This window comes from Nocardia noduli (assembly GCF_019038455.1).
GTDB classification, from domain to species: domain Bacteria; phylum Actinomycetota; class Actinomycetes; order Mycobacteriales; family Mycobacteriaceae; genus Nocardia; species Nocardia noduli.
Genome location: NZ_JAFMPL010000007.1, coordinates 1 through 115,343, shown reverse-complemented (window position 1 = coordinate 115,343; position 115,343 = coordinate 1). Strand labels below are relative to the sequence as shown.

The following is a 115,343-nucleotide window of genomic DNA, read 5'->3' as shown; positions in this document are numbered from 1 at the left end:
CTCCACGTCACGCAGGTCGCGATCGCGGACGAACTGGCCGCCGCCGCCGATCTGGTGAAGGGCAAACTCGGCGGCGTACCCGTCGCCGTGGTGCGCGGATTGCCGGTCACCGACGACGGCTCGGGCGCGGTCGACCTGCTGCGCGGCGGCACCGAGGATCTGTTCTGGCTCGGCACCGCCGAGGCGATCGAACGCGGAAGGAAAGAGGCGCTGTTGCTGCGCCGTTCGGTCCGGCAGTTCGCCGACACCCCGGTCGACCCCGAACGCGTTCGCGGCGCCGTCGCGACAGCGCTGACGGCGCCCGCACCGCACCACACCCGTCCCGTGCGTTTCGTGTGGCTGCGCGAACGCGAGTTACGCGAGGCGTTACTGGAGGCGATGGCCGACAAGTGGCGCACCGACCTCACCGCGGACGGACTCGATCCCGAACGGGTGGAGCGCCGGATCGCCCGCGGGCGCATCCTCTTCGACGCACCCGAGGTGATCATTCCGTTCTGCGTGCCCGACGGCGCGCACGATTACCCCGACGAGCGCAGGCGCGCCGCGGAGCGGACCATGTTCACGGTCGCGGTCGGCGCGGCGGTGCAGGGCCTGCTGGTGGCGCTGGCCACCGACGGGATCGGCAGCTGCTGGATCGGCTCGACGATCTTCGCCCCGGAGGTCACCCGTTCGGTGCTCGGGCTCGCCGAGGACTGGAATCCGCTGGGCGCCATCGCCATCGGTCATCCGCTCGAGGAACCCGCGCCGCGTTCGGTATTCGGTCCGGGCTCGGGTTTGGTGGAACTGTGATCATGGGAACCGTGACTTTCCGAACCGCGATCGCGTCCACCTGTTCCGCCGTCGGCGGATTCGCGCGATGAGCGCCGAATCGCTGCATGCCTCGGCCACGAAACTACTCGAATCCTGGTGCCCGGCAACACGTCCCGATCAGTCACTCCGGGAGGCGATGCTGGCTTTCCTCGGGTCGGCGCCCGGTGGCTGCCTCCGTGGGCACGCGCCGGGGCACATCACCGCGTCGACCATCGTCTTCTCGCACGACCGCAGCGAGGTCCTGCTGACCCTGCATCCCCGGGTCGGGCGTTGGCTCCAACTCGGCGGGCATTGCGAGGAGGGTGACGAGACGGTCGCCGACGCGGCGCTGCGCGAGGCGACCGAGGAATCCGGTATCGAAGGCATCTACCTGGAACCGGAACTGTACGGGGCGCAGGCGCATCCGATCACCTGTTCGCTCGGTGTGCCGACGCGCCACCTCGATCTGCTGTTCCTCGGCGTCGCCCCGGCGGGCGCGGTTCCGGTGCGCAGCGCGGAGTCGACCGACCTGCGGTGGTGGCCGGTCGGCGCCCTGCCCGACAACGCGGATGTTCTGCTGGACCGCTAGTACCGCCGTCGAAGGGCCGCATCCTCCGGGATGCGGCCCTTCTTCTGTTTCCGGGACCGACCCGCATGCCACGGCAACTTTACAAATCAGCGCATTTGTATAGACATCCGACACTGTGATGGCTATTGTAAATCATAGATGTATTGCGCGTCACACTTTCGGCGCGCCGCTGGAAAGAGGAGACAACGATGTCGACGGATATCGACGCGTCCGAGCGCCCGGTGCAGGCGCAGGCGTGGCGCGACCGCAAGCGGTACATGTGGCTGTGGGGGCTTTTCGCGCCGACGGGGCTGTTCACCATCGGCCTGCCACTGATCTGGGCGCTCAACGAGATCGGCTGGCACCGGCTGGCGCAGGTGCCGTTCTGGCTCGGTCCGATCCTGATCTACGTGCTGATCCCGATCGCCGATGTGTTCTTCGGCCCGGACGGTGAGAATCCGCCCGACGAGGTGATGGAGTACCTGGAGAACGACAGGTACTACCGCTATCTGACCTACCTGTACCTGCCGTTCCAGTACGCGGGACTGGTGATGGCCTGCTACCTGATCACCGCGGACGACGTGAGTTGGCTCGGCATCGACGGCGGGCTGCACCTGGTCGACAAGATCGGGCTCGCCATCACCGTCGGCATGATCGGCGGCATCGGCATCAACACCGCGCACGAACTGGGCCACAAGAAGGTGCGCCTGGAGCGCTGGCTGTCGCGGATCGCGCTGGCCCAGCCCTTCTACGGCCATTTCTACATCGAGCACAATCGCGGCCACCACGTGCGGGTGGCGACGCCGGAGGATCCCGCTAGTTCCCGGATCGGCGAGTCCTTCTGGGCCTTCTGGCCGCGCACCGTGTGGGGGAGTCTGAGCTCGGCGTGGCGGCTGGAGTCGACTCGGCTCGAGCGTCTCGGCAAGAAGCCGTTCAGTCTGCACAACGAGGTGCTCAGCGCCTGGCTCATGTCGGTGGTGCTGTACGCCACGCTGATCGCGATCTTCGGTATCGAACTGCTTCCGTACCTGGTGTTGCAGGCGGTGGTCGGATTCAGCCTGCTCGAGGCCGTCAACTACCTCGAGCACTACGGGCTGGTGCGCGAGCGAACCGCCTCGGGGCGCTACGAGCGCCCGGCGCCGGTGCACAGCTGGAACAGTGATCACCTGGTCACCAATATCTTCCTGTACCACCTACAGCGTCACAGTGACCATCACGCCTACCCGACGCGGCGCTATCAGACCCTGCGCAGCTGGGACGGCGCGCCCAATCTGCCCAGTGGCTACGCCAGCATGATCCTGCTCGCCTACTTCCCGCCGCTGTGGCGTCGGGTGATGGACAAGCGGGTGCTGGCCCATTACGACGGCGACATCACCCGGGCCAATATCCAGCCAGGTAAACGGGATCGGGTCCTCGCCCGCTACGGCGCGAGCACGACGGAGGTGTAGTCGTGAGCTCTTTCCGTTGCCCCGTCTGTGATTACGTCTACGACGAGTCGAAAGGTGAACCACACGAAGGATTTCCGGCCGGAACGGCCTGGTCCGAGGTGCCCGACGACTGGTGCTGTCCCGATTGCGGCGTACGCGAGAAAATCGATTTCGAACCGGTAGGAGTGAGCGGATGAGTACAGCGTCACCCAGTGAAGCGACGACCGGCCTGGAGGCGGGCGGGCCGGATTACAAACTGTTCCAATGTGTCCAGTGCGGTTTCGAGTACGACGAGGCGCAGGGCTGGCCCGACGACGGAATCACCCCCGGTACCAGGTGGGACGATATTCCCGATGACTGGACCTGTCCGGACTGTGGCGCGGCCAAAGCCGATTTCTTCATGGTCGAGATCGAACGGTCGTGAGATTTTGACTGCGGCAGATGCCCGTGACAGTGTCGCGGGTATGCCGCGTACCGGACCGAGGGTTCCTTATCAGGAAGCGGCGCGGCTGCTGCTGCGCACATCCGTCCTCGACGGTATGCGCGAACTGCTCGTCGAACGGGACTGGGCCAAGATCACCCTCGGCGATGTCGCGACCAGGGCGGGCGTCAGCAGGCAGACCCTCTACAACGAGTTCGGTTCACGCGCGGGCCTGGCGCAGGCGTACGCGCTGCGACTGGCCGACGATCTCGTCGATCATGTCCACACCGCGATCGACGGCAACGTCGGTGACGCGCGCGCCGCGTTCCGGGAGGGTCTGGCCGGGTTCTTCCTGGACGCGGCCACCGATCCGCTCGTGCAGTCGCTGCTCTCGGGCGAGGCGAAACTGGATCTGCTCCGCCTCATCACCCTCGACGCGGGGCCCTTGCTCGCGCACGCGACCGATCGCCTCGCGGGGGCCTTCGAGAACAGTTGGGTGGACGCCACCCGGGCGGAATCGGAGATCCTCGCGCAGGCGTTGGTGCGGATCGCGCTGAGTTACATCCCGACCCCGCCCGGTCCCGGGCACAATGCCCCCGTCGAGCTGAGCGAGTTGCTGGCTCCTTACGTGGAGGCGATACTGTCCGCGAGGGACCGGCAGTAGCAGCGGTTCGGACCGGAGCTCGGCGTTAGCCGCCGGTGCACAGTGCGTCGAGGCACTTGTGATTTCGACCAAAAACCGACTAGCAGGGTTGTAAGTACCACCACGTTTGATTGCCTAGGCGCTGTGTAACAGTCCGAAACACTGTATGTATTGTCCTGCAACGAAGTGGAAGTACGGAGTAAGCGGGGCAAACGTGCAATCGGTTGGCAAACCGAAGGGGTCGCTCGATCCCAAACGCCATCTCTGGGTGTTCGGTCTGCTCGCGCCCGCCTGTGCGCTGCTCCCTTCGCAACTTGTCCTGCGCACCGGCTACGAGATCTTCTGGTGGATCGGGCCGGTCCTGATCCTGATCGTCATCCCGGTGCTGGACTGGGTCGTCGGCGAGGACGGATCCAATCCGCGCGACGAGGACTACGAGCGCCTGTCCAACGACAGGTTCTACCGGTGGTGCACCTACCTCTTCCTACCGATCCAGCTGATCGGCCTGGTGATCGCCAGCGCGATGTGGGCGGGCGACGACCTGAGCCTGCTGGACAAACTCGGCCTGGCGACCACTCTCGGCTTCGTCAGCGGTATCGGTATCAACGCGGCGCACGAACTGGGTCATCGGGTCGAGGTCCTCGAGCGCTGGCTGGCGAAACTCGCGCTGGCGCAGTCCGGCTACGGCCATTTCTTCGTCGAGCACAACCGTGGTCACCACGTCCGCGTCGCCACTCCCGAGGATCCGGCGAGCGCCCGGCTGGGGGAATCGCTGTGGGAATTCCTGCCGCGCAGCGTCGGCGGCGGATTCCGTTCGGCGATCGGCCTGGAGCGCGAGCGGCTGGCCCGGCGCGATCGCGGCTGGTGGAGCCCGCACAATCACATCCTCCAGGCCTGGGCGATGTCGCTGGTGCTGTTCGGCACGCTGATCGGGATCTTCGGCATCGCGACGGTGCCGTGGCTGTTCCTGCAAGCCGTGATCGGGGCCTCGCTGCTGGAGACGGTGAACTACGTCGAGCACTACGGTCTGCTGCGCGAGCGCAGGCCCAACGGCCTCTACCGCCGTTGTTCGGCCCGCGACAGCTGGAACAGCGATCGCCTGGTCACCAATATCTTCATGTTCCACCTGCAACGGCACAGTGACCATCACGCCAACCCCGGTCGCCGCTACCAGACGTTGCGCACCTCGGCGCTGGCGCCGCGGCTGCCCGCGGGCTACGCCAGCATGATCGTGCTCGCCGCGATCCCGCCGCTCTGGCGAGCGGTGATGGACAAGCGGGTGCTCGCCCACTACGACGGCGACCTCGACAAGGCCAATGTCCTGCCCCGTAAACGGGTCAGACTGGCGGCCTCGCACCGGGCCGCCGCCTGACCCCGACTCACGCGGGACGCGCGGATTAGGTTAGGCTCAGCTAATGTTCGATAGGTTGCTCGTCCTCGCAACCGCCGCCGCGGCTGTCCTCGGTCCGCTCGCGGCGGCCACTCCCGCCGCCGCCACTCCCGCCGCCACGCGCGGTGTCGTCGTCATCGTGCCCGGCCAGTCGTTGGGCCCGCTGCCCTACGAACCGATGGCCGCCGAACTGCGGGCGGACGGATACACCTCCGTCGTCCTCGATCTGCGGGGTTTCGACGTGGCGGCCGACGCCGCGTCGGTCGCCGCCGCCGTGGACGCGGCCCGCGCCGAACATCCCGGCGTTCCCGTCGCCCTGGTCGCGCACAGTATCGGCGCGATGAGCGGCCGCTACTACCTGCGCAATCTGGGTGGTGCGGACCGGATCGCCACCTACGTCGCGATCGGCGCGCCGCAGTACGGATCGTCCGGCGCGTGCGGGCAGCCGGTTGGCGCCGAGATCTGCCCGGACACCCGGTTCATGGCCGAGCTCAACGCCGGCGACGACACCCCGGGACCGACCGCGTACTACTCGATCCGCAGTGAGCGGGAATGGTCCGACGGGCGCCTCGACGGCGGACAGTGCCGGATCACGCCGTTCCCGACCCTCGGTAACGGCGGCGTCGACCACGCGCTCGAACCGCTGCTTCCCGCGGTACTGCCGCTGGTGCGCGGCGCGCTCGCGGGTGTGTGCGATGGTGAATTCGTCGACGAACCGGACGGCGCGATCGACCCGAGGTCGACCATCTTCCCCAACGGCGTCCCCTACAGCTGACACCACCGCGATACGGCAAGACCGTCGCGCTGTGCCACGGCGCGGAGTGACGGACTAGCCTTGCTGATCGAACCGACATTCACCGAGAGGCTGATCCAGGCGCATGACAACCTCAGAACTTCCCGCACGCACGTCCCTGACCGCCGATGTCCGCAACGGCGTCGATTACAAGGTGGCGGACCTCGCGCTGGCCGAATTCGGCCGCAAGGAGATCCGGCTGGCCGAGCACGAGATGCCCGGTCTGATGGCGCTGCGCCGCGAGTACGCGGACGTGCTGCCGTTGCAGGGCGCCCGCATCTCCGGTTCGTTGCACATGACCGTGCAGACCGCGGTGCTGATCGAGACCCTCGTCGCGCTGGGCGCGCAGGTGCGCTGGGCCTCGTGCAACATCTTCTCGACCCAGGACCACGCCGCCGCCGCGGTCGTGGTCGGTCCGCACGGCACCGTCGACGCGCCCGAGGGCACGCCGGTCTTCGCGTGGAAGGGTGAAACCCTCGAGGAGTACTGGTGGGCCGCCGAGCAGATGCTCACCTGGCCGGGCGAACCCACCAACATGATCCTCGACGACGGCGGCGACGCCACCATGCTCGTGCTGCGCGGCGCGCAGTTCGAGAAGGCGGGCGTGATCCCGCCCGAGGACGACGACCACTCCGCCGAGTACAAGGTGTTCCTCAACCTGCTGCGCGAGCGTTTCGAGACCGATCGCGGCAAGTGGGGCGCGATCGCGGAATCGGTCAAGGGCGTCACCGAGGAGACCACGACCGGCGTGCTGCGGCTGTACCAGTTCGCGGCGGCGGGTGAGCTGGTGTTCCCGGCCATCAACGTCAACGACTCGGTCACCAAGTCGAAGTTCGACAACAAGTACGGCACCCGCCACTCGCTGATCGACGGCATCAACCGGGGCACCGATGTGCTCATCGGCGGCAAGAAGATCCTGATCTGCGGTTACGGTGACGTCGGCAAGGGCTGCGCGGAATCGCTTGCGGGACAGGGCGCCCGGGTCCAGGTCACCGAGATCGACCCGATCAACGCGTTGCAGGCGCTGATGGACGGCTACGACGTCGTCACCGTGGAGAAGGCGATCGCGAACGCCGATATCGTCATCACCTCGACCGGCAACAAGGACATCATCACCCTCGATCACATGAAGGCGATGAAGGACAAGGCCATCCTCGGCAATATCGGCCACTTCGACAACGAGATCGATATGGCCGCGCTGGAGCGTTCCGGTGCGCACCGGCTCAATATCAAGCCGCAGGTCGACCAGTGGACCTTCGAGTCGGGCAAATCCATCATCGTGCTGTCGGAGGGGCGTCTGCTCAACCTCGGCAACGCGACCGGACACCCGTCGTTCGTGATGTCGAACAGCTTCTCCAACCAGGTCATCGCGCAGATCGAGCTGTGGACCAAGCCGCAGGAATACGACAACGAGGTCTACCGTCTGCCCAAGGCGCTGGACGAGAAGGTCGCCCGCATCCACGTCGAGGCGCTCGGCGGTGAACTGACCAAACTCACCAAGGATCAGGCCGAGTACATCAACGTCGATGTCGAGGGACCGTACAAGCCGGAGCACTACCGGTACTGACGCCCGCGAGGGATTCCTCCCGAATCACGTGTGCCCCGTCGAGTCCGGCTCGACGGGGCACACGCGTGCGCGGTCACTCGTCCGGCTACAGCCGAAGCCGGTAGCAGTCGCCGTAGAAGTACAGCCGCAGCGCGCAGTTGATCCCGGCCGAACCCGTCATCGACAGCAGTCGGAACACGGTGGCGATATCGGCGGCCGATCCGGAGGCGCTGCCGGTGTCGGCCGCGACGGGATCGGCGGGGGGAAGTGGATCCGCGGCTGCGTTGCCGCAGATGACGGCGCTGGAGATGGCGATCGCCGCGACGATCGCGGGCAGAATGCGTGATTTCGGCATGTGGTTGACCTGCCTGATAGTGGGTGGAGCCGCCGCCAATATACGACAATCTGAAGTGTTGATATTTCATATTTGCCGAGTTGGTCGGGTGGCGTCGGTCCGTCACCCTCGCGCATGTAGCCTGCTCCTCATGGGTGCGCTGGTATCGGTCGAAGGGATCGACGGAGCGGGTAAAAGGACGCTGATCGACGGCGTCGGCGCGGCCCTGCGTGCGCGCGGTCTGCGCGTCGCCACGCTGGCCTTCCCGCGCTACGGCCGTTCGGTGCACGCGGATCTGGCGGCCGAGGCGCTGCGCGGCAAACACGGCGATCTGGCCGACTCGGTGTACGCGATGGCGCTGATGTTCGCGCTCGACCGCGCGGCCGCGCTGCCCGAACTGTCGAAACTGGTGGCCGACAACGATATTGTCGTGCTGGATCGGTACGTCGCCTCCAACGCCGCGTATTCCGCTGCCCGCCAGAAGGAATCGGCGGACGGCGAAACGGTGCGCTGGGTGGGCGATTTGGAATTCGGCAGATTCGCGCTTCCGGTGCCCGCGCTACAGGTGCTGCTCGACGTGCCGACCGAGGTGGCTGCCGAGCGTGCGCACAGGCGTGGCGAACTCGACGAGTCCCGGGCCCTGGACGCCTACGAACGCGACGGCGGTCTGCAACAGCGCACCGACGAGGTATACCGCGAGCTGGCCGAGCTGCCTTGGTTCGGGCCGTGGTGGAAGTTCCGAACCGACGACGACGCCTCGACGTTGATCACCCGATTGGCCGAAATCGTTGCCCGATAAGGTTGGATGTGCGGCGGGATTCGACCAGTGTTGGCGTGGCGGCCCGCTACGAGCGCGAGAGATGACAACATAGTAATTATGAAGCCGAAGATTCTGGTCGTCGACGACGATATGGCGCTCGCGGAGATGCTCACGATCGTCTTGCGCGGGGAAGGGTTCGACCCGCATGTGGTCGGCGACGGCACGCAGGCCCTGGCCGCGGTACGTGAGATCCGCCCCGATCTCGTGTTGCTGGACCTGATGCTGCCCGGTATGAACGGCATCGACGTATGCCGGGTGCTGCGCGCCGATTCTGGGGTGCCGATCGTGATGCTCACGGCCAAGACCGACACGGTCGACGTCGTGCTCGGTCTGGAGTCCGGCGCCGACGATTACATCGTCAAACCGTTCAAACCCAAGGAACTCGTCGCCCGGGTGCGCGCTCGCCTGCGTCGCACCGAGGACGAGCCCGCCGAACTGCTGTCCATCGCGGATATCGTCATCGACGTGCCCGCGCACAAGGTCAGCCGCTCCGGCGTGCAGATCTCGCTGACGCCGCTGGAATTCGATCTGCTGGTGGCGCTGGCGCGCAAACCGCGCCAGGTCTTCACTCGTGAAGTGCTGCTCGAACAGGTATGGGGCTACCGGCACGCGGCTGACACCAGGCTGGTCAACGTGCACGTGCAGCGCCTACGCGCGAAGGTCGAGAAAGACCCGGAGAATCCTGAAATCGTGCTGACCGTCCGCGGGGTCGGGTACAAGGCCGGACCCCCGTGATCGATAGCGAGGAGCGTCCCGCGGGCGCGGTCGGCCACGACGACCCGGCCGGTGCGTCACGCGGGACGGGTCATCGTATTCGAACAGCGCTCACACCGGTGGCGACGTGGTTCAGAGACGTCGGCACCGCGTTGGGTCATGTCTGGCGACGGTCGCTGCAACTGCGCGTCATCGTCTCGACGCTGACCCTGTCGCTGATCGTCATCACCATCCTCGGCGTGGTGCTGACCAGCCAGATCACCGATCGGCTGCTGGACGCCAAGATCAACGCCGCGGTCGAGGAGATGGACCGCGCGCGCAATACGGTGGAGAGCCAGCTCGCGGGTGTGCACGATATCGGCACCCAGCGGCTCGGTGACGCGCGCGACGCGCTGTCCAATCGCGGTGGCACGGGTCAATCCAGCGGTGTGGCAGGCAGTTTCGATTCCGCGCTGAGCATGGTCGGCGGCACGCCGCAGCAGCAGATCTCGGTCGGCCCGATCAGCGAGGTGCCCGAGGAACTGCGCCGGTTCGTGCAGCGCAACCAGGTCAGCTATCAGTTCGCCACGGTGGCGGATCCGGACGGCTATCACGGCCGCGCGCTGGTCATCGGCAGTCCGAGCGCCGAGATCCCGACCCTGGAGATCTACCTGATCTTCCCGCTGGCCAACGAGGAACGCAGCCTGGCGCTCATGCGCGGCACCATGATGATCGGTGGCCTTGTGCTGCTCGTGCTGCTTGCCGCGATCACCGCGCTGGTCACCAGGCAGGTCGTGCTGCCGATCCGGTCCGCCGCGCGGATCGCCAGCCGTTTCGCCGACGGCAGACTCAAGGAACGCATGCTCGTGCGCGGCGAGGACGATATGGCGCGGTTGGCGCAGGCGTTCAACGAGATGGCCGAGAGTCTGTCGAATCAGATCACGCAGCTCGAGGAATTCGGCAATCTACAACGCCGATTCACCTCCGACGTCAGCCACGAGTTGCGCACCCCGCTCACCACCGTCCGCATGGCGGCCGACCTGATCCACAGCAGCAGCGACGATCTGGACCCGGCTCTGGCGCGCAGCGCCGAACTGCTCGTGACCGAACTCGACCGCTTCGAGGGCCTGCTCAACGACCTGCTCGAAATCAGCAGGCACGACGCGGGCGTGGCCGAATTGCAGGTCGAATCGCTCGACGTGCGCATGTGCGCGCGGGCCGCGATCTCCACCGTGCGGCATCTGGCCAAGGACGCGGGCATCGAAGTGGTCATCGACATGCCGGAGGAACCGCTGGTCGCCGACGTCGACCCGCGTCGCGTCGAGCGCGTGCTCCGTAATCTGCTCGCCAACGCCATCGACCACAGCGAGGGCAAACCGGTGCTGATCCGGATGCGCGGCGATGCCGACGCCAACGCGGTCGCGGTGGTGGTACGCGATCAGGGCGTCGGTCTGCGGCCGGGCGAGGAGAAGTTGGTGTTCAACCGCTTCTGGCGTTCGGACCCGTCCAGGATGCGCCGTTCCGGCGGTACCGGACTCGGTCTGTCCATCAGCGTCGAGGACGCGAATCTGCACGAGGGCAGGCTGGAGGCGTGGGGCGAGATCGGCCTCGGCGCGAGTTTCCGGCTGACGTTGCCGCTGGTTCGCGGTAAGAAACTCGGGGTGAGCCCGCTGCCGCTGGAACCGGGCATGCGCAAACCGCCGCGTCCCACCGAATCCGAGACCGTCGAGTTGCCGTCCAGCCCGTTGCCGCAGCCCGAACCGGGCGCCGACCGGGCCCGGGCCACCGAGGCCGACCGCGACGGCGCCGCACCGGAGCCGCCGTCCTCGGACGCCGACAGCGGCGAGGTAGCGCGCGAGTCGGGAGACGTACAGTCATGACCGTGCATTCCAGGTTCCCGCGGCTGCGTTGGGCCGCGCTCGGCGCCCTCGTGCTGGTGACCGCGCTGCTCGGTGGATGCGCGAGTCTGCCGGAGTCCTCCGCGCCGCAGGCCCTCGGCACCATCAACAGGGAGCCGACGTCGGAAGGACCGCTGCCGCCGACGGCCGGGCGCGATCCGGGACTGCTGCTACGCGACTACCTCCAGGCGACGGCGGACCCGGCCAACGGGCACGCGGCGGCGCGGCAGTACATGACCGAGTCGGCCTCGGCCCAGTGGGACGACACCACGAGCACGGTGATCGTCGACCGGCCCGACACCCTGCTCGAATCCCGCGAGGCCGAATCCGCCACCTACCGGATCCGCGCCCAGAAGGTCGCCGAGATCGCGCCCGACGGCGCGTACCGGGCCACCGAGGGACCACCGCTCGAATACAAGATCGAGATGGTCAAGGTCGACGGCGAATGGCGCATCGACGACCTGCCCGACGGCGTCGTGATGGACACCACCGCCTTCGCGAAGTCCTACCGGCGATACGTGCTGTACTTCCCGGAGCCGACGGGTAGTTCGGTCGTCCCCGATCTGCGCTGGATCTCCGCGCCGAAGAACGAACTGACCGAGCGGCTGCTCTCGTTGCTGGCCGACGGCAGCGAGCCCGCGCTCGCCCCGGTGGTGCGCAACCTGATGGCCCCGCCCGTGGCGATACGCGGTCCGATCACCAAGGCCAACGGCGATCCCGACGAGGTCGGCGTGGGCCTTGGCGGCGTGCGCATCGATTTCTCCGGTGTCAACGGGTTCAACCAGCGTGATCGCGAACTGCTCGCGGCGCAGGTGGTGCTCACCCTGGCCAGAGCCGACGTCCTCGGGCCGTACATGCTCCTGGCCGACGGCAAACCCTTGGACGAGCGGTTCGCCGCGAACGGGTGGTCGGTCGCCGATGTCCAGCAGTCCAGTCCCGAGGTCAACGCCCAGAACCGGATCGGGCTGCACGCGTTGCGCGAGGGCTCGCTCGTGCAGGTCGGGGTCGGCGGGATCGACCCGGCCCCCGGCTATTTCGGTGTGGTGAGCAATCTCCAGTCCGCGGCGCTGAGCCCGGACGGTCAGTTCGTCGCCGCCGTCGCCGACGCGGGCAGGCCCGCGCCCGAGCCGCCGCGCACGCTGATGGTCGGTAGTTACGGCGGCACCCAGTTCCCGGTCGCCGAGGGCACAACCATCAGCCGACCGTCCTGGGCCCTCGACGGCAGCGCCGCGTGGGCGGTTATCGACGGTGAGCACGTCATCCGGGTGGTCAACGACCGGGCGACGGGAACCGTGTCGGTCGAGGATGTCGACATCTCCGGCCTGACAACGGGTTCCACCGCACTGCGATTCCCGATCACCGAGATCAGGATCTCGCGCAGCGGTGTCCGCGCGGTGCTGATCGCGGACGGCAAGGTGTACGTGGCGGTCGTGGTCCGTAGGCCCGACGGCAAATACGCGGTGACCTCGCCGATGCCGGTGGCCGTCGACGTGAGCACGCCCGCGGTGTCGGTGAACTGGCTGGGTGGCGACACGATCTTCATCGCGTTCCAGGGCAATGTCGACCCGGTGCGCACCGTCCAGATCGACGGCTCCGGGCTGCTACCGCTGACCGGGCGCAATCTGACCTCGCCGGTGCGGTCGGTCAGCGTCTCGCCCGAACACCAGTACGTCGCCGATTCGCGTGCTGTCCTGGAATTGACCAGTAATCCCGACGGCGGCGAGCCCTATTGGCGCGAGGTGCCGGGGCTGGGCGCGAACGCCGTTCCCGTGCTGCCCGGATAGCCGCGCTCTGTCGGTGGGTGGGTGCACACTCGCCCGATGCGAACGCTGCTCGATCTGATGTTGCCCGCACGGTGCGGCGGGTGCGGGACGGCCGGGACGCCATGGTGCGCCGAGTGCGCCGCGGTGCTGACGAGACCGCCGGTGCGGGTCCGTCCACGGACCGATCCCGGCGTGCCGTGCTGGGCGCTCGGTCCCTATGCCGGTCCGGCCCGTCGGGCGGTACTGGCGATGAAGGAACACGGCAGGCGTGATCTCGCGCGACCACTCGGTGACGCGCTGGCGGCGGGGCTGGCTCGACTGCGGGCTCCGGGGCGGCCACTGATCCTGGTGCCCGCGCCGAGCAGACGGGTCGCGGCGCGGCGTCGGGGTGGCGATCCGGTCCTGCGGACGGCCGCTGCCGCGGCGGGATCGCTGGAAGATTGCCAGGTGGTCCCGGCATTACGTCTGTGGTGGGGAGCGCGTGACTCCGTCGGGCTGACATCGGGCGAGCGCAGGCGCAATCTGGAGGGTCGGATCCACGCTCTACCCATACCCGGTGCGCGGGCATCCTACACCGGATTTGCCGAGGTAGTCGTGGTCGATGATGTGCTGACGACCGGCGCCACCGTCGGTGAATCGGTGCGCGCGCTCGGACGTGTCGGTTATTCGGTACGTGGCGTTCTGGTGACGTGTGCTGCTTGACTCCGGGAAATTTGCGTGAACACTGGCGGACCGCCGCTATGCGTACTACCGTCGCCAACACACACCCGAACCGGGAGTTTGGAGGTGGCGCCTCGGACAACTACGTGCCGTGTTATTCCCCGACGTGAGGTCCGGGCCCCCGGCCCGAGTCCGTGTAACCGCGAAGGGCTCCGCGAAGCGACGGATACCGAATACTGCTCGGCACGGCTCAACCCCGCCGCACGTCATATCGGGCTGTGCGGCCAGATCCGGGAGGTACGCGTGACGACTTCACGACCTTCAGTGAAAGATTCCAATTCCTCGGTACTGGACCCCGGTGCCGCGTATTCGCAAGAGTCCCCCGACGAGGATCGAGCACCGACTCCTCGCGCCGACGTCGTGGTCAAGGGCCGCAACGTCGAGGTGCCCGACCACTACCGAATCTACGTCTCGGAGAAGCTCTCCCGTCTCGAACGCTTCGATCCGTCGATCTTCATCTTCGACGTCGAGCTGTTCCACGAACGCAACCGTCGTCAGCGCAAGAGTTGCCAGCGCGTGGAGATCACCGCGCGGGGTAAAGGTCCGGTCGCCAGGGCCGAAGCGTGCGCGGACAGTTTCTACGCCGCCCTCGAATCCGCGACGGCCAAACTCGAGAGCCGCCTGCGCCGCACCAAGGACCGCAGGCGTGTCCACTACGGTGAGAAAACTCCCGTCTCCGTGGCCGAGGCGACCGCGGAACTCGTCGACGATCAACTGTTCGCCCTCGCCAGCGGTGATCTGGACACCCATGCCCATCCCGGCGAGGATTCCACGGAGTCAACGGATTACGAGGCCGGACCCGGCCATATCGTGCGCACCAAAGCGCACACCGCGACTCCGATGTCGGTCGATGACGCCCTCTATCAGATGGAACTCGTCGGCCACGACTTCTTCCTCTTCCACGACAAGGAGACCGACCGTCCCTCGGTGGTCTACCGTCGTCACGCATTCGACTACGGCCTGATCCGGCTCACCTAGCGCGCGTCGAAATGCCCGGCCGGATCACGACGCCCGGCCGGGCGCAGTGCTGTCCTACCGTCGGCGATCGCGAAAGAACGTGCTGCGCAACAGGGAATCGCGGCGCGGCCGCAGCGCCTGCAACATCACCAGGTCGGCGAAGGTCTCCGCGTCGCGTTCGCGACTGCTGCCGTAATCGGTTCTGCCGAGCACGTGCCGGATGGATTCCGGGCTGATCGACGGCAGCAGTTCGGTGACCGCGGCCAGGGTATGGTCGGCCGTGGCGCCGTCGGCGCGATCGGGTCCGTGCCCGAGCAACATGTGGCCGAGTTCGTGGGCGACGATATGTTCGGCGTGCCATTCGGTGGTGTCGGCGCCGTAGACGATGACATCGGAATCCTGTTTGGCGATCCACAGACCGCTGCCGGTGCCGCACCCGGCTCCCGCGAGGTCGACGGTATCCACCGGATGCAGGGTGATGGGCCGTCCCCGGAACTCGGCGACCGCGTCGATATAGGAGCTCAGCTTCCACGGACGTGGAATCGAGACGTCCCGGGAGAGTTCCCGGAACCGGGTGTCCATACCGGCCATACGATGCGATCTCCTACGACAGTCCACGATCCCGCCCCGTGTGGGTGTCGATGTTACCGAGTGGTGGGTCGGAGTCGGTCGGTGCTCTCGATCAGCCGGGAGAGGCGGTCGAGGTCGACATCCGAACCGCGCAGCGCGATGCTGGCGACATTGGCATCGCGCATGGTCGCGAGCAGTTCGAGTTCGCGATCGATCGACCGCGCGGCGTCGCCGGTGGTGGTGAGGTAATCGGATTCGACGCCGAAGCAGTGCGCGATGGCCGCGAGCACATCGTCGTCGACGGCGCGCTCGTCGAAGACACCGTCGCGCATGCTGTCGATGTGCTGTGCCGAGACGGTGCGGTGCAGGGTGGTGCTCACCTGTTCGGCCACCGAGGACGACGCGCGCTCCGGTGCGGCGCGCGGATGCATCGTCTCGAATAGTCGGTTGATCTTGCGACTGAGCGTCAATCGCTCATGCGCGGAGGTGTTCTCGGACATCTTCACCATTCATTCCTCGCCGTTCCGGAATTCTGCCGCGCCGTTGGCGGCCGACCACCGATCGCGGAACCTGGCCTCGGTACCGGCGTCGATATCGGTGACGCGGTTCGCCAGCCAGCGACGATAGCGGCGCTCGTCGAGTTCGGCCGGATCGCTCACCTCGGCGGGGACCTCGAGCAGATGTTGAAAGGCCATCTCCACCAGCGGGTGCAGCTGCCGTCCCGGACCGCCGTTGCGTTCGAGCATGACGGTGGCGTAGCGCGCGGACAGCCGGGAGACGACGCCGTTGAGATCTCCGACGGCGGCCACCACGTGCGGCTCGACGGTGTGGCCGCGTTCTATCGCGTCGTTGAGGCGGCCCGAGGCGGCGAGCAGGGCCGTCAGATCGCCGAGTTCGAAGCGGATCGAATCCGGTCCGGAGACGATCGATTCGTTGCCCGCCGAATCCGTGTTCCGCGCTTCGGACGGTGTGCCGCCCGCATAGGTGCGGGCGGCGCTGCCGGGCCGCCAGCGGAGCGGTACGTCGAGTTTGTTGAGGGTGTGCGTGCTGATCGAGGAGTCGCCGTCCTCGATCTTCCTGATCGTCGGGGCGGACGGGCCGCCGAGGTCGCCGATCTGGATCTGGGTGAGGCCGAGTTCGTCCCGGCGCTCCCTGATGATCCGGCCGAAGCGCTTCTGTCGCGACAGCTCCGAAGTGCTTTGCATAGTGGGTTTCAGCGTAGGCCGTTTTTGGGTTCGATAGCAAGCTGATAGAAAGTGTTTGAGAAATCTGTCGAAACATTGTTACTGTGTTTTCGCGCCGAGCGTCCCGACGCCGGCCGCACAGGTTCCGGGGACGAGCAGGGGCGTTCACCGGGGCCGACCTCCCGGCCTGCCGCGCAACGGCGCGCGGCAGGCTCAGCGGATTCGGAGGGGATCGCTGAGCCGCGGGCCGGGCCCATGGCGACCCGGCGGCGATCACCACGTGGGGTGCCGCCGGGTCCGTCGTCGACGTCGCGCCGGACGTTCGGCCGGTCACGCCGTAGACCTGAAACTTACTTTGAAGTAAGTTTGGTGCAACAGGTCTGTCGAAAGGAACTCGCATGGCTGCCGAGGGTGCTCGCCGTGCCGTGATCGTCTCGGGTGCGCGCACACCGTTCGTGCGCGCGTTCACCGATTACACGCGGATGGATTCGATCGCGCTGGCCGACGCCGCCGTGCGCGGACTGCTGGAGCGCACCGGGCTTCCCGGTGGACAGGTGCAGGCGATCGTGTGGGGCGGGGTGATCCTGCCCAGCGCCGCGCCGAATATCGCGCGCGAGATCGCACTCGACCTGAGACTCGATCCCGGCTGCGAGGGCTACACGGTCACCAGGGCCTGTGCGTCCGGATTACAGGCGGTGACCGCGGCCGCGGCCGCGATCGAGCGCGGTGAATACGACATCATGATCGCGGGCGGCAGTGATTCCACCAGCAATGCCGAGGTGAAACTGCCCCAGAAACTCGTGCACGCGGGCGCGCCACTGGCACTGGGCAAACCGAAGCCGATGGACTACCTCGCCGCCCTTCGCCAACTGGCCCCGTTCACCGATCTGCTGCCCGCCCGGCCGAGGATCGCCGAACGCACCACCGGCGAGGTGATGGGTGAATCGGCCGAGAAGATGGCGCGAATCCACGGGATCGGACGCGGCGAACAGGACGAATTCGCCGTGCGGTCGCACCGTCGCGCCGCCGCGGCCATCGAGTCCGGGCGTTTCGACGACGAGGTGTTGCGGGTGCGCACACCCGACGGCGCCTATATCGACCGGGACGGTCTCGTCCGTGCCGACACCAGCGTCGAGCGGCTGGCGAAACTCGCCCCGGTTTTCGCGACCGACGGCACCGTCACCGCGGGTAATGCCAGCCCGTTGACCGACGGCGCGTCCGCGGTGCTGTTGATGAGCGAGGACGCGGCCGAGGCCATGGGCTACCGGCCGCTCGCGGCCTTCCGCTCATGGAGTTACGTCAGCGTCGATCCGGCCGATCAGGTGCTGATCGGGCCCGCGATCTCCATGCCGAGAGCGCTCGACAAGGCCGGTATGTCGCTGGCCGATATCGACCTCGTCGATATCCACGAGGCGTTCGCCGCGCAGACGCTGTCGGTGCTGAGCGCCCTCGCCAGCGACGAATGGGCCAAGACGCGCCTCGGCCGTGACACCGCGGTGGGCGAGATCGATATCGAGACGCTCAATGTGCACGGCGGTTCGGTGTCACTCGGCCACCCGTTCGGCGCGACCGGAGCCCGCATGGTCACCACCATGGCGAACGAGTTGGCTCGCACCGGCAAATCCACCGCACTGCTCGGAATCTGCGCGGCGGGCGGTATCGGGGCGTCGGCGGTGCTCGAAAGCGTGTAGCGGCGAGCCGTTCACGAATCCGCGCGGAAGGTCTCCCGATGTATGGCGTCGGCGAGCGGTCTGCCGGATCGCCAGCCGAAACGTTCCAGGTCCGGCACGGTCTGGAATTCGTCGACGGGCCCGACGCAGAGCCAGGCGACGGGTCGGATGTGGTCGGGCAGGTCGATCAGGTCGGACAGGAACGGCTCGTCGTAGAACGAGACCCAGCCGACCCCGACACTTTCGGCGGTGGCCGCCAGCCACAGGTTCTGGATGGCGAGCACGGTGGAGTAGACCCCGGTCTCGGGAACCGTCGCGCGGCCCAGAACCACCGGGCCGCCGCGCGAATCGTCATGGGTGACGACGATGCCCGTGCCGCTCTCGGTGATGCCTTCGATCTTGATCGGATCGAAGGTCTCGGCCCGCTCCGGCGGTAACGCGTCGCGGAATTCGACGCGTTTGTCGGCCACGTGGTCGGCGAATCGCCGCAGCGTCGACCGGTCGCGCACCACCACGAAATCCCACGGCTGCGAGTTGCCGACACTCGGGGCCCGGTGCCCGGCGTCGAGGATTCGCCACAGCGTCTCGTCGTCGACGAGTTCACCGGTGAATTCGGCGCGCACGTCCCGGCGCAGCCGGATGGCCTCGTAGATATTCATATGGTCGGCACACACGGGGCTAGTCAACCAGGCGGGTGTCCCGCGCCGGTGAGCCGACCCGCCGTTGGTCAGCCGATCGGTACGGCGCGGGCGATCCGGCGACGCCCCTCGGCGAGCGCGGTGCGCAGCCCGCGGCGCTTACCGGTGACGGGATCGAATGTCGGGGCGGTCTCGCCGCCGAATTTACGTTCCGATGCCGTCTCGGGAGCGTCGTCCGCGGTGTGGCGCAGATATTTGTTGGGCAGCGCGAGTTTGGCGATTGTGCGCCACGCCTTGAAGTACTGCACCGGCAGCGATCCGGTGGTGTAGGGCAGATCGTATTTCTCGGCGAGCGCCCGAACCCGAACCGCGATATCGGCGTAGCGATTACTCGGCAGGTCGGGGAAGAGATGGTGTTCGATCTGGTGGCTCAGGTTCCCGCTCATGAAATGGATGACCGGGCCGCCGGAGATGTTGGCGCTGCCGAGCATCTGGCGCAGGTACCACTCGCCCTTGGTCTCGCCCTCGATATCGGCCCTGGTGAACTTCTCGGCACCGTCGGGGAAGTGGCCGCAGAAGATCACGGCATTGGTCCAGACGTTGCGCACCATATTGGCGGCGATATTCGCGGTCAGGGTGGTGAAGAACGCGGGACCGGTCAGCAGCGGGAACAGCAGGTAGTCCTTACCCGCCTGTTTGCCGATCTTGGCCAGCACCTCGCCGCGTTTGCGTTCGAATTCGGCGCGCTCGGGGGAGCCCTCGGGGTAGCGGCCCGCGGCGAGTTTGCCCAATTCCAGGTGCTGGATCGCGACGCCGTATTCGAAGAACAGTTGCAGCAGCAGGTTGTAGGCCGGGTTGCCCAGATTGAACGGCTTCCAGCGCTGGTCGCGCGTCACGCGCAGCAGACCGTAGCCGATGTCGTCGTCCATGCCGAGCACGTTGGTGTACTTGTGATGCAGGTAGTTGTGGGTCTGCTTCCAGTGCTTGGACGGCCCGGTGTTGTCCCACTCCCACGAGCTGGAATGGATCTCGGGATCGTTCATCCAGTCCCACTGGCCGTGCATGACGTTATGCCCGATCTCCATGTTCTCGATGATCTTGGCCGTCCCGAGCAATGCCACGCCCGCCAACCACGCGGGCGGCAGGAAACTGGCGAAAAGTACGGTGCGGCCGCTGATCTCGAGCGCGCGCTGAAGCCGGATGACATTGCGGATGTAGCGCGCGTCCTTCACTCCGCGGGAGGATTCGATCTCCCTGCGGATCGCGTCGAACTCCGCGCCGAGTGCCTCCACATCGGCTTCGGTGAGGTGCGCGTACTCCTTGACATCCGAAATCGCCATGCTGGTTACAGTACCGTAAGTTACGTGACCGTAGGTTGCGAGCGAGGATGCGGAATTGTGGTAAATACCGCATTGCGGAGTCGCTGGGGGAATGCTAGACGCCCGCCGCCGATCGGTCCAATCGGAGCGTCAGCGGTTGCGGCGCAGCCGCAGTGACATCCGTTTCCGCACGGCCTTGCGACGCAGCGTCGCCTGCTCGTTGCGGGCCTTCTCCTGCAACGTCACCCGTGCCTCGCGCAGCAGTACCTTCTCCTGCTCCGCCTTCTCCTTCAGCGACCGCTTGGCTTCGCGCAGGACTCCTTTTTCGTATTCGGCCTTCTCGCGCAATACGACCTTCGCCTCGGCCATCGCTGAACGCAGCCCGCGACGTCGCCCGGTCTCCGGGTCGATCATTACCCGATGGTTCTCCGGCCGCCAATGATTCTCGGTCCAGCGTTCGGTGGGCAGCGACGGGAGGGTGATACCCGCGAATTTGCGTTCCGACGAGGTTTCCGGAGCGTCGTCGGCGGTGCGCTTGAGGAAGCGGTCCGGCAGCGCGAGCTTGTGGATGGTCCGGAACGCCAGCAGGTACTGCTTGCCCAGCGACCCGGTGGTGTAGGGCAGGTCGTACTTGTCGCACAACTCCCGCACCCGCACCGCCACTTCGGCGTATCGGTTGCTCGGCAGGTCGGGGAACAGGTGGTGCTCGATCTGGTAGCAGAGGTTGCCGCTCATGAACGCCATCGCGGGCCCGGCCTTGAAATTGGCACTGCCGAGCATCTGGCGCAGGTACCACTCGCCACCGGTCTCACCCTCGAGCTGTTCGACGGTGAATTTCTCGGCGCCGTCGGGGAAGTGGCCGCAGAAGATGACCGCGTAGGCCCACAGGTTCCTCACCAGGTTCGCGGTGGCGTTCGCCTTGAGCGTCGACTTCCACGCCGGACCGGTCAGCAAGGGGTACAGCAGGAAATCCTTGCTGACCTGGCGGGCGATCTTGCGTCCGAACTCGCGATTCGGGGCGGACATGAGCTCGCGAGGCGGCGTGCCCGACAGCTGCTTCTCGATGTCCCAGTCGTGCAGGGCGATACCCCACTCGAATCCGGCGGCGAGCACCAGGTTGGCTACCGGCTGCACCAGGTGGATCGGGCGCCACTGCTCGTCGCGGGTCATCCGCAGGATGCCGAAGCCGAGATCCTCGTCCTTGCCCAGCACATTGGTGTAGGTGTGGTGGGAGTAGTTGTGCGCTCGCCGCCACTGCGAGGACGGGCCGGTCTGATCCCATTCCCAGGTGCCCGAATGGATCTCCGGATCGTTCATCCAGTCCCACTGGCCGTGGCTGATGTTGTGCCCGAGCTCCATGTTCTCGATGATCTTGGCCACCGAGAGCATCGCGGTGCCCGCGAGCCAGGCCCAGCGGTTGCGGCTGCCGAAGAGAACGGCGCGCGCCGCCACTTCCAGCCCGCGCTGGGCTGCGATGGTGCGGCGGATATATCTCGCGTCACGCTCTCCGCGTGACAGCTCGACCGACCGCCGAATGGTATCGAGCTCATCGCCGAGGGTCTCGATGTCGGAGGCCGTGAGGTGGGCGAACGCCTTGATATCGGTGATTGCCACCGGAGTCCCTTCTCTGGCTCGTGTACCCCGAGGGTACCCGCCGTGCCGGGTAGCGTCCGGCTACTCGGCACGCGACCGCGCGCTGCGCGGTCCCGCCGTTGTCAGATGTCGAGTGTGCAGTTTCCCGCCGCGGCGGAGATGCAGGTCTGAACCTTGTCGCCCTCGCGGCGTTCCTCACCGTTGCGCAGATCTCGCGCATGACCGGAACTCAGTGTGACGACACAGGTTTGGCAGATGCCCATACGACAGCCGAACGGCATCTGCACACCGACCGACTCACCCGCCTCGAGCAGGCTGGTCGCGCCGTCGACCTCGACCGAGCGGTCGGTCCTGCCGAAGGTCACCGTGCCGCCCTCGCCCACCGCCGACCGCGCGATCTCGAACCGCTCGACATGCAGCTGATCCGACAGACCCGCTGCGCGCCAATGGGATTCGATCTCGTCGAGCATGCCCGCCGGGCCACAGGCCCAGGTGTCGCGCTCGCGCCAGTCGGGGAAACGCTCGTCCAGATCGGCGAGCGCGAATTTGCCGTTCTCGCCGGTCAGATGCAGGTGTGAGGTGAAACTCGGGTGACGGTCGTGCATGTCGCGCAGTTCCGCGCCGAACATCACATCCTCGGCGGTGCGCGCCGAATGCAGGTGCGCCACATCGGTGACCCGGTCCCTGCGGTCCATGGCCCGCAGCATCGCCATGACGGGAGTGATGCCACTGCCCGCGGTGAGGAACAGCACCTTCTCCGGCGGCGGATCGGGCAGCACGAATCCGCCCTGCGGCGCCTGCAATCGGACGATGGTGCCCTCGGACACACCGCCGACGAGATGGCTGGAGAGAAAACCCTCCGGCATGGCCTTCACGGCGATGGAGATCAGACGTCCACCGCCGCGGCCGGGTTCGGTCCAGTTCGGCGGACAGGTCAGTGAATACGAGCGCCAGTGCCAGCGGCCCTCGACCAGGATGCCGATGCCGACGTATTGACCCGGCTGGTACTTGAAATCGAAACCCCACCCCGGCTTGATGACCAGCGTCGCGGAATCGGCGGTCTCCTTGCGCACCTCCACGATGCGGCCGCGTAATTCCCGGGCCGACCACAGCGGATTGGCCAGGTGCAGGTAGTCGTCGGGCAGCAGCGGTGTGGTGACCCGCGCGACGGCGCCGCGCAGCACATTCAGCCTGCCGCCGCGCTCGGCGACACTCGCGGCCGGAGCCTCCAGCCACTCGCGGACATTCTTGAAGACCATTCGGTGCCGTTCGTCTCTCTTGTCGTGCGGCCACCGTCGGTGCCGTCTGTCCGCAAGGTTACGGCATCGTAGGTTGTGTCGGTCGGGCGACGGCCGATCGGTCCGCGCGGGTCCGTTCCGCCTACAGCAGTTCGAGCAGGAACGGCAGTTCCTGGGCGGCGTACCAGGCCAGCTGATGGTCCTCGGCGTCGCCGAGGACGAATTCGGCGTCGGTATCGCCGAGGTCGGCGGCGTCGACCACGTCGACGGCCTTGGCGACCTGGGGCTCGGCCTCCGCCAGGTCGACGTGCACCGAGGCGATCTGGTTGTAGGTGATCGGCCCCGCGAGTTTGACCACGGCGTCATCGAGGTCCGGCCGCAGTTTCGTGCCCGTCACGTCCGCGGCGACGACCGCGCGCCGGTACACCGGGCTGCTCGCCGACGCGGCGCCCGAGGCGTCATCGATATCGCCGCTCTCGGCATCGCCGGAATCCCCGCCGCCGACGAAATCGTCGCGTTCGGCCGCGAGCAGTCGCAGCGACGCGCGCGCCGCCTCGACCATGGCGACCTCGGCCAGTTCGTCGTCGTCGCCGGAGGCGTACGCCTCGCGGAGCGCGGGGGTGACCGCGAACGCCGTGCCGCCGATCGGGAACATCTCCCGGTCCGCGACCAACCCGCGCAGCATCGGCACCGTCGCCGGGATGTAGACCCGAATCGCGGGGCGATCGGATTTGTCAGACGCAGGCACCGAGCATCTCCTCCATGGACTCGTGCACCGCCGCGGCGAGCACTCCGATATCGGCCATCGCGTCGCGGTCGGCGTTGAGTCCGTAGAAGACGTGCCCGTCGTAGGACGTGATCCCGATACTCGAAGCCTGCCTGCGCAGCAGCGGCGACACCGGATACATCTCCAGCATCCGCGCGCCACCGATATACATCGGCGTCTGCGGACCCGGCGCGTTGGTGATCACCAAGTTGAACGTGTGCTCTGCGAACGTACTCGCCGCCCTGACACTGACCGCGTGCAGGCTCGCCGGAGCGAACCCGGCCAGATGCACCAGGGTGCGGGCGCGCACACCGCGGCGATGCCGGTTGTTGGCGTCGGTCGCGTGCGAGATGTGCGACAGGCGCATCACCGGATTGGGTTCGCCCACCGGAAGATCGATGAGGAACGAGGAGACCTCGCCCGCCGGATTGAGCTGATCGCCGTTCGGATCCTCCAGGTACACCGACATCGGCACCACCGCGCGCAGGGTGGCCTGTTCGGTGAGCGCCTCGTCGCGCGAGAGCAGCCAGTTCCGCAGCGCGCCGGTCACCACGGCGAGGATCACGTCGTTGATCGAGCAGTCGAACCGCTTGCGGATCTTGCGGTAGTCCTCGAGGTCGGTCCGGGCCACATCGAAACGGCGGCTGCGCGAGGTCTTGGCGTTCAGGGGGCTGTCGGGTGCGCCCGCCGTCGCGGCCTTGACCGCGGTGACCACCGAATCCACCGCGCGGCCCGCCGCGGCGACCATGGCGAAGGCGTCCGCGCTCGCCCCCCGGACGACTTCGAGCGCCTCGCGCGGCTGCGCCGCCAGATGGCCGAGCGCGCCGACCAGCAGTTCCACCTCGTTGGGTTCGCGCGGGGCGACCCAGGCGTCGTCGGCGAGACCGCGCGGCGACGGGCTGGTGTCGAGGATCACGTGCCCGATCTCGAGCGCGCTCTCCCCGTCGACCAGCGCCGAATGGGTTTTCGTGAAGATCGCGCTGCGACCGTCGGAAAGTCCTTCGATCAGATTCATCTCCCACAGCGGTCTGCCCTGGTCGAGCGGTCGCGAGGCCAGCCGGGCGACCAGGTCGTGCAACTGGTCGTCGGTGCCGGGACTCGGCAGCGCGGAGCGGCGGACGTGGTAGGTGATGTCGAAGCGGCTGTCCTCCACCCACACCGGCCTGCCGAGGGCCAGCGGGATCTCGCGCACCTTGCGTCGGTAGCGGGGGACCAGCGAGAGCCTGCTCTCGACCAGATCCACCAGGCTGTCGTAGTCCAGCGATGATTCGTCGTCGGTGTTCCGGACGATCGCGAGGGAGCCGATATGGATCGGATTGCTGCTCGACTCGAGCCGATAGAACGACGCGTCCTGCGGCGTCAGTCTCGTGATCACGCTGCCCGGTACTCCCTTCCGCTGCACTGCACCCCGGCCGCCCGCGTTCCGCCTGCTCGCACACCGCGTCTTCGCGATTCCGCCGCGCGGTGTGCCCCGGTACAACGCCTCATTGTGGTGCGCTACAACGAACCGTAGGCGTTCTTGTGGCATATCAAGCGAAATGGACGCATTCCTTTACCCGTGCCCTCGTCGTGGCCGACCGTCTCCGAACGTCTCCGGTCTCCCGATTCGATCACAGGGGGAGGGGGAATGCGCGGCGAGCGGCTGCGGACGTCTTACATCGTACGGCGCACCCGCCGCCGCGCGCACCCGCGACGAGTACGGTGAAGGCGAACGTCCCACGGCCCGGTGACGGAGTCGGGCGAGCAGCCACGACGCAGGTCACCGGCGCCTACCATGGGTGCGGCATTAGCATGGAGCGTGCTGCGGATTCCGTCGTTCCCGGCGGAGTGCGTGCGCACCGGCCGCGCACACCGCCCGACCCGGGTGGGGGCCGTACACATGACACACCGACCAGAGGACTGACGAGACCCGTGCCTGCGCTGACACTGACGAGGTTGCTACGGATTGGTGAGGGCCGCACGGTCAAGCGGCTGGCCCACGTCGCGGACGAGGTCCTCGAACTCGGGTCGGAGATCGAGCTGCTCACCGATGCCGAACTCCAGGCCAAGACCGGCGAGTTGAAGGAGCGCTACGCCGAGGGCGAGACCCTCGACGACCTCCTGCTCGAAGCATTCGCGGTGGCCCGCGAGGCATCGTGGCGCGTACTGAACCAGAAGCACTACAAGGTTCAGCTCATGGGTGGCGCCGCCCTGCATCTCGGCAATATCGCCGAGATGAAGACCGGTGAGGGCAAAACCCTGACCTGTGTGCTCCCGGCCTACCTGAACGCGCTGTCCGGCGAGGGTGTGCACGTCGTCACGGTCAACGACTACCTGGCCAAGCGCGACGCGGAGTGGATGGGCCGCGTGCACCGCTTCCTCGGTCTCGAGGTCGGCGTCATCCTGGGCGGGATGAATCCGGCCCAGCGCCGCCAGGCCTACGCCGCCGACATCACCTACGGCACGAACAACGAGTTCGGCTTCGACTACCTGCGCGACAACATGACCCATTCGCTGGACGATCTGGTGCAGCGCGGGCACAACTTCGCCGTGGTCGACGAGGTCGACTCCATCCTGATCGACGAGGCCCGCACCCCGCTGATCATCTCAGGTCCGGCCGACGCCTCCTCCAAGTGGTACGCCGAATTCGCGCGTATCGCCCCGCTGCTCAAGAAGGACCTGCACTACGAGGTCGACATCAAGAAGCGCACCATCGGCGTGCACGAGGCGGGCGTGGAATTCGTCGAGGATCAGCTCGGCATCGACAATCTCTACGAAGCGGCGAACTCCCCGCTGGTCAGCTACCTGAACAACTCCATCAAGGCCAAGGAGTTGTACAACCGCGACAAGGATTACATCGTCCGCGACGGCGAGGTCATCATCGTCGACGAGTTCACCGGGCGCATCCTGGTCGGACGTCGCTACAACGAGGGTATGCACCAGGCGATCGAGGCCAAGGAAGGCGTCGAGATCCAGCCGGAGAACCAGACCCTGGCCACGATCACGTTGCAGAACTACTTCCGCCTCTACGACAAGCTCTCGGGTATGACCGGTACCGCCGAGACCGAGGCCGCCGAGCTGCACTCGATCTACAACCTCGGCGTCGTCCCGATCCCGACCAACCGGGCGATGGTGCGCGCTGATCAGTCGGACCTGATCTACAAGACCGAAGAGGCCAAATTCGCGGCCGTGGTCGATGACGTCACCGAGCGGCACGAGAAGGGCCAGCCGGTGCTGATCGGTACCACGAGCGTCGAGCGCTCGGAGTACCTGTCCAAGCAGTTCACCAAGCGCGGTATCCCGCACAACGTGCTCAACGCGAAATTCCACGAGAAGGAAGCCGAGATCATCGCCGAGGCCGGTCGGCCCGGCGCGGTGACCGTCGCGACCAATATGGCCGGTCGTGGTACCGATATCGTGCTCGGCGGCAACCCGGACATCATCGCCGACATCCTGCTGCGCAAGCAGGGCCTGGATCCGGTCGAGACCGCCGAACAGTACGAGGCGGCGTGGCATTCGGCCCTGGATCAGGTCAAGGCGCAGACCGAGGAGGACGCCGACGCGGTGCGCGACGCGGGCGGGCTCTATGTGCTCGGCACCGAACGGCACGAGTCGCGGCGTATCGACAACCAGCTGCGCGGTCGCTCCGGCCGTCAGGGCGATCCGGGTGAATCCCGCTTCTACCTGTCGCTGGGCGACGAGTTGATGCGGCGCTTCAACGGCGCGGCCCTCGAGTCGATCATGACCCGCCTGAATCTGCCCGACGACGTGCCGATCGAGGCCAAGATGGTGTCCAAGGCCATCAAGAGCGCGCAGACCCAGGTCGAGCAGCAGAACTTCGAGATCCGCAAGAACGTCCTCAAGTACGACGAGGTCATGAACCAGCAGCGCACCATCATCTACGGCGAGCGCAACCGGATCCTGCGCGGCGAGGATATGGAAGGCCAGGTCCAGGAGATGATCACGGACGTGGTCACCGCCTACGTGGACGGCGCCACCGCCGAGGGTTACGTCGAGGACTGGGATCTGGACAAACTGTGGACCGCGTTGAAGACGCTGTACCCGGTGAGCGTCGACGCCAAGGAGCTGACCGGCGAAACCGAGGTCGGCGAGGCGGGCGACCTGTCCAAGGACGAACTGGCCGAGGCGCTGCTCGACGACGCGCACGACGCGTACGCCAAGCGTGAGCAGGAGATCGACGGTCTCGCGGGCGAGGGTTCCATGCGCAACCTCGAACGTCAGGTGCTGCTGTCGGTACTCGACCGCAAATGGCGCGAACACCTCTACGAGATGGACTACCTCAAGGAGGGCATCGGCCTGCGCGCCATGGCGCAGCGCGATCCGCTCGTCGAGTACCAGCGCGAGGGTTTCGACATGTTCGCCGCGATGTTGGAGGGGCTGAAGGAGGAGTCGGTCGGCTTCCTGTTCAACCTCCAGGTCGAGGTGCAGCAGCCGCAACCCGAAGGTGTCGCCATCGATCCGGGTCTGCGTTCGCCGGTCGGCGCCACCGCACCGCGTCCACCGGTGTCGACCGAGAAGGCTCCGGCCGCCAACGGCGCACCGGCGGCGTTGCGCGCCAAGGGAATCGGCGATCCCAGCCCGCGCGGCTACAGCTACTCCGGCCCGGCGGGCCCGGACGACGGTGGGCACGCCGCGGTCCACGACGACGTCCAGGAGTACGGCGACGACGACGGTGCGGGCACCACCCGCCGTGAGCGTCGCGAGGCCGCTCGGGCGCAGGCCAAGTCGGGCCGCTCGCCCAAATCGCGTCGCAAGCACTGAGTCGGGAATATCGAAAGCGCCCACGGATCTCGATCCGTGGGCGCTTTCCTTTCACCGGGTCAGAGCCGGTTCCACGGACAGACCGCGTCGACGGCGGCTTCCAGGAACAGGTACGGGTATTTCACGGCGGGTCTGGTCTGCTCGGCGAGGCGCATGCGATTGCGCGCCGTGTTGCCGTGGGTGTCGAGGTATTTGCATTCGGCCTGGGCCAGTTCGATCGCGGCGTCCTGCGTCGGATAGTCGGCGTCGTCGTAGTCGGTCCGCCGCAGGAACAACAGGTCGGCGGCATTGCGCGCGGGACCGGGATTGCCCTTGGCCGCCGAATCGGCGTCGCTGCTGGTGGAATCCACGGCGGGCGCCGCGTGGGCGCCGTGCGCGCCGCCCGCGAACAGCGCGGCGCACGCGAGGGTACTGCCCAGAATCGTGCGCACTGTTCTCGATAGGTATCGCGTGTCGAGCGGTGCGGTCATCCTCGTCCTCTCGAATTCTCGTGAGCAGAGCTATCTCCGGCCGACGCGGTCCCGAGCGACGGGCAGACGGTATCGAAAAGAAACCCCCTGTTCGGGGCACAACATATCGGAAAGCTCGAGCGGACTGAGGGTTTCGCGATTCTTCGGCAAACATTGGGGAACCGAGTGGTTTTCGGTCTGTAATCACCGAATTCGAGGGGGAAGCGTTCGCGCTGAGCCCGGAATACCGGGCGGTCCTGTAGCGGTCTTCCGGGGCCGGGACGGTGTGGCGGGCGATGCGCAGGCCCTGGCCGTACCGTCCACGGTATGGGCGACAACGAATCTCCGCGCGACTTTCCCCGATTCACCGAACAGGGGTATTGGCAGTGGCGCGACGAACTGGAGTCCGGACTGTCGGTGGACGCCCCCGAGGCCGCCCGGTCGCTGGTACACGAGGCGAACGGGTGGTACGAGGCCTTCCTGCGGAACCGGCGGCGGCTGCTGATCCGCCGATCCATCCTGCACGGACTCGGGATCACCGTCGTCGCGCTCGGCGTCCTGGCCGCGGCGGTCGTCGCCGGGGTGTACTGGCGCGATCGGGTATGGGCCACGGTGCTGTGCGGGGTGCTCGCGGCGCTGGCGCTCTACCGATACGTCAGCACGCTGGCCGCGACGAGAGCCGCGCACAACCTCGAACACCGGGTGCTGTCACGGCAATTCCCCGCACCCCAGGCGATCTGGGAGGAGACGGTGCGCAAACACACCGGCTGAGCGCCGACCCGGTTACCACGCCTCGTTCGTATTGAGGGCCTCGAGTAGCAGGCGGATCGCGGCGACGCGCCGTTCCTTGCCGGGGAGTTGGTCGAGCGCGCATTCGGGATCGGTCGGCGGGCCCAGATGGGTGCAACCGCGCGGACAGTCCTCGATGGCGGCGGCCAGGTCGTCGAATGCGGCGATCACGTCGTCGGGGGTGATGTGGGCGAGCCCGAACGAGCGGATACCGGGCGTATCGATGACCCAGCCCCCGTTCGGCAGCGGCAGCGCCACCGATTGGGTCGACGTGTGCTTGCCCTTGCCGACACCGGACACCTCGCCGACCGCCCGTTCTGCTTCCGGCACAAGGCGATTCACCAGCGTCGACTTGCCGACGCCGGAATGCCCGATGAAGGCGGTGAGTTTTCCGTCGAGCAACTCGAGAACCGGCTCGATGGGGTCGTCGACGCCGCCGTAGATGATGGTGAAGTCGAGATCGTCGAAGGCGGCGGCGAATTCGGATTCGGCGTCCAGATCGTGTTTGGTCAGGCACAGGATCGGCCGCAGGCCACCGGCGAACGCCGCGACCATGGCGCGTTCGACGAATCCGGTGCGCGGCGGCGGATCGGCCAGGGCCACCACGATGAACAATTGTTCGGCGTTGCCGACGACGACGCGTTCGAAGGGATCGGTGTCGTCGGCGGTGCGGCGCAGCACCGTCGTGCGATCGGAGACCCGGACGATGCGCGCCAGCGTGTCCGTGGCTCCGGACAGATCACCGACCACGTCGACCTGATCGCCGACCACGATCGGGGTCCGCCCCAGTTCACGGGCGCGCATCGCGACGATGCGCCGGTCCGGATCACCGTCGAGAACGCATCCCCACCGGCCGCGATCCACCGCGACGACCATCGCGGCCTCGGCGTCGTTATGCCTGGGCCTGGTCTTGGTCCTCGGCCGTGAACTCTTGCCCGCACGAACCCGCACGTCGGTTTCGTCGTAGCTGGCTACCTTGCGGCTCACGGCCGAGCCCCGCTGACGTTCAGCGCGCCACTCCCGGCCCGGATAACGCGGTGTCGAGCATCCGCTCCCACAGCGAGACGAAATTCGGCAGGGTCTTCGCGGTCGTGCCGATGTCCTCGATCTCGATATCCGGCACCCGGAGCCCGAGAATCGCGCCCGCGGTCGCCATCCGGTGGTCGGCGTAGGAATGCCAACGGCCGCCGTGCAATTCGGCGGGCTCGATCTCGAGTCCGTCCTCGGTTTCGGTCACCTTGCCGCCGAGCCGGTTGATCTCGGTCGACAGCGCCGCGAGCCGGTCGGTCTCGTGGCCGCGCAGATGCGAGATACCGCGCAACCACGACGGCGAATCGGCGAGTGCGGCGAGCGCGGCCACGGTCGGGGTCAGCTCGCCGACGTCGTGCAGGTCGATATCGATGCCCGCGAGGCGGTCCGGTCCGCGCACGGTGAGCACACCGTCGAAGATGCGCGCCTCCGCGCCCATCCGTACCAGGATCTCCCGGATCACGTCACCGGGCTGGGTGGTGAGCCGTGGCCAGTGCGGAATGCTGACCTCGCCGCCGGTGACGGCCGCCGCTGCCAGGAACGGCGTCGCGTTGGACAGATCCGGTTCGATATCCCAGTCCACGGCCCTGATCGGGCCGGGCCGCACCGTCCAGGTCTGCGCGTCGCGGCTGTCGGCGGGGGTCTGCACCTCCACGTCGGCGCGGCGCAGCATCTCCACCGTCATCTCGATATGCGGCATCGACGGCAGTGCCTTGCCGTCGTGATGGACGATCAGTCCCTCGTCGAAGCGGGCGGCCGAGAGCAGCAGACCCGAGATGAACTGCGACGAACCCGAAGCATCGATGGTGACCGAGCCGCCGCGCAACCCGCCCTTGCCGCGGACGACGAAGGGCAGCGTGTCGCCGTCGATATCCGCGCCGAGCCCGCGCAGCGCGTCCAGGATGGTCCGCAGCGGACGCACTCTCGCCTGCGCGTCGCCGTCGAAGGCGACGTCGCCGTTCGCCAACGCCGCGACCGGCGGCAGGAAGCGCATCACCGTGCCCGCGAGACCGCAGTCGACCGAACCCGCGCCCAATGCCGCGGGGACGACGGTGAGCGTCTCGGCCTCGCCGGTGATATCGGCGCCGAGCGCGCGCAGAGCGCCGATCATCAGGTCGGTATCCCTGCTGCGCAGCGCACCGGTGATGGTCGAAGGCCCGTCCGCCAGCGCGGCCAGGATCAGCGCGCGGTTGGTGATGGATTTGGATCCGGGCAGGGTGACGTTCGCGTGGACTGGGACATCGACATGGGGCGCTGGCCAATAGGTCACGTCACCATCTTCGCCCATCCGCCGACCGGACACGCGGGCGGTCGTGAACTGGCCGGTAATTTCGGTCCTCGCGTCGTTCGCGACGACCGTGGGCGCGGTGCGGGCACACGAGCGGGGCGCGGGGATCGAGATCCCGCGCCCCGCTCGGCATTGTCGGCTCCGACGGCCTACTTGTGACGTCCGTGCAGGAACGGCACCACCTTGCGCAGCAGTTTCATGGTGGATTCGGTGCGCGAGTAGCTCAGCAGAGCCATGCCGGGAACCGTGAACCGCTGCACCGCGATCGAATGCGGACGGGAGAATTCGCGCAGGCCCGGCTCACCGTGGATCCGGCCGATACCGGAATCGCCGACACCGCCGAAGGGCAGTCCCGCGATGGCGGCGAAGGCGAGTACCGAGTTCACCGAGGTGGCTCCGACGCGCAGTCGGCGCGCGATCTCCAACCCGTTGTTCTTGGAGTAGACCGCCGAGGACAGGCCGTATTTGGAGTTGTTGGCCAGCCGTACCGCTTCGTCGACCCCGTCGACGGTGCGAATGGTGAGGGTGGGTCCGAACGTCTCCTCGGCCACGGCCTCGGAATCCTCGTCGACGTCGACCAGCACGACGGGTTCGATGAACGGGCCCTTGATCGACTCCGGGCCGCCGAGCACGGCGGTGCCGCCGTTCTTCAGCGCGTCGTCGATGTGGCGACGGACGATATCGATCTGGCTCGGCATGGTCATCGGGCCGTAGGACGCCTTGCTGTCGGAACCCGGCTTGACATCCTGGAGGATCCGCTTGACCTCGGCGACGAATTCGTCGCGCACCGAACGATCCACGTACACCCGCTCGACCCCGGCGCAGGTCTGGCCGCTGTTGGCGGTGGCGCCCCAGGCGACCGCGTCGGCGGCGGCCTTGACGTCGGCGTCGCCGGCGACGATCACCGCGTCCTTGCCGCCGCATTCGAGCAGCACCGGCGTCAGCGTCTGCGCGGCGGCGGCCATGATCCGCTTACCCGTCGCGGTGGAACCGGTGAAGGCGATCTTGTCGACACCGGAGGCGACGAGCGCGGCACCGGTGGCGCCGAGACCGTTGATGGTTTCGAAAATGCCTTCCGGCAGTTCGGGATTGGCCTTCTTGAAGGCCTGCGACAGGAAGTTGCCGATACCGGTCGAGTACTCGCTCGGCTTGAAGACGACGGTGTTGCCGCCCGCGAGCGCGTAGGCGATGGAGCCGTTGGGGGTGTAGACGGGGTAGTTCCACGGCCCGATCACACCGACCACGCCGAGCGGGCGCTGTTCCAAGCGCGCGGAGAAGTTCGACATCAGCGCGCCGGGGGCGATCTTCTTGGGCGCGAGGTATTTCTTGGCGTTCTTGGCGGCCCAGGCGATGTGTTCGAGGGCGAGCATCAACTCGAGGTACGCGTCGTCGAGCGGCTTACCGTTCTCCCGGTGGATGAGCGCGCAGAATTCGTCGGACTCGGCGACGAGACGGCTCGACCAGCGCAGCAGGTGTTTTCTGCGGTCGTCGAAGCTGAGCGAACCCCAGGTGGACGCGGCGGTACGGGCCTTGTCGACGGCCGCGCGCACCGCGTTCTCGTCGGCGATCGTGTAGGTCGCGATGACCTCGCCCGTGGCCGGGTCGACCGACTGGAGCGCCGTATCGGGGGCGGTGGGTGTGGTCTCGGTGGTTGTCACGGTGGGACTCTCCTCTTACCTGGGGGCGGCCGGTCGGTGCGCGTGCCGGAGCGGAGGGTCTGATCCAACCCCTCCGTTGAGAGAATGCTAAGCGAAAACTCTCACCAGGTCACCACAATGCCCCTTTGTCTCCCGTTTCGGCTCCGACCTTTGTCGGGCCGGGATGGCAGGATCGAAATATGTGCGGACGATATGCCACCACCACGGACCCGGGCCGGCTGGCGGTCGAGCTGGACGCCATCGATGAGACCGACGGTGACGGCCGGGCGGGCACCAGCGGATATGCCAACTACAACGTCGCCCCGACCACCCAGGTGCTCACCGTGGTCGAACGCCACGATCGTGCACATCCCGACGACGACCCGGCGCTGCGGATCCGGCGCATGCGCTGGGGCCTGGTCCCGGTCTGGACCAAGGTCGCCGAACCCGGTGTCCCGGTGAAGGGCAAACCGCTGTTCAACGCCCGCGCCGACAAGGCCGCGACCACCGCGTCGTTCCGCGACGCCGTGAAATACCGGCGCTGCCTGGTGCCGATGGACGGCTGGTACGAATGGCTGGTCGAACCCGCCGTCGGTATCGACGATCGCCGCGACGGGGCCAAGGGCAAGGCCGCCAAACAGCCGTATTTCATGGCGAACGCCGACGGCTCTCGCCTCTACATGGCCGGACTGTGGTCGGTCTGGCGTGATCGTTCGCTGCCGGAGAGTTCGCCGCTGCTGTCGTGCACGATCCTCACCACCGACGCGGTGGGCGAGCTGACCACGATCCACGACCGCATGCCGCTGCCGATGCCGCGCGCGCACTGGGACGCCTGGCTCGACCCGGACCATCCCGCACCGGACGAACTGTTGCGGACGCCCGAACCCGAATCCGTGGCGGGCATCGTCGCCAGACCGGTCTCGCCGCTGGTGAACAGCGTGAAGAACAACGGTCCGGAATTACTGGCCGACGTCGACGGCTCGGCGCCGAAGGCCGGGCAGATGCGTCTGCTCTGATCACCCGGCCTTCGACAGCGTGAACAAGCGGTGCGTCAGAGCCCGCAGTCCACGGCGTCCGTCGCGATATTCAGGCCGCATTTCGCGACACCGGAGATCAGGTCGATGATCTCGGAGGCGAGTCCGCCGCCGAATTTCTCGGCCTTCTCCGCCATCGCTTCCTCCTGCGTGCCGGGTTTACCCGGTGCGTCGTCGGCGCCGAGGCCGTCGAACGGGGAATCGCCGTGTGTCGAGGGCGGCGCGGCGGCGGCGATCGGGGTCAGTACCGGCGTGCCGAGGCCGAGTACCGCCGCCCCGAACAGGGTGACGACCACGGTGCGCAGACGTTGGTGTCGAAACATTTCGCATCACATCCTCGGGTCGGACCAATCGGACCTTGCGTAGACGGGTAACGCTTCGAATCGGTAGCACCGCAGATCAGTAACGCACATTCGCGTCCGTGTGGCCCGTGACCGCGCCGGACGAGGGCGGGACCGGTCGGGTCAGGCCGTGATGGACGCGCTCACCGCGCCGCAGACCCGGATCAGGTCCGCCGGTGCCAGTTCGATCTCAAGTCCGCGCTTGCCCGCGCTGCACAGCACGCGATCCCAGGTCAGCGCCGAGGCATCGACCACGGTCGGCAGCGGTTTGCGCTGACCCAGCGGCGAGATGCCGCCCAGCACGTAGCCGGTACTGCGTTCGGCCTTGGTCTTGTCCGCCATGACGGCCTTCGGCGCGCCGAGTGCCGCCGCTGCCGCCTTGAGCGAGAGGGTGTTCGGCACCGGGAGGACGGCCACCGCGAGTGTGCCGGTGGACAGTTCGATCACCAGTGTCTTGAAGATCTGATCCGGCTCGACGCCGAGTTCCGCGCCGAGCGCGTCGACGGCTTCGGTGCCGTAGGAATCGCTGCGTGGATCGTGCCGGTACGCGTGGACCCGGTGCTCGACCCCGGCCGAGGACAGGGTGCGGATCGCGGGGGTCGATGCGCCTGCCATGCGGGTCACCTTAACGGCGACGGCCCCGCGGTGCGCGACGGTTTCTGCCGTGACGGGCGCTCGACCGGGAACACAGCGGGGCCGGTACATGTTGCACAGCCATGTAGAGCGCACCGAATCCGCCACGGCGGGAGGAGCGCCCGGCGAGGCGGCGGGTCGGATGCCCGTGCCCGCCACGGATATCAGGCCGTATCACAGGAAGGGAGATGCCGGTGCCCGTATTGCTCGACGAACGTCCGGTCCGCGCCCAGGCGCCGCCGTCGGACCCGCGATTGTCCTTCGATCCGAACTTGCCGGTAGATTTGGCAGGTACGCCGATCGAAGGGACAGGTGTGACGAGCGACGACGACGGGGTGACCGAGAGCACGGTCGGCGCCGCGCGCGGCGACGATGCGGCTACCACCGCACCGGTCGACGAGGCCGCGCTGGCGCAGCGGTTCGAGCGCGACGCGCTCCCGCTGCTCGACCAGCTCTACGGCGCGGCCCTGCGGATGACGAGGAACCCGGCCGACGCCGAGGACCTGGTGCAGGAGACCTACGTCAAAGCGTTCCAGGGATTCAAATCCTTCAAGGAAGGCACCAATCTGCGTGCCTGGCTCTACCGGATCCTGACCAACACCTACATCAACTCCTATCGCAAGAAGCAGCGTCAGCCCGCGCAGTATCCGACCGACGAGATCACCGACTGGCAGCTCGCCGCGACCGCGGAGCACACCTCGACGGGTCTGCGTTCGGCCGAGGTCGAGGCGCTCGACGCCCTACCCGACGACGCGATCAAGGCGGCGCTACAGGAATTGCCGGAGGAATTCCGGATGGCGGTGTACTACGCCGACGTCGAAGGCTTCCCGTACAAGGAAATCGCCGACATCATGGGCACTCCCATAGGTACGGTGATGTCCCGGCTGCACCGCGGACGCAAGCAGCTGAAGGGTTTGCTCGCCGACGTGGCGCGCGAGCGTGGATTCAATCGGGGCGAGCGCCAGGAGGTCAAGCAGTGAGCGATCAGCGGGACCCCGATATGGAGCTCGACTGCACGGCGGTGATCGCCGATGTCTGGCTGATGCTGGACGGTGAATGCGACGAGTCGACCAGGGCTCGGCTCCAGCACCACATGGACACCTGCTCGCCCTGTATCGAGGCATACGGCATCGAGGAGAAGATCAAGGGTCTGCTCAGCCGTAAATGCGGTGGTGACCGTGCGCCGGATTCGCTGCGGGACCGGTTGACGCTCGAGATTCGCAAATCGGTCACCGTGACGCGGATCGAGACCACCGAGGCCTGAGCCCGGTAAAATATTCGAAAACAATTGAGCGGCCCGCTCTTCCGTGAGGAGGAGCGGGCCGCTCGGTTGCACTCGGCCGCAGCCGCGGCTCAGGCGTTGGGCCGCTTGCCGTGGTTGGCCGCGTTTCCCTTGCGGCTGCGCTTCTTACGTCCGCGCTTACCCATAAGTAGACCTCCTTCTGATTGAAGGCCATTCTTTCACGTGTGGTTGGCTGTAGCTGCAGCGGATACGGACCCGACCGAACGAATGAGGTGTGTCATGGCTGAGGAAGTACGCGCGGAGATGGTGTCGACGGTCCTGACGGTCGAAGTCGCGGTGGGCGAGAAGGTCGCGATCGACCAGACCCTGGTGCTGCTCGAATCGATGAAGATGGAGATCCCGGTGCTCACCGAGACCGAGGGCGAGATCACCTCGATCGCCGTGGAGCCCGGCCAGGTACTCCAGCAGGGCGATCTCATCGCCGTGATCTCCTGAGTGACGCGGTAGACCCGACGTGTCGACCCTGAGTGAACTGCTTGCCGAACATACCGATCTGCCCGGCGTCGCCGTGGATCACCTGCAACGGGTGGTGGGCGACTGGCAGTTGCTCGCCGATCTCTCCTTCGCCGATCTGCTGCTGTGGGTCGGAGCCGGACCCATCACCGACGGCGCCGATATCGTGTGTGTAGCCCAGTGCCGCCCGACGACGGCGGCCACCGTCCATCTCGAGGACATGGTCGGCGGCACCGCGATGAACGGCGACCATTTCCAGGTCTTCGACGCGCTGCGGACCGGCACGGTGGTGCGCTCGGACAGCGATGTGGAGGCCGAGGGCGTCTACCACCCGCATCCGGTGCACGCCGTGCGCGAGGCCATTCCGGTGCGCTGCGGCGACGATGTCATCGCGGTGCTCAGCCGCGATACCGATATGCAGCGGTCCAGGGTGCGCAGCACCCTGGAGATCGCCTACCTCGCCTGCGCCGACGATCTGTGCCAGATGATCGCCGACGGCAGCTTCCCCACCACCGAGGATCGCGCGGCGACCCATTCCAGTCCGCGCGCCGGTGACGGTTTCATCCGGCTCGATACCGACGGCATCGTTGTCTACGCGAGCCCGAACGCGCTGTCGGCCTATCACCGGATGGGTCTTCAGGCCGATCTGGCCGGTCAGGATCTCGCCGTCACCACGCGTTCGCTGATCACCGATCCGTTCGACGCCCAGGAAGTGGTCGGCGATATCCAGGCCGCGCTCGCCGGGCGGACGGGCAGGCGGATGGAGGTCGAGGCGCGCGGCGCGACGGTGCTGTTGCGCACCCTGGTGCTACGCCCGCACGGCGAACTGGCGGGGGCCGCGGTGCTGGTCCGCGATGTCACCGAGGTCAAGCGCCGCGATCGCGCGCTGCTGAGCAAGGACGCGACCATCCGTGAGATCCATCACCGGGTGAAGAACAATCTCCAGACCGTGGCCGCGCTGCTGCGTCTCCAGGCCCGTCGCACCGAGAACGAGGAGGCGCAGGTGGCGCTGACCGAATCGGTGCGCCGCGTCACTTCCATCGCCTCCGTGCACGAGATGTTGTCGATGTCGGTGGACGAGGAAGTCGATCTCGACGAGGTCGTCGACCGGTTGCTGCCGATCATGGCCGATGTCGCCACCGTGCACACCACCCGCATCAAGGTACGCCGCGCGGGATCGCTCGGGGTGTTCTCCGCCGAACGAGCCACCCCGTTGGTGATGGTTCTCACGGAATTGGTGCAGAACGCGATCGAGCATGCCTTCGATTCGGGTGAAAACGGCACGGTGACAATACGTTCGGAACGGTCGGCGCGCTGGCTCGACGTCATCATCAGTGACGACGGTCGCGGCCTGCCCCCCGGTTTCAGCCTGGAGGCATCCGACCGGCTCGGTCTACAGATCGTGCGGACGCTCGTCACCGCCGAACTGGGCGGTTCCATCGGCCTGCACCCCGGCGCGGACGTCGGCACCGACGCGGTGCTGCGCGTTCCGCTCGGACGTCGTTCCGGTCGCTGATCTCCGTCGAATTCCGAGAACCTTTCCGCGAATCATCGCCTCGTCACGGTATAAGAAAGCCCGGCACCTACGAAAGGTGCCGGGCCGAAATGCGTTGGCGGACCGGGCTGAATGGTCCGCCTGCGCTTATCGTCGAATCAGACGACAGTACGGGTGCGAGTGCGCGCATTGCGACGCTTCAGCGCACGGCGCTCGTCCTCGCTCATACCACCCCACACGCCGGCATCCTGCCCGGACTTCAGGGCCCAGGAAAGGCAGTCGGCGGTAACGGGGCAGCGAGCGCAGACCAGCTTGGCATCGGCAATCTGCGCGAGCGCAGGACCACTGTTACCCACCGGGAAGAACAGCTCGGGGTCCTCATCGCGACAGATGGCCTTGTGGCGCCAGTCCATTCCTCTGCTCCTTTGCTGGGCGCCACAATTGGCGCCTACGGTTTCTGGTTCGTTCACTTGTGCGACTCGAATGTTTCCGCACGGTTGCTTGTGAATGCTTTCACGAACACCGTAGATGTCAATAGGTCTACGGCGCACCGTGGGGAAGCTCACGCTCACGAAGTCCCCGCATAGGGGCCCTGCCCGGTCCTTTGTACTCGCTCCACCGGGTTTTCGCAGCACAACCACGATGTTTCAGGGCGTGATTCGTGCCCTGTTCGGCTGCGGCGCGATCACATCCAGCACATCCGGCACGGAGGTGAAATCCACCACGTTCCGTTTCCCGATAAAATCGCCATCGATTTGCAGGCCGATCGGTTCGGCCGTCTCGACCCGCACCGACGGCACGTCGTCTTCACGAAATAAATTGTGCGACTTGGGATTTCCATTCGCGGCCAGAAGTTGGCGGGCCAGCAACAGAGTTGGCGCGACCGACATGGACCGGACGGCGAACACGCCGAGCCCCGTCTCGAATGTGGTGCCCGGGTTGGTGTGCACCGGCGTCGAGTTCAGGTACGTCCACGGGCTCGCGTTCGTTATGAAGGCGTAATGGACCTCGCCGACCGGCTCGAATCCCGGGATTTCGATCCGTACGGCCGGGTCCTTGCGCCGGGCCCGGAAGAATTGTCGCACAGTTGTTCGAATATATCGGGCCGGGGTGGCGGCGTGACCGTTCGCGCGACTGTTGTCGATCGCCTCACACACATCCGCGTCGAGACCGACGCCCGCGCTGAAAGTGAACCACCGATCGTCGGCCAGACCGAGTCCGATCTTGCGGTCGCGCTCGAGGGTCAGCAGATCGATCAATTGATTGGTCGCCGTCACCGGATCGGGCGAAATTCCGAGTGCGCGCGCGAAGACATTCGCCGAACCGCCGGGAATGACGCCCAGGCGCGGCAGCCAGGCCTGACCGTCGTTCAATTCCGGCAGGGGCAGAAAACCGTTGATCGTCTCGTTGACCGTCCCATCGCCCCCGTGCACGACGATCAGATCCATTTCGTTGGTCGATGCCCACTGGGCCAATTCCGCGGCGTGTCCGCGATGCTGGGTGTGCGCAACCGTGAGCTGTGTCCGGCTCTCCAACGCGTGCGCCAGCAGATCCCTGGTCGCCGGCGTCGTCGAGGTGGCATTCGGATTCACGATCAGCAGCGTCCGCACGCTGGCAGCCTAATGGGCGCGCGCGGCGGGTCCGAAAAGCCGCCGTCCACCTCCACCACGCGGCGCCCACCGGATCGTCGCGGTGGTCTCGCTGCTCGTCGCGGTGGCCTCCTCGTAGGCTGGGCCCGTGGTCGACAGTGGTGAAGGTACGGATTCGGCGCGGGTGCCGACGACGGTGCGAGGCGCGGGCGGGCTGGTCGCCGTCGAAGGCGCGGTCGCGGTCATCGTCGCCGTCGTACTCCTGGTGCGCGGACTTCTCGGACACGATCAGACGCAGACGAGCGGATACGGCACGGCGGCCTGGTTCGGCATTCTCGGCGGCGCGGTACTGGCCGCGGGCATCGGTCTGCTGCTCGGTCACCGATGGGGGCGTGCCATCGCGACCATCGCCCAGCTCCTGCTGCTCCCGGTGGCCTGGTCGCTGCTCACCGACTCCCATCAGCCGGTCCTCGGGGCGTTGCTCGGCGTCGCGGCGATCGGCGCGCTCGTGCTGTTGTTCGCGCCCAAGTCCAACCTGTGGATGGCCCAGGAGTACGGCGCGGATCCCGAATAGGTTGGTCAGCCCGCGATATCGCCGCGGCGCAGTACCGCCTCGCGCAGCGCGCGGCGGCACAGTTGATCGGCCTGGCGGGTGGTCTCGGGCTGGCGATAGTGCGGTGTGAGCGACAGCACCTGCTCGCACGCGGTGTCGAGATCGATGAGATGGCCCACCGAGACGTACAGCGGTTTCACCCCGGTCCTGGTCCGCAGCACCCGGCCGACCACCTCGCCGTCGAGCCGGATATCGGCGGTGTCACCGCGTTCGGGCCCGGGATCGGGGCATTCACCCCAGGCGTTCTTGGCCACGCCGATGGTCGGAACACCCGCCAGGATGCCCAGGTGGCACGCGAGTCCGAAGCGGCGGGGATGGGCGAGACCCTGACCGTCGCAGATCAGCAGATCCGGTGCCGCGTCCAGCCTTTCGAGGGCGGCGAGCGCGGTCGGCACCTCACGGAAGGCCAGCAGGCCCGGCACGTACGGGAAAGTCGCCGTGCCGAGCACCACGGCCGAGGTGACGGTCTGCAACGTGCGGGCGTCCAACGCGACCGCGGCGGCGGCGACCAGGCCGGAATCGTCGTAGGCCGAGTCGATTCCGGCGACGACGCGGAAATCCGGCGGTCGCGGATCGGTCGTGACGACCAACGGCCGCAACCGATCCTGCACGGCTCTCGCCGCGTTCGCGTCGTCGGGCCAGCCGTCGGGCACGGTAACCTTCATCGGTGTCCTCGACTCACTCGGCGGCGCGATATTGCTGTCCCACCGTACAACTCGCGCGATCCCGCGGCCCGAGATCCTCAGCGTGCCTGCGCGGCCAGTGCGGACAACGCTTCCCCCGAAAGTCGGTAGCCGACCCACTCGTCCTGGCTCTGCGCGCCGATGGATCGATAGAACGTGATCGACGGGGTGTTCCAGGTGAGCACCGACCAGTCGACGCGGCTGTAGCCCTTGTCCACCGCTTCCTGGGCGAGTGCGGCCAGCAGTCCCCTGCCGTACCCCTTGCCCCGCGCCCACGGCGAGACGTACAGATCCTCGAGGAAGATGCCGTGCACCCCGTTCCAGGTGGAGAAGTTCAGGAACCAGATGGCGCACCCGACGATCTCCGACTCGTCCTCCACGACATGCGCGAAAAGTGCAGGCGCCGGGCCGAACAGCGCCGTGCGCAGTTGGTCCACGGTGAGAGCGCACTGGTCGCTCGCCTTCTCGTATTCGGCCAGATCGTGGACGAGACCGACGAGGGCCGGAATGTCGGCCTCGGTGGCCCGACGGATCTCGGCGGTTTCGGGCAGGGTCACGACACATCTCCGTTCGTTGCGGGAATCAGATTGTGCGCCAGGATGCTTCGCACATCGTGCTGGTAGCCCAGGATGCTGACGGCCGCGGTGGACATGGGGAAGCGGCGGCCTTCGCGGACGTCGAACTCGGCCCAGCGGGCGATCAGCACCCGCGAGAAATGGCCGTGCCCGACCAGGATCACGTCCCGCTCGGGCAGCGCCGCGTCGACCGAGGCGAGTACGCGATCGGCTCGCGCGCCCACCTGTGCCGCCGTCTCGCCACCGGGAACGTCGCCGGTGAAGATGGTCCAGCCCGGCGCCGACTCCCGGATCTGCGGGGTGGTCAGGCCCTCGTACTCGCCGTAGTCCCATTCGACCAGATCGTCGTCGACGACCGTGTCGGTCAGACCGACGAGTTCCGCGGTGTGCACCGCACGCCGACGCGGACTGGTCAGCACCAGGGGATCCCGCAGCGCGAGGTCGGCGATCAACGGTCGCGCCGCCTCGGCCTGCGCCTCGCCGTCGGGCGTGAGCGGCAGGTCGGAACGTCCGGTGTGGCGACGCTGCTTCGACCAGGAGGTCTCCCCGTGCCGGAGCAACACCACCCGGGCGGCGTCGAGTGTGGAGAGTGCGGACATGTCATCCATTCTGGCCGTCCCGTCGTCGGCCGTGGTGACCAGGGCCGTGTGCTCAACCGAGGGCGTAGAGAACGCTCCCGCGCTTCTCCAGGACCGTGGTGCCGAGCACCGCGAGGGACAGCGGGGAGGTGTCCGCACCGGGACGCTGCACCGGGATGCGGGAGATCTCCGCGCCGGACGACGGTTCGAGCACCGCGATGCCGTCGGTCACCGGCACCAGCAGTTTGCCCGTCATCATCGCCGGTGTGCCGACCACGTCGGGCGCGGCCCACAGCGGATCGAAGGTGCTGCCGTTCAACGCGATCAGACTGTTGCCGGTGAACACGAAGAAGGTCGACCCGAGTTTGACGGCCGTGGCCTTGTCGCTCAGCGGCGCCGAGAGTTGTTGCACCACAAGGGGGTTGCCGTTGCCGTCGTAGACGGCCAGGCGTGGTGGCGCGACTTCGGTCGCGTCCGTGGGTGATCCGCCCGGCATGTACAGCAGGACACGGCTGTCCGATACCGCAAGCACCCGCGTCTCCGGAGCGTCGGCGCCGACACCGGACAGGACGTGCGAGCCGTATTCCTCGGGCACCGTATTGTCCTTCGGCGCCGGATTGAGCACCGTCAGCCGCCGGGCCGGATCCTGCGGGCAACGCTCGATCACGGCGAGCTTGGACGGACTCGAACCGGACGAGAGCAGATCGCAGCCCGACCGCGGTTGGGTCTTCACGTTCACCGGTGCGTCGACGTAGCCGTACTCGATGGTGCGCACCAGATCCGAGCGCCACAGTTCCAGACGTCGCGGCCCCTGCGCGAGTGCGTAGGTGCCGTCGACCGACAGCCGCACCGTCTCGTCCATGTAGCTGCTGCGCGAGGTGCGCCGCTCGCCGGTATCCCCGGCGAGCAGCGTCGCCTGACTGCATCCGCGTTGATCGCGATACACCGCGAGCACCATCGCGAACTGCGACTCGACCCCGCACAGCGGCATATCCCGCCGATACCGCCACACCTGCGCGCCGGTCAGTGGATCGCGCCCGGTGACGGTGCCGTCGTCACCGGTGACGGCCACTCCGGCCGAGGTCAGCGCTCTCGAATCCGCGCTGTCGGAGGCGTGCCACAACTCTCGCAGTGTGGTGGGCAACCGGTCCGCGGCGGGCGGCGCCGACACGGGGGTCGGCGCCGTCACCGAGTCGGTGCCGGTCGCGTCGCCGCGCGCCCACACCGCCACGGCCGCGAGCAGTACGAGTACGGCGATCGCGACCGCGGAGATGATGTCGGCGCGCGTTCGCCGCTCGGGTGCGAGCACGATTGCGAGAGTAGCGGATCCGCCGAACTAAGCCGAAGTGGTCGCCGCCGAGGCCGTGACCACATCCTGCCCGTCGGTTTTACGGCTGCGCCTGCGCGGTGTCTCGCCCGCGGTCGAGGCCGTGGTTGCCGCACCGTTGGCCGCCGCGTCGAGGCTCGCCGCCGTCGTCCGGGTGCGACGCCGCTTCACCGGCGCCTCGATCTCGGTCGTCACCGATTCGGCGACGGTCGAGTCGGTGGCTTCGGCTACCTTGCGGGTCCGACGGCGCACCGTCTTCTCGGCAGGTTCGGCGACGTCGGCGGTTTCGGCCACCTCGGCGACCTCTGCCACCACCGCCTTCTTACGGCTGCGCACGGCTTTCGGGGGAGCGACCGATTCGTCGCTCGCCACCGTGACCTCGACCGCCTTCTTGCGACTCCGCACGGGTTTCGCAGCGGGTTCGGCGTCGACGATCGCGGTGACCTCGGTCGCCTCCGCTTCCGCCACGGGAGCCTTCTTGCGGCTGCGCGTGGTCTTCGCGGCCACGGGTTCGGCGGCGTCGTCCGCGACCGGGGTCGCGGCCTCGGTGACCGCTGTCTTCCTGCGAGTGCGAGTCCGTGCGGGTGCGGCCTCGGCCGGAGGCGAGGCCGGTTCGGCCGCCTCTGCCGCGGTCGTTGCCTCGGCCGCCTCGTCCGCCTTCGCGGTCGAGACTGCCGTCGCTTTGCCCCTTGTCGTGGCGGCTACCGTGGTCGCCTCGTCCGCCGTCGTGGACGCGGCTGTGGTCGCCTTGCCCGCCGTCGTGGTCGAGGCCGTGGTCGCCTCGCCCGCGGGTGCGGTCGCCTTCCTGCGGCTGCGGGTAGGCGCTGCGACCGTCTCCGCCGCGCTGTCGGCATCGGCATCGGCAACGGTCACGGCCTTGTCGGTGGTGGTCGCGGCCTTGCGGCTGCGACTACGAACCGGTTCGGCGGTGGGGTCGGTTCCGGCGACGTCCGCCGTGACCTTCCTGGTCCGCCTGCGGACCGGCTTCTCGGCGACCGCGTCATCGGTCACCACTACCGCGGTATCGGTGCTCGCCGCGGTGACGTCGACGACCGTCTCCGGCCTGTCGATGACGGCCGTCGCGAGGCCCGTGCCGTTGGTCGCCGCCGTGGCGTCGACCGAAGCCGCCGCGACGTCGGCGACGATCGCGCCATTGGTGGACGCCTTGCCGTTCACCGACGCGGGAACATCCGAGCCTGCGTCGAGAGCGCCGGTCACCGTTCCGGAACCGGTCGAGACATCGCCGACCGAAGTCGCCGAGTCGCTCACGACCGGAGCCGACGCGGTGGGACCACCGTTGTTCGTGGAAGTGACCGAAGGATCGGCGACCGCGACGGTGTCGGTGTTCGGGACCGAACTCGACGAACCGCCGCCGGACTCGCCGCGACCCGACGTACCGCCTTCGACGGTCCTCGAATCGTCACCGGAGGGCCTGCGCCGCCGACGACGCCGCCGTGCGGGCTGTTCGCCGGTGTCATCGCCGGTGGTGTCCTCGGCGTTCTCGGTCGAGGTCACCTCGGCGGCGACGGTGTTCGCCGCGGCCTCCTGATCCGCACCCGAACGACGCCGACGCCGCCTGCGACGCGGTTGTCCGCCTTCTTCGGTTTCGCCTTCGGCACTCGTCTCGGCGCGGTTGTCGGTGCCACGGTTATCGACACCGGTGGTGTCGGTACCGATGCTCTCCACGCCGTCCATCGGCTCGCCGGCGCGGGTACGCCTGCGATTGCGTTTACGCGGCGCGCGCGCGGGCCGCTCGACGACTTCTGACTCCTCCTCGCGGACCACCGGCTTCGCCTTGCGGACGTGGCCGGTCGTGCCCTCGGGGATGCCGAGATCGCTGAGCAGGTGCGGGGAACGCGAATACGTTTCGACCGGTTCCGGGATGCCGAGGCCGAGCGCCTTGTCGATACCGGCCCAGCGGTTCAGCTCGTCCCAGTCGATCAGGGTGATCGCGACACCGGTGCGTCCGGCGCGGCCGGTCCGCCCGATCCGGTGGACGTAGGTCTTCTCGTCCTCGGGGCACTGGTAGTTGACGACGTGGGTGACGTCGTCGATATCGATGCCGCGCGCCGCCACATCGGTGGCGACGAGTACGTCGATCACACCCTTGCGGAATTTGTTCAGCGCTTTCTCGCGGGCGATCTGACCGAGGTCGCCGTGCACCGCGCCCACCGCGAACCCGCGGTCGGCCAGTTCGTCGGCGACCTTCTGCGCGGTGCGCTTGGTCCTGGTGAAGATCATGGTCGCGCCACGGCTCTCGGCCTGGAGCACCTTGGCGATCAATTCGTGCTTGTCGAGCGCGTGCGCCCGGTAGACGAACTGCGTGGTCCTGTCGTGGATGGCGGAGTCGTGCGGTTCCTCGGCCCTGATATGCGTCGGCCGGGTCAGGAACGTACGGGCCAGGGTGATGATCGGGCCCGGCATCGTGGCCGAGAACAGCATGGTCTGACGCTTGTCGGGGACCATGCTGAGAATGCGCTCGATATCGGGCAGGAAGCCCAGATCCAGCATCTCGTCGGCTTCGTCCAGGACCAGCACGCCGACCTTGCCCAGGATCAGGTGATTCTGGTTGGCGAGGTCCAGTAGTCGTCCCGGCGTTCCGACCACGACGTCGACGCCGGCGCGCAGCGCGGCGATCTGGGATTCGTAGGGACGTCCACCGTAGATCGAGGCCACCTTCAGCGGCCCCTGGTGATTGGTGAGGTATTTGCTCGCGTTCTCCAGGTCGGAGGTGACCTGAATGCACAGTTCGCGAGTGGGGACGATGACGAGCGCGCGCGGTGTGCCGTCCAGCGGAGTGGTTCCGGTATCGGCGGTCGCGATGCGGTGCAAAAGCGGCACGCCGAATCCGAAAGTCTTACCCATTCCGGTGCGGGCCTGACCGATGAGATCTTCGCCGGCCAACGCCAGCGGCAAGGTCAGTTCTTGAATCGCGAAAGTGCGTTCGATACCGATCTCGCCGAGTGCGCGAACGATTTCGTCGCGAACTCCCAATTCCGCGAATTTCGGTGCGGTGTGTGTGTCATCCAGTTCGGCGGTCAACAGGGTGTCGGTGAGACCGGGTTCCTGTTCGACAGTGATCTTGCTCAGGTTCGTGCCTTCCTCGTAATCGCGTCACGCGCGCACGAGGCGTGGGGCGGACCGGTCGGTCCACGACAACCACGTATCCGCCTGTGATACTCACCCGGGCCACTGCCGGACGTCACCAGGGTGCCGTGGATACGGCAGCGACCCGGGACATCGGCGCGGCGCAACGGTGATGCGGATCTGGTGCGCGCACATTTTCCTGACACCGAGAAATTCCGGCTCCGAACCTGGTCCAAGGCCTTCACGACCCATCCGCTGGACGCGGTAAAGGTACTGATCCGGCAGCTCCGGTCGAGCGAAATTTCTCGTTGTCCGTAGTGATTGTAGCGTGATATTGTGCACCGCTCGAATTGCCGCCGCGGTATTTTCCGGACAAATCGGCGTCTTCTCGCCATCGGGTCAGCGATGTCCGGTGCGAGACATGGCAATTCATGTCGCGGTGACGAATCCGGACAACCCGAGAATCGCACCGGGACGGGACTTGCCTGTAACCGTCGGTACCGGGATGTGAGAGATTCTTGGTGTGAGTCTCGCAGACACCGTCACCCTCGCCGCCCGCAATGCCTGGGCGCTCACCTTCGGCCCCGGCGTCCGGGACCACGATCCCGCCCCGTCGACGGTGCTGTGGGATGAACCACACCGGCGGTTGAGCCGCTTCGACGGTGCCGAATCCGATTCCGCCACAGCGCCATCCGCCGTGCTGTTGGTTCCGCCGCTCGCCGCGCCCGCACTCTGCTTCGACCTGCGCGCCGACCAGAGCGTCGCGCGATTCCTGCTGGAGACCGGTCGATCGCCGTACCTCGTCGACTACGGCGAGATCACCTTCGCCGACCGGCGGATGGGATTCGAGCACTGGATCGACGACATCCTGCCCGAGGCGATCCTGCGCTCATCGGCCGATCGCGGCGGCGCGCCCGTCGACCTGATCGGCTGGTCCCTCGGCGGCACGCTGTCGCTGCTCACCGCAGCCGCGCACCCGCACCTGCCCATCCGCTCGATCACCGCGATCGGCTCGCCGCTGGACTACGACAGGATGCCCGGGGTGCCCCAACTGCGCGCGGTGGCCGAACTCACTCGGGGCGACCTCGTCGCGTCGACCGCGGTCCGGCTCGCGGGCGGCGTGCCCGCTCCGCTCACCCGTATCGCCTACCGGGCCACCGCGTGGGATCGCGAACTGCGCCGACCGTGGTTCGTCGCGCGCAATATCGCCAGAACCGAAACCCTGGCCAGAATGGAATCGGTGGACCGATTCATGGCCGCGATGCCCGGGTATCCCGGCCGCTTCTACGGACAGTTGTGGGGCCGGATGTTCCTGAACAACGACATCGGCCGCGGTGTCGTGCGACTGGGGGAGCGGCGGATCGCGCTCGCCGAGGTGACGGCGCACGTCCTGTTGGTCGGGGGCCCTGACGACGTCATCACCCCGGCCGCCGCCGTCGAGGCGGGCGCGGCGAATCTGACCGGCGCGGCCTCGGTGCGCTACGAGACCGCCCCCGGCGGCCATCTCGGCATCCTCACCGGCGACACGGCCCGCGACACGACATGGGCAGCCGTCGACAAATTCCTCGCCGAACTGCGGTAGTCCGGCGACGCGGGACCGAGAAAGTTCGGGTTGGCAAGGCCGGGTTCGGAATCCCGGACTACCCTTCGGATACATGGGACAACAGATATCCGCCGGACTGGGAGTTTCGCCGATCGATTCCGAAATTCTCGCGGCGGACCATCCCGGCGTGACCGATTTGTTCGCGGTACTCGCCTACGGCGAGATCTCCGCCTTCTATCGGTTGGCGGAAGAAGCGAAACTGTCCCCGACGCTGCGCGGCAAGGTCGCGGTCGCCAAGATGGCCGCCGCCGAAATGGAGCATTTCGCGTCGCTGGAAGCCGCGCTGGCCGCCGTCGGCGCCGATATCTTCGACGCGATGGCACCGTTCGTCCACGCGCTCGACGCCTATCACGCGTCCACCGACCCGTCGACGTGGCTGGAATCGATGGTGAAGTTCTACGTCGGTGACGGTATCGCCGCCGATTTCTACACCGAGATCGCCGGAGCGCTCAGCCCCGAGGTGGCCGCCGTCGTCCGCGACGTGCTGGCCGAGACCAGCCACTCCGAATTCGTGGTGGAGGAGGTGCGCCGGGCGGTGGAGACCAGTCGATCCGAGCGCGACCGGCTCACGCTGTGGGGTCGCCGCCTGCTCGGTGAGGCGATCACCCAGGCGCAATACGTGATGGCCCAGCGCGACGAACTCACCGACCTGGTCCTCACCGCGACGGGCGATCTCAACGGCATCGCCGAACTCTTCGATCGCATGCAGACGAGTCACGCCCAGCGCATGGCCGTACTCGGCCTCTGACACGCCCCTTCGGGGAGCGGAAGGCGCTGTGCCCCCGCGCTATTCGTTGACGGCGCGCGGTTCGACCAAGCGCAGGCCCGGCGCCTGCGCCGCGGTCTTGTCCGTCAGCCAGATCATCACACTCTGGTCCCGGTCGGAGTCGAGCGTCTCGAACGGCACGTCGACGGCACCGTGCACGGGATGATCGAAGGCGAGCACACCGGAACGATCGTCGCCGAGCCGATGTGGTTTCCAACGCTCGGCGAATTCCGGACTGCGCTGGAGCGCCGTGATCATCTCGCGCAGGGTGTCGTCGGCGGGCCAGCGAACTTTGGCCCGATTCAGGGCGGCGACGAAATGATCCGCGGCCGCCGACCAGTCGCGCAGCACGCGTTGCGCGGCCGGATGCATGAAGATGTACCAGGCCAGATTCGGCCGGTCGGCCTCGTCGAACAGGCCGAGCGGTGCGGCGAAATCGGCCCAGGCGGGATTCCAGCCGAGCACATCGAAACGTCGCCCGACCACGAGGGCGGGCGTCGGTTGCAGGGCCCGCAGAATCGTCCGCATCGAGTCGGCGAGTTGTTCGTCGGGCGATTCCGCACCGGGACAACGGTATTCGTTGCCGGAGGTCAGCGCGAGCATGGTGAAGTGGTCGCGCTGCGCACCGGCGAGCAGCAGCGCGTCGGCGAGGGCGTCGACCACCGACATCGACGGATTGCTATCGCGGCCCTGCTCGAGCCGGGCCAGGTAGTCGGCGCTGACGCCCGCCCGCACGGCCACTTCCTCGCGGCGTAATCCCGGGGTCCTGCGCCGCCCGCCCGCGGGCATACCGATATCGGCGGGTCGCAATTCGGCGCGCCGGGCGACCAGGAATTCCGCGAATCCGTTTCGGGCCATATCTCCATCCTGCCCTGTCCTGGGATCCGGAGCCGCGCCCTGCGAGGGCCAGGATAACGGCGGTCTGGTTATCCGATGACCAGCGCGCGATCGTCGATGGCATGACCAGTACCTCGGAATCCACCACCGCCACCCAGTCCCTCGCCGTCGGTGCATGGGCACTCGACACGGCCCACTCCTCGGTCGCCTTCACCATCCGTCACCTCGGCATCTCCAAGGTCCGCGGCGGGTTCACCCGGTTCGAGACCGAATTCGTGGTCGATGAGTCCGGCGCGGCCACCCTCGGCGCGACGATCCATCTCGATTCCTTCGACACCGGGAATCCCGACCGTGACAACCACATCCGGACCGCGGATTTCCTGGATGCCGCCAATCGTCCTACCCTCACCTTCCGCGCTCTCGGACCGGTGCGCGTCGCTGAGTCCTTCGTCGTGGAGGGTGAGGCGACGCTCGGCGACATCACCCGACCGCTCACCCTCGACGTCGAGTGGGGCGGTGTCCAGGACTTCGGCCCGAGCGGGGACCGTCATGCCGGATTCTCGGCGACCGGCACCATCAAGCGCACCGATTTCGGAGTCGGTGGCGCGTTGCCGGGTCTGCTCAGCGACGCCGTGAAGGTCGAACTCGAGATCCAGTTGGTCGAGCCGAAGTAGCGTCGTCGGCGCTGTTCGCTGACAGCGCAGGCAGCCGTCCGACACGGCGTCCCCGCCCTGCACTAGCCTTGGATTCGACAGCACAGGACTCTAGGTTCGGAGGTTGGCCGTGGAGGTCAAGATCGGTATATCGGATAGCCCGCGGGAGCTCGTGATCAACAGCTCGCAGACCCCGGACGAGGTCGAAGCGCTGGTCTCCGGTGCGCTGACCGGCGACACGGGCGTCGTGTCGCTGACCGACGAGAAGGGTCGCAAGTTCCTGATCCAGGCTTCCAAGGTCGCCTACGTGGAAATCGGCACGCCTGCCGCGGGCCGCGTCGGCTTCGCCGCCGTCTAGCCTTCGCCGCCGAGCGCGGATACGAACAGAGCCCCTGTGCTCGACCGACTCGGTCGAGCACAGGGGCTCTGTTCATCTGTTCCTAGGAGCCGAGGGTGCGCGGCGCGCCGCCGTCGAGCGGATGCAGCGGCACATGCGACAGACCGCCCCACGCGAGTGCGACGGTGGTGTCGACCGCGTCGTCCTTGGGGATCGGGCGGTCGGCCTCCAGCCAGTAGCGGGCGGTGAACTGGCTCGCTCCGACCAGGCCGACGGCGAGGATGCGCGCCCGGTAGGGGTCCAGGCCGGAATCGTGGGCCACGACATCGAAGACCGCGTCGACACAGGCTTCGGTCGCCTGCTCGACCCGGCGCTGCACCTGCGGCTCGCTGGTCAGGTCCGACTCGAAGACCAGGCGAAAGCCCTGCATCTCGTTGTCGACGAAGTCGAAGTACGCGGCGACGGCCGCGCGGACACGCTGCCTGTTATCGGTGGTCGAACGCAATGCCTGGCGTACGCTCGACACCAGCATGTCGACGTAGTTCTGGAGGACAGCCAGGTACAGTTCGAGTTTGCTGGTGAAGTGCTGGTACAGCACGGGCTTGCTCACACCGGCGCACTGGGAGATCTCGTCCATTCCCGCGGCGTGATAACCGCGTAGGACGAACACCTCACTGGCCGCATGGAGAAGCTGTTGGCGTCGTTCGTCACGCGGCAGACGAGTGCCGCGCTTGGTCGGCGCCATGGCCTCGGACGACGTTTTACGCGACGTCGGCCGGTCCACGAGGTCAGTCATTTCGGCTCTCCCAGTCGATTCCCCGGCAAATAGGGATTGTGCACCGGGTATCCCATGAACGATACCCGGTTGTGGCATACATGCGGTTCGGGGATACGCATGTAGTCCCCACGGTGAGATATATCGCAGCGAACCCCTGTGGTGTGTCATGTTCGCCGTTCCGGCTCCGCGGCACTCGTGGCGTTGCGATACCGCCGACTGTGAGAGTCTGGTGTGCGTGACCCATCGTGTCGACCGCCCCGGGCACTCGTCTTCCATACCCTATCCACGCCCCGCGACAGGTGCGATACCCGGCGCTGCTTCGGCCGGACGGCCTCGGTGCGCCGCCGGGCCGACGGAACCGTGATGTCGGAATCCATGGCCAGGTCCGACGGGCGGTCCGGTTCGACGAGGGGGCGGGCGCGTTCGGACCCGTCGGCCGACGGTGACGGGCCGACCCCGGAGCATTCCCGCGCGGAGGACGACAACGTCGGCACCGCGGTCGAGGTCAGCGACCCGTTCGGACTCCATGCCTCGGCCGATCGCTCACACCAACCGCTGCGGGCCCGCTGGGATCCGACCGCACCCGACGAGGCACGAACCCGGTCACCGCGCCCGGAACGCGGCGTCAAGAAACAGAGCGCGCTCGGCCGCTTCATCTCCACCTACGGCTGGCGCGCGTACGCCCTGCCCGTACTCTTCGTCGTCACCGTGCTGGTCGTCGTCGACGCCGTGAACGGCGGTCCCGAGGCCATCGGCGCGGGCGGGAATCCCGGATTCGGCAGGCTCAGCCCGCGCGCAGCCTCGGCGGGCATCATCGGCGCACCGCCGGGTGACGGACAGTTCCCCGGAGATCTCCCCACCGGCGCGCTCCCCGAGGGCGGCCCGTTCACCGAGATCGGCGCGGGCAGCTGGCACGTGGTGCCCGGCGCGGCCGCCGAATTCGGGGCGGGCGCGGAACTGCATCTGAGCTACACCGTCGAGATCGAGGACGGTATCGACACCTCCGGACTCGGCGGTGACATCGCGGTGGCGAGGATGGTGGACAGCACCCTGTCCAACCCGAAGAGTTGGTCGCACGACCGCAAATTCGCCTTCCGCCGGATCGACCAGGGCGAACCCGATTTCCGCATCTCCCTGACCTCGCGTGAGTCCACCCGCAAGGCCTGCGGATTCGATATCCCGATCGACTCCTCCTGCTACAACGCCGACCTGCGGCGCGTGGTGCTCTCGGAAGTCCGCTGGGTCCGCGGCGCGCTCGCCTTCGAGGGCGATATCGGCTCCTACCGGCAGTATCAGATCAACCACGAGGTCGGCCACGCCATCGGCTACCACCAGCACCAGCCCTGTGAGACCGACGGGGGACTCGCGCCGGTGATGATGCAGCAGACCTTCGGAACCAAGAACAACGACATCGCCGCCCTCGACCCCGACGGCGTCGTCCCCATGGACGGCAAGCGTTGCCGCTTCAACCCCTGGCCCTACCCTCGCGGTTAGCCGTCCCGCGGGGTGCGTACGCGCGCCCGGGGCGGGTACGCGACCATAGAACGGGAAGAACGGCCCGCTCGCCGGTGTTGCACGGGTGGTCAACGCCGTGATGTCAAAAGCCGTGATCGGCCAATTCGATTCGAGGAGTCCTGGACGTGTCATCATCGAAGTCCCTGCCGCCGCTCGTCGAGCCGGCCGCGGAGCTGACTACCGACGAGATCGCGCGCTACAGTCGCCACCTGATCATCCCCGATCTGGGTGTCGACGGGCAGAAGCGCCTGAAGAACGCCAAGGTGCTGGTGATCGGCGCGGGCGGTCTCGGCTCGCCCGCCCTGCTGTATCTCGCAGCGGCCGGCGTCGGCACGCTCGGCATCGTCGAATTCGACGAGGTCGACGCCTCCAACCTGCAACGTCAGATCATCCACGGCGAGTCCGACATCGGTCGTCCCAAGGCCGACAGCGCCCGCGACTCGATCCACGAGATCAACTCCGGGATCACCGTCAACCTGCACAAGATCCGGCTCGAGCCCGAGAACGCGATCGAGTTGTTCCGCGACTACGACCTGATCGTCGACGGCACCGACAACTTCGCCACCCGCTATCTCGTCAACGACGCGGCGGTGCTGGCCGGTAAGCCGTACGTGTGGGGTTCCATCTACCGCTTCGAGGGCCAGGTCTCGGTCTTCTGGGAAGACGCGCCCGACGACCGCGGCATCAACTACCGCGACCTGTACCCCGAGGCCCCGCCGCCCGGCATGGTCCCGTCCTGCGCCGAAGGCGGCGTGCTCGGCGTGCTGTGCGCGTCCATCGGTTCGGTCATGGTCACCGAGGCGATCAAACTCCTCACCGGCATCGGCGACCCGCTGCTCGGTCGACTGATGGTCTACGACGCACTCGACATGAGCTACCGCACCATCAAGCTGCGGCGCGATCCCGAACGTGTGCCGATCACCGAATTGATCGACTACGAGGCGTTCTGCGGCGTGGTCTCCGACGAGGGCGTCGCGGCGGCGGCCGGGTCGACCATCACCGCGCGCGAACTCAAGGAACTGCTCGACGCGGGCAAGGATATCGAGCTCATCGACGTCCGCGAGCCGGTCGAATGGGACATCGTGCACATCGAGGGCGCGAAACTGATCCCGAAGGATCGCATCCTCTCCGGCGAGGTCCTGGCCGAGTTGCCGCAGAACCGCCCCATCGTGCTGCACTGCAAGACCGGTATCCGCTCGGCCGAGGTCCTGGCCGCCTTGAAGAAGGCCGGTTTCTCCGACGCCACCCACGTCCAGGGCGGCATAGTCGCCTGGGCGAAACAGATCGACACCTCGCTTCCCGTCTACTGATCACACCGCGCATCGGGTTCCATGCCCGGTGCGCGGTATACGAATTCGACACCGGACCGCGACCCCGATCGGCGGTGTGGCAGTGTTCCGGGCCGCCGAGACCGGCGGTACGGTACGGCCGTGACTTCTGTGGAACCCCCCGAGCACGTGCGCGCGACGTTCGGTCTGCGCGAAGTGACCCCGGTGTCCCTGGGAGACTGGGACGGCGGCTGGCGTTGCGGTGACGTGGTGCTCAGCCCCGTCGCCGACCACGCGCGCGCCGCATGGTCGGCGAAGATCCGCGAGACGCTCGAGGTCGACGGCGTGCGCCTGGCCCGCCCCGTACGCGCCACCGATGGCCGCTACGTCGTCTCTGGCTGGCGCGCCGACACCCACCTGGATGGCTTCCCCGAACCCCGCCACGACGAGGTCGTCTCGGTATCGCTGCGCCTGCACCAGGCCACCGCGGAACTGGAACGTCCTCGTTTCCTCGTACAGCCGCCCGTCGCGCCTTGGATGGACGTCGACGTCTTCGTCGCCGCCGACCGCGCCGCCTGGGAGGCCGTCCCGCTGCGCACCCTGCGCGCTGGCGGCATGCCCCCACCCGTCACCCCGGACGGCATCCGCAGCATGGAGCTGATCGGTCAGCTGGCGACACTGCGCAAATCCGTCCGAACACCCCCGCAACTGGTGCACGGTGATCTCTTCGGCACCGTGCTGTTCTCCGGACCGGGCACCCCCGGTCTCTCGGACCTGACACCGTACTGGCGCCCACCCCAATGGGCCGCGGGCGTCATCGTCATCGATGCCCTCGCGTGGGGCGGCGCCGACGACGGGTTGTTGGACCGCTGGGCGGACCTACCGGAATGGCCACAGATGTTGTTGCGCGCGGTCATGTTTCGGTTGGCGGTGCATGCTTTGCATCCGCGTTCGACGCCGGACGCCTTTCCGGGGTTGGCGCGGGCGGCGGATATGGTGCGGTTGATGCTGTGACGGTCGCTGCTCGGGGTGATGGCCGATCACGTGCCGTCGCGACGCGGGGCCGGGCCGTTCGATCATGCGAACCCCGCTCTGAGCCTTAGATTTTCGGCTAAACTAAGTGCACCGCGTGTCTATACACATGCCTGGGGGAGCCATGCCCAATCTGCGGTGTAGTCTGTGCGCACAATCGCCGCCAGGTCGCGACTTTCGGATAGAGACCAGCGCGGCCTGCTACGAGCGGTTCGAGGACGGCGGCAGGTGAGAATCCAACCGAGAGAACAGATTCTGAACATCTGGCAGGCGATGTTCGACTCATGCTGGGACAGGGAGAAGGAGACCTGGTCGTGGGGCGGGCGGGACGGCGTCAACTCGATCAGTGATTCCGAACAACTGCTGTGTCTGCTCTATCCTGCCACCGAAATCGATGCCTTCGCCCTGCATGATCCGGATCGGGTCGAAAACGATGTGAGCGAGAGACTGGAACCGATCGGTGGTCGCACGTGGGGCGGCTCGTTCCTGGTCAAACTCCTCGACGAGTATATCGCCAACAACACCGACGAAACCGGACAGCCGATCTTCGCCAGTGGTGGTTATCTGAAGAGTTCGGACAGTCGGCAACCGACGCCGGTACAACGCCGCATCGAGGTGGTCGACGCGTATTCGATGTCGTTGACGTTGTGCATGGCGGGACTGCGGTTTCTGCGCGACCACATCGCAGCAGTCTGGCAGAACCGCCCGGATGAGCAGATGCAGCAGCTGGTCGACGCGGTCAGTACCCGGTTGACCGCCGCTATGACCGGACTGGTCCGTAGTTTCGTCGTCAACACGATGTTTCCGAAATCGTCCGAGGGACAAGCGATCCTTTCGATGCTCAATGTCGACGGGCGCTCGGAACAGAACGTGTTGAGCGGCGTGAAATTCAGCTTGGAGCGTGTCAGGGCGAGATTGCGCAGTGACGTCGTCCTCGGCCAGGAGACCTCCGTCAAAGGCCTGGAGAACGACAATCTGTTGTTCGAATGTGGTTGGAGCTGGGGCATCCCCGAGGACGCGAGCCCGGTCGGCTTCATCGATGCTCCGATCGCCAAGGCGGTGGGAACCGCGGAATCCCGTCCATACCTGTACTTCACGATGGTCGCCCTCGACGGCATCAACGACCTCGTCTCGCCGCAAGCCGGTGAAATGGGCATGCTGGACGAACAACAGCATCGGTTGGCCCAGGCATTGCGGACCCGGTGGGAACTGACCCAGCTCTACTGGTCGACGGTCGCGCGATTCGGTGACGGGGTCTGGCCGCTGGAGGATATCCCTTGGCGCACATCGGATGGCGATCAGTCGGACTACTACAGTCTGATCGTCTCCGCCGTGCTGATCCAGGATCTGGTATCCCGCAGTGCCTCCGATGACGATCTGACACGAGCGGTCGCGATCTTCGACGAACTGGCCGGGCGCGGCCGAATCATCAGGCGTGCCACCGAAGACGACCCGGCGATACGTCTGCATTCCCCCGGTGTGCGTCTCGATCTGCGCGGCACCGAGCGGATCGACAGCGGTCCGATGTTGCAGTGGGAGGTCTCGGACTATTCGGCTGTGCTGCTCAAGCGGATGTTGCAGGCGGCTCGGTTGTCCAACAATGTCAACGCCAGGGACAAATTGATGGATCTGTCCAAGGCGACGATGGAACATCTGCACCACAGACGCCTGGAAACGGGAGCGGTCGGCCTCTGGGATGACGCGGGCAAGGTTTTCGGCGGCAAGGACGCGCCGCGCGAGACCCGGCCGTCCTGGTACATGACCGAGCGGCTGATCGAATGTCTCGTCATGGCCGAGCGCACCTACAGCGCCGCGCCCCCGAATTGGCCCGAACTCCAGGTTGTCGCACAGGTTCTGCTCGACACGGCCGAACACCGTTTCGATCAGGAATTGCTGAACGTGACGATCGGCATCGGTCTGCGCAGCCGTGGCACGATGCAGCGCGTCGAGCATCACATCGATGAGGCTCGGCAGTTGGTGCGCAAGGACGCGGCCTCCGCGCTCGTGCACACGCTGGAGGCCCTACGCGATCTCAATGGTCTGGAGATCGGCCGGACCGACGCGAACAGGAACATGTAAGCGCATGATCGTCTTCGCGACGTCGGACAAGGGGGGCACGGGCCGGTCGGTGACCAGCTGCAACATGGGCTTCCGCCTGTCCGCGAGCGGAAACAGCGTGGCCTACCTGGATTTCGATTTCGGTTCTCCGACAACGGGTGCGCTCTTCGAGATCAGTGGTTTGGAACGTGGAATTCCGCCGACCAAGGACCGAGCCTCCGGTACCGAGCAAGGACAAGGTCTGCACTCCTACCTTTTGGGTCGGATCGACACTCCTGCGCGTGTGAACGTGCGTGACAGCACCGATCGCGCCGAATTGCGCAAGATAGGCGGCCGTGGCGGCCAGTTGGTGCTGTTTCCCGGTGATCAGGGCGGCGGCGAATTCGCTTACGGCAAGGATCCGTCGATTGTCGATCGGTGCGCCGGATTGTTGCTGTCGATAGATCGTGAATTCGATGTCTGCCTGGTCGATCTCAGCGCGGGCAGGTCGGCGGCGATGGAAATCGTATTGAAGGCGACCGCGACCGAGGCGCTACGAGGGCGGACGGTGCGGTGGCTGGTCTTCCACCGCTGGACGCGTCAGCACATCTTCGCGGCGCACGGTCTCGTGCACGGAGCGAACGGTTTATTGGACTGCGGTGAACGCGCAGGTCACGAGCCCAAGACGCTTCTGATGAACACCCGGTTCATCCGCACCGCGGTACCGGATCTCGCTCGCATGTATCCCGACAGTTCGGGCGCGCAGACGTCATGGCTGGAACGTCAGGACCGGATTCTGAACAAATTGGCGGGTGATCTGAAGATCGGTGCCAGTTCGGTCCTGGGTTCGGTCCTCGTCGAGCCCGTCCTGCAGATGCGCGAACAGCTGATCCTCGATGTCGACGTGGACAACGAGATCGCCAATCGGGCGACCATCGAGGCGATCGAGAAGCTCTCGGCACAGCTGCTGGACGAGCGAAGTTGGCGTCCGCTGAACAATCCGCGGTGGCGGCCGCACAACTGACCTGCATTCTTCCGACTATCGATCACTGGAGAGGTTCACGACCCCGTGGAGCATGCGCCCGGCTATACCGAAGCGACCGAGCACGCACGTGTGAGCGCCGTGCCGTTATCGCATCTCTCGATAGAGGTCGGCCATTTCTACATGCACGACCTCACAGCCGGACCGGGTCCGATCAAAGCTCAGTTCCGACGCATCGCGCCGCTCGTCAGGGCGTTGACCGAAATCGCGGAGGACGACTTCGGTGAAAATCCTCGGGTGAGTACCTGCTTCTTGATCGACGATTACTTCCGGCGCGATACCGTTCCGGAGAGAATCCTCGACGATCTGCTCGGCGCCGCGGACGAATGCGGGTTACGGATCGACTATCTGGCTCGCGAGGCGGGATGCTGGGAGGTCCCCGCCGTGGTTCGTGACGGGGTGGTGCGGACCCCCGCCATCGCGCTGGCCGAGCATGTACGAGGTCGGATAGTCCAGGAACCTCAGGTCGGTCACAACGGCACCCGGCCACCCGCCTCCGAATCCGGGTGGCTGTGCAACGGGAAACGAGAATCCGGCGGCAAGCCGGGGCAGTCGATGCACGCGGACGAACCGTATGAATACCCCGAGGAATTCGGGCGGCGTGAGCATTCGATATTCCTCGACGTCGAGATGTGGAACCTGGAACGCACCCGCCGCGGTGCGGAGACCGGGACCAAATGGTCATGCCCGTATCTGGCCTCGATCTGGCAGTTGCTTCGGCTGGGATTGCTGCGCTACGACGGCCGACCCGCGGTCGAGCCGCAGCCGTGGTCTCGTGACTCGCCCAGGCACGACAGTTGGTGGGAAATGCCATCGATCATCCAACTCAATCCGGCAGCCAAACCGTTCGCGGCCTACCGGTCCTTGTCGATCCTTCCGCAACGGTACGTGGGTATCGAGTACGCGGTGCGGGTGATCATGGACCATATAAGACTCGACGCCGAAGTTGTCGACCAAGTGGTCGAGCGGGGGGCCCGCGAGGGCATCACCGTTCCACGTCGAGCCGCCGAGCGGCTCAGCCATCACCTCTTGCCGGGGTCCTGAATGACCGGTACCGGATCCGGCCGTCGAGGTGGAGTGCGCTTCACCCGCTCCACCGTGGATATTCGCGTGAACCGTCGGGCGAGGACGGAGCGTCTGCTGACTCGGGGCGCACAGGCGCAGCCGCGTGCGGCTCGCCCACTCCCGGATGTTCTGGCGGTGTTCGGCGAGATCTCGAGCGGGTTGCTACCGACGGCAGTCGCGTTGCGGCGCAGCGAAGTCGAAGAGATACTCGAATTGGCGCCAGGCCAGCGAGCCCACTGGCGGGAACGTCCTATCTCCCTGGGAGTCTCGGCGTCCGGGGCAGAGGGTGTGGACTGTCAGCTCGCGGCGCCCGGCCACACCTCCGTTCGAGCGATCGGCACGGTCGCCGTGCGCGCGGTGGTGGTCGGTGGGAGAGTTGTGCAGAGTTCGGGCCAAGCGATCGTGGTCCGGTCCCCGTCCGATCAACGGATGCCGTGGTCGCACTATCTGGAGCGAGACGGCGTCCTCGAAGTTGTCACCAAGGTCAACGGCGACACAGGGATACGATTGTCGGAGGGCTTCCTCGCCGGTCAGTCGGCCGGGCAGAGTCTGGATCTCACCTCGATCACCGAACGTCTGCGACGCCGGATCGGAATGAACACCGCACTCGGCAACGACTTACCGCTTCGAGTTCGTGGAACTCGGCTGCGCTGGGTCGCGCGAGTGGATGATGTCGCGGTGCCTCGAGTGAGTCTCAGACTGCACGACGATACCCGACGCACGGCGCTGATCCGGGTGCCGTCAGAATCCGAATTGACGGCAGCACAGCGGTTCTGTGAGGATCTCGCACTGCACGACTGGTTGCTGACCGCGATCGCGGCCACCATCGAGCGCGCTGATCTGGCAGGCCCGGCGAGTGCGGCCTCGACGGATATTCTGGCTACTTTTCTACAGAACCTCGCGCATCTCTGGGCTCCGGGTGCCCATACGCCCGAACCGATGCGAAAGCTCTGGCGGCAACTTCAAGACGAACCGGATTTCACCGCTGACTGGCGTCGTTCCATCGACCACCTGCGCCACAGGATGATGGTGGCCACCTGGCACGCCATCCGCGCCAACCTGGTCGGTATGCCGCCGGACGCCTGACATGGTTCAGATCCGGAACCAGCGCCGGACGAGCAAGGCGAAGAACACCGACATGAATACCGTTCCGGTCCACGCTTCCACGACCAGAATCACCCGTCCCGGTGTGCCGATGCCGTCGAGTTCCCCGAGGCCGGTCGGGTTGAGGTAGTTGATGAAAGAGATATGCACCGACGTCGCCAGGGGCTCGTGACCGGCGCTCCACAACACGAGTGAGAAGATCGCCAGCTGTACCGCTATCCAGCCGAGCATGCGGAACGGCCGGAAACCGTAGCCGCACAGCAGATCCGAGATCTGTCCGGGAACACGTCGCCAAGCCGGGAGAGTGGCCAGTCGTTTGGCGCGTGCCCTCGCCAGTCGGCACCGGTCCTGCGCGTCGAAATCCTCGTCCAGGGCGAACAAGGATGTGGCACGTTTGAAGGCGAGCGCGGCATGGGCAGGCAAGCGGGAATCGATCAGTCGGGAGCCGAGGCTTTCGTAGATCTCGGCGGTACGTATACTCTGCGTCCCACTCAGCCGCCGCGGTCCTCTGAACTCGGTCTCGACGGCGAGTAGCGCGGTGACTATCCATCGGATGGCATCCGTGTCGATCGCGGATGCTTCACGCGGAATTTCGGCATTCTCCGCCTGCCGACGTGTCAGCAGGCGACGCATCCGACGTCTGACGGCCTGTATGGTGTCGGATCCGCGACGGAGGAGGGAACGGATACCCCACCGGGCGAGAGCAGGATTCTGATGCGTGTCGACCTTGTCGTATATATGGGCGAAGATCAGTTCGTCACCGCGCGGTGGAACCTTCGATATCTGGTACTCGATCACCGAATCCTCTACGTGCCGATGGAATTCGGCGAGGAGCTGCCTCTCGATCCGGCGAGTCGAATCGGCTCGAGGAGTGACGAATTCGGCGATCTGCTCCGTGTAGTACTTGTCCGCAAGTCGCTCGATGAATGTGGTGATCGATTGAACTTCCTGCGGTAGGTCGCCTTGGCCGTCGTATTCGGTCAACGTCGCTTCCCCCGGTGCGATCGAACTTCCTCAACGATATCAATTGTTTTCGATCAAGGGTGGGGTCCGCGTGGGCGCTTGATCCAGCGAGGATCGCCGGGATCGTCGCTGCGCCAGCGGCGACGATCACCATTCAAGCTGTGCTCCAAGACTTCTCGCGGCTCGTTGCTGCCGAAGTAGCTGTCGTCCTTGGCGATTCTGACGAATCCGGCGAGTTCGAAGAGAGCAGCCGCGCCTCTGTTGCTCGGTCGGACCGTGAGCCGAACTCTGTCGGCGCGTTCGGATCGGCAATGTTCCACGGCGTGCTCGAGTAGGCTTCGTCCGAGTCCGCGTCGCCGGTACTGCTCTGTGACACCCAGACTCATCACCCACGCGCAGCGCTTGGTTCCGAGCCCGACCAGAGCGTGACCGCGGATCGTATCCTCGACCTCGGCCACTACCCAATGCGCACCGTGCAGGTCGAACAATTGTCGCAACAACATATAGGGGTACGCGGAATCGCCGAACAGTTCGCGTTCGACGGCGGCGATCGTTTCCAGATCCTCTAGTCGTGCCCGTCGCAACACTGTGATCCCCGCCCTGCTGTCGATATCCATCCGTGCCCCCGTCGGACCGTCTGATTCTCCCACCCAGAGTAGAGGCACCGGTTAGCAGCGGGATCGATTTTCCGACAACGCGATGTGCGCGAAATTAGCTGTGAGACTGTGCATTTCCCGACTCATCGCAGTGCTGTCAGTGCTGTCGCACCTTCGCAACCCGATCGCAAACCAGCGGTTGCGAGAGAGTCGGGCATTCGCATCGCTGTCGAGGGTGATCTGCTCCCGCGATCGCGGCACGGCCCCGCGAACGCCGAACGCCGCCCGGGGTGGCCCGGGCGGCGTTCGGCGATGGGGGTGGTGGGGATTACACGTTCGCGTAGGCCAGGGAGGAGATGCGGCCGGTGGCGAAGCTGGAGCGGAGGTAGAAGAACCAGGTGACGGCGCCCATCACCAGGAAGGCTCCGGCGTAGGCCCAGAAGGCCGGGGTCATGCTGCCGAAGTTGATGTTGGACAGGCGAAGTGCCTGCTGGAGGACGTAGCCGCCGGAGGCGCCGATCGCTCCGATGACGCCGATGGCTGCGCCTGCCTGCCTGCGGGCCGAAGCGGTGGCTTCGGAGATGTCCATGCCGTGTTCGGAGGCGTATTTCTTGGCTTCCGCGCTGAAGATGGACGGGATCATGCGGTAGGTGGAGCCGTTGCCGATGCCGGTGAGGATGAACAGCACCAGGAAGGCGGCAAGGTAGAGCGGGAAGCTCTTCATCTCCAGGGCCGCCATGATGAGCGCGACCGCCACCGACATGCCGCCGAAGACGAAGACGGTCATCTTGGCGCCACCGACCTTGTCGGAGACCCAGCCGCCGAACGGACGGCTGAAGGATCCGACGAGGGCGCCGAGGAAGGCCAGGTTGCCGAGGGTGGTGATCCAGCCGATCTTGGCCAGGTCGGGGAAGTTGGCCTTGATCAGGGTCGGGAAGGCGAAGGAGAAGCCGATGAAGGATCCGAAGGTGCCGATGTAGAGGAAGGACATGATCCAGGTGTGGCGGTTGGTCAGCGCCAGTTTGTAGGACTTGCCATCGGATTTGGCGGTGCCGATGCTGTCCATGTAGCGCAGGGCGCCGAAGGTGGCGACGAGGATGAATGGGATCCAGACCAGGACCGACAGGGTGATGCCGAAGCGGTAGCCCGCGGCGTCCTTGGCCATGATGTGGGTGCCGAGGGTGATCAGCAGCGGCAGCACCAACTGGGTCTGCGCGACGCCGAGATTTCCGCCCGCGGCGTTGATGCCGAGGGCCGCGCCCTTTTTACCTTCGGGGAAGAAGAAGGAGATATTGGCCATCGACGACGAGAAGTTGCCGCCACCGACACCGGCCAGCGCCGCCAGCACCATGAATACCCACATCGGGGTTTCGGGCTGATTGACGAAATAGGCCAATCCGATTGTCGGAATCAGCAGCATCGCCGCGCTGAACGCGGTGAACGCTCGTCCGCCGAATTTCGGGATGGCGAAGGTGTACGGAATTCGCAGTGCCGCGCCGACCAGGGTCGGGGTCGATGTCAGCAGCAGTGCGTTGCTCACCGCGGTCGGGTTGCCCTTGCCGAGACCGGCCAGGAAGTCGAATCCGGCCAGGCCCATGCTGGTGACGACGGTGCCCCAGATGACCCAGATGCTGAATCCGAGGTTCTCGGCGAATACCGAGAAGATCAAATTCTTGCGCGCGGTCTTCTTACCGCCCGCTTCCCAGAATTCGGTGTTGTCCGGTTCCCATTTATCGAGCCAGCGTCCGCGAGTCTGATGCTCGAACGCCTGCGTTTCCGACTGTTGTCCGGTGGTAGCTACTGTGGCAGTCATCGGCTCCCTCTCGATTGCCTCGCTACGGTCGAGACAAACGTAGAAGTTGGTTGTTGCGCGCCGATGGCCTTCCGTTGCGTTCCCGGCAAATTCGACTCACACGGTCGAATTGCGTTCGGTGACCTGTTGGTTACGTCGATTTATGATGCGCGACCGGTCGGTCCTGGCGCGGCTCGGGGTACTCGGCGATCAGTGATCCGAGGAAGCATCGTGTCGCCTGCGCCGCCCGCTCGGCGTCGCCGTCTATGACAGCTTGCACCAGTTCCTGGTGCTCGGTGTTGTAGGAGTCGTCGGATTTCGCGGTGCGCGAGCGGATCACCTGCTCGATGGTCGGCAGCAGCGAGTCGTAGAACTCGAGGTACACCGCGTTGTGGCTGGCGACCACGATCGCCCGGTGCAGCGCGACGTCCGCGGCGATCGCGGCGGGGTTGCCCTCGCCCCAGGTGTGACGGCCGCGTTCGTCGAGCAGGCGCTCGAGGGTGGCGATGTCGTTGTCGTCGCGGCGTCGGGCGGCCAGGGCCGCCGCGGTGGTGTCGAGGGCCTCGCGTAGTTCGAGGACGTCGCGTTCCTCTGCGTCGGCGAAGTATTTGGCGAGGGTGCCGCCGACTTCGGATATCGCGATCACATAGGTGCCCGAACCCTGACGGCGTTCCAGCATGCCCGCGTGGACGAGGGCCTGGACCGCTTCGCGCACGGTGTTCCGCCCCGTCCCCGTGAGCTCGGTGAGCTCCGGCTCGGTGGGAATGCGGGAGCCGATAGACCAACGGCCCGAACGTATTTCGGCACGCAGTTGCTCGGTTACCTGGGCGATGAGGCTGGTGCGCCGGACTGGTTGCACCGCATCAGAGTACCGCCCATCACAAATACGTTGCCTCCTATCATCGGGTCATCCTATGATTTGTCGGTGACAGCTACCCTCACCGACACCACGACCCGCCCGGATCAGACCTCCGTCGAGCCGCGCAGGCGCGCGCTCGCGGAGGGTCGGCTCCTGGTACTCACCGCGATCGTGATATCGGCGCTCACCCTCCGGGTCGCCGTCACGGCGTTCAGTCCCCTTGCCGAGCGAATCGGCGACGACATCGGATATTCGACCGCGATCATCGGCGTCTTCGGCATGGTGCCGACCGCGATGTTCGCGGTCTCCGGCCTGATCGCCCCGTTCCTGGTCGGCCGGATCGGCCTGGAGCGCACCGCGCTGACCGCCATGGTGCTGGCCGGACTCGGCATGCTGATCCGCGCCCTCGTCGGCGGCACCGGCGAACTGCTGCTGTTCTCCGGGCTCGCCCTCGCGGGGATGGGTATCGGCAACGTGGTGATCCCGCCGCTGGTGAAACGCTATTTCCCCGACCGTCTCGCGGTGATCAGCTCCCTGTACATCACCATGGTGCAACTGGGCACCGTCGTGCCCGCGCTGATCGCGGTGCCGGTCGCGCAGGCGCACGGCTGGCGGATCTCCCTGGGATTGTGGGCCGTGCTCGGTTTCGCCGCCGCGCTCCCGTGGATCGGTGTGCTGCGGGTGCGGCGCGGGCGCGAGGTGGTGGACGAGACGGCACTGCCGGGCGCCGAGCCCGAGGTGCGAGGCCGGGTCTGGCGTTCGCCGCTGGCCTGGGGGATGGCCGCCATGTTCGGCATGACCTCGTTGACCACCTACGCGATCTTCGCGTGGCTGCCCCAGATCCTGGCCGAGGCGGGGGCGAGCGACGGTTTCGGCGGCACCATGGTCGGGCTGTTCGCCCTGGTCGGGCTGGTCTCGGCGTTCACCGCGCCGACCATCGTCGCCCGGTTCCGCAATCCTTTCCCGTTCGTGGTGCTCTTCGCCGCCTTCTTCTTCATCGCCTTCGCCGGACTGCTGATCGCGCCGATGAGCGCGACGGTGCTGTGGGTGGTGATCCTCGGACTCGGTCCGAGCACCTTCCCGATGGCGCTGACGCTGATCAACGTCCGCACCCGCACCGCGCGCGGCTCGGCCGCTCTGTCGGGGTTCACCCAGGGCATCGGTTACGCCGTGGCGTGCGCCGGGCCGCTGCTGTTCGGCGCTCTGCACACCGCGACGGGCGGCTGGCTCGCGCCGTTCGCGATGCTGAGCGTCGCGGTGCTGGTGCTGCTCGTCGGCGCGTGGCAGGCGTGCAGGCCGCGCGTTCTCGAGGACGGCTGGGCCTGACCGAGAAAAGAACCTCACAACTCGAGTTGCGAGGTCGTGCGGAAGCGGCCATTCTTTTCCGAAAGGGTCGTGCGCGTCACACCTCACCGCCGCTTTATTGTGAGATCGGCTCTTTGTCACCGACGGAAACCGTTGTGTCACATCGTTGAAACATAGACCCGGAACTCACTTCGGGTTTCGGGTAAACGTGAGCAACCGTTGATTCAGCGGTCATTTCGCGCAGCATTTCGGCAATACCTGTTTCCTACCGTTGGGCTAACCGATTTTGGGAGGCCCTGTTGAGCACGCTGACGCGTAACCGCAACATCGAGCACTGGGATGCCGAGGATGTCGACGCCTGGGAGGCGGGCGGTAAAGATGTCGCCAAGCGCAATCTGATCTGGTCGGTCTTCGCCGAGCACGTCGGGTTCTCGGTCTGGTCGATCTGGTCGGTGATGGTGCTGTTCATGCCGACCGACAAGTTCGGCATCGATCCGGCGGGCAAGTTCTTCCTCGTCGCGGTGCCGACGCTGGTCGGCGCGATCCTGCGCATTCCGTACACCGTCGCCACCGCGCGCTTCGGCGGACGCAACTGGACGATCTTCAGCGCCGGGCTGCTGCTGATTCCGACGCTGCTGACCCTGTACTTCATCAACCAGCCAGGAACCTCGTACACGACGTTCCTGATCGTGGCGGCGTTCGCCGGTCTCGGCGGCGGCAACTTCGCCTCGTCGATGACCAATATCAACGCCTTCTACCCGCAACGGCTCAAGGGCTGGGCGCTCGGCCTGAACGCGGGCGGCGGCAATATCGGCGTCCCGGTGATCCAGTTGATCGGCCTGCTGGTCATCGCGACCCTGGGCAACCAGTACGCCTCGCTGATCTGCGCCATCTACCTGGTGCTCGTCGCGCTGGCCGGTGTCGGCGCCGCGCTCTACATGGACAACCTGAAGAACCAGAAGGCCGACCTGTCCTACATGATCACGGCGCTCAAGGTGCCGCAGTCGTGGGCGATCGCGTTCCTCTACATCGGCACCTTCGGCTCGTTCATCGGCTACAGCTTCGCCTTCGGCCAGGTGCTCCAGATCAGCTTCAAGGCCGGTGGCGACAGCGCCGCGCAGGCCGCGCTGCACGCCGCGCAGATCGCCTTCATCGGCCCGCTGCTGGGTTCGCTCGCCAGGCCCTACGGCGGCAAACTCGCCGACCGCATCGGCGGCAGCCGCGTCACCTTCTACGTCTTCGGCGCGATGATGGCCGCCGCGGTGGTCGTCGGTGTCGCCAGCACCATGGGCGACAGCAACAAGGGTGTGCCGACCGGCGGTGTGATGACCATGCTGGTCGTCGGATTCATCGCGCTGTTCGTGCTCTCCGGTGTCGGCAACGGCTCGGTCACCAAGATCATCCCGTCGGTCTTCGACGCCAAGAGCAAGAGCCTGGACGCCACTCCGGCGGCACAGGCGGCCTGGTCGCAGAACACCTCCGGCGCGCTCATCGGCTTCGTCGGCGCGATCGGCGCACTCGGCGGTGTCGGCATCAACCTGGTGCTGCGCTCGTCCTACTCGTCGACCGCTTCCGCCACCACCGCGTTCTGGGTCTTCATGGCCTTCTACGTCGCCTGCGCCGTGGTGACCTGGGCGGTCTTCCTGCGCAGGCCCACCTCGGGCAGCCGGTCCACCGACTCCGATGTCGTGGTCGAGGCCGAGTCGCTGGTCCGGCAGGCCGAACACGCCGACAGCGCACCGTCCACCAATTCGTCGGCTCGCGCCTGACATTCGCACCAGTACGGAGACACTCATGAACCCCACCGTCGATCCGACGCAACGCAAAACCGCGGTGGTCGTGGGCCACGGCATGGTCGGTCACCGCTTCGTCGAAGCGCTCCGGTCCCGCGACGACGCAGGCCTGTGGCAGGTGCTCGTCCTGAGCGAGGAGCAGCTTCCCGCCTACGACCGCGTCGGCCTCTCGGCCTACGTCGGCACCTGGGACGCTGCCGCGCTCGCCCTGCCCGGCAATGAGTACGCGGGCGACGACCTGGTCGAGCTGCGCCTGGGCCAGCGCGGTATCGCCATCGACCGCGACGCTCGCAAGGTCACCACCTCCGAGGGCGACACCATCGCCTACGACGCGCTGGTCCTGGCGACCGGCTCCTACGCCTTCGTGCCGCCGGTGCCGGGGCACGACCTGCCGGAATGTTTCGTCTACCGCACCCTCGACGATCTCGACGGCATCAGGGCGGCCGCCGAGGCCGCAGGGCCGGGCGCGCACGGCGTCGTCATCGGCGGCGGTCTGCTGGGGCTGGAAGCGGCGAACGCGCTGCGCCTGCTCGGGATGACCCCGCACGTCGTCGAATACAACGAGCGGCTGATGCCCGCCCAGATCGACGCGGGCGGCGGCGCGATCCTGGAGAAGCTGGTCACCGATCTGGGACTGAACGTCCACACCGGTGTCGGCACCTCCTCGATCGAAAAACTGGACGACGGCAAACTCGAGCTGACGCTGTCCGACGATTCCCGGATCGTCGCCTCGCTGGTGGTGTTCTCCGCGGGCATCCGTCCGCGTGACGAGATCGCCAGGGAATCCGGTATCGAGGTCGGCCCGCGCGGCGGCATCATCACCGATCTCGGTCTGCGGACCTCCGATCCCCACATCTGGGCGATCGGCGAATGCGCCGCGGTCGAGGGCGTCTGCTACGGCCTGGTCGCCCCCGGCTACACCACCGCGGAAATCGTCGCCGACCGCCTGCTCGGCGGCGCGGGTGAGTTCCCCGGCGCGGATATGTCCACCAAACTGAAGTTGCTCGGCGTCGACGTGGCGAGTTTCGGCGACGCGCACGGCGTCACCGAGGGCGCGCTGTCGGTGGTGCTGCACGACGCGGCCAAAGGCACCTACGCCAAGCTGGTCGTCTCCGACGACGCGAAGATCCTGCTCGGCGGCATCCTGGTCGGCGACGCCACCGCCTACTCGGCACTGCGTCCGCTGGTCGGCCGCCCGCTGCCCGCCGAACCCGCGGCGCTGATCTCGCCCGCCGGTGCGGAACTGGGCGCGGACTCGCTGCCCGACGACGCGCAGATCTGCTCCTGCAACAACGTCAGCAAGGGCGCGATCTGCGGTGCCATCGCCGAAGGCGCCTGCGACGTGCCCGCCGTCAAGAGCTGCACCTCCGCCGGAACCTCCTGCGGCGGTTGCGTTCCCATGCTCAAGAAGCTGCTCGAACAGTCCGGCGTCGAGATGTCCAAGGCGCTGTGCGAGCACTTCTCGCAGTCGCGCGCCGAGTTGTTCCAGATCGTCCAGGTCACCGGAATCCGCACCTTCTCCGGCCTGATCGCCAAGCACGGCAAGGGATCCGGCTGCGATATCTGCAAGCCGACCGTCGCCTCCATCCTGGCGTCCACCTCGAGCGAGCACATCCTCGACGGCGAGCAGGCCGCGCTCCAGGACACCAACGACCACTTCCTGGCCAACCTCCAGAAGAACGGCACCTATTCGGTGGTGCCTCGGATGCCGGGCGGTGAGGTCACCGCCGAACAGCTCATCACCATCGGCGAGGTCGCCAAGGAATTCGGCCTGTACGTCAAGGTCACCGGCGGCCAGCGCATCGACCTGTTCGGCGCGCGCGTCGAGCAGTTGCCGCTGATCTGGAAGCGCCTGGTCGACGCGGGCATGGAATCGGGCCACGCGTACGGCAAATCGCTGCGGACCGTCAAGAGCTGCGTCGGCTCCACCTGGTGCCGCTACGGCCAGCAGGATTCGGTCGGCATGGCCGTACTGCTGGAGAAGCGCTACCGTGGACTGCGGTCCCCGCACAAGCTCAAGCTCGCCGTTTCGGGCTGCGCGCGCGAATGCGCCGAGGCCAGGGGCAAGGATGTCGGCGTCATCGCCACCGAGCACGGCTGGAACCTCTACGTCGGCGGCAACGGCGGTCTCACCCCCAAGCACGCGGTACTGCTCGCGGGCGATCTGGACGACGAGACCCTGATCAAGTACATCGACCGCTACCTGATGTTCTACATCCGCACCGCCGACCGCCTGCAGCGCACAGCGCCGTGGCAGGAGGCGCTGGAGGGCGGCATGGACTACCTCAAGCAGGTCGTGTGCGAGGACAGCCTGGGGATCGCCGACGATCTGGAGGCCGCGATGGCCGCCCACGTCCACGGCTACCGCGACGAATGGGCCGCCGTTCTCGACGACGAGGAGAAACTGTCGCGTTTCGTGTCCTTCGTCAACGCTCCCGAGGAGAGCGACCCGACCATCTCGTTCGACGACAGCGGCGAACGCAAGGTGCCGGTGCTGCTCGGCCTGCCGGAGATCCCGGTCGCGGCGGGTGTGGGATCCACCACAGCCACGCACGGGAAATGAGCGCTTAACCGCGTGGAAACAGGACGCCGGTACCAATGAGACAGGCGTTCGGAGGAGGAACCCGATGACCGTTATCGATACACCCAGCATTTCGCAGGCCACGGCCACGGGTTGGACACAGGCGTGCCGACTCGACTACTTGATTCCCGGCCGCGGCGCCGCGGTGTTGCTGAAAGGTGGCCGTCAGGCCGCCCTGTTCCTACTGACCGACGGCACGGTGTGCGCCGTTGGTAATATCGATCCGATCGGCCGGGCCGCGGTGATGTCGCGTGGGATCGTCGGTGATCGCGGCGGGATTCCCGTCGTCGCATCGCCACTGCTGAAGCAGGCGTTCTCCTTGCTCGACGGCCGGTGCCTCGACGACGAGTCGGCAACGCTGCCGGTGTACGCGGTGCGTGTGGACGACGGCATCGTTTCGGTATCCAATGAGCCGGTGGCGTCCGGGCTCGAATCCTCGGACGGATGAACACCCATGACGACAATCGACGCGGGCGCGTGTCTCGCCGGGTTCACGGTCGGCATCACGGCAGCGCGACGTGCCGATGAGTTCGCCACGCTGCTGACCAGGCGGGGTGCGACGGTCGTCTCGGCCCCCGCCATCCGCATCATTCCGCTGGCCGACGACACCGAGCTGGAGCGGGTCACCCGCCAGCTCGTGTCCGATCCGCCCAAGATCACCGTCGCGACCACCGGCATCGGATTCCGCGGCTGGATGGAGGCCGCCGAGGGCTGGGGGCTGGCCGAAGAGCTGCGCACCACCCTCGCCGGTAACCGGATGCTCGCCCGCGGCCCCAAGGCCAAGGGCGCCATCCGCGCGGCCGAACTGCGCGAGGAGTGGTCGCCCGCCTCGGAGTCCTCCGCCGAGGTGCTCGACCACCTGCTCGCCGAAGGTGTGGAAGGTGTGCGCATCGCGGTCCAGTTGCACGGCGCCACCACCGAATGGGAACCGATTCCGGATTTCTGCGAGGTGTTGCGCTGCGCGGGCGCCGATGTGGTTCCGGTGCCGGTCTACCGCTGGATCCCGCCCGTGGATCAGGGGCCGATGGACCAGATGATCGAGGCGATCGTCACCGCGAATCTGGATTGCGTGACCTTCACCAGCGCGCCCGCCGTGGCGTCGATGCTGATGCGCGCCAAGGAGACCGGACTTCTGGAGGGTGTTTTGCACGCCCTGCGCGGCCGGGTACTGCCCGCCTGCGTCGGACCGATCACCGCGGCTCCGCTCGAAGAACTCGGTGTGCCGACGTCGATGCCGGCCAGGGCCAGGCTCGGCGCGCTCGCTCGCCACGTCGCGGAGGAATTGCCGCGGCGCGCCAACCGGATCCAGGCCGCCGGTCACCAGATCAGCGTGCGCGGTGGCTGCGTCGTGGTCGACGGTGTGGTGCGTCAGCTCGCGCCCGCGCCGATGGCCCTGATGCGTTCACTCGCCCGCCAGCCCGGCCGGGTCGTGTCCCGCGAGGATCTGCTCGCGGCGCTGCCCGGTGGCGGCGACGACACCCACGCGGTCGAGACGGCCATCGCACGGTTGCGTGCGGGCCTGGGCACCCCCAAGGCGATCCAGACCGTGGTCAAACGCGGCTACCGGCTCGCGCTGGACGCCGTCGAATGCCCGGACAACTTCCCGCGTCAGCTGGACGGACAGCGTCCCCCGCTGCCCGGTATGAACACGCCAGCTCGGGCGTCGCGCTATGTCCAGTCGATGGGGAGCTGGTCGGCATGACGGCGCGACGACGAGCGGGACGGAACTGCGTAGACGGGCCGGAGTCGTGACCTCGCCCGCCGTGGTCCTGGTGGCACACGGCACCAGGAGCACCAGGGGTGTCGAGATGATCGCCGCGCTGGCCGAAGCGGTGTCGCGGGAACTGACCGCGCGAGCGGAACCCGCGGGCGAGTGGGCGACGACCCGGGCGCCCGTGGTCCGCACGGCGTTCGTCGACGTGCTCGGTCCCTCGCCTTCGGAAGTGCTGCGCGATCTGGAAGCGACGGCGGGATCGGTTCCCGCCGTGGTGGTTCCGGCGTTCCTCGCCTCCGGCTACCACGTCTACCAGGACGTTCCGCGTGAAGTCGCGGAGAGCGGACACCCCGCCGTCGCGGTCACCAGGGCGATGGGCCCGGACCCGGCGTTGGCGCACGTCATGACCATGCGACTTCGTGCCGCGGGTTGGCGACGCGGCGACGCGGTCGTCCTGGCCGCCGCCGGATCGTCGGATGCCAGGGCGCGCAAGGATGTCCGGCGCTCGGCGGCCCTGCTCGCCGAACACCTCGGCGCGCCGGTGCGGATCGCCTACGTCGCGACCGGAGCCCCTCGCGTTCCCGAGGTCGTCGCCGATCTCAGGGAGTCGGGCGCGCGCCGCGTGTTCATCGCCTCGTACCTGTTGGCGCACGGCCTGTTCCAGCAGCGTCTGCACGAGGCGGGCGCGGACGGCGTGGCCGAACCCATCGGCGTGCACCCGGCCGTCGTCCGGCTGATCGCCGACCGATACCGCACCGCCGCAGCGGAATTGACGCGGGTCCGGGTTCTCTGAAGCACCGGTCGCTCCGCACTACACCGCGTGGCGCGGCGATCGGGTGAACGAGGTCCGGTAGGCGCTCGGTGACAGTCCGACCTGGCGAATCATGTGCTGGCGCAGTGATTCCGCCGAGCCGAGTCCGCAGTGGCGCGCCACCTGGTCCATGGGCAGGGTGGTGGATTCCAGGAGTTCGCGGGCGCGGTGGACGCGCTGGTGGGTGAGCCATTTCTGCGGACTCATCCCGGTCTCCTCGTGGAATCGGCGGGTCAGGGTACGCACGCTGGTGCGCGCGTGACGCGCGAGTTCGTCCAGGGACAGGGGAGTATCGAGCCTGCCCATGGCCCATTCCCTGGTCGACGCCAGTGACAGTCCGTTCTCCGGTGGCAGCGCGGTGTCGACGAATTGGGCCTGGCCGCCGGGGCGCACCGGCGTCACGACGGCGAGGCGGGCGACGGCATTGGCGATACTCGATCCGTAATCGGTGCGAATCAGGTGCAGGCACAGGTCGATTCCGGCCGCGGCTCCCGCCGCGGTGGTGACGGGCCCGTCCTCGATGAACAGCGCGTCGGTGCGGACCGTCAGTTCCGGATACAGCGCGCTCAGTTCGTCGGCCAGACCCCAGTGCGTGGTCGCCGCGCGTCCGTCGAGTAGTCCGGCCTGGGCGAGAACGAAAGCGCCGCTACAGATCGAGGTGACGCGCGCCCCGCGCTCGAGGGCGCGGCGCAACGCGGCGACGGTGGCCGGGTCGGCGGTGTCGCGCGCTCCGGTGCTCGGCACGATGACGGTGTCGGCCGCGTCCACGGCCTCCAGGCCGTGCGGCACCACCACGTCGAAGCCGCCGATTCCGGCGCTGACCACCCCGGGTTCGGCGGTGCAGACCGTCACCGAATAGCCGGGTTCGCCGTCGACGGTCACCGAGCCGAGCAGGGTGTGCGGCATGGACAGGTCGAAGGTCTTCACGGGCGGGACGGCGACGACGGCGACGGATTTCATGGCTGGATCCTTGGGATAGGTGGCAAGGCGGCCACTAGCCTACCCGTCGGCGACGCGGCAGGGTGGATGACACGAGATCGGCGGATCGCGCCGATGTACGAAACACACTGTCCCAGAAGGGAAACCAACATGCCTCAGCATGTCATCATCGGTCGTGGCGGCACCGCGTCGGCCACCGCGCTACTACTCGCCGACAGGGGCGAGCAGGTGCGCGTGGTCAGCCGCAGCGGCACCGGACCCGACCATCCGAATATCGAGCGAGTGGCTCTGGACGCCACCGACGCCACCGCTCTCGCCGCGGTCGCGCGGGGCGCCGCGACCGTTTTCAATACGGCGATGCCCGCCTATCACACCTGGCCGGAAGCTGTTCCGCCGCTGTTCGGCGCGATCCTGTCGGCAGCCGAGCAGGCGAACGCGGATCTGGTGATGCTCGGCAACCTGTACGGCTACGGTCCGGTCGACGGACCGCTGACCGAGGACGCGCCGCTCGCGGCGACGGGACCGAAGGGCGCCGTTCGCGCACGCATGTGGCGGGAGGCCGAAGCAGCCCACCGCGCGGGCCGGGTCCGGGTGACGGAGGTGCGGGCGGGCCAATTCCTCGGCGCGGGAGCGGTTTCGGTGTTCTCGCTGATGGTGCAGTCCAACGTGCTGTCCGGGCGGCTCGCGCTCGTCCCGCAGGCGGTGGAGCTTCCGCATTCCTACACCGCGATCACCGACGCGGCGGCCGCGCTCGTCGCGGTCGCCGGTGACGACCGGGCCTGGGGTCGCGCGTGGCACGCCCCGATCATCACCTCGACCGTCCGCGAGTTGGCGACCAGGCTGGCCGCTCTCGCGAGCGTCGAGCCGCCGTCCCTCGAGGTGATGACCGACCGCGAACTGACCCTGCTCGGCCTCGGCGACCCGTTCTGGATCGAGGTGTTCGAGACCTATCACATGTCGCATCGGACGTTCCTCGTCGACGATTCGGCTCTACGTGACACTTTCGGCGTCGGTGCGACCGATCTCGACGACGTGTTGAAAACGGTCGTGCCCGCCGCGTGAGCCGAATGCACCGTTGCGGGGTATTCACGGTGAAACGTGCGTTTCCGGCCGAACACGCCCGGTGAGTACGCGAAACACCACGAACACACCGGCCGGGCCGGTATTGCGGGACACTCGAATCATGCATCGGCTCGTGAGCTGTTCGATCGCCGTCATCGCCGCCTTCGCCGCGCTCGTGTGGCCGCCGGTCGCGGCGGCCGACTCGGGATCCGGCATCGTCGACGTCCGTCCGCTGGGCGGGCGTCAATTCGAGGTGGTGGTGTACTCGGCCGCCATGAACCGGCCCATCACCCTGTGGATGTCGCATCCCGGCGCGGGCGCGCCCGCGCTGTACCTGCTCAACGCGGTCGACGGCGGTGAGAGCGGCGGCCCGTGGCCGCGCCGGACCGATGTGGAGGATTTCTTCGCCGACAAACCGGTGAACGTCATCGTGCCGATGGGCGGGCGCGCGAGCTACTACACCGATTGGATCGCCGACGATCCGGTGCTCGGTCGCAACAAGTGGGCCACGTTCCTGACCAGGGAACTGCCCCCGCTGCTCGACGAGCGTTTCGGGATGACCGGACGCAACGCCGTGGCGGGGCTGTCGATGTCGGCGACCTCCGCGCTGAACCTGGCCATCGCCGCGCCCGAGCTGTATCAGGCCGTCGGAGCCTACAGCGGTTGCGCGCGCACCAGCGACGTGGCCGGGCAGCTGCTCATCCAATCCGAACTCGCGCTGTTCGGCGGCAATGCCGCGAATATGTGGGGCGCGCTGAACAATCCGGCCTGGGCGGAGAACGATCCCGTCCTGCACGCCGACCGGCTGCGCGGCAAGGCGCTCTACATCTCGGCGGGCAACGGGCTGCCAGGTCCGCACGACACCTTCGGCGCGCCCGGCATCGGCGGCAATCCCGGCGCGCTGCTGGATCGGGTCCTGGTCGGCGGCGTCATGGAGACGGTCGTCGGCAGGTGCACCCGCCCGCTCGCGGACCGGCTCGCCGCACTGGGCATACCGGCCACCGTCGACATGCGCGCCGCGGGCACCCACGCGTGGCCGTACTGGCAGGACGACGTCCACCGTTCCTGGCCGATGTTCGCCGCCGCGCTCGGCGTCTAGGACGTGTCGGTGCCCGGGTCCACACTGGTGACCATGGCATATGACGAAGAACTCGCCGAGCGCGTCCGGGAGCTCGTCGGTCCGGCTTCGGGGTTCACCGAGAAGAAGATGTTCGGCGGCCTGGCATTCCTGGTCGGCGGAAACATGGCGGTCGCGGCCAGCGGTAAGGGCGGTTTGATGGTGCGCGTCGATCCCGGTCTCGGCGGTGATCTGCTCGACGGCGAAAGAGTGCAGTCGATGGTGATGGGCGGACGCGAGATCGACGGCTGGCTGCGCGTGAGCGCCGAGGCGGTCGAGGCGGACGCGGCCCTGCGCGAATGGGTCGAACGCGGCGTAGCCTATGCCAGATCGCTACCGGCCAAGAGCTAACCGATGGTTCCGGACCCGGTCCGACCAGGGAATTTCGGTATCGAGAAAAAACTTCGGAAATTTCTGCCGAGATATGTCGAGCGGGGCGCGGTGGTTCCGACCGAAGGGTGACAGCAGGTCATCACCACCTCACAAGGAGCACATCATGTCCGTCAACACTTTCCTCTGGTTCGAGTCCGAGGCCGAGCAGGCCGCCAACCGCTACGTGGAACTGGTCCCGAATTCCCGCATCGTCGATATCGCGCGCCACCCCGACGGCTCGGCCTTCATCGTCACCGTCGACCTGGACGGCCAGGCGATCACCCTGATGAACGGCGGACCCGGCCACCCGCTCACCGACGCGGTCTCGATCCAGCTGGTCGTGGACACCCAGGAGGAGGTCGACCGGCTGTGGGACGCGCTCACCGAGGGCGGCGAGCCCGGCAATTGCGGCTGGCTCACCGACCGCTTCGGACTGTCCTGGCAGGTCGCCCCGGCCGGACTGCCGGAACTGATGATGGGCGACGATCCGGTCAAGAGCGCCGCGGCGGGCGCCGCGCTGCGGACGATGTCGAAACTGGATATCAAGGTGCTGCGCGACGCCTACGACAACGCCTGAAATACCGGATGCCCGCCCACCGGACGTGGTGGGCGGGCATCTCGGGTGTTCGTCAGCGCCAGCGTTCCGGCGTGACCGGGGAATCCCAGGCCCGCGCGTAGCGGCGGGTGTCGGGCGCGTCGGACTGCTTGTGCCGGTACACGATATAAGGCCTGGTGAAATAGCCGATCGGCGCGCTGAACATGTGCACCAGCCGGGTGTAGGGCCACATCGCCACCAGCGTGAGCACGACCAGTCCGTGCAGCTGGAAGGTCCACGGGGTGTCGACCATCAGCTCCGGGCTCGGGTTGAGGCTGAAAAGGCTACGGAACCACGGGGATACGGATTCGCGGTAGTTGTAGGTGCCCCACAGCAGGTTGCTGCCCCAGGTATTGAGCAGGCCGGAGACGAGCGCGGCGGTGAGCAGCACGTACATGAATTTGTCGTTGGTCGTGGTCGCCTTGCGCACCGCGGTGACGGTCAGGCGGCGGTACAGCAGGATCCCGACGCCCGCCAGCACCGACAGACCCGCGATCGACCCCGCGCCGACGGCGATCACGTGATAGGTGTGTTCGGAGATGCCGACGGCCGCGGTCCACGATTCCGGGATCAGCACGCCGAGCACATGTCCGCCGAAGACGCCGAGCATGCCGAAGTGGAACAGCGGACTGCCCAGGCGTAGCAGCCTGCTCTCGTAGATCTGCGAAGACCGTGTGGTCCAGCCGAATTGATCGTTGCGATAGCGCCAGATGTGACCGAGTACGAACGAGGTGAAGGCCACGTACGGCAGGATCAGCCACAGTTCGGTCGGTAGGTGCGGGGTGTAATTCATCGTCGGCCTTCCGACTGGGCGAACATCGTGGGATCCATCGCGAAGGGATCGAGTCCGACCTCTTCCTCCGGCGGGCCCTCGGCCGCGAGTTCGGCGATACGCCGCCGGTCGGCCGTGGTGAGCGGTGGCATCGTCGCGGTGACCGCGCCGAGCACGCCCGCGTAGGGAGAACCACTGTCCGACAGCGACAGTCGGAGCAGTTCGATCACCGGCAGGTGCTCGCCGAGCAGGCGTTCCCCGCCGATCGGGTCGACGGTCGCGGAGAATTCGAGCAGCACCGGCAGGTGGTCGGGCAGTTCCTCGTCGCCCAGTTCCACGCCCGCGTGTTTGTAGGCGTGCTTGAAACGCAGCAGTGCCATACCGCGTTTGCGGGTGTCGCCGAAGGCGTAGAACGTCAGGTGCATACTCGCGCGCCTGCGCATGTCGAAGGTCTCGACATAGCTCGCCGCGAGTTCGATCGGCGGCGTCACGCGCAGATGCGTCAGCAGGCGGTCGATCTGCGTGCGCACGTGCTCGGGCAATTGCGCTGTCACGCCGCTCAATTCGTCGAGCATGGCCAGCAGATCGGCGGACGGGTAGTCCAGCAGCAGCGCGGCCAGTCGCCACACCAGGCGACGGTCGCGGTCCGACATCGGAATCGTCGGTTCGGGACGGCGGCGGATCTTCAGCAGGCTCATCGCGCCACTCCGTCGCCGTCGACGGGGCGGAGGGCTCGGAGGCCGCCGACGCGGCGGGTCATCGCGGCACCACGTCGACGGCGGGGGTGACGGTTTCAGCCGACGGACCATGCGCGGCGCCGTTGCCGGCATGGTCCGTCGAGCCGTTCCCGGCAGCGCCGTTGCTGCCGTTGCCGTTGGCGCCGTTGCCGTTCCCGGTGACGCCGTTGCCGTTGGTCGACTCGGCGGTGGGCAGCAGGCCCGAGGTGGATTTGCCGTCCCAGTTCAGCAGGTTGATCCGGTTCGACTTCTCCTCCGGCGCGGCGCCGTTGTTGTCGTTGAGCTGGAATTTCTCCACCATCTGATCGAAGGCGGTCATTCCCGGTCCGCCGTCGGTGTCGAGGCTGCATCCGGTGGCCAGGGCGTCGAGCTGATGCGCCTGCGAACCCGCGCCGTTGGGGATCACGTACCGGTGTTCGTATTTGGCGATCGCCAGCAGCCGGTACAGCGCCTCGATCTCCTCCGGTTCCAGCCGCACCGAGGGTGCGATGTTCGGATCGGGTTCCTCGCCGAGGTTCACCGATCGCATGAACGCCCGCATGCCCGCGAGTCGTTGCAGCGCCGCGCGGACCGGTCCGACGTCACCCGCGGTGAACAATTCGGCGAGGTATTCCACCGGAATACGCAGCGCGTCGATGGCGCCGAACAGATTCGACGCGCTCTCGCCGTCGTGACCGGTCTCGGACAGCACGTCGACCACCGGCGAGAGCGGCGGCACGTACCAGACCATCGGCATGGTGCGGTATTCAGGATGCAGCGGCAGTGCGATCTGGTAGTCGACGATCAGCTTGTAGACCGGCGAATCCTGGGCGGCCTGAATCCATTCCGGTGAGATCCCGGCCCGTTCCGCCTCGGTGACGACACGCGGGTCGTGCGGGTTGAGGAAAACGCCGAGCTGCGACGGGTAGAGATCCTTGTCATTGGTGACCGAGGCCGCTTCCTGCACCTTGTCGGCGTCGTAGAGCATCACGCCGATGTAGCGCAGCCGTCCCACGCAGGTCTCCGAGCAGACGGTCGGAATTCCCACTTCCACGCGCGGGTAGCAGAAGGTGCACTTCTCCGCTTTGCCCGTCTTGTGGTTGAAGTAGATCTTCTTGTAGGGGCACGCGGTGACGCACTGCCGCCAACCACGGCATTTGTCCTGGTCGACCAGCACGATGCCGTCTTCGGCCCGCTTGTAGATCGCGCCGGACGGGCAGGAGGCCGCGCACGACGGATTGAGGCAGTGCTCGCAGATGCGCGGCAGGTAGAACATGAAGGTCTGTTCGAACTCCAGTTTCACCTGGTCCGACAACCGCGACAGCAGCGGGTCCTTGCCGACCTGCTCCGGACCCGAACCCAGATCGTCGTCCCAGTTCGCGCCCCAGGTGACCTGGGTGTCCTCGCCGGTGATCAACGATTTGGGCCGTGCCACCGGTACCGTGTCGATCGGCGGCGACGACAGCAGATTGTCGTAGTCGTAACTCCACGGTTCGTAGTAGTCCGACACCGTCGGCATATCGGGATTGGCGAAGATGTTCAGCATTCGCTTGAGCCGAGAGCCCGACTTGAGGGTCAGCTTTCCGCGTTTGGTGAGCGTCCAGCCGCCCTTCCACTTCTCCTGGTCCTGGTACTGGCGCGGATAACCCTGTCCGGGACGGGTTTCCACATTGTTGAACCAGACGTACTCGGTGCCGCCGCGGTTGGTCCACGCCTGCTTGCAGGTGACGCTACAGGTGTGGCAGCCGATGCATTTGTCCAGGTTCATCACCATGGCGAGCTGTGCCATAACACGCATATCAGTACTCCACGTCCTGGCTGCGGCGACGAATCGTGGTGACCTCGTCGCGCTGATTTCCGGTGGGCCCGTGGTAGTTCAGCGCGAAGGACTGCTGGGCGTACCCACCGATGAGGTGTGAGGGTTTGATCATGATCCTGGTGAGCGCGTTGTGGATGCCGCCGCGTTTGCCGCGCGCCGCGCCCACCTCGGGTGTGCCCTCGATACGCGGCACGTCGACGGCGCGGTCCTGGGCGTGGTACATGAAGACGGTGCCCTCCGGCATCCGGTGCGACACGATGGCGCGGGCGACGACGATACCGTTGCGGTTGATCGCCTCGATCCAATCATTGTCGGCCACACCGATTTTCGCCGCGTCCTTATCCGACATCCAGATCGACTGACCGCCGCGCGAGAGCGTCAGCATGTGCAGGTTGTCCTGGTAGGCCGAATGGATGGACCACTTGGAATGCGGCGTGAGGTACCGCACCGTGACGCCGTTGGCGCCGACGTCGCCGACGCCGGGTTCGCTGAACAGGGCTGTCATATCCAGCGGTGGCCGGAAGATCGGCATCTGTTCGCCGAGTTCGACCATCCAGTCGTGGTCGAGGTAGAAATGCTGGCGGCCGGTGAGCGTATGCCACGGCTTGAGCCGTTCGGTGTTGATGGTGAACGGTGAGTAGCGCCGTCCGCCGGTCTCGCTGCCCGACCATTCCGGCGAGGTGATCACCGGAACCGGCCTGGCCTGGGTGTCGGCGAAGGTGATCCGCTTACCCTCGTGTTCGGCCGCCAGATCGGCGAGTTTGGTGCCGGTGCGCCGTTCCAGCGCCTCGAAACCCTCCACCGCCAGCCTGCCGTTGGTGGTACCCGACAGCGCGAGGATGGCCTCGGCCGCGTGGGTGTCCTTGGCCAGCGACGGCCGTCCCTGCGCGATCCCCGACACCACGGTGCCGTTCATCCCGGCCAGGTAGGTGACCTCGGCCTCGGGGTAGGTGGTGACCCCCTTGGTGGTCAGGCCGAGTGTTTCGACGAGCGGCCCGAGGGCCGCCATCTTCTCCGCGATATTCGGGTAGTCACGTTCGACCACCACGATCTTCGGCATGGTCTTGCCCGGAATCGGCTCGCATTCGCCCGCTTTCCAGTCCAGCACCTTGCCGCCCACCTGGGCCAGGGCATCGGGCGAATCGTGCTGCAACGGCACCGCGACGATGTCCTTGCGCTTGCCGAGATGCTTCTCCGACATCCACGCGACGCCGCGGGCGATGCGATGGAAGGCGTCGAAATCGGTTTTCGCCTCCCACGGCGGCGAGATCGCCGCGGAGAACGCGTGCACGAACGGGTGCATATCGGTCGAGGAGAGGTCGTGCTTCTCGTACCAGGTGGCCGCGGGCAGCACGATATCGGAGAACAGGGTCGTGCTCGTCATCCGGAAGTCCAGTGACAGCAGCAGATCCAACTTTCCGGTGGCCGCCTTGTCCCGCCACACCAGTTCCTGCGGGCGCACGCCGGTGGCGTCGGTGGTCTGCACATTGGAATCCGCGCCGAGCAGGTGTTTGTGGAAGTATTCGTTGCCCTTGCCGGAGGAGCCGAGCAGGTTCGCCCGCCAGACGGTCAGGCAGCGCGGGAAATTCTCCGGTGCGTCGGGATCCTCGCAGGCGAAGCGCAGGTCTTCGGATTTGAGGCCGTCGACCACGTAGTCGGCCGCCGATTTACCCGCCGCCTCGGCCTCGTCGGCGAGATCGAGCGGATTGCGGTTGAAGGTCGGGTAGGTCGGCATCCAGCCGAGCCTGCTCGCCAGCGCGATATTGTCCGCGGCGGTGCGGCCACGGAAGGTGCCCTTGCCCAGCGGGGAGGCGAAAGACTGCGAGGTGAACGGGTCGTAGCGCCACTGATCGTTGGTCAGGTACCAGAACACGGTGCCCTGCATCTGCCGCGGCGGGCGCTGCCAGTCCAGGCCGAAGGCCAGGGTGGACCACCCGGTGACCGGACGGCATTTCTCCTGTCCGACGTAATGCGCCCAGCCGCCGCCGTTCACGCCCTGGCAGCCGGTGAGCAGCGTCAGGGTGAAGAAGGCGCGGTAGATCTGGTCGGAATGGAACCAGTGGTTGGTGCCCGCGCCCATCAGGATCATCGAGCGACCGCCGGAACGTTCGGCGTTGTCGGCGAATTCACGGGCGACCCGCGCGGCCTGCACGGCGGGAACGCCGGTGATGGTCTCCTGCCAGGCAGGGGTGTACGGCTCGGAGGCGTCGTCGTAGCCGGTCGGCCAGGTGCCGGGCAATCCGTCGCGCCCGACGCCGTACTGCGCGAGCAGCAGATCGAAGACCGTGGTGACCCGCCTCCCCGCGACCGTCATGGTCGGCACGCCGCGCACCAGCACACCGGCGGTATCGGTGTCGAAACGCGGCAGGCGCACGGCCATCGAGCCGCGATCGGGCGCGTCGTAGAGGCTCAGCAGCGGGTCGACGCCTTCGAGGTCGAGATTCCACTTGCCCGCGTCCGCCTCGTTGAAGCGGTGGCCGAGGGAACCGTTGGGCACCACCGGGTTCGCGGCCGCGTCGAGCAGCACCGGCTTGTGCGCCGCGCCCTCGTCGGTGTGACCCAGATCGGCGGCGGTCAGGAATTTGCCCGCCAGCGCGCCGTCGTGGTGATAGTTGCCGTCGGCGTCCCAGCCCTGCGGATCGTCGAGGCAGACCAGATACGGCAGGTCGGTGTAGCGCTTGATGTAGTCGAGGAAGCGCGGGGTCGGCCGGTCGACGAAGAATTCCTTGAGGATGACGTGGCCCATCGACATCGCAAGTGCCGCATCGGTTCCCGGGTGCGCGGCCACCCATTCGTCGGCGAATTTGGTGTTGTCGGCGTAGTCGGGGGAGACCACGACGACCTTCTGCCCCCGGTAACGCGCCTCGGTCATGTAGTGCGCGTCCGGGGTTCGGGTCACCGGGACGTTGGAACCCCACATGATCAGGTAGCCCGCGTCGAACCAGTCCGCCGATTCGGGCACGTCGGTCTGGTCGCCGAACACCTGGGGCGAGGCGACGGGCAGGTCGGCGTACCAGTCGTAGAACGACAGCATCGAGCCGCCGAGCAGCGAGATGAAGCGGGCGCCGACGGCATGGCTGACCATCGACATCGCCGGGATGGGCGAGAAACCCGCGACCCGGTCGGGTCCGTAACGCTTGATGGTGTGCACGTGCGCGGCCGCCGCGATCTCGGCGGCCTCCCACCATTCGGCGCGTACGAATCCGCCCTTGCCGCGCGCGGATTTGTAGCGCGCCGCCTTCTCCGGATCCTCGACGACGGCCTCCCAGGCCAGTACCGGATCCTTGACCTTCTCCTTGGCTTCCCGGTACAGCTCGAGCAGCACGCCGCGCACATACGGGTAGCGGACCCGCGCCGGGGAGTAGGTGTACCAGGAGAAGGACGCGCCGCGGGGGCAGCCGCGCGGCTCGTATTCGGGTTTGTCCGAGCCGACGGAGGGATAGTCGGTCTGCTGCGACTCCCAGGTGATCACGCCGTCCTTGACGTAGATCTTCCACGAGCACGAACCGGTGCAGTTGACGCCGTGGGTGGAGCGCACCACCTTGTCGTGGGCCCAGCGATCCCGGTAGAACTCGTCGGCGCCGCGCCCACCGACCTTGTGCAGGCTGCGCTGATCGGTCGAGACCTCGCCGATCTGGAAATACTTTCCCAATCGGAGCAATGCGTCACCCGCGTTCGCGGAAGGCAGACCCGCCCCACCGGAGGGTCCGGAATTCCGAGTGCGTGAATTAACCACGACGCCCCCTTCGAGCAGTTGAGTTGGGCTGTTGCACCGACTTTAAGGAGGTCGGCACCCGTGGCCAAACGAATCTCTCACAGCGCGCTAGGACCCTCGGTGAGTTGTGAGATCGGCGCAACCTCATGGTCATTGCGCACGGCGCCCGATTTGTCGCGCATGTCGACGCGACCAGGGGGGATATGCTCTGACCGGCAGAAATGCCGTACCGGGTGGGTGTATCGGGGGCTTGGCGGTGATGCTTTGGAAACCGGGGCTTCTCGGACGCTTAATATTTGTTAACACGAACCGCGGGGTATCCGGAGGGCCTCGGGACCCGATCCGGGGCGGTCGCGCGGCCGTCGTGCGCGGCGACGTGAGGCCCCCGGTGAATCGTTTCCCTATCGATTAGCTGGTCGGTCGGTTTATTCAATCGACGGTATTTCCGGACAGCAGTAACTGTCTTCGTTTTCCGTGGATCGAATTGATCGAATTTCTGTTCGCGTCGTGATGTCCGGTATGTCGGGGGTGTGCGCGTGGGCCCGCGGACGGTGTCGTCGTTCGGGTTCCGCGCTGTCGTGGACGTGTCATCCGTCTGCGTGTCGGCGGCGCGCCGCCGCGACATTCCGGCGCGCGGTTGCTATGAGCCGGTCCGGAACTCTCCGGGGTTCAATGCCGCTGTGGCATCATCCGATTCACGACCAAGATCTTTGCTGTGATGTAGCCAACATACCGCGAGTCCCACTAATATAAAGAAATAATATCGTTTAATATCAGTCGCTATGGGCAGGTGCCCGCATAGTTGACGATGGGAGCCAGGTGCCGCCCGGTCTTTCTCGTATCGAACAGGACGGGGAGGGCTCGTCCTGATCTCCATGGTGAAGTGCTCGAATCGTTGATACGTCTACAGTTTCATAGGAGCGGATTGCTGTGCCACGCAAAACGACGGACGTCGGCGTAGGGAATCTATTGCGACCGCCCACCTTCGGGGGGTTGCTGCGACGACTCAGGGACGAACGGCGCATATCTCGGGAGAAACTGGCATTTGCCGCCGGTGTCAGCTCCAGCTATATCACGCATCTGGAGGGCGGCGATCGTGATCATCCGACCAGGGCGGTGGTCGACGCGCTGATTCGATATCTGGACCGGATCAGCCCGCTCGGTGACGCCGAGCGCAGGCATCTGTTCGACCTCGCGGGTCTGGCCGAGGACCGGTTCCCCGGCGTCGAGGAACTGCGCGGGCAGATCAGCGACGACATGCGCAACGGGCTGGTCGTGCACGAACCGAACGCGGCGTGCTACCTCGATACCAGGTGGAACATTCTGTCCTGCAACGATTCCTACGCCAGCGCGTTCTCCGGTCTGGTCGACGACGGCAACATGCTGCGCTGGTTCTTCGGCAACGAGTTGTCCACCCGGGTGATGGTGGAGTGGGAGCGCGAGGCCGCGATGACCGTTGACTGGTTGCGCGGACTCATCGGACAATCCGGCGACACCGAGTGGGCCGCGGAATTGCTGGCCGAACTGGGCGAATATCCGGAATTCCGGCGGATGTGGGCGGCCGGGGGGACCACATACGGGCGCGACAGTCCGCACATGCACCTGCGGGATCCGGACTCCGGCGATTGCTTCAGTCTCGACGTCCAGATGTTCCGTGTCGATTCCGGGAATCATCCGGGCAGAATCCAATTCTTTCTCGGAATCCGCACCCCGTGTCTGGACCCCACCGAGAGCGCGGCATCGGTGTCCGGCGTGGATCACGGTCGGTAGCCGGGATGCGGCGCGGGCGAATACCTCGCGACGTTCGGCCGCGTCGTCGCCACGACGGCGAGCGGACGAAAACGAACTGTCGTGGAAGGCGATCCGACGAGGGGCATATGGTGACCGTACCGGTCGACCGACAGGCCGCGATGGCGTTGCTGGCGATATGCCCGAACCCGGTCCCGTGGCCCGCCGGTGCGGTAGGTGCCCTGGCCGGTGCAGGTACTTCACAGGGTGCGGGAGATGTCGGAGATTGTATGGACAACGATGGTGGAAGCGTATTTGATCCGTTTATCACGGTGTGGGCAATTACTTACGGAACCGTGATTCGATGAGCAGCACGTCCATGGATTGCGAAAACATTGCGGGAGCGATTACGCATGGTCGATGAGGTCGAATTGGTACCCCACATCTCGTTGGCGGCGGCGGCCGACTGTGGGAACGGAACGTTCGCGGTATGCGGGGACGAGGGCAGAGCACTCTGGTACGGCCCCTTCCTGGACAGTGACGACGACCATCCGCACGGTGATCGTTTCGCCGGTGCGATGGCCGCGGCGGTACGGGCGGTGTGGTTGGCAGGACGGGTGCGGGCGGATTCCGGATATCCGGAGGCGACGCTGCATCTCACCGTCACCGAATCCGATCTCGACCGGGTGACCCTCGCGTGCACCGCGTCGATGTCCGGTCTCGCCCTGGCCGTCGAGGTGTCCGAGGACAACCCGGCGATGGACTGGTGCCACGTCTTCGGCAGGCTCGATTGGAATCCCGGAGCACTGATCGATCTGGTCGGCGAGACGGTCGAATCCAGGACAGCGGAGAGCGGGCAAGGGCGCCACCTCCGATCCGTAGTGATGTACGACGACCCGAAGGAGAGCATGCCTATGACGCGCAACGCTGGTACCGGTCCGGCCGGTTCGCTCGGTCCGCAGGTCGACCCCGGTGTGGAGTTGCGCGCCGCGTTGGAGGCATTACTGCTGCACGACGCGATGGGTATCGACGCCAGAATGCGCCATTCGATCGCGGCCGTCGTGCACCTGGCCGTCGACGCACCCCACGGCCCGCCCGAGGACGCCGAGGAATTCCTCGGCCGCCTCGACGCGTCCTGGCTGGTGGCGGCGTGGACCGGTCACGATACCGAGATGTCGTTGATCGCGACGCTCGCCGCCGGCGAGGTGCCGACCCTGTCCTGGTGCGAACTGATGTTCACCACGGCGCTCGCGCCCTGGTCGACCAGCCCCGTCGCGGTGCACGCGCGCCGCATCTTCGCCGCCGTCCAGCACGGCCGCATCGGTTCGGTCCGCCCCTCGGTCCGGGTCTACGGAGCCTGAAGGCCGGAACTACCGGGCCCGAAGGCCCGCACTCGCCATCGGGCGGATCTGTTCGAAGGAGTCCACCCAGCGGTGCGGCGGCCTCGGACGCTGGGGTTCGCCCGGACGGTGCACACCGACCACCGACCAGCCCGCCGCCACCGCGGCGTCGAGTTCGTCCGGATGATCGGACAGGAACAGGATTCCCGACGCGGGGGTGTCGACGGCCGCGGCGATCGTCTCGTAGGACGCCGACTCGCGTTTCGGACCGGCGGTCGTCAGATCGAAATAGTCCCCGATCAGGGAACCCAGGTCGCCGCCGCGGGCGAAGGCGAACCAATCGCGCTGATTGCGCACCGAACCCGACGAATACACGTACAGCCGCAGTCCGGCCGCGTGCCAGGCGGTGAGCGCGGGCACGACGTCGGCGAAGAATTCGCCGTGCAGCGCGCCGGAACGGAAACCCTCGGCGCAGATGAGGCCCTGCGCGGTCTTCAACGGTTCGGCCTTCACATCCGAACCGAGCCAGCCGCGCAGGATCTCTGCCACCTCGTCGACGTCGGCGTCGGGGCGACCAGCCGCATCCCTGGTTCCCGCCAGGACCGGCGCGGCCGCGCCGGTCCGGTTCTCGCGCAACCAGTCGCCGAGTCTGGCCCGGGTGTAGCCGTACAGATCCTCCCGCACCGAATCGGTCGGGCTCGTCGTTCCCTCGATATCGAGTACGACGGCGGTGATCACGTCGGTCACGGCGCGGTCAGCAGCTCGTCGAGGGTCGGGAAACCCGCGCCGATGGGATCTCCGGTGAAATCTCCGACCCAGCCGTCGGCCTCCTCGAAGAACCGGATCGCGATGAAATCGGGGCGGGTGCCCATATCGAACCAGTGCCGTGTGCCCGCGGGCACCGACAGCAGATCCCCGCCCTCGCACACCACGGCCAGCACCTCGTCCTCCAGGCGCAGGTAGAAGCAGCCACGTCCGGCGGCGAAGTAGCGCACCTCGTCCTCGGCGTGCCGGTGCTCGTCGAGGAATTTGGCCCGCGCTCCCGCCGCGGTCTGCTGCCAGGCCGGATCGGCGTCGTCCGGGTGGATGCGCGCGATATCGATATGGCGGTAGCGGCCAGACGCGTTGAGGGCGGCGACTTCGTCGGCGTAGTGGGCGAGTAGTTGGTCCGACGCCACCGACGCGGCGTCGGCCACGACCGGCCAGCGGTCGAAAGCGATACCGCGACGGGCCAATTCGGCGGTGATCACCGCGTCGTCGGTGGTCCGCACCCGGACCTCGGCGGCATTGTCGGCGGCCATGATCTGCAAGAGTGTCATCTCGGTCCGATCTCCATCAGGTCGGTGTCGGCGGCGAAGGCGTGCCGCCGTCCGGAACGGGTCACCAGCTCGCAGAGCGCCTCCAGGCACTCGGCGCGGTCGCGAGCCTGGGCAAGAGTGTCCCCCCACGCGGTGATGCCGTGGCCCGCGATACCGAAAATCGGTGGTGCGCCGGGGGATTCGGTCAGGTAGCGCTCGACGTCGGCGCCGATGCGCGCGACGTCGCCCCAGTTCGGGAAGATCGGAATCTCGATCACGCCGGGATCCGCGCCGCCCAAACCCTTGATGAGTTCGTAGTCGGCGATCCGCAGCACGGCGATCTCCTCGCGCGCCCCGGTCCGGGTGGACAGTGTCGTCGCGTGCGGCGGGTGGATGTGCACGACGGCCGCGGCGTCGGTGCTCCGGTAGACCGCGGTGTGGATGGTGGTCTCGGCCGACGGCCTGCGGCGCTGCCCGGGTTCGGGCACCGAATCGGCGACACCGACGGTGACCATATCGTCGGCGGTGAGCTCGCCCTTGGACAGTCCGCTGCCGGTGACCAGGGCCGAATCCCCTTGCCGCACCGAGATATTTCCCGCCGTGCCGGGCATCCAGCCACGCAGGTACAGCCCGCGCGCCAGTTCCGCCACGGCCGTGGCGGTGGCGTCTCCGCCCGCGACGCCGTCGTGATAGACCACGCCCGCCTCGGTGACCACGGCGCTCACCAGCGCGGCGGGGGTCACGTCGAAGGCCGGGTTGAACACCCCGGTGCCTTCCGGAGCGGTCACGACGCCGCCGAAACCGGTCACCTCGGCGGCGGCGCGCTGCTCCACCACGATCTCGGCGCCGGTGGCCATATTCGGATCGCGGGTCGATTCGGGCGCGACCACGATGAACGGGATCCCGTGGTGGCGCGCGGCGAGCGCGAGCATGTAGGTGCCGATCTTGTTGGCGACGTCGCCGTTGGCCGTGATGCGATCCGCGCCGACCAGCACGCAGTCGACCTGCCCGGTCGCCATGGCCCAGGCCGCGGCCGAATCGATGGTGAGCCGGTGCGGGATACCGGCCTCGGCCAGCTCCCACGCGGTCAGTCGCGCGCCCTGCAACAGCGGCCTGGTCTCGTCGACCAGCACTTCCTCGATCGCGTCGCGTTCGAACAGCACCCGGATCGCGCCGATCGCGGTGCCGAAGGCGCTGGTGGCGAGGCGGCCGGTATTGCAGTGCGTCAGCACCCGCAACGGCCGGTCGCCGAGTAGTCCCCGCACCAGGTCGGCGGTGTTGGTCGCGGCGGCGCGGTTGACCCGGCCGTCCTCTGCCAGCATGTCCAGCGCCGTGGCGAGCACGGCGTCCGCGCCACGGGGCACCGCGGCCGTCGCCCGGCGTACCGCCCAGGCCAGATTCACCGCGGTCGGCCGCGCTCGGGCGATCCTGTCCGCTTCCACTCGGACTCGGTCGAGGTCGACCACCCCGTCGACGGTGTGGGCCGCGGTGGCGATGACCACGCCGAACGCGCCCGCGATACCGATGGCGGGAGCCCCGCGGATGGCGAGCGTCGAGATCGCGTCGATGATCTGCTCAACGGTGCTCAGACGCAGTTGCCGCACCTGACCGGGCAGTCCGCGCTGGTCGATGGTGAGCAAGGCACCGTCATCCCAGATCAGGGAACTGTCGTCCATCAGGTGAATCCTTTACCGCGGAGAAGAACTGCATAGTGCCTGGTGAACGGTATCCGAAAGGCGCCTTCGCCCGAAAATCGGGCGGTACGCCCGCGCGCTCGCGTCCTCATTCGGCCGCGTATTCCGCTTCGCGCTCCACGGCATCGATGGTCGCGCGCGGGACGCGGATCGGGCCGGGGACGTAGCTGACGGCACGCAGATCGCCGGTGTAGCGGAACGGTCCGCGTCGTGCGCGCAGATCCCACGACACCGGGCCGCGGGCGTCGACGCCGACGGAGATGCCCGTCCACGGCGACATCCCGACCAGTTGGACCTGGTCGGTGAGTACGGCGTCGGGAAGACCGTCGACCACGATCCGGAAATCCTGGCGCAATCGCGGCCGGATCACCGTCTCGACGGTGATCAGATTCGCGCCCGGGGGCAGCGGCTCGGTCGTCACCGACCGGTAGACCCCGTAACTGTTCACCCCGACCACGACCCGCCCGTCCTCGATGTAGACCAGATATCCGCCGAGCGGATCACCGTGGGCGACGAGCACGCCTTCGTCTCCGGCGCGATATCCGCCGAGTTCGGCGGTCACGGTGAAGTCGCGGTAGGCGATCAGGCGCTGGGAGCGATAGCGCTCCAGGGTCGGCGTGCCGGGGAGCAGGCGCACCGGTGCGCCGAGGCGGGCTTCCTCGGGGCGTCGGCGCGCGAGATCCTGCCGGGTGAGGAGGGGGAACACGGTATTGGCCCACGCCGATTCGTCCCAGGCCGCCGCGAGTTCGGCGACCTTGTCCGGGAATCGGTCCGACAGGTCGTGGAGTTCGGTCGGATCTGCGCGCACGTCGAACAGTTGCCAGGCCGGTGCGTCCAGTTCGGCGCCGGGGCCGTGTAGCGAGAGCAGTTTCCAGCCGTCGCGGTAGAAGCCCCGGTGGCCGGTCATCTCCGAATACTGTTCGGTGTGCGTGGTGGTGGCCCGCGGGTCGCGCAGCAGCTCGGCCGCCGAGGTGCCGTCGAATGTCTTGGCGGGTAAGCCGTGACGCACGCCCGGATGCGAGAGTCCGACCAGATCCAGCAGCGTGGGCGCGAGATCGGTCACGTAGGCGTACTCGTGCCGGATGCCGTTGTCGCCCTCGGCGCGCGGCAGACCCTTCGGCCAGGACACGATCAGCGGAACCCGTACTCCGCCCGCGAAGGTTTGGCCCTTGTAGAAGCGGAACGGCGTATTCGAGGCCTGACCCCAACCGCGCGGGTAGTGCACGCCCAGTCGCGCGGTGCCGATGAGCTCTTCGTCGTGCGCGACATCGGCGATCCAGTCGGGATCGTCGATATGGGCGAATTCGGCGAAGTAGCTGCGGGTGCCCTCCGGTCCGCCCTCGGCGGTGCCGCCGTTGTCGGAGGTGAACACCACGATGGTGTTGTCGAGTTCCCCGAACTGTTCGACCACGTCCAGAACGCGGCCCAGGCTCTGGTCGACGCTGTCGACCATGCCCGCGTACACCTCCATGTACCGCGCGAATCGTCGCTGTTGCTCCTCGCTCAGCGAATCCCATTCGGCCGCTTCGTAACCCGGCTCGGTATTGCGGGCCTTCTGCCGGGTGCCCTCCGGGAAGAGTCCCTGCGCGAGCTGGGCGGCGAAACGGCTTTGCCGCAGCGCGTCCCAGCCTTCGGCGTAGCGACCGCGGTACTTCGCCAGATCCTCGGGTTTGGCCTGCAACGGGCCGTGCATGGCGACGTGCGCGAAGTACAGGAAGAAGGGTTTGGCCCCGTCGTGGGCGCGCAGATCCTTCAGGTAGCCGATGGCCTTGTCGGTCAGGTCGTCGGTGAGGTAGTAGTCCGGCGGATACTCCTCGATGTCGACCACCGAGGAATCCGAGACCAGCTGGTTCGGGTAGTAGAAGGAGTTCAGCCCCTCCAACGAACCGTAGTAGCGGTCGAATCCGCGCTGGGTCGGCCACGAATCACGGTGTGCCGCGGGATTCATCGTGGCATCGCGGACCAGATGCCACTTGCCGACGGCGTAGGTGGCGTAGCCGCCCGCGCGCAGGATCTCCGGCAGGGTGAGCACATCGTCGGCCAGTTCCAGTCGCAGTCCCGGATATCCGGGGTCGGCATTGGCGACGAAGCCGAAACCCGCACGGTGGGAATTGATTCCGGTCAACAGCGCGGCCCGCGACGGCGAGCACAGCGGCGTGGTGTGGTAGTTGGTGAGCCGAACACCGGCGGCGGCCAGCCGGTCCAGGGTCGGGGTGTCGATCTCCGAGCCGAACGGGCCGATATCGCTGTATCCCATATCGTCGACCAGGACCACGATGATGTTCGGCGCGTCGGCGGGCGCGGTCGGCGGGTAGGTCCACTCGGGAGTGGATTCCGCGGTGGTGCGTCCGACGGCACCGCCGAACGACGCGTACCCGCGCGCGTGGGAGGGGACAGCCATCCGGACAGTCAAAGAGGCGCGCGGCCGAGTCGCCACTGTTCGGCGCAGGATGCGTGGAACGGGTGCCCGGATCGGAGGTCGCCGATAGGGTGACGGCGCTCGCGGTATGTGCCGGGAAGCGTTCGAGTTCGCACCGGCTTCCGTGGTCGGCGGAGAATTGTTAAGAGCGACGAAATTACGGCACGCCGGTATGGAACATTACAATTCGGCGTGCGTGCCGGGTCCATTCTTCGGGTTATTCGGAAGGTCGCGGAAACACACTGCGACCGCCGGTACCGGTACCGGCGGTCGCAGTGTGTTCGTCAATCAGTTCTGGCCGTGGCGGCGCTCCGCGTCACGCTGCGACGGCGGGCGCTGACGGCCCTCCATCTGCGGATCCTCGGGCGATCCCGCTCGGCCCATGCCCTGCTCCTGGCGCTGCTGTTGCTGCTGCCTCGGCATCTGCTTGGGCGTTTTCTTAGGCGTCTTCTTCGACTTTTCAGCCATCTCCACTCGGTCCTTTCCGAAGTGATGTGTCCGAAGTGATGTTTTATTCGCCTAACACTGATCACCATAGCGAGTGGATATGGCTATCGGAAGAGGAATCGAGAATATTATTCGGGCTCCGGTATTCAGGCCGGTAGTGGCAGGAATTCGGTGACGACTCCGTCCGCGGCGCCCGCCGGGACGAGGACCAGACCGTCGCTGTCGACGAGATCGCCGAGGTGCGCGGTGCTGGTCTGCGGCTCGCCCAGCCAGCCACCGGACGCGGCGAAGCGTGCCGGAACGACGCGGGGGACCGTGGAGGTGATGGCCGCGGCGTTGTGCAGCGGCCCGGTGAGCGTGCGGCTCGGCTCGGCGTCGGTGCGTCCATCGACGATGGCGGCGGCCAGCGTCATCAGGGTCGCGACGGCGGCGAACGGGTTACCCGGCAGGCCGAGCACGGTCGTGCCGGATCGCAGTTCCGCGACGAGGGTGGAACCGCCGGGACGCAGTCGCAATCGGTGCACGAGCACGCGGGCGTGCGCGCGGGCGATCGCGCCGCGCAGCTGGTCGGCCGCGCCGCCCCCGGTCGCGCCGACGATCACCAGCAGGTCGATATCGTCTGTTGCGGTGAGTACTTCGTCGAAACCGGAGGCGGTGTCACGCAGATGCACCCGATCCGAGGTGCGAATACCGTAGTGGGCGAGGATATCCGGGAGTACGGGACCGATCGAATCGCGTGTCTGCCCGATGCGCAGCGGTCCGTCGCTGCGAATCTCGTCGCCCGTCATCACGATTCGCGCGCGCACCGGTCCGCGCACGAACGCCTCGGTCACCTCGACGCTGGCCGCCGCGGAGACCAGCGCGGGCGTGACGCGCGTGCGGGCGGCCGCGACGAGGTCGCCGGGACCGCGATCCTCGCCGCGGCGGCGGATGTCCTCGCGCGCCGCGGTGTCCGGTAGTCGATGCAGGATGTGCCCCGGTCCGAGCTCGGCGAATTCGTCGCGCAGCACGCCGGTGGTGCCGTCCGGCACGTGCGCGCCGGTGGCGATGCGCACCGCCTCGCCCGACAGCAGTCCCACCGGACGCTGACCGCCCGCGAAACCGATGTCACGGCGCAGCTGCCACGGCCCGTCGCCGCAGACCGCGTAACCGTCCATGGCCGACACGTCGAAGCGGGGCAGCGGCCCCTCGGCCGTCAACGGCACGGCCAGCGCCGCGCCGCCGACCGCGCGCAACTGGGTGCGATAGGCGGTGAGCCGGGACAGATCGGCGCGCAGGACCTGCCTGGCCTCGTCGACGGTGAGCGGGGTCGGCGGTACGACGTCGGAGACCCGGGCCTCGGCACCGGCCGAGGTTTCCGTCGCCGCGGTGACGGCGGCGGCTTCGGTACGCGCGCGTTGCAACTCGTCGTCGGTGTCGACATCGGCGACACCTGGCACCGGCACGATGACCGTCTCGGTGGGGATCAGGGCCTTCATCGGCTGGTTGATCAGCGAATCCAGTTTGCCGAGTTCGGCGACCAGCGCGGCCCGCCGCCACAGTCCGATCAGGTACTGCGGCCTGCCGTCGTCGTCGGCGGCGAAGACCGCGTCCGCGCCCGTTTCGGCCTCCTGTCGAAGCAGTGTCGCGATCGCGGCGGCGGTCAGGAACGGCATGTCGGCGGCGAGTACCACCACCAGCGGAGCGGGATCGACGTCGAGCGCGCGCAGTCCCGCGTCCACCGCCGCGACCGGACCGGACCCCGGCGGCACCTCGCGCACCTGGAGGAATCGCGCGGCCAGGTCCGGCCGATGCGGACCGACCACCACCGTGCGCCCGCAGCCCGCGACGGCCGAGAGCGCGGCGTCGAGCAGCGTGCGTCCGCCGATGACGAGGCCGGGTTTGTCGATTCCGCCCATACGGCTGGCGCGTCCGCCGGCGAGCACGATGGCGTCGGCGGCTCTCATCGGAGCCGCCCGGAGGATAGGTACCGCATGGGCGACATGCTAATTCGTCGGCGGTCCCGCACGACGCGGCGCGACCTCGTCGTCGGCGGGGCGCACCGTGCTCACGCGATCAGGCGACCGTGTAGTCGGGCGCGGGACGCAGGAGACAGAACTCGTTGGCTTCCGGATCGGCGAGCGGCAGTCCGGGTGCGTCGCCGAGACTGCCCGCGGCGAGCGGCGTCGCGCCCGCCGCCCGGAGTCGGGCCACTTCCTCGGCCGGATCGTCGGCGGGGAAAGACGTGAGGTCGAGGTGCAGGCGATTGCGACCGTATTTCTGTTCGGGGGTGTGCACGAACTCGAGCCAGCAGCCCAGACCGGTCGCCGAGCGCAATCCGGCGATCTCGGCGCCGCCGTAGGTCACCGGCCAGCCCGAGGCGGTCGACCAGAATTCGGCCAGCCGCACCGGATCCCTGGTATCGACCACGATGGCCGCGACCGCTCCGGTGTCGACGTATTGCTCGCGAGGTTCCAGTACGCAGAATTCGTTGCCTTCGGGATCGGCGAGTACGACCCACGGCACCGCGCCCTGACCGATATCGATATGCCGTGCGCCGAGGGACAGTGCGCGATCCACCTGGACCCGCTGGTGGTCCAGTGAGCGGCTCGCCAGATCGAGATGGATACGGTTCTTACCCTGTTTGGTGTGCGCCGCGGGAAGGAACGTCAGCGCGATCTCCAGGCCGTCCGGATCGTGTGCCGCCACATCGACCTCGTCGGATCGATCGAGGGGCACCGCCCAGCCCAGTAGTTCGGCCCAGAAACCCGCGACGGACCGCGGCCGGTCAGCATCGAATACGACACGCGCCAGGCGGGTGGACATCCCTCCACGGTAGCCCGCGTCATGTCCACCGATCCCGAAGTTCGGGAAACTTGAAACGGGCTGTCGCCAGATCCACCCGTCCGTCCCGGATCGGCACACCCTCCTCGGCGAGCAGCCGCAACTGCCGGTGGGCCAGATGGGCGGCGGGCCTGCCGCTCGCGCCGATCACCCGGTGCCACGGCAGGTCGGCGGAATCGGTGCGCATGATCCAGCCGACGGTGCGTGGAGTGGACAGCCCCGCCGCCATCGCGATATCGCCGTAGGTGGCCACCGAACCACGCGGGATGTGTCCGACCAGGGCGCGTACCTGTTCGATCTCGGCGTCGGAGGTCGGCATCGCTCAGCCGAGCGCCGCGCGCACGAGTGCGGCCGTCTCGGCGGGCAGGGACTGCGCGACCATGTGATCGCAGTCGAATTCGTGGACGACGAGCCGATCGCCGAGATGCGCGGTGAGCGCGGCGCGGAATTCCGGCGTCACGAAGGGCGGTGTCACCTTCATCGCCTGCACCAGGACGGTCGGCAGGTCGGCGGGCGGCAGCACGTGAGCGCGCGCCAGCTGTCCCCAGTAGGAGGTGACGGCGGGCAGGCTCATCCGCCAGCCGACGCGGCCCCCGGCGGTGGGGACCAGGTGTTCGTCGAGTTCGGCGTCGAGCAGGCCGGGCGCGACATCGGCCCACGCGCTGGCCAGTTTGTCGCCCCTGGCGTCCTCGACGTTCGCGTAGTCGGGATGTGCCAGCGTGCTGCGCGCGATGTCCTCGAGACGGACCGGGTCCAGGGCGATCGCGGGATCGAGCAGCACCAGCCCGCGCACCAGGCCGGGATGACGCCGTGCCAGGTGCAGTGCCGTCGCGCCGCCGAACGAATGCCCGACGACAAGGACCGGTTCGTCGGTCTCGGTCGCGAGCAGATCGGCCAGATCCGCCACGATCTGTTCGAAATCCCACGGCGGCAGCGAGGTCGAGCGGCCGTGACCGCGCAGGTCGGGGGCGAGGACCCGGATCTCGGGCAGATACTCCTGTGCGAGCGCCGCCCAGCGCTGCCCGTGGCCGGTCAGCCCGTGCAGAGCGAGAACGAGTGGCCCGGAAGCGGGACCGAAGCGGTGCACATGCGGTTTCGACACGAGACCATTCTGTCGTGTGCGCGTCGGGCGGCAACTCACGGAGGCGACTCACAGAGGCGGGGGAGCGGCGGGTCTGTCGTAGCCGTCTGTTGCAATAGCGCGCGTGGTGCGATCGGATAGCGCGGTGCGACTTGTTCGCCGGAACGCAGCGGCACCCAGGGCCAGGCTCTGGGGCGCCGAGGTGCGCGCGCTGTTCGAAGCCAACGCGGCCGTCGGCCCGATCCGGCCCGGCTGGCGGCCGTGGCAGGTGCTCGGCGGTCCCGGCACCGGGAAGACCGCGCTGCTGGTCGACCTGGCGGCCGACCGGATCGCCGCCGGGGCGGATCCGGAATCGGTGCTGGTCCTGACCCATTCGAAACAGGCGGCGAGCGCGGTGCGCGACGCGGTCACCCGGCGTTTGGCCGGACCGGGCGGCGCCGAGGGCGGCGTGCCCGGCGCCACCAGGGAACCGCTGGTGCGCACCCTGCACTCCTACGCCTTCTCGGTCCTGCGTAGGCATGCCGTCGCGCACGGCAACCCGCCGCCGCGTTTGCTGACCGGCGCCGAGCAGGACGCGGTCCTGCGGGAGATGCTGCGCGGCGACCTGACCGATATGGCCGCCGGGGCGACCGGTCTGTGGCCGGAACGACTCCGTCCCGCGCTCGGGCTCGCCGGATTCGCCGAACAGTTGCGCGACCTCATGCTTCGAGCCACCGAACGCGGACTGGGGCCGGAGGATGTGGTCCGCCTCGGTCGCGAGCACGACAAGCCGGAATGGGTCGCCGCGGGCAGATTCGCCATGCGCTACGAGCAGTCCATGCTGTTGCGCTGGTCGGTCGGGGTCGAGGCGCCGGAGGCCACCGCGCCCGCGCTCGACGCCGCGGAGCTGGTCGGCGCGGCCCTCGACGCGCTGGCCGGTGACGGCGAACTGCTCGCCGCCGAACGCGCCCGGATCAGATATCTGCTGGTGGACGACGCACAGCATCTCGATCCGCAGGCCGCGCTGCTGGTGCGCGTGATCGGCGCCGCGGCCCACACCTCGGTCGTGGCCGGAGATCCGGATCAGGGCATCTTCACCTTCCGCGGCGCGGATTCGACCTTCCTGACCGATCTCGACACCCCCTCCGGTCAGCGCATCGTGCTGCGCGAGAGTCATCGGGCGAGTGCGCCCGTGCGACTGGCGGTCGCCAGGGTGGCGGCGAAATTGCCGGGCAGCGGTCCGCAGCGGTTCTCGCCGCCCGCGGGGGACACCGGCACCCTCGACGGCGGTGCTGCCGTGCGCGTGCGCGTCCTCGCCACCCCCGCCAAGGAGGCGGCGCTGATCGCCGACCACCTGCGGCGGGCCCATCTCACCGCCGGGGTGCCGTGGTCGGACATGGCGGTGATCGTTCGTTCCGTTCCGCTCTCGCTCGCACCGTTGCGGCGGGCGCTGCTCGCCGCCGGTGTCCCCGTGCAACAGCCCGCGCTCGACGTGCCGTTGGCCCGGCGGCGCGGCGCGGCGTGGATGCTGCTGGCATTGCGCGCGGTGCTGGCCACCGAACGCGGGCCCCGCGCCTCGGCCGAACTGTTCTCCGCCGAGGACGCGCTGGATCTCCTCGGCGGCCCGCTCGGCGGCGCCGACCAGATCAGCCTGCGGCGGTTGCGACGCGGTATCCGGCGCAGTGTGCTCGACGCCGAACGCCGGGAAGCGAAAGCGGCACGCGGCGTGGATGTTCCGGTCGACGACCCGGTGGAGCCCCCGCCGGAGGACGACGAACGCTACATCAGCGAATCCGATTGGGATCAGGCCGATTACGCCGCCGACCCGGACGCGGCGACCGATTTCGACGGTGCGGTCCCGGAGGTCGACGGGGAACCGGCGAGCGACGACCCGCGATGGCAGGCCGCCGAAATCGATCGGTACGACAACGAGATCGACTGGGGTCTGGAAGCCGCGGCGTCCTCCGATTCGGCGGAACGGCGCTCCCGTGCCGTGCCGGATCGTCCCGAATGGATCGACCATCTGTCCGAACGGGATGTTCCGGATTCCGAACGGGACGATGCGTCGTTCGTCGTGGACGGAGACGATCTCGTCACCGTGTCCGCGAACATGGGCGAGGCCGAGTCCGAACGGGATGACGAGAGTTCCGATCGGAACTCTCTGATCAACCGCCCCTCCGCGGAAGTCCTGCGCGAACTCCTCGTCGGCGCGGACCTGCGGGACCTGCTGTCGGGCCTGACCGATGTCGAAGCGGCACCGCTGAAACGCGTCATCGACGCCCTGGACAAGGCCCGCAAGGCCAGAAGCGACGGCGCGGGTCTGGAAGACGTGCTGTGGGCGCTGTGGATCGCCTCCCGGCTGGAACGTCGCTGGGTCACCCAGTCCGAACGCGGCGGTGCGACGGGGATGCAGGCCGACCGGGATCTCGACGCCGCCGTCGGACTTTTCGACGCCGCGGCGGCCTATGTGGACAGGTTGCCGCGCGCGAGTATCGAAGGTTTCGTCGAATACCTTGTCCAGCAGGAGATTCCGCAGGGCACCGCACCGCTGACCGCGCCGGGTGAGGCGGTCGCGCTGCTGAGCGCGCACGCCGCGGCGGGCCGGGAATGGGATGTCGTCGCGGTGGCGGCCGTGCAGGAAGGTATCTGGCCCAACCCGCGTGCGCGCGGCACCCTGTTGCACACCGAGGATCTGGTGGATCTCACCGCCGGAATCGATCCGTCCGGTGATCGGGTGAGCCGAGCCGCGCCGATCCTGGCCGAGGAACGCCGACTGCTGCTCGTCGCCTGTAGCCGGGCCCGCCGGTCGCTGTTGGTGACCGCGGTCGAATCGGTCACGGGGGACCGGGATCTGGTGCCGTCCCGCTTCCTCGGCGAGCTGCTCGGTCACGACGACGACAGCGAACCCGGCGCGGTGCCGATCGCCGATCCCGGCCGCGCGCTGGTGATGCACGCGCTCGTCGCCGAATTGCGCGGGGTGGTCTGCGACGACGAGGCCGACCCCGAACGCAGGCAGCGCGCGGCCCACCAGCTGGCCCGGCTGGCCCAGGCGGGTGTGCCCGGCACCCACCCCGAGGATTGGTACGGCACCGGCGAACTCAGCTCGCCGCGTCCGCTGTGGGGTGCGGACGAGACCTCCATCTCCCTGTCACCGTCGACGGTGGAGATGCTGCGCACCTGCCCGCTGCGATGGGCGCTGGAACGGCACGGCGGCACCGACGGCGACAACCCGCACGCGGTCAAGGGCAATCTGGTGCACACGCTGGTGCAGGCGCTCGCGGGCCGCGTCCCCGAGCCCCAGGTGCGCGCCGCGCTCGATCGGGCGTGGCAGGCCGTCGATCCCGGCACCGCGTGGCATTCGCGGCAGGAACTGCGCCGCACCGAGGCGATGCTGGAAACGTTCATGGCGTGGGTGCGCAACACCAGGGGCGAACTCACCCAGGCCGGTGTCGAGGTGAGTGTCGACTGCGAGTTGCCCGGCCGCACCGAGGACGAGGCCGCGGTCCGTATCAAGGGGCGGGTCGACCGGCTCGAACGCGATGCCTTCGGCCGATTCGTCATCGTCGACGTGAAAACCGGGAAGTCGCCCATCACCAAACAGGCCGCCGCCGACCACGCCCAGCTCGCGACCTACCAGGTCGCCGCCGCCTTGGGCGCGCTCGACCTGCACACGGACTCCACCGACGCGGAATCCGACGCGCCCGGCGAACAGTCCGACCCCGAGAGCGCCGAGCCGGGCGAACCGGGTGGTGCGCGCCTGGTCTACGTCGCCAAACCCAATGCCAAGGAGGGCGCGACCCAGCGCATGCAGGAACCCCTCGACGCCGAGGCGCTCGACTCGTGGCGCACCACCATCCACGACGCCGCGACCTCGACCCGTGGCCCCAGCTACCTGGCCATGCGCAACGACGGCTGCCGCCACTGCGCCGTTTCCGGCAGCTGCCCCGTCCAGGACACGGGCAGGCAGGTCACCGACGAATGACCCCGCCCCACCCCGGCGAACCCGATCATCACGCGTACACGGCGGCATCCCGAGTCACGGGGTGCCGCGTCGTGGTGTGTGCCGGGGTAGCCGAGGGAAGGCGATGAGCGGGGTCACCCCACACCAACTGGCAGCGGCGTTGGGGTTACCGCCGCCGACCGACGAACAGGCGGCGGTGATCGCCGCGCCCGCGGGGCCGACGCTGGTCGTCGCGGGCGCGGGCGCGGGAAAGACCGAGACGATGGCCGCGCGGGTGGTGTGGCTGGTCGCCAACCGGCAGGTGCTGCCCGAGCAGGTGCTGGGTTTGACCTTCACCCGGAAAGCCGCGCAGCAGTTGACCTCCCGTATTCGCACCCGCCTCGCGCGGCTCGCGGGCGCGCCACTGCTGCGTGAACTCGACCCGACGGGGGAGTTGCGCACGCAACTGTCGGGCGCGGAACCCGAGATCAGTACCTACCACTCCTACGCGGGTCGGCTGCTGACCCAGCACGGTCTGCTGCTCCCGGTGGAACCGTCGGCGACCCTGCTCACCCAGACCCAGCTCTGGCAGCTCGCGCACCAGGTGGTGCGGACCTGGGACGGCGACCTCGACACCGAGCGGACCCCGGTGTCGGTGACCGAGGCGGTGCTGTCGCTGTCGGGTCAGCTGGCCGAACACCTGGTGGAGCCGGAACAGTTGGCCGAGGCGCACACCGAACTCGAGAAACTGGTGCACACCCTGCCCGCTGGTCCCCGCCAGCGCGGCGGTCCGAGCCAGTACCTGCGCGGTTTGGTGCAGGTCCAGCGTGAACGCGTCGCCATGCTCCCGCTGGTCGACCAGCTGGCCTCCGCGCTGCGTCGTCGCGGCGCCCTCGATTTCGGCGCGCAGATGTCGCTGGCCGCCCGCCTGGCCGCCGACCACCCCGAGGTCGGCGCGGCTGAACGCGACCGCTTCCGTCTGGTCCTGCTCGACGAATACCAGGACACCGGCCACGCCCAGCGCATCCTGCTCGCCGCCCTCTTCGGCGGCACATCGACTTTCCCCACCGCCCACCCGCACTCCACGCGCACCACCGACAAGCGCGGGGCGAACAGCGAATCGTCGGCGGTCACCACCGATGAGCCGTCGACTGCCTCTCGGCGTGACACGTCCGAAAACGGTGATCGGCCCCGGCTGGCGGTCACCGCGGTCGGTGATCCGATGCAATCGATCTACGGGTGGCGCGGGGCGTCGGCGGCGAATCTGCCACGGTTCGCGACCGATTTCCCCACCGCGCCCGGCGTTCCCGCGCCGACACTGCCCCTGCTGACCAGCTGGCGCAATCCCCCCGAGGCGCTGGCGCTGGCGAATCTGGTCGCCGAACCGCTGCGGATCGGAGCCAGGGACAAGGGCGGGGTGACCGTCGACGCGTTACGTGCCAAACCGAACGCGGAACCGGGTGTCGTTGCCCTCGCGTCGACCGAAACCGTCGCGCAGGAGCGTGACTGGATCGCCGAGCGGATCGCCGCCGAATGGTCGGCGCGGCGTGGCGCGGGTGAACCGCCGCCGACCTCCGCGGTGCTGGTGCGCCGCAACGCCGACGCGTCACCGTTGGCGGAGGCGCTGCGCGAGCAGGGGTTACCGGTGGAGATCGTCGGACTCGGCGGATTGCTCGCGACGCCCGAGGTCGCCGATATCGTCGCGACGCTGCGCCTGGTCGCCGAACCCTCGGCGGGTAGCGCCGCCGTCCGTATTCTGACCGGCGCGCGGTGGCGTATCGGCGTCACCGATATCGCCGCGCTGGCCCGCCGGGCCCGTGACCTGTCGATCAGCAGACTGTCGGGCGGGGAAGCCACGGACATCACCGACAGCGCCACCCTCGCGCAGGCGCTGCGCGAGGTCGCGCCCGAACCGGCCGAGCAGGCCGGACTCGCCGACGCCATCGCCGATCCCGGTCTGCCCGAACAGTATTCGGAGACCGGATTCGCGCGCATCGAGGCGCTGGGGCGCGAGCTCTCGGCGTTGCGCGAGCGCAGCGCCCAACCGCTGGCCGAATTGGTCGCGGATGTGGAACGCACCATCGGTGTCGGTGTGGAAACCCAGGCGCGCCGTGCGATGGCGGGAACCGGGGCCGGGCGCGAGCATCTCGACGCGTTCGCGGAAGTGGTCGCCGGGTACGCGGCCGATTCCGGGGCCTCGCTCGGCGGTCTGCTGGCCTTTCTCTCCGCCGCCGAATCGGTGGAGAACGGCTTGGAACCGGGCGAGATCGAGGTGGCGCGCGACCGCGTACAGGTGCTCACGGTGCACGCCGCCAAAGGGCTCGAATGGGAGGTCGTCGCCGTACCGCACGTGGTCCGCGGACTGTTCCCCTCCGGCACGGCCTCCGGTACCTGGCTGGGCGCGCTCGCCGAACTCCCGACCACCCTGCGCGGCGACCGGATCCAGGACGACGCCGCCGAGGGCGTTCCCGTACTCGACCTGACCGATCTCTACGATCGCTCGGATCTCGAACGCGCCGTCAAAGCGCACAAGGACGCCCTCGAACGCAGACGGATCGACGAAGAACGCCGACTCTTCTACGTCGCGCTCACCAGAACCGAACGCGTACTGCTGGTTTCGGCGCACCACTGGGCCGAAACCGGATCGACCCCCAAGGGCCCCTCCGATTTCCTGCTCGACCTGAAGAACGCGGGCGAAGCCCCCGACGGCCCCGTCCACGGCGCACTCGACATCGCCCGCTGGGACGACCCCCCCGACGCCGACGCCGTCAACCCCTTCACCGACAACCCGGCCACCGCCGAATGGCCGCGCGACCCACTCGGCCCACGCCGCCTCCCCATCGAACGCGGTGCCGCCCTGGTGCGCGCCGCCTTGGACGAACTCCGAACGAATCCCCCCGCTCCGGCGAAGACTTCGGGACGTGTCGGTACTCCGGCCCACGACCCGCGGCCCGCGGACGGTCCTGCCGCCGAATCTGAGCTCCCGCGACAGGTCCTCCCGGTGCTGGGAGGCGACACCTCCGCTGCGAGCGGAATCCCCGCCGCCGCGGTCCCACCCTCGATCGATGGGCAGTCGGCGGACCCGTACACCGTCGGCCGTGGGGTCGGCGACGACACGGAATTACTCGAAGCCGAACTCACCCCGCCCGTCGAACACCCGAACGACGTTCTCGGCGCTGCGGTCGACGATCGGTCGCCGAGTGATTACTCGCGCGGGGATCACCTGCCGGTTCATCAGCCGCCGACTGATTACCCGTCGGGCGATTACCCGCTGGTTGATCAGCCGTCGGGCGATTACCCCACCGGCGATTACGGGACCGACCACTACCCGGTCGCCGACTACCCACCCGACGAATTCGAACCCGCGGACGACCCCTACCTCCACCACGACTTCCCGCTGGTCGATTTCGCCCCACCCGAGGACTACCTCACCGACGAGTACGCCCCGTTCCCCGACGATTTCGCACCCCCGCCCGACGACTACCTCCCGCCGGACGAATTCTCCGTCGACCCGAACGATCCCGACGGCTGGACCGCCGACGTCGACGCCCTGCTCGCGGAATTCGAAGCCGAGCGCGTCGCCACGCGGGAAGTGGAACTGCCGGGACAGATTCCGGCGACCGCGCTGGTGGAGATGCGGGCCGATCCGGCGAAACTGGCGCGGCGGCTGCGTCGTCCGCTGCCGTTCCCGCCGAATCCGCTGGCCAGACGCGGTACGGCCTTCCACGCCTGGGTGCAGCGCTGGTTCAGCGGCACCCGGCTGATCGGCCTGGACGAGTTGCCGGGCGCGGGCGGGCCGGAAACCGTCGACGGCGGCGTCGACGCCGAGCTGACCCGCATGCAGAACGCGTTCCTCGAGTCGCCGTGGGCGCACCGCAGCCCGCTGGAGGTGGAGATCCCGTTCGAGACGTCGATCGCGGGCACGGTCATCAGGGGCAGGATGGACGCGGTGTTCGCCGAACCGGGCGGCGGCTGGGTCGTCGTCGACTGGAAGACCGGGGCCGAACCCGGTCCCGCCGACGAACCCGCGGTGGCCATGCAATTGGCGATCTATCGTCTGGCCTGGGCGCGCCTGATGGCGGCGAGGACCGGCCTGCCGGAAGCGGATGTACTCGAAAAGATCGGCGCGGCTTTCCATTACGTGCGATCGGGCCGCACCGTCGCCCCGGTGGAACTACCGGGGCCGGAGGAACTCGCCGAACTCATCCGCACGTCGGCGCCGCCGCGCGAGCCGACCGAGCGATGAACCGGTGCTCAGCGACGTGAGGATCGGGCGACCTTCAACGCCTGGGTGATCAGCGGGATCTGCAACGGCAGTCGCGCCACCGACCCGATCTTCATCGCCTGCGACGCCTTCTTGTTGTTGACCGTGTCGACGGTGAACTGCACGTTCGCGGGGAGTACCGCGATGAAGAGCAGCGCGGCGAGGCGACCGCCGAAACCACGGGTGCGCGGCACGGCGAGCGCCGCCGCGACGCCGATTTCGGCCACACCGGAGGCGTAGGTGTAATCGCGTGGCTTGCCGGGCAGCGATCGGGGCACGATCGAGTCGAAGAATTTCGGGGTGACGAAATGCATGACCCCGGCGCCGAACAGGAGCAGGGACAGTGCGAGAGCGGGACGCCGCCCCGCGTCCGATGTGTTTTCTGCCATACGGACACCCTGGCATCCATCGGTGTTCGCGTCGAGGCCGGGCGGTATCGCCGTAACGGAGTAGGCTCCCGTGCTGTGCCGGAGGTACAGGTAATGCCGGAGTTGGCCGGTTCGACGAGCGGCAGGGGTGGTGGCACCGGTGTTGGGTGACTTCGGCGACAGGTCGCGCGCACTCGGATTGACCAGTCGTCCGGATTTCGCGCTGGTCGGCCTGCTTCGCATTCCCGAGACCCAGACCAGCCCGTGGGCTTCGCTGGTCCGGCGCGTCCTGTTCGCGATCGGACTGCTGTTCACCGCCGCGATGGTGGTCTACCTCGGTCGCGACGGCTACCACGACAACGCGGGCGAGGACATCTCGTTCCTCGACGCGTTCTACTACTCCACGGTCTCGCTCTCGACCACCGGTTACGGCGATATCGCCCCGGTGTCACCCGAGGCCAGGCTCGCGAACATCATCATCATCACGCCGCTGCGGCTGCTGTTCCTCATCGTGCTCGTCGGTACCACCATCGGTGTGCTCACCGAGCGTTCCCGCCAGACATTCAAGATTCAGCGTTGGAGGCGCAGCGTGCGTAATCACACCGTGGTCGTCGGATACGGAACGAAAGGACGGACCGCGATCCACGCGATGATCGCCGACGGTGTGCAACCCGCGGATGTCGTGGTCGTCGACACCGACACGGTCGCGCTGGAGGCCGCGGGCAACGCGGGCCTGGTGACCGTGCACGGTTCGGCCACCCAGTCCGACGTGCTGCGATTGGCGAGCGTGCAGAACGCGGCGTCGGTGATCGTCGCCACCAACCGCGACGACACCGCGGTGCTCGTCACGCTGACCGCGCGGGAACTCAACAAGGCGGCCAAGATCGTCGTCGCCATCCGCGAGGCCGAGAACACCCATCTGCTGCGCCAGTCCGGCGCCGATTCGGTGGTGGTCTCCTCGGAGACGGCGGGCCGGTTGCTCGGCATCGCCACCACCACCCCCACCGTGGTCGAGATCATGGAGGATCTGCTCACACCCGAACAGGGATTCGCGGTCGCCGAACGCGATGTGGAGCCGTCCGAGATCGGCGGCTCCCCGCGCCATCTCAGCGATATCGTGCTCGGCGTGGTGCGCAACGGTGAGTTGATCCGCGTCGGCGAACCCGCGGTCGACGCCATCGAGGGCGGCGACAAGCTGCTCTATATTCGTCGCGTGCTCAAATGAGACTAGTGTCGAAGCGTGTCTTTCGACTTGAATGCCGTGCCGCTGCTGTCGCGTTCCGCCGTCGACCGGGCCGATACGCTCCGGGCCGATGACCAGGCTCTCAAGGAAGGCTGGAGCGAGGCACGGCTGCTCCGGCTGAACCGCAAGGGCCAGTTCCGCTTCGCCGAGGGCGCCCTGGTGCTGGAGTCCGCCGTCGAGTGGTCGGCCGAACCGAACCCCGCCGCGATCTTCCTCGGTATCGCCGAGGGAAGACATCTGTGGGCGGTGCGCGATACCGATCTCGCCGGTGAACTGTCCGATCTGCGCATGCTCGCCGGCGGGATCGACGACTTCACCGCCGGGGTGCTCACCTCCGCGCTCGCGCTGCTGAACTGGCACGATAGTGCCGGATTCCACGCCGCCGACGGGGTGGTGACCGCGCCGATCAAGGGCGGCTGGTCCCGTGTCACCGAGAACGGCGCCGAGGAGTTCCCGCGTCTGGACCCGGCGGTCATCTGCCTGATCCACGACGGCGGCGATCGCGCCCTGCTGGCCCGCCAGCACGCCTGGCCGCCGAGGCGGTACTCGATCCTCGCCGGTTTCGTGGAGGCGGGCGAATCACTCGAGCGGTGCGTGGAACGCGAGATGAAGGAAGAGGTGGGTCTCGACGTACGCGATATCCACTACCTGGGCAGTCAGCCGTGGCCGTTCCCGCGCTCGCTGATGCTCGGATTCGCCGCTGTCGCCGATCCCGAACAGCCGCTGGTCTTCTCGGACGGTGAGATCGCCGAGGCGCAGTGGTTCACCAGAGACGAGGTCAGAACGGCGTTGACCGACGGGGACTGGTCCGCCCGCGAGGACGGTCCGCGCCTGTTGCTGCCAGGTTCCATCTCCATCGCGAGGACCATCGTGGAATCCTGGGCCGCGCTGGACTGATCGCGACCGCGGCCGTATGCCCGTCGGGGATACGGCCGGGGCCGGGTGGGCTGGAACCGTTCTCAGGCGAGGGTTTGTCAGGCGAGGGTGGCGAGTACTTCTTTGACGGCGGCGAGCGACGGATTGGTCGCGGTGGAGCCGTCGGCGAATTTCACCGTCGGCACGACGTGATTGCCGTTGTTGACGCTCCCGACGAATTCGGCCGAGGCCGGATCCTGCTCGATGTCGATCTCCACGTAGCTGATACCCGATTCCTCCAGCTGCTTCTTCAGCCTCCGGCAGTAACCACACCAGGTGGTCGAGTACATGGTCAGGGCGGGGGTTGCGTCAGTCACCCAACCTTCAACACCCCGCGTACCGATCCTGTTCCTGTGTCGCCGAAAATCGGCGATGTGCCCGTCGACTCATCGTCGCGGGCGCGCCGTCGCGGGTGGAGGGAGTCCGATACGGCAGCGGGGGCGAGTCGGCGCAGGGCGATCGGCGAGCCCGGTCGAATGTTCGTTGCGGAGCTGTCGGAGGGGGCTGCCATGATGGACGCCGTGCCCGCACTCGACCTCGCCGCCCTCGATCCCGAGCAGGCGGCCGCCGTCCGGGCGCCGCGCGGGCCGGTCTGCGTACTCGCGGGCGCTGGAACGGGCAAGACCAGGACGATCACCCACCGGATCGCCCACCTCGTCTCGGCCGGGCATGTGAAGGCCGACCAGGTGCTCGCCGTCACCTTCACCGCGCGCGCGGCGGGCGAGCTGCGCGGCAGGCTCCGCGACCTCGGCCTCGGCGGCGAGGCGAACCAGGTGCAGGCACGCACCTTTCACGCGGCGGCCCTGCGTCAGCTGAAATACTTCTGGCCGCAGGTCGTCGGTGATGTGCCGTGGCGTCTGATCGACAGTAAATTCCCGATCGTCGCGCAGGCCGCCAATCGCGCCGGACTCTCCTCGGCCACCGACAGCGTGCGCGACCTGCTCAGCGAGATCGAATGGGCCAAGGCCTCGCTCATCGCGCCCGAGGACTATCCGGCGGCCGCCGCCGCGCGCCATCGTGAACCGCCCTACGACGCGCAGCGGGTGGCCGAGGTCTACGCGGCCTACGAATCGCTCAAGACCACACCGGACGGCCTGCTGCTCGATTTCGACGATCTGCTGCTGCACACCGCGGCCGCGCTCGAGGACTATCCGGCGGTCGCCGAGGAATTCCGCGGCCGTTACCGCAGTTTCGTCGTCGACGAATACCAGGACGTCACCCCGCTACAGCAGCGCGTACTCGGCGCCTGGCTCGGTGAGCGCGACGATCTGACCGTCGTCGGTGACGCCAACCAGACCATCTACTCCTTCACCGGGGCCACCCCGAGCTACCTGCTCGATTTCTCCCGTCGCTTCCCCGAGGCCACCGTGGTGCGGCTGGAACGCGACTACCGGTCGACCCCGCAGGTGGTCTCGCTGGCGAACCGGGTCATCGGCGCGGCGCGCGGCCGGATCGCGGGCACCAGACTGCAACTGATCGGCCAGCGGCCCGACGGCCCGGAACCGATCTTCGCCGAACATCCCGACGTCCCGGCCGAAGCCGCCGCGGTCGCGAGCGAGATCCGGCGACTCGTCGACGCGGGCACACCCGCCTCCGAGATCGCGGTGCTGTACCGGATCAACGCCCAATCCGAGTCCTACGAGCAGTCGCTGACCGAAGCGGGACTTCCCTATCAGGTACGCGGCGGCGAGGGTTTCTTCCAGCGCGCCGAGGTGCGCCAGGCCGTTTCGCTGCTGCGTCAGGCCGCCTCGCGCGAGGATCTGCCCGAGCAGTCCAAGAGCGGTGAATCACTGGTCACGCTGGTCAAAGCGGTGCTGGCCCCGGTCGGGCTCACCACGACCGAGCCGACCGGCGCGCAGGCGAGGGAGCGCTGGGAGTCGCTGGTAGCGCTGGTCCGGCTGACCGAGGAACTGCTCGGTCAGGACGAGAGTCTCGATCTCATCGGTCTGCTGCGCGAACTGGCCGCGCGCGCCGAGGCCAGGCATCCGCCGACCGTGCAGGGCGTCACGCTGGCCTCGCTGCACGCGGCCAAGGGACTGGAATGGGACGCGGTCTTCCTGGTCGGCCTCGCCGACGGCACCCTTCCGATCAATCACGTCATGGCCGACGACGGTTCGGTCGCCGATTTCGCGGCGCTGGAGGAGGAACGGCGACTGCTCTACGTCGGCGTGACCAGGGCCCGCGAATACCTGCGGCTGTCCTGGGCATTGGCGCGCACCGAGGGCGCGCGCCGGACCAGGCGCCGGTCCCGGTTCCTCAACGGCGTCGTCCCCGATGAATCGCCCGCGTCACGGATCGCCGCACCCGTGGTCGAGGCCAAGGGAATCAGGCCAACCTGCCGGATCTGCGCGAAACCGCTCATCGGCACCTACGCCACCATGCTCGGCCGGTGTCGTCGCTGCCCGGCCGAACTCGACGCCGTGCTGCTGGAGACGCTCAAGGAGTGGCGCAGCGAGAAGGCCGAAGCGCTGCGGGTCCGCGAATTCGTCGTCTTCACCGACACCACGCTCACCGCGATCGCCGAGCAACTGCCCTCGGATGACGGAGCGCTCCAGGCGATTCCGGGGATCGGCGCGAAGAAGATTGTCCAGTACGGCGCGGACGTCCTCGCGATCGTCGCGTCGCGACGTCGATCCACATCACAAAACCGCAGGTAGAAAATATGTTGTCGGTTTCGCCGACATTGCATATGGTGGGAATCACGCACCGGGAGGTCATCCCGGCGCGCACAGTTCCGACAGATTTCGAGTACAGGAGGGAGGCAGACCGATGAACGGCATCGTGAATATCAGCGCTATCGACATGTTCGGTGGTGGCGCGCGCATGCCCATCTCAGCCTCCCGGGGGGTCCTCGCTTTGCAGGGGACCGGTCTGTCCTTCGTAGGCGCTCTCGGCGGCGGGGCGAAAGTCTCGCGCACCCATCAGCCGATCTGCGCATCGATGCAGGACAAGACCAGCGGTAGCTGGCACCCGGAGGCCGTCGAGGTCCCCGGTGGCTTCGCGTTCGACACCGGATATGAGCAGGCATCCGCACTGCTGGAAAACCCGGCGGCCGATACGCAGGCAGCCCGCCTCCGCACCGCACACCCGGCGACCGTGATCAGGAATCGACACAGATGTCGATCTAGGTAGGGGACTCCCCGCACCTCCTGGCCACGGATCGCATCGAAGCGAAACCCGTGGCCATTTGTTTTAAGCGGCTCTTCAGCCGTTTGCCACCGGTTTCGTGGACAAAGTAACGAACCGCTGCAAACAAGCTGAAGGAGAACGACGTGTTCACCGCAGAGAGCTGGCCACAAGCCACTACTCACGTGACATGCCGAACCGTGGCAGGGCCGACCCGCACCCGTGAGGTCAGCAAAGTCCTGCCCTGTCGGGCGGAGGATCCCGACCTCTGGTTCGCCGAGAGCCCCGCTCAACTGGAGCAGGCCAAGGCACTGTGCGAGTCCTGCCCGATCCGCAAGGGCTGCCTGAACGCGGCTCTGGATCGTGCTGAGCCCTGGGGTGTTTGGGGCGGTGAGATCTTCGACCAGGGTGTCGTGATCGCCCGCAAGCGTCCGCGCGGTCGTCCGCGCAAGGTCGCGATCTCCGCATGAGCGGGATCCGCGAACACACCCGGACACGGTTCACCGGGCCCATGATCACGCCGTGCGTCGCCATGGCGTGGATCGTGGGCCCGGAGCCGAGGTCTTCCCTCCCTCCGGTCGCTGAGGCCCCGTCATTGCCGCACCCCCACGGCGCCCAGGAACGAGAAAGCAGACCAGCCGCACACCGCGAGATCCGGTGTGTGGCTAGTTTGCGTTGTGCGACAAGGTCTTTCGCCACCGAGGCGGCGCGCTTCTTGTCGGCATGATCCCTCGTGCCGAGAAGTGGCGCGCCGCCCGGCGCGAAGTTCGAAACCGTACCGGCGCTGTCAGCTGGCCGAGCGCTCCTCGCGGAGTCCCGGGAGCCAGGTGTTGGCCAATTGCATGAACGGGATCTCGGCGTCGAGCTGGGCCAGGATGCCCACCGAGCCGCCGAGTACGCGGAAGATCATCACGTGTTCGGCGGGAAGTTGCAGGGCGCGTGCGGTTTTCATCTCGGGGCTGGAGAAATCCGATGCCTTGCCCGCTACCCGCTGCATCCATTTGCGGGTGAAGTGGAACGACTCGGTTCGGATCGGGTCGGTGAACGGACGCAGGTAGTCGGCGATCTCCTCGTCGGTGAGCTCCCGGCCCGGGATCACCCACCCGTTCTCGTGGAGCAGGTCGGTCAGCTCGTCGAACCGTTCGTCGACGGCCAGCGACAGCATCCGGCCGAGTACGGCGGGGAAACCGTCGGGCAGCGGCGCGCAGGCGCCGAAATCGATGACGGCCAGTGTGCCGTCGGCGAGCATCATGAAATTGCCGGGGTGCGGGTCGGCGTGCAGCAGACCGACCGTCTCCGGCGAGGAGAAGTGGAACCGCCCCATCAGCAACGCGACCCGATTGCGCAGGTCGCGGGTGCCCTCCGGATCCCGCGCGCCGTCGGCGATGATCTTCGACACCGCCGTTCCGTCCAGCCATTCGGTGACGATCACCTTGGGTGCGGAGGCCACCACCTTGGGCACCACGATCTCCGGGTGACCGTCGAACGCCTTCGCGAAGGCGCGCTGGTTGGCGCCCTCGTTGCGGTAGTCGAGTTCTTCCTCGGTGCGTTCGGTGATCTCGGCCAGGATCGGTTTGACGTCGGCGCCGGGAATCACCGAGGAGATGAGGCCGGTTATCCGCGACAGCGTCTTGAGATCGGCGCGCAACGCCTCGTCCGCCCCCGGGTATTGCACCTTCACCGCGACGGTCCGGCCGTCCGACCACACGGCCTTGTGCACCTGGCCGATACTGGCCGACGCCGCCGGGGTGTCGTCGAAGCTCTGGAAGCGCTGCCGCCATTGGGTGCCGAGCTGCTGGTCGAGCACCCGGTGCACCGTCGCGGCCGGCATCGGCGGCGCGGCCGCCTGCAACTTGGTCAATGCCTCGCGATAGTGCTCGCCGAATTCCTCCGGGACCGCGGCCTCCATCACGCTCAGCGCCTGGCCGAATTTCATCGCCCCGCCCTTGAGCTCGCCGAGCACGGTGAACAACTGCTCGGCGGCCTTCTGGTTCAGGTTCGCGCTGATCTCCGATCTGTCGCCCCCCGCCAGCCTCTTGCCGAAGCCGACTGCCGCGCGTCCGGCGATGCCGAGCGGAATCTTGGCCAGCTTGGCATTGCGGGACGAGCGGCGGCGCACAATCTCGGACACGTACCCATCATGGCGGAAGGACCAGGGGGATCGCCATCGTAATGTGATCTCGGTCCCTGTCCGATCCATGGTCGCGGCCCCGTTCACGCCGGTACGCCCGCCGAAACGGCGCGACATCCGCATTCCCCGTGCGGTGCCCAGTAGCGCTGCTGGATGAGATGGGAATCCAGATCCAGTTCGAGTGTGGTGTCAAGGGTCGCCGGGGTGCGCAGCGGCGAACAAGCCACGATCGACTCGACCTCGTTGAGCGCCAGCGCGGCGGTGGCGGCGATCGCGGCGGGTGCGGCGTGCCCGACCCGGCCGAGCAGTTGGGCGGCCAGGTGCGGCCAATCCGCGTCGAGGTCGGATCGGGTCAGGTCCGCGCAGCGCAGGCAGCTGGTCTCGCCGGGCAGGACGAGCGGGCCGATGATGCCCTTGCCGTCCGGTATTCGTTGCAGAGGTTAAGTTGCGGGATTGTGGTGTTTCTGCTGGTGGGGGCGGTTTTTGGGTGTTTTTGATGGTGTTGGTGAGGTGGTTGATGTGCTCGATGGTGGGGTTGGTGAGGGTGATGGTGAAGTGGGCGTGGTGGCTGGTTTTGTCGTAGGTGGCGGTGAAGTGGAAGGCGTCGAGTAGCTGCCGCAGGAGCGGGGTGGGGAGTTGGGTGAGGTCGATCTCGGTGGTGGGGAGCCGTTCGAGTAGGTCGAGGTTTTGTGCTGGTTGGGGTGGTTGTTGTTTGTGGAGTTCGGTGAGTCGGGTGGTGGTGTTGTGGTGTTGGGTGTCGAGGTTGCGGAGTTGTTGTCGGATGTTCTCGATGGCGCCGCGGTCGGTGGTGTAGTCGAAGATTCCGAGGTTGCGGTAGAGCCGTTCGCGGGTGGTGTCGATCCGTTCGATCGCGTGTTGGGCGGCGTCGATCTCGGCCTGGTGTTCTTCGGCCGCGGCGGTGTCGCCGGTTTCGCTGGTCGCGAGGAACAAGGCTTGTCGGTCGGTGCCGAAGACGTGTTCGTTGAAGAACTTGGTGATCGCGGTGAGGATTTCTTTTTCGGGTAGGCAGATGGTGTTGGGGTGGTTTTGAGGTCTGGCGGCTTGGGTTTTGGGTTGGCAGGCGTAGTAGATGCGGGCGCCGCCGTCGGCTTTGCCGCACATGCGGTAGCCGCAGGTCACGCAGGTGATGTAGGAGCGCAGTTTGTAGACCCGTTTCGCGCGGGGGTTGGGTGCGCCTGGGTAGGGGTCACTGCGGGACCGTTCCCTGCCCGGCGCGATGGTTTGTGCCGCGGTGAATTCGTCGATGGTGATGATGGCGGGGTGGACGGGTTGTGGTGACCAGATCCATTCGGTGGCCGGGCGGGTTTTGCTGGTGTGGAGGCGGGTTTTGTTTCGTGTGCGGTTGTAGACCTGGTAGCCGGTGTATTTGGGGTTGTGCAGGATGTGGGAGACGGTGGAGGAGCCCCAGGGTGCGCCGGTGGCGGAGGGGTAGCGAACAGGGTCGTTGTTGAGTCGGTCGCTGATGCGGGTGTAGCCGAGTTGTTCGGTGATGCGCCAGGTGAAGATCTGGCGGATGGTGGGTGCGGTGTCGGGGTTGATCACCAACAGCGTCTTGGTTTGCCCT

At 67.3% G+C, this 115,343-nt stretch carries 101 protein-coding genes and 1 pseudogene (1 of these 102 running past the window's edge); 54 read left to right on the top strand and 48 right to left on the bottom strand.

What is annotated here, in order from left to right; genetic code table 11:
- The 9 genes from JZ792_RS07310 to ahcY all read left to right on the top strand — a co-directional run.
- Positions 1 to 789, top strand: the 3' portion of a protein-coding gene (locus JZ792_RS07310; protein WP_308165184.1) for a coenzyme F420-0:L-glutamate ligase. It extends 552 nt beyond the left edge of the window; 789 of the gene's 1,341 nt are visible here — the last part of the coding sequence; the start codon falls outside the window, past its left edge; its stop codon occupies positions 787 to 789.
- Positions 790 to 856: 67 nt separating this feature from the next.
- Positions 857 to 1,378, top strand: coding sequence for an NUDIX hydrolase (locus tag JZ792_RS07305; RefSeq protein WP_216908117.1), 522 nt, complete (start codon positions 857 to 859; stop codon positions 1,376 to 1,378).
- A 188-nt stretch (positions 1,379 to 1,566) separates the two neighbouring features.
- Positions 1,567 to 2,805, top strand: a complete 1,239-nt coding sequence (locus JZ792_RS07300; protein ID WP_216908115.1) for an alkane 1-monooxygenase — start codon at positions 1,567 to 1,569, stop codon at positions 2,803 to 2,805.
- Between the two features lie 2 nt (positions 2,806 to 2,807).
- The gene (locus JZ792_RS07295) at positions 2,808 to 2,981 is read left to right on the top strand and encodes a rubredoxin (RefSeq protein WP_109528399.1); all 174 of its coding nucleotides are present in this window, start codon (positions 2,808 to 2,810) and stop codon (positions 2,979 to 2,981) included.
- A gap of 32 nt (positions 2,982 to 3,013) precedes the next feature.
- On the top strand, positions 3,014 to 3,208 hold the full coding sequence (locus JZ792_RS07290; protein WP_254189454.1) for a rubredoxin: 195 nt from the start codon (positions 3,014 to 3,016) through the stop codon (positions 3,206 to 3,208).
- Positions 3,209 to 3,248: 40 nt separating this feature from the next.
- Entirely contained in the window at positions 3,249 to 3,869 is a 621-nt protein-coding gene (locus JZ792_RS07285) for a TetR/AcrR family transcriptional regulator (protein WP_216908112.1), read from the top strand.
- A 193-nt stretch (positions 3,870 to 4,062) separates the two neighbouring features.
- Positions 4,063 to 5,220, top strand: coding sequence for an alkane 1-monooxygenase (locus JZ792_RS07280; protein ID WP_308165183.1), 1,158 nt, complete (start codon positions 4,063 to 4,065; stop codon positions 5,218 to 5,220).
- 43 nt (positions 5,221 to 5,263) lie between these two features.
- Entirely contained in the window at positions 5,264 to 6,013 is a 750-nt protein-coding gene (locus JZ792_RS07275) for an esterase/lipase family protein (protein WP_216908108.1), read from the top strand.
- Between the two features lie 103 nt (positions 6,014 to 6,116).
- Entirely contained in the window at positions 6,117 to 7,598 is a 1,482-nt protein-coding gene (gene ahcY, locus JZ792_RS07270; RefSeq protein ID WP_216908106.1) for an adenosylhomocysteinase, read from the top strand.
- 85 nt (positions 7,599 to 7,683) lie between these two features.
- Here the strand turns inward: ahcY and JZ792_RS07265 are convergent, their stop codons facing one another.
- A complete protein-coding gene (locus JZ792_RS07265) occupies positions 7,684 to 7,932 on the bottom strand; it encodes a hypothetical protein (protein ID WP_109528394.1) in 249 nt (82 codons plus the stop codon).
- Positions 7,933 to 8,062: 130 nt separating this feature from the next.
- Between JZ792_RS07265 and JZ792_RS07260 the strand changes: the two genes are divergently transcribed.
- The 6 genes from JZ792_RS07260 (at position 8,063) to hpf (ending at position 14,783) form a co-directional block, all read left to right on the top strand.
- The gene (locus JZ792_RS07260; RefSeq protein ID WP_216908104.1) at positions 8,063 to 8,710 is read left to right on the top strand and encodes a dTMP kinase; all 648 of its coding nucleotides are present in this window, start codon (positions 8,063 to 8,065) and stop codon (positions 8,708 to 8,710) included.
- Between the two features lie 78 nt (positions 8,711 to 8,788).
- Positions 8,789 to 9,466 carry an MtrAB system response regulator MtrA gene (gene mtrA / locus JZ792_RS07255; RefSeq protein ID WP_109528392.1) on the top strand — a complete coding sequence of 226 codons (678 nt, stop codon included), beginning with the start codon at positions 8,789 to 8,791 and terminating at the stop codon, positions 9,464 to 9,466.
- A 77-nt stretch (positions 9,467 to 9,543) separates the two neighbouring features.
- The gene (mtrB, locus tag JZ792_RS07250; protein WP_438804302.1) at positions 9,544 to 11,304 is read left to right on the top strand and encodes an MtrAB system histidine kinase MtrB; all 1,761 of its coding nucleotides are present in this window, start codon (positions 9,544 to 9,546) and stop codon (positions 11,302 to 11,304) included.
- A complete protein-coding gene (gene lpqB, locus JZ792_RS07245; protein WP_216908102.1) occupies positions 11,301 to 13,106 on the top strand; it encodes an MtrAB system accessory lipoprotein LpqB in 1,806 nt (601 codons plus the stop codon). Before mtrB ends, lpqB begins: the two co-directional genes overlap by 4 nt.
- Before the next feature lie 36 nt (positions 13,107 to 13,142).
- On the top strand, positions 13,143 to 13,787 hold the full coding sequence (locus JZ792_RS07240; RefSeq protein WP_216908100.1) for a ComF family protein: 645 nt from the start codon (positions 13,143 to 13,145) through the stop codon (positions 13,785 to 13,787).
- A 306-nt stretch (positions 13,788 to 14,093) separates the two neighbouring features.
- On the top strand, positions 14,094 to 14,783 hold the full coding sequence (gene hpf / locus JZ792_RS07235; RefSeq protein ID WP_216908194.1) for a ribosome hibernation-promoting factor, HPF/YfiA family: 690 nt from the start codon (positions 14,094 to 14,096) through the stop codon (positions 14,781 to 14,783).
- 54 nt (positions 14,784 to 14,837) lie between these two features.
- Here hpf and JZ792_RS07230 read toward each other — a convergent pair whose 3' ends face one another.
- Genes JZ792_RS07230 through JZ792_RS07220 form a run of 3 tightly spaced genes read right to left on the bottom strand, consistent with a single transcriptional unit; the run spans position 14,838 to position 16,537 of the window.
- The gene (locus JZ792_RS07230) at positions 14,838 to 15,353 is read right to left on the bottom strand and encodes a hypothetical protein (RefSeq protein WP_254189433.1); all 516 of its coding nucleotides are present in this window, start codon (positions 15,351 to 15,353) and stop codon (positions 14,838 to 14,840) included.
- Positions 15,354 to 15,406: 53 nt separating this feature from the next.
- On the bottom strand, positions 15,407 to 15,841 hold the full coding sequence (locus tag JZ792_RS07225) for a hypothetical protein (protein ID WP_216908098.1): 435 nt from the start codon (positions 15,839 to 15,841) through the stop codon (positions 15,407 to 15,409).
- Entirely contained in the window at positions 15,842 to 16,537 is a 696-nt protein-coding gene (locus JZ792_RS07220; RefSeq protein WP_216908096.1) for a helix-turn-helix domain-containing protein, read from the bottom strand.
- 377 nt (positions 16,538 to 16,914) lie between these two features.
- Between JZ792_RS07220 and JZ792_RS07215 the strand changes: the two genes are divergently transcribed.
- Entirely contained in the window at positions 16,915 to 18,207 is a 1,293-nt protein-coding gene (locus JZ792_RS07215; protein WP_216908094.1) for an acetyl-CoA C-acyltransferase, read from the top strand.
- An 11-nt stretch (positions 18,208 to 18,218) separates the two neighbouring features.
- Here JZ792_RS07215 and bluB read toward each other — a convergent pair whose 3' ends face one another.
- The 6 genes from bluB to JZ792_RS07185 form a co-directional block, all read right to left on the bottom strand.
- A complete protein-coding gene (gene bluB / locus JZ792_RS07210; protein ID WP_216908190.1) occupies positions 18,219 to 18,845 on the bottom strand; it encodes a 5,6-dimethylbenzimidazole synthase in 627 nt (208 codons plus the stop codon).
- Positions 18,846 to 18,913: 68 nt separating this feature from the next.
- On the bottom strand, positions 18,914 to 20,164 hold the full coding sequence (locus JZ792_RS07205) for a fatty acid desaturase family protein (RefSeq protein ID WP_216908092.1): 1,251 nt from the start codon (positions 20,162 to 20,164) through the stop codon (positions 18,914 to 18,916).
- Positions 20,165 to 20,293: 129 nt separating this feature from the next.
- Complete coding sequence (locus tag JZ792_RS07200) at positions 20,294 to 21,757, bottom strand: fatty acid desaturase family protein (RefSeq protein ID WP_216908090.1); 1,464 nt, start codon at positions 21,755 to 21,757, stop codon at positions 20,294 to 20,296.
- Positions 21,758 to 21,858: 101 nt separating this feature from the next.
- A complete protein-coding gene (locus tag JZ792_RS07195; RefSeq protein ID WP_216908088.1) occupies positions 21,859 to 22,995 on the bottom strand; it encodes a ferredoxin reductase in 1,137 nt (378 codons plus the stop codon).
- A gap of 121 nt (positions 22,996 to 23,116) precedes the next feature.
- The gene (locus JZ792_RS07190) at positions 23,117 to 23,689 is read right to left on the bottom strand and encodes a DUF6912 family protein (protein ID WP_438804301.1); all 573 of its coding nucleotides are present in this window, start codon (positions 23,687 to 23,689) and stop codon (positions 23,117 to 23,119) included.
- Between the two features lie 19 nt (positions 23,690 to 23,708).
- Entirely contained in the window at positions 23,709 to 25,115 is a 1,407-nt protein-coding gene (locus tag JZ792_RS07185) for a WS/DGAT/MGAT family O-acyltransferase (protein WP_216908087.1), read from the bottom strand.
- Positions 25,116 to 25,651: 536 nt separating this feature from the next.
- Here JZ792_RS07185 and secA point away from each other — a divergent pair.
- A complete protein-coding gene (secA, locus tag JZ792_RS07180; RefSeq protein ID WP_216908086.1) occupies positions 25,652 to 28,501 on the top strand; it encodes a preprotein translocase subunit SecA in 2,850 nt (949 codons plus the stop codon).
- Between the two features lie 59 nt (positions 28,502 to 28,560).
- Here secA and JZ792_RS07175 read toward each other — a convergent pair whose 3' ends face one another.
- Positions 28,561 to 28,971 carry a DUF732 domain-containing protein gene (locus tag JZ792_RS07175; RefSeq protein WP_216908085.1) on the bottom strand — a complete coding sequence of 137 codons (411 nt, stop codon included), beginning with the start codon at positions 28,969 to 28,971 and terminating at the stop codon, positions 28,561 to 28,563.
- A gap of 306 nt (positions 28,972 to 29,277) precedes the next feature.
- Between JZ792_RS07175 and JZ792_RS07170 the strand changes: the two genes are divergently transcribed.
- The gene (locus JZ792_RS07170; RefSeq protein ID WP_216908084.1) at positions 29,278 to 29,721 is read left to right on the top strand and encodes a hypothetical protein; all 444 of its coding nucleotides are present in this window, start codon (positions 29,278 to 29,280) and stop codon (positions 29,719 to 29,721) included.
- Positions 29,722 to 29,733: 12 nt separating this feature from the next.
- On the opposite strand, the gene rsgA is transcribed toward JZ792_RS07170, so the two are convergent.
- The 3 genes from rsgA to JZ792_RS07155 form a co-directional block, all read right to left on the bottom strand.
- A complete protein-coding gene (rsgA, locus tag JZ792_RS07165) occupies positions 29,734 to 30,726 on the bottom strand; it encodes a ribosome small subunit-dependent GTPase A (protein WP_216908083.1) in 993 nt (330 codons plus the stop codon).
- 19 nt (positions 30,727 to 30,745) lie between these two features.
- Positions 30,746 to 32,056, bottom strand: a complete 1,311-nt coding sequence (gene aroA / locus JZ792_RS07160) for a 3-phosphoshikimate 1-carboxyvinyltransferase (RefSeq protein ID WP_216908082.1) — start codon at positions 32,054 to 32,056, stop codon at positions 30,746 to 30,748.
- Positions 32,057 to 32,205: 149 nt separating this feature from the next.
- Positions 32,206 to 33,714 carry an aldehyde dehydrogenase family protein gene (locus JZ792_RS07155; protein ID WP_216908081.1) on the bottom strand — a complete coding sequence of 503 codons (1,509 nt, stop codon included), beginning with the start codon at positions 33,712 to 33,714 and terminating at the stop codon, positions 32,206 to 32,208.
- 179 nt (positions 33,715 to 33,893) lie between these two features.
- On the opposite strand from JZ792_RS07155, the gene JZ792_RS07150 reads away from it, so the two are divergent.
- Entirely contained in the window at positions 33,894 to 34,709 is an 816-nt protein-coding gene (locus JZ792_RS07150; RefSeq protein ID WP_216908080.1) for an SOS response-associated peptidase, read from the top strand.
- 35 nt (positions 34,710 to 34,744) lie between these two features.
- Here JZ792_RS07150 and JZ792_RS07145 read toward each other — a convergent pair whose 3' ends face one another.
- Together JZ792_RS07145 and ybaK are read right to left on the bottom strand one after the other, a co-directional pair.
- Positions 34,745 to 35,050, bottom strand: a complete 306-nt coding sequence (locus JZ792_RS07145; RefSeq protein ID WP_216908078.1) for a hypothetical protein — start codon at positions 35,048 to 35,050, stop codon at positions 34,745 to 34,747.
- Between the two features lie 141 nt (positions 35,051 to 35,191).
- Positions 35,192 to 35,683 (bottom strand): Cys-tRNA(Pro) deacylase, encoded by a 492-nt coding sequence (ybaK, locus tag JZ792_RS07140; protein ID WP_216908076.1) that lies wholly within the window; start codon positions 35,681 to 35,683, stop codon positions 35,192 to 35,194.
- A gap of 206 nt (positions 35,684 to 35,889) precedes the next feature.
- On the opposite strand from ybaK, the gene JZ792_RS07135 reads away from it, so the two are divergent.
- Positions 35,890 to 36,681, top strand: a complete 792-nt coding sequence (locus JZ792_RS07135) for a sigma-70 family RNA polymerase sigma factor (protein ID WP_498044239.1) — start codon at positions 35,890 to 35,892, stop codon at positions 36,679 to 36,681.
- A gap of 20 nt (positions 36,682 to 36,701) precedes the next feature.
- The gene (gene rsrA, locus JZ792_RS07130; RefSeq protein ID WP_109528607.1) at positions 36,702 to 36,965 is read left to right on the top strand and encodes a mycothiol system anti-sigma-R factor; all 264 of its coding nucleotides are present in this window, start codon (positions 36,702 to 36,704) and stop codon (positions 36,963 to 36,965) included.
- Between the two features lie 89 nt (positions 36,966 to 37,054).
- Here the strand turns inward: rsrA and JZ792_RS43515 are convergent, their stop codons facing one another.
- Positions 37,055 to 37,129 carry a 50S ribosomal protein bL37 gene (locus JZ792_RS43515; protein WP_022597109.1) on the bottom strand — a complete coding sequence of 25 codons (75 nt, stop codon included), beginning with the start codon at positions 37,127 to 37,129 and terminating at the stop codon, positions 37,055 to 37,057.
- A 94-nt stretch (positions 37,130 to 37,223) separates the two neighbouring features.
- On the opposite strand from JZ792_RS43515, the gene JZ792_RS07125 reads away from it, so the two are divergent.
- Positions 37,224 to 37,439: a biotin/lipoyl-binding carrier protein gene (locus tag JZ792_RS07125; protein WP_109528374.1), complete on the top strand. Its 216-nt coding sequence runs from the start codon at positions 37,224 to 37,226 to the stop codon at positions 37,437 to 37,439.
- A gap of 19 nt (positions 37,440 to 37,458) precedes the next feature.
- Positions 37,459 to 38,973, top strand: a complete 1,515-nt coding sequence (locus JZ792_RS07120; protein ID WP_216908074.1) for a sensor histidine kinase — start codon at positions 37,459 to 37,461, stop codon at positions 38,971 to 38,973.
- 137 nt (positions 38,974 to 39,110) lie between these two features.
- Here JZ792_RS07120 and JZ792_RS07115 read toward each other — a convergent pair whose 3' ends face one another.
- Both JZ792_RS07115 and JZ792_RS07110 read right to left on the bottom strand, forming a co-directional pair.
- Positions 39,111 to 39,365: a WhiB family transcriptional regulator gene (locus JZ792_RS07115; protein WP_011211115.1), complete on the bottom strand. Its 255-nt coding sequence runs from the start codon at positions 39,363 to 39,365 to the stop codon at positions 39,111 to 39,113.
- A gap of 234 nt (positions 39,366 to 39,599) precedes the next feature.
- Complete coding sequence (locus JZ792_RS07110) at positions 39,600 to 40,562, bottom strand: diacylglycerol/lipid kinase family protein (protein ID WP_216908072.1); 963 nt, start codon at positions 40,560 to 40,562, stop codon at positions 39,600 to 39,602.
- Between the two features lie 127 nt (positions 40,563 to 40,689).
- Here JZ792_RS07110 and JZ792_RS07105 point away from each other — a divergent pair, with 127 nt between their 5' ends.
- Positions 40,690 to 41,115, top strand: coding sequence for a hypothetical protein (locus JZ792_RS07105; protein WP_308165181.1), 426 nt, complete (start codon positions 40,690 to 40,692; stop codon positions 41,113 to 41,115).
- Positions 41,116 to 41,120: 5 nt separating this feature from the next.
- Here JZ792_RS07105 and JZ792_RS07100 read toward each other — a convergent pair whose 3' ends face one another.
- The 5 genes and pseudogenes from JZ792_RS07100 to JZ792_RS07080 form a co-directional block, all read right to left on the bottom strand.
- Positions 41,121 to 41,819, bottom strand: coding sequence for an endonuclease V (locus JZ792_RS07100; protein WP_216908070.1), 699 nt, complete (start codon positions 41,817 to 41,819; stop codon positions 41,121 to 41,123).
- Positions 41,820 to 41,896: 77 nt separating this feature from the next.
- Positions 41,897 to 42,394, bottom strand: a complete 498-nt coding sequence (locus JZ792_RS07095; RefSeq protein WP_438804300.1) for a GNAT family N-acetyltransferase — start codon at positions 42,392 to 42,394, stop codon at positions 41,897 to 41,899.
- On the bottom strand, positions 42,391 to 43,011 hold the full coding sequence (locus tag JZ792_RS07090; protein WP_216908068.1) for an acid phosphatase: 621 nt from the start codon (positions 43,009 to 43,011) through the stop codon (positions 42,391 to 42,393). Before JZ792_RS07090 ends, JZ792_RS07095 begins: the two co-directional genes overlap by 4 nt.
- Before the next feature lie 52 nt (positions 43,012 to 43,063).
- A complete protein-coding gene (locus JZ792_RS07085; protein WP_216908066.1) occupies positions 43,064 to 44,299 on the bottom strand; it encodes an Rv3212 family protein in 1,236 nt (411 codons plus the stop codon).
- Positions 44,300 to 46,006: 1,707 nt separating this feature from the next.
- Positions 46,007 to 47,427, bottom strand: a pseudogene (locus JZ792_RS07080) (DEAD/DEAH box helicase); the annotation flags it as partial.
- A gap of 500 nt (positions 47,428 to 47,927) precedes the next feature.
- Here JZ792_RS07080 and JZ792_RS07075 point away from each other — a divergent pair.
- Together JZ792_RS07075 and JZ792_RS07070 are read left to right on the top strand one after the other, a co-directional pair.
- Entirely contained in the window at positions 47,928 to 48,986 is a 1,059-nt protein-coding gene (locus JZ792_RS07075; RefSeq protein ID WP_216908064.1) for an alpha/beta hydrolase, read from the top strand.
- Between the two features lie 73 nt (positions 48,987 to 49,059).
- Positions 49,060 to 49,755 carry a ferritin-like fold-containing protein gene (locus JZ792_RS07070; protein WP_216908062.1) on the top strand — a complete coding sequence of 232 codons (696 nt, stop codon included), beginning with the start codon at positions 49,060 to 49,062 and terminating at the stop codon, positions 49,753 to 49,755.
- 39 nt (positions 49,756 to 49,794) lie between these two features.
- Here the strand turns inward: JZ792_RS07070 and JZ792_RS07065 are convergent, their stop codons facing one another.
- A complete protein-coding gene (locus tag JZ792_RS07065) occupies positions 49,795 to 50,631 on the bottom strand; it encodes a helix-turn-helix transcriptional regulator (protein WP_216908060.1) in 837 nt (278 codons plus the stop codon).
- A gap of 101 nt (positions 50,632 to 50,732) precedes the next feature.
- Between JZ792_RS07065 and JZ792_RS07060 the strand changes: the two genes are divergently transcribed.
- Together JZ792_RS07060 and JZ792_RS07055 are read left to right on the top strand one after the other, a co-directional pair.
- Entirely contained in the window at positions 50,733 to 51,284 is a 552-nt protein-coding gene (locus JZ792_RS07060; protein WP_216908058.1) for a YceI family protein, read from the top strand.
- Positions 51,285 to 51,393: 109 nt separating this feature from the next.
- On the top strand, positions 51,394 to 51,621 hold the full coding sequence (locus JZ792_RS07055; protein ID WP_216908056.1) for a DUF3107 domain-containing protein: 228 nt from the start codon (positions 51,394 to 51,396) through the stop codon (positions 51,619 to 51,621).
- A gap of 82 nt (positions 51,622 to 51,703) precedes the next feature.
- On the opposite strand, the gene fasR is transcribed toward JZ792_RS07055, so the two are convergent.
- Positions 51,704 to 52,396 (bottom strand): HTH-type transcriptional activator FasR, encoded by a 693-nt coding sequence (gene fasR, locus JZ792_RS07050; protein ID WP_109528364.1) that lies wholly within the window; start codon positions 52,394 to 52,396, stop codon positions 51,704 to 51,706.
- A gap of 345 nt (positions 52,397 to 52,741) precedes the next feature.
- Between fasR and JZ792_RS07045 the strand changes: the two genes are divergently transcribed.
- The 7 genes from JZ792_RS07045 (at position 52,742) to JZ792_RS07015 (ending at position 61,423) form a co-directional block, all read left to right on the top strand.
- Entirely contained in the window at positions 52,742 to 53,872 is a 1,131-nt protein-coding gene (locus tag JZ792_RS07045) for a DUF3152 domain-containing protein (RefSeq protein WP_254189431.1), read from the top strand.
- Between the two features lie 146 nt (positions 53,873 to 54,018).
- Complete coding sequence (moeZ, locus tag JZ792_RS07040; RefSeq protein ID WP_109528363.1) at positions 54,019 to 55,203, top strand: adenylyltransferase/sulfurtransferase MoeZ; 1,185 nt, start codon at positions 54,019 to 54,021, stop codon at positions 55,201 to 55,203.
- Positions 55,204 to 55,323: 120 nt separating this feature from the next.
- Positions 55,324 to 56,175 (top strand): TIGR02569 family protein, encoded by an 852-nt coding sequence (locus tag JZ792_RS07035; protein WP_216908054.1) that lies wholly within the window; start codon positions 55,324 to 55,326, stop codon positions 56,173 to 56,175.
- A gap of 246 nt (positions 56,176 to 56,421) precedes the next feature.
- A complete protein-coding gene (locus JZ792_RS07030) occupies positions 56,422 to 58,272 on the top strand; it encodes an SCO2524 family protein (protein WP_308165180.1) in 1,851 nt (616 codons plus the stop codon).
- Positions 58,273 to 58,276: 4 nt separating this feature from the next.
- On the top strand, positions 58,277 to 59,254 hold the full coding sequence (locus tag JZ792_RS07025; protein ID WP_216908052.1) for an SCO2523 family variant P-loop protein: 978 nt from the start codon (positions 58,277 to 58,279) through the stop codon (positions 59,252 to 59,254).
- 45 nt (positions 59,255 to 59,299) lie between these two features.
- A complete protein-coding gene (locus JZ792_RS07020) occupies positions 59,300 to 60,316 on the top strand; it encodes an SCO2522 family protein (protein WP_216908050.1) in 1,017 nt (338 codons plus the stop codon).
- Positions 60,317 to 60,472: 156 nt separating this feature from the next.
- Positions 60,473 to 61,423: an SCO2521 family protein gene (locus tag JZ792_RS07015; protein WP_216908048.1), complete on the top strand. Its 951-nt coding sequence runs from the start codon at positions 60,473 to 60,475 to the stop codon at positions 61,421 to 61,423.
- A gap of 6 nt (positions 61,424 to 61,429) precedes the next feature.
- Here the strand turns inward: JZ792_RS07015 and JZ792_RS07010 are convergent, their stop codons facing one another.
- From JZ792_RS07010 to JZ792_RS06995, 4 genes are all read right to left on the bottom strand, one after another.
- On the bottom strand, positions 61,430 to 62,425 hold the full coding sequence (locus JZ792_RS07010) for a hypothetical protein (RefSeq protein WP_216908046.1): 996 nt from the start codon (positions 62,423 to 62,425) through the stop codon (positions 61,430 to 61,432).
- Between the two features lie 53 nt (positions 62,426 to 62,478).
- Positions 62,479 to 63,021 (bottom strand): GNAT family N-acetyltransferase, encoded by a 543-nt coding sequence (locus tag JZ792_RS07005; RefSeq protein WP_216908044.1) that lies wholly within the window; start codon positions 63,019 to 63,021, stop codon positions 62,479 to 62,481.
- Positions 63,022 to 63,328: 307 nt separating this feature from the next.
- The gene (locus tag JZ792_RS07000) at positions 63,329 to 64,813 is read right to left on the bottom strand and encodes an MFS transporter (RefSeq protein WP_216908042.1); all 1,485 of its coding nucleotides are present in this window, start codon (positions 64,811 to 64,813) and stop codon (positions 63,329 to 63,331) included.
- Positions 64,814 to 64,943: 130 nt separating this feature from the next.
- Entirely contained in the window at positions 64,944 to 65,651 is a 708-nt protein-coding gene (locus JZ792_RS06995) for a FadR/GntR family transcriptional regulator (protein ID WP_216908040.1), read from the bottom strand.
- A 66-nt stretch (positions 65,652 to 65,717) separates the two neighbouring features.
- Here JZ792_RS06995 and JZ792_RS06990 point away from each other — a divergent pair, with 66 nt between their 5' ends.
- The 6 genes from JZ792_RS06990 (at position 65,718) to JZ792_RS06965 (ending at position 73,837) form a co-directional block, all read left to right on the top strand.
- Positions 65,718 to 66,977 carry an MFS transporter gene (locus JZ792_RS06990; protein WP_216908038.1) on the top strand — a complete coding sequence of 420 codons (1,260 nt, stop codon included), beginning with the start codon at positions 65,718 to 65,720 and terminating at the stop codon, positions 66,975 to 66,977.
- A 275-nt stretch (positions 66,978 to 67,252) separates the two neighbouring features.
- Positions 67,253 to 68,725, top strand: a complete 1,473-nt coding sequence (locus JZ792_RS06985; protein WP_216908178.1) for a nitrate/nitrite transporter — start codon at positions 67,253 to 67,255, stop codon at positions 68,723 to 68,725.
- A 25-nt stretch (positions 68,726 to 68,750) separates the two neighbouring features.
- A complete protein-coding gene (nirB, locus tag JZ792_RS06980) occupies positions 68,751 to 71,312 on the top strand; it encodes a nitrite reductase large subunit NirB (protein WP_216908036.1) in 2,562 nt (853 codons plus the stop codon).
- 64 nt (positions 71,313 to 71,376) lie between these two features.
- The gene (nirD, locus tag JZ792_RS06975) at positions 71,377 to 71,778 is read left to right on the top strand and encodes a nitrite reductase small subunit NirD (protein WP_216908034.1); all 402 of its coding nucleotides are present in this window, start codon (positions 71,377 to 71,379) and stop codon (positions 71,776 to 71,778) included.
- Positions 71,779 to 71,784: 6 nt separating this feature from the next.
- The gene (locus JZ792_RS06970; RefSeq protein ID WP_216908032.1) at positions 71,785 to 73,032 is read left to right on the top strand and encodes a uroporphyrinogen-III synthase; all 1,248 of its coding nucleotides are present in this window, start codon (positions 71,785 to 71,787) and stop codon (positions 73,030 to 73,032) included.
- Positions 73,033 to 73,078: 46 nt separating this feature from the next.
- Complete coding sequence (locus JZ792_RS06965) at positions 73,079 to 73,837, top strand: sirohydrochlorin chelatase (protein WP_216908030.1); 759 nt, start codon at positions 73,079 to 73,081, stop codon at positions 73,835 to 73,837.
- 18 nt (positions 73,838 to 73,855) lie between these two features.
- On the opposite strand, the gene JZ792_RS06960 is transcribed toward JZ792_RS06965, so the two are convergent.
- Complete coding sequence (locus JZ792_RS06960) at positions 73,856 to 74,815, bottom strand: GlxA family transcriptional regulator (RefSeq protein WP_216908027.1); 960 nt, start codon at positions 74,813 to 74,815, stop codon at positions 73,856 to 73,858.
- A 129-nt stretch (positions 74,816 to 74,944) separates the two neighbouring features.
- Between JZ792_RS06960 and JZ792_RS06955 the strand changes: the two genes are divergently transcribed.
- The 4 genes from JZ792_RS06955 (at position 74,945) to JZ792_RS06940 (ending at position 77,922) form a co-directional block, all read left to right on the top strand.
- Positions 74,945 to 75,856, top strand: a complete 912-nt coding sequence (locus JZ792_RS06955) for an NAD-dependent epimerase/dehydratase family protein (protein WP_216908025.1) — start codon at positions 74,945 to 74,947, stop codon at positions 75,854 to 75,856.
- Positions 75,857 to 75,977: 121 nt separating this feature from the next.
- Positions 75,978 to 76,955 carry an alpha/beta hydrolase gene (locus tag JZ792_RS06950; protein WP_216908023.1) on the top strand — a complete coding sequence of 326 codons (978 nt, stop codon included), beginning with the start codon at positions 75,978 to 75,980 and terminating at the stop codon, positions 76,953 to 76,955.
- Positions 76,956 to 76,988: 33 nt separating this feature from the next.
- Positions 76,989 to 77,324, top strand: a complete 336-nt coding sequence (locus JZ792_RS06945; protein ID WP_216908021.1) for a TfoX/Sxy family protein — start codon at positions 76,989 to 76,991, stop codon at positions 77,322 to 77,324.
- A gap of 145 nt (positions 77,325 to 77,469) precedes the next feature.
- Complete coding sequence (locus tag JZ792_RS06940; RefSeq protein WP_216908019.1) at positions 77,470 to 77,922, top strand: VOC family protein; 453 nt, start codon at positions 77,470 to 77,472, stop codon at positions 77,920 to 77,922.
- 52 nt (positions 77,923 to 77,974) lie between these two features.
- On the opposite strand, the gene narI is transcribed toward JZ792_RS06940, so the two are convergent.
- From narI to JZ792_RS06920, 4 genes are read right to left on the bottom strand one after another with little or no spacing between them, the layout of a single operon-like run.
- Entirely contained in the window at positions 77,975 to 78,733 is a 759-nt protein-coding gene (narI, locus tag JZ792_RS06935; protein ID WP_216908017.1) for a respiratory nitrate reductase subunit gamma, read from the bottom strand.
- On the bottom strand, positions 78,730 to 79,410 hold the full coding sequence (narJ, locus tag JZ792_RS06930; RefSeq protein ID WP_216908015.1) for a nitrate reductase molybdenum cofactor assembly chaperone: 681 nt from the start codon (positions 79,408 to 79,410) through the stop codon (positions 78,730 to 78,732). The genes narI and narJ overlap by 4 nt, the downstream gene beginning before the upstream one ends.
- A 58-nt stretch (positions 79,411 to 79,468) precedes the next feature.
- Positions 79,469 to 81,226, bottom strand: coding sequence for a nitrate reductase subunit beta (narH, locus tag JZ792_RS06925; RefSeq protein ID WP_216908013.1), 1,758 nt, complete (start codon positions 81,224 to 81,226; stop codon positions 79,469 to 79,471).
- 1 nt (position 81,227) lies between these two features.
- A complete protein-coding gene (locus JZ792_RS06920) occupies positions 81,228 to 84,983 on the bottom strand; it encodes a nitrate reductase subunit alpha (protein ID WP_438804299.1) in 3,756 nt (1,251 codons plus the stop codon).
- Between the two features lie 972 nt (positions 84,984 to 85,955).
- Here JZ792_RS06920 and JZ792_RS06915 point away from each other — a divergent pair.
- Both JZ792_RS06915 and JZ792_RS06910 read left to right on the top strand, forming a co-directional pair.
- On the top strand, positions 85,956 to 86,732 hold the full coding sequence (locus JZ792_RS06915) for a helix-turn-helix transcriptional regulator (protein ID WP_254189429.1): 777 nt from the start codon (positions 85,956 to 85,958) through the stop codon (positions 86,730 to 86,732).
- Positions 86,733 to 87,103: 371 nt separating this feature from the next.
- Complete coding sequence (locus tag JZ792_RS06910) at positions 87,104 to 88,051, top strand: hypothetical protein (protein WP_216908009.1); 948 nt, start codon at positions 87,104 to 87,106, stop codon at positions 88,049 to 88,051.
- 9 nt (positions 88,052 to 88,060) lie between these two features.
- Here the strand turns inward: JZ792_RS06910 and mtnC are convergent, their stop codons facing one another.
- The 9 genes from mtnC to JZ792_RS06865 all read right to left on the bottom strand — a co-directional run bounded on the left by mtnC (position 88,061) and on the right by JZ792_RS06865 (position 97,813).
- Positions 88,061 to 88,768: an acireductone synthase gene (gene mtnC / locus JZ792_RS06905; protein ID WP_216908174.1), complete on the bottom strand. Its 708-nt coding sequence runs from the start codon at positions 88,766 to 88,768 to the stop codon at positions 88,061 to 88,063.
- Between the two features lie 5 nt (positions 88,769 to 88,773).
- Entirely contained in the window at positions 88,774 to 89,349 is a 576-nt protein-coding gene (locus tag JZ792_RS06900) for a 1,2-dihydroxy-3-keto-5-methylthiopentene dioxygenase (RefSeq protein ID WP_216908007.1), read from the bottom strand.
- Positions 89,346 to 91,004, bottom strand: a complete 1,659-nt coding sequence (mtnA, locus tag JZ792_RS06895) for an S-methyl-5-thioribose-1-phosphate isomerase (RefSeq protein WP_216908005.1) — start codon at positions 91,002 to 91,004, stop codon at positions 89,346 to 89,348. The genes JZ792_RS06900 and mtnA overlap by 4 nt, the downstream gene beginning before the upstream one ends.
- Before the next feature lie 106 nt (positions 91,005 to 91,110).
- Positions 91,111 to 93,423, bottom strand: coding sequence for an arylsulfatase (locus JZ792_RS06890; protein ID WP_216908002.1), 2,313 nt, complete (start codon positions 93,421 to 93,423; stop codon positions 91,111 to 91,113).
- A gap of 306 nt (positions 93,424 to 93,729) precedes the next feature.
- Positions 93,730 to 93,909 carry a hypothetical protein gene (locus JZ792_RS06885; protein ID WP_216908000.1) on the bottom strand — a complete coding sequence of 60 codons (180 nt, stop codon included), beginning with the start codon at positions 93,907 to 93,909 and terminating at the stop codon, positions 93,730 to 93,732.
- A gap of 125 nt (positions 93,910 to 94,034) precedes the next feature.
- A complete protein-coding gene (locus tag JZ792_RS06880) occupies positions 94,035 to 95,834 on the bottom strand; it encodes an NTP transferase domain-containing protein (RefSeq protein ID WP_216907998.1) in 1,800 nt (599 codons plus the stop codon).
- 109 nt (positions 95,835 to 95,943) lie between these two features.
- The gene (locus tag JZ792_RS06875) at positions 95,944 to 96,693 is read right to left on the bottom strand and encodes a VOC family protein (RefSeq protein ID WP_216907997.1); all 750 of its coding nucleotides are present in this window, start codon (positions 96,691 to 96,693) and stop codon (positions 95,944 to 95,946) included.
- Positions 96,694 to 96,712: 19 nt separating this feature from the next.
- Positions 96,713 to 97,030 carry an MGMT family protein gene (locus JZ792_RS06870; protein WP_216907995.1) on the bottom strand — a complete coding sequence of 106 codons (318 nt, stop codon included), beginning with the start codon at positions 97,028 to 97,030 and terminating at the stop codon, positions 96,713 to 96,715.
- Between the two features lie 3 nt (positions 97,031 to 97,033).
- Positions 97,034 to 97,813, bottom strand: coding sequence for an alpha/beta fold hydrolase (locus JZ792_RS06865; protein WP_216907992.1), 780 nt, complete (start codon positions 97,811 to 97,813; stop codon positions 97,034 to 97,036).
- A gap of 106 nt (positions 97,814 to 97,919) precedes the next feature.
- Between JZ792_RS06865 and JZ792_RS06860 the strand changes: the two genes are divergently transcribed.
- Both JZ792_RS06860 and JZ792_RS06855 read left to right on the top strand, forming a co-directional pair.
- Entirely contained in the window at positions 97,920 to 101,753 is a 3,834-nt protein-coding gene (locus tag JZ792_RS06860) for an ATP-dependent helicase (protein WP_216908172.1), read from the top strand.
- A gap of 103 nt (positions 101,754 to 101,856) precedes the next feature.
- The gene (locus JZ792_RS06855; protein WP_254189428.1) at positions 101,857 to 105,957 is read left to right on the top strand and encodes an ATP-dependent helicase; all 4,101 of its coding nucleotides are present in this window, start codon (positions 101,857 to 101,859) and stop codon (positions 105,955 to 105,957) included.
- Positions 105,958 to 105,965: 8 nt separating this feature from the next.
- Here the strand turns inward: JZ792_RS06855 and JZ792_RS06845 are convergent, their stop codons facing one another.
- Positions 105,966 to 106,364 (bottom strand): DoxX family protein, encoded by a 399-nt coding sequence (locus JZ792_RS06845; RefSeq protein ID WP_216907990.1) that lies wholly within the window; start codon positions 106,362 to 106,364, stop codon positions 105,966 to 105,968.
- A 139-nt stretch (positions 106,365 to 106,503) separates the two neighbouring features.
- Here JZ792_RS06845 and JZ792_RS06840 point away from each other — a divergent pair, with 139 nt between their 5' ends.
- Both JZ792_RS06840 and nudC read left to right on the top strand, forming a co-directional pair.
- Entirely contained in the window at positions 106,504 to 107,568 is a 1,065-nt protein-coding gene (locus JZ792_RS06840; RefSeq protein ID WP_216908170.1) for a potassium channel family protein, read from the top strand.
- 15 nt (positions 107,569 to 107,583) lie between these two features.
- Positions 107,584 to 108,483: an NAD(+) diphosphatase gene (gene nudC, locus JZ792_RS06835; protein ID WP_216907988.1), complete on the top strand. Its 900-nt coding sequence runs from the start codon at positions 107,584 to 107,586 to the stop codon at positions 108,481 to 108,483.
- A gap of 77 nt (positions 108,484 to 108,560) precedes the next feature.
- On the opposite strand, the gene JZ792_RS06830 is transcribed toward nudC, so the two are convergent.
- Positions 108,561 to 108,791, bottom strand: coding sequence for a mycoredoxin (locus JZ792_RS06830; RefSeq protein WP_109528594.1), 231 nt, complete (start codon positions 108,789 to 108,791; stop codon positions 108,561 to 108,563).
- 219 nt (positions 108,792 to 109,010) lie between these two features.
- On the opposite strand from JZ792_RS06830, the gene JZ792_RS06825 reads away from it, so the two are divergent.
- The 3 genes from JZ792_RS06825 (at position 109,011) to JZ792_RS06815 (ending at position 112,097) form a co-directional block, all read left to right on the top strand.
- The gene (locus tag JZ792_RS06825) at positions 109,011 to 111,158 is read left to right on the top strand and encodes an ATP-dependent DNA helicase UvrD2 (RefSeq protein WP_308165188.1); all 2,148 of its coding nucleotides are present in this window, start codon (positions 109,011 to 109,013) and stop codon (positions 111,156 to 111,158) included.
- Between the two features lie 112 nt (positions 111,159 to 111,270).
- Positions 111,271 to 111,633 (top strand): hypothetical protein, encoded by a 363-nt coding sequence (locus JZ792_RS06820; protein WP_216907986.1) that lies wholly within the window; start codon positions 111,271 to 111,273, stop codon positions 111,631 to 111,633.
- Positions 111,634 to 111,827: 194 nt separating this feature from the next.
- Positions 111,828 to 112,097, top strand: a complete 270-nt coding sequence (locus JZ792_RS06815; protein WP_216907984.1) for a WhiB family transcriptional regulator — start codon at positions 111,828 to 111,830, stop codon at positions 112,095 to 112,097.
- A 317-nt stretch (positions 112,098 to 112,414) separates the two neighbouring features.
- Here the strand turns inward: JZ792_RS06815 and JZ792_RS06810 are convergent, their stop codons facing one another.
- Together JZ792_RS06810 and JZ792_RS43510 are read right to left on the bottom strand one after the other, a co-directional pair.
- Positions 112,415 to 113,758 carry an ABC1 kinase family protein gene (locus JZ792_RS06810; RefSeq protein WP_308165179.1) on the bottom strand — a complete coding sequence of 448 codons (1,344 nt, stop codon included), beginning with the start codon at positions 113,756 to 113,758 and terminating at the stop codon, positions 112,415 to 112,417.
- Between the two features lie 189 nt (positions 113,759 to 113,947).
- A partial coding sequence (locus JZ792_RS43510) for a recombinase family protein (protein ID WP_216907982.1) occupies positions 113,948 to 115,343 on the bottom strand: 1,396 nt, incomplete at its 5' end.

What these genes read in the sequence shown, in the direction of transcription:
- narH (WP_216908013.1), bottom strand. Translation starts at nt 81,226, where the DNA reads ATGCGTGTTATGGCACAGCTCGCCATGGTGATGAACCTGGACAAATGC.
- JZ792_RS07115 (WP_011211115.1), bottom strand. Translation starts at nt 39,365, where the DNA reads ATGGACTGGCGCCACAAGGCCATCTGTCGCGATGAGGACCCCGAGCTG.
- JZ792_RS07195 (WP_216908088.1), bottom strand. Translation starts at nt 22,995, where the DNA reads ATGGTCTTCAAGAATGTCCGCGAGTGGCTGGAGGCTCCGGCCGCGAGT.
- ybaK (WP_216908076.1), bottom strand. Translation starts at nt 35,683, where the DNA reads ATGGCAGGCGCATCGACCCCCGCGATCCGCACCCTGTCCTCGGCCGGG.
- JZ792_RS07300 (WP_216908115.1), top strand. Translation starts at nt 1,567, where the DNA reads ATGTCGACGGATATCGACGCGTCCGAGCGCCCGGTGCAGGCGCAGGCG.
- JZ792_RS06960 (WP_216908027.1), bottom strand. Translation starts at nt 74,815, where the DNA reads ATGAAATCCGTCGCCGTCGTCGCCGTCCCGCCCGTGAAGACCTTCGAC.
- JZ792_RS07275 (WP_216908108.1), top strand. Translation starts at nt 5,264, where the DNA reads ATGTTCGATAGGTTGCTCGTCCTCGCAACCGCCGCCGCGGCTGTCCTC.
- ahcY (WP_216908106.1), top strand. Translation starts at nt 6,117, where the DNA reads ATGACAACCTCAGAACTTCCCGCACGCACGTCCCTGACCGCCGATGTC.
- JZ792_RS06945 (WP_216908021.1), top strand. Translation starts at nt 76,989, where the DNA reads ATGGCATATGACGAAGAACTCGCCGAGCGCGTCCGGGAGCTCGTCGGT.
- aroA (WP_216908082.1), bottom strand. Translation starts at nt 32,056, where the DNA reads ATGGGCGAAGATGGTGACGTGACCTATTGGCCAGCGCCCCATGTCGAT.
- JZ792_RS06830 (WP_109528594.1), bottom strand. Translation starts at nt 108,791, where the DNA reads ATGTACTCGACCACCTGGTGTGGTTACTGCCGGAGGCTGAAGAAGCAG.
- JZ792_RS06940 (WP_216908019.1), top strand. Translation starts at nt 77,470, where the DNA reads ATGTCCGTCAACACTTTCCTCTGGTTCGAGTCCGAGGCCGAGCAGGCC.
- JZ792_RS06885 (WP_216908000.1), bottom strand. Translation starts at nt 93,909, where the DNA reads ATGGCTGAAAAGTCGAAGAAGACGCCTAAGAAAACGCCCAAGCAGATG.
- bluB (WP_216908190.1), bottom strand. Translation starts at nt 18,845, where the DNA reads ATGAATATCTACGAGGCCATCCGGCTGCGCCGGGACGTGCGCGCCGAA.
- JZ792_RS07260 (WP_216908104.1), top strand. Translation starts at nt 8,063, where the DNA reads ATGGGTGCGCTGGTATCGGTCGAAGGGATCGACGGAGCGGGTAAAAGG.
- JZ792_RS07150 (WP_216908080.1), top strand. Translation starts at nt 33,894, where the DNA reads ATGTGCGGACGATATGCCACCACCACGGACCCGGGCCGGCTGGCGGTC.
- JZ792_RS06880 (WP_216907998.1), bottom strand. Translation starts at nt 95,834, where the DNA reads ATGAGAGCCGCCGACGCCATCGTGCTCGCCGGCGGACGCGCCAGCCGT.
- JZ792_RS06825 (WP_308165188.1), top strand. Translation starts at nt 109,011, where the DNA reads ATGATGGACGCCGTGCCCGCACTCGACCTCGCCGCCCTCGATCCCGAG.
- JZ792_RS07240 (WP_216908100.1), top strand. Translation starts at nt 13,143, where the DNA reads ATGCGAACGCTGCTCGATCTGATGTTGCCCGCACGGTGCGGCGGGTGC.
- JZ792_RS06910 (WP_216908009.1), top strand. Translation starts at nt 87,104, where the DNA reads ATGGTCGATGAGGTCGAATTGGTACCCCACATCTCGTTGGCGGCGGCG.
- JZ792_RS07000 (WP_216908042.1), bottom strand. Translation starts at nt 64,813, where the DNA reads ATGACTGCCACAGTAGCTACCACCGGACAACAGTCGGAAACGCAGGCG.
- JZ792_RS06970 (WP_216908032.1), top strand. Translation starts at nt 71,785, where the DNA reads ATGACGACAATCGACGCGGGCGCGTGTCTCGCCGGGTTCACGGTCGGC.
- JZ792_RS07145 (WP_216908078.1), bottom strand. Translation starts at nt 35,050, where the DNA reads ATGTTTCGACACCAACGTCTGCGCACCGTGGTCGTCACCCTGTTCGGG.
- JZ792_RS07225 (WP_216908098.1), bottom strand. Translation starts at nt 15,841, where the DNA reads ATGGTGAAGATGTCCGAGAACACCTCCGCGCATGAGCGATTGACGCTC.
- JZ792_RS06900 (WP_216908007.1), bottom strand. Translation starts at nt 89,349, where the DNA reads ATGACACTCTTGCAGATCATGGCCGCCGACAATGCCGCCGAGGTCCGG.
- nirD (WP_216908034.1), top strand. Translation starts at nt 71,377, where the DNA reads ATGACCGTTATCGATACACCCAGCATTTCGCAGGCCACGGCCACGGGT.
- mtrA (WP_109528392.1), top strand. Translation starts at nt 8,789, where the DNA reads ATGAAGCCGAAGATTCTGGTCGTCGACGACGATATGGCGCTCGCGGAG.
- JZ792_RS07070 (WP_216908062.1), top strand. Translation starts at nt 49,060, where the DNA reads ATGGGACAACAGATATCCGCCGGACTGGGAGTTTCGCCGATCGATTCC.
- JZ792_RS07135 (WP_498044239.1), top strand. Translation starts at nt 35,890, where the DNA reads ATGCCGGTGCCCGTATTGCTCGACGAACGTCCGGTCCGCGCCCAGGCG.
- JZ792_RS07215 (WP_216908094.1), top strand. Translation starts at nt 16,915, where the DNA reads ATGGCTGCCGAGGGTGCTCGCCGTGCCGTGATCGTCTCGGGTGCGCGC.
- mtnA (WP_216908005.1), bottom strand. Translation starts at nt 91,004, where the DNA reads ATGGACGACAGTTCCCTGATCTGGGATGACGGTGCCTTGCTCACCATC.
- JZ792_RS07230 (WP_254189433.1), bottom strand. Translation starts at nt 15,353, where the DNA reads ATGGCCGGTATGGACACCCGGTTCCGGGAACTCTCCCGGGACGTCTCG.
- JZ792_RS06875 (WP_216907997.1), bottom strand. Translation starts at nt 96,693, where the DNA reads ATGTCCACCCGCCTGGCGCGTGTCGTATTCGATGCTGACCGGCCGCGG.
- JZ792_RS07285 (WP_216908112.1), top strand. Translation starts at nt 3,249, where the DNA reads ATGCCGCGTACCGGACCGAGGGTTCCTTATCAGGAAGCGGCGCGGCTG.
- fasR (WP_109528364.1), bottom strand. Translation starts at nt 52,396, where the DNA reads ATGACTGACCTCGTGGACCGGCCGACGTCGCGTAAAACGTCGTCCGAG.
- JZ792_RS07175 (WP_216908085.1), bottom strand. Translation starts at nt 28,971, where the DNA reads ATGACCGCACCGCTCGACACGCGATACCTATCGAGAACAGTGCGCACG.
- JZ792_RS07045 (WP_254189431.1), top strand. Translation starts at nt 52,742, where the DNA reads ATGTCGGAATCCATGGCCAGGTCCGACGGGCGGTCCGGTTCGACGAGG.
- nirB (WP_216908036.1), top strand. Translation starts at nt 68,751, where the DNA reads ATGAACCCCACCGTCGATCCGACGCAACGCAAAACCGCGGTGGTCGTG.
- JZ792_RS07065 (WP_216908060.1), bottom strand. Translation starts at nt 50,631, where the DNA reads ATGGCCCGAAACGGATTCGCGGAATTCCTGGTCGCCCGGCGCGCCGAA.
- JZ792_RS06890 (WP_216908002.1), bottom strand. Translation starts at nt 93,423, where the DNA reads ATGGCTGTCCCCTCCCACGCGCGCGGGTACGCGTCGTTCGGCGGTGCC.
- JZ792_RS06955 (WP_216908025.1), top strand. Translation starts at nt 74,945, where the DNA reads ATGCCTCAGCATGTCATCATCGGTCGTGGCGGCACCGCGTCGGCCACC.
- JZ792_RS06820 (WP_216907986.1), top strand. Translation starts at nt 111,271, where the DNA reads ATGAACGGCATCGTGAATATCAGCGCTATCGACATGTTCGGTGGTGGC.
- narJ (WP_216908015.1), bottom strand. Translation starts at nt 79,410, where the DNA reads ATGAGCCTGCTGAAGATCCGCCGCCGTCCCGAACCGACGATTCCGATG.
- JZ792_RS06870 (WP_216907995.1), bottom strand. Translation starts at nt 97,030, where the DNA reads ATGCCGACCTCCGACGCCGAGATCGAACAGGTACGCGCCCTGGTCGGA.
- JZ792_RS06845 (WP_216907990.1), bottom strand. Translation starts at nt 106,364, where the DNA reads ATGGCAGAAAACACATCGGACGCGGGGCGGCGTCCCGCTCTCGCACTG.
- narI (WP_216908017.1), bottom strand. Translation starts at nt 78,733, where the DNA reads ATGAATTACACCCCGCACCTACCGACCGAACTGTGGCTGATCCTGCCG.
- JZ792_RS07005 (WP_216908044.1), bottom strand. Translation starts at nt 63,021, where the DNA reads ATGGATATCGACAGCAGGGCGGGGATCACAGTGTTGCGACGGGCACGA.
- JZ792_RS07205 (WP_216908092.1), bottom strand. Translation starts at nt 20,164, where the DNA reads ATGGCGATTTCGGATGTCAAGGAGTACGCGCACCTCACCGAAGCCGAT.
- JZ792_RS07265 (WP_109528394.1), bottom strand. Translation starts at nt 7,932, where the DNA reads ATGCCGAAATCACGCATTCTGCCCGCGATCGTCGCGGCGATCGCCATC.
- lpqB (WP_216908102.1), top strand. Translation starts at nt 11,301, where the DNA reads ATGACCGTGCATTCCAGGTTCCCGCGGCTGCGTTGGGCCGCGCTCGGC.
- JZ792_RS07170 (WP_216908084.1), top strand. Translation starts at nt 29,278, where the DNA reads ATGGGCGACAACGAATCTCCGCGCGACTTTCCCCGATTCACCGAACAG.
- JZ792_RS07060 (WP_216908058.1), top strand. Translation starts at nt 50,733, where the DNA reads ATGACCAGTACCTCGGAATCCACCACCGCCACCCAGTCCCTCGCCGTC.
- JZ792_RS07100 (WP_216908070.1), bottom strand. Translation starts at nt 41,819, where the DNA reads ATGAAGGTTACCGTGCCCGACGGCTGGCCCGACGACGCGAACGCGGCG.
- JZ792_RS07305 (WP_216908117.1), top strand. Translation starts at nt 857, where the DNA reads ATGAGCGCCGAATCGCTGCATGCCTCGGCCACGAAACTACTCGAATCC.
- rsrA (WP_109528607.1), top strand. Translation starts at nt 36,702, where the DNA reads ATGGAGCTCGACTGCACGGCGGTGATCGCCGATGTCTGGCTGATGCTG.
- JZ792_RS06855 (WP_254189428.1), top strand. Translation starts at nt 101,857, where the DNA reads ATGAGCGGGGTCACCCCACACCAACTGGCAGCGGCGTTGGGGTTACCG.
- JZ792_RS07125 (WP_109528374.1), top strand. Translation starts at nt 37,224, where the DNA reads ATGGCTGAGGAAGTACGCGCGGAGATGGTGTCGACGGTCCTGACGGTC.
- JZ792_RS06950 (WP_216908023.1), top strand. Translation starts at nt 75,978, where the DNA reads ATGCATCGGCTCGTGAGCTGTTCGATCGCCGTCATCGCCGCCTTCGCC.
- JZ792_RS07220 (WP_216908096.1), bottom strand. Translation starts at nt 16,537, where the DNA reads ATGCAAAGCACTTCGGAGCTGTCGCGACAGAAGCGCTTCGGCCGGATC.
- JZ792_RS07025 (WP_216908052.1), top strand. Translation starts at nt 58,277, where the DNA reads ATGATCGTCTTCGCGACGTCGGACAAGGGGGGCACGGGCCGGTCGGTG.
- JZ792_RS07090 (WP_216908068.1), bottom strand. Translation starts at nt 43,011, where the DNA reads ATGTCCGCACTCTCCACACTCGACGCCGCCCGGGTGGTGTTGCTCCGG.